The 109,648-nt window shown below is 65.1% G+C and carries 117 protein-coding genes, 2 pseudogenes and 1 riboswitch (2 of these 120 cut by a window edge); of the genes and pseudogenes, 67 read left to right on the top strand and 52 right to left on the bottom strand.

All coding sequences use genetic code 11. From position 1 onward, the window contains the following. The 3 genes from XH83_RS24260 to XH83_RS24250 all read left to right on the top strand — a co-directional run. On the top strand, positions 1 to 638 hold the 3' portion of the coding sequence (locus XH83_RS24260) for a FecR domain-containing protein (RefSeq protein ID WP_194403230.1). Its footprint begins 13 nt before the window's first position; 638 of the gene's 651 nt are visible here — the last part of the coding sequence; its start codon lies off the left edge, out of view; the stop codon is at positions 636 to 638. Positions 639 to 696: 58 nt separating this feature from the next. Then, positions 697 to 1,590 carry a tetratricopeptide repeat protein gene (locus XH83_RS24255; protein ID WP_246776313.1) on the top strand — a complete coding sequence of 298 codons (894 nt, stop codon included), beginning with the start codon at positions 697 to 699 and terminating at the stop codon, positions 1,588 to 1,590. 234 nt (positions 1,591 to 1,824) lie between these two features. Further along, entirely contained in the window at positions 1,825 to 5,553 is a 3,729-nt protein-coding gene (locus XH83_RS24250; RefSeq protein WP_194403229.1) for a tetratricopeptide repeat protein, read from the top strand. Between the two features lie 132 nt (positions 5,554 to 5,685). Here the strand turns inward: XH83_RS24250 and fliP are convergent, their stop codons facing one another. Together fliP and XH83_RS24240 are read right to left on the bottom strand one after the other, a co-directional pair. Continuing rightward, entirely contained in the window at positions 5,686 to 6,447 is a 762-nt protein-coding gene (fliP, locus tag XH83_RS24245; RefSeq protein WP_194403228.1) for a flagellar type III secretion system pore protein FliP, read from the bottom strand. Beyond that, positions 6,444 to 7,424: a flagellar biosynthetic protein FliO gene (locus XH83_RS24240; RefSeq protein WP_194403227.1), complete on the bottom strand. Its 981-nt coding sequence runs from the start codon at positions 7,422 to 7,424 to the stop codon at positions 6,444 to 6,446. The genes fliP and XH83_RS24240 overlap by 4 nt, the downstream gene beginning before the upstream one ends. Before the next feature lie 354 nt (positions 7,425 to 7,778). Here XH83_RS24240 and flgB point away from each other — a divergent pair, with 354 nt between their 5' ends. From flgB to XH83_RS24190, 10 genes are all read left to right on the top strand, one after another. Beyond that, on the top strand, positions 7,779 to 8,183 hold the full coding sequence (gene flgB / locus XH83_RS24235; protein ID WP_194403226.1) for a flagellar basal body rod protein FlgB: 405 nt from the start codon (positions 7,779 to 7,781) through the stop codon (positions 8,181 to 8,183). A 41-nt stretch (positions 8,184 to 8,224) separates the two neighbouring features. Next, the gene (gene flgC / locus XH83_RS24230) at positions 8,225 to 8,650 is read left to right on the top strand and encodes a flagellar basal body rod protein FlgC (RefSeq protein ID WP_194403225.1); all 426 of its coding nucleotides are present in this window, start codon (positions 8,225 to 8,227) and stop codon (positions 8,648 to 8,650) included. Between the two features lie 16 nt (positions 8,651 to 8,666). Continuing rightward, on the top strand, positions 8,667 to 8,987 hold the full coding sequence (fliE, locus tag XH83_RS24225) for a flagellar hook-basal body complex protein FliE (RefSeq protein ID WP_194403224.1): 321 nt from the start codon (positions 8,667 to 8,669) through the stop codon (positions 8,985 to 8,987). Between the two features lie 114 nt (positions 8,988 to 9,101). Beyond that, positions 9,102 to 9,365, top strand: coding sequence for a flagellar biosynthesis protein FliQ (gene fliQ, locus XH83_RS24220; protein WP_015684971.1), 264 nt, complete (start codon positions 9,102 to 9,104; stop codon positions 9,363 to 9,365). A 17-nt stretch (positions 9,366 to 9,382) separates the two neighbouring features. Further along, positions 9,383 to 10,153 (top strand): flagellar biosynthetic protein FliR, encoded by a 771-nt coding sequence (gene fliR / locus XH83_RS24215; protein WP_194403223.1) that lies wholly within the window; start codon positions 9,383 to 9,385, stop codon positions 10,151 to 10,153. A 10-nt stretch (positions 10,154 to 10,163) separates the two neighbouring features. After that, positions 10,164 to 11,243 (top strand): flagellar biosynthesis protein FlhB, encoded by a 1,080-nt coding sequence (flhB, locus tag XH83_RS24210; RefSeq protein WP_194403222.1) that lies wholly within the window; start codon positions 10,164 to 10,166, stop codon positions 11,241 to 11,243. Between the two features lie 154 nt (positions 11,244 to 11,397). Beyond that, complete coding sequence (gene cckA / locus XH83_RS24205; protein ID WP_194403221.1) at positions 11,398 to 13,974, top strand: cell cycle histidine kinase CckA; 2,577 nt, start codon at positions 11,398 to 11,400, stop codon at positions 13,972 to 13,974. Between the two features lie 211 nt (positions 13,975 to 14,185). Then, positions 14,186 to 15,208 carry a Tim44 domain-containing protein gene (locus XH83_RS24200; protein WP_194403220.1) on the top strand — a complete coding sequence of 341 codons (1,023 nt, stop codon included), beginning with the start codon at positions 14,186 to 14,188 and terminating at the stop codon, positions 15,206 to 15,208. A 145-nt stretch (positions 15,209 to 15,353) separates the two neighbouring features. Then, positions 15,354 to 16,034, top strand: a complete 681-nt coding sequence (locus tag XH83_RS24195) for a lectin (protein ID WP_194403219.1) — start codon at positions 15,354 to 15,356, stop codon at positions 16,032 to 16,034. Positions 16,035 to 16,260: 226 nt separating this feature from the next. Next, positions 16,261 to 16,968, top strand: a complete 708-nt coding sequence (locus XH83_RS24190) for a glutathione S-transferase (RefSeq protein ID WP_194403218.1) — start codon at positions 16,261 to 16,263, stop codon at positions 16,966 to 16,968. Between the two features lie 282 nt (positions 16,969 to 17,250). On the opposite strand, the gene XH83_RS24185 is transcribed toward XH83_RS24190, so the two are convergent. From XH83_RS24185 to XH83_RS24170, 4 genes are all read right to left on the bottom strand, one after another. Then, on the bottom strand, positions 17,251 to 17,925 hold the full coding sequence (locus tag XH83_RS24185; protein WP_194403217.1) for an isoprenylcysteine carboxylmethyltransferase family protein: 675 nt from the start codon (positions 17,923 to 17,925) through the stop codon (positions 17,251 to 17,253). Between the two features lie 19 nt (positions 17,926 to 17,944). Continuing rightward, a complete protein-coding gene (locus XH83_RS24180; protein WP_194403216.1) occupies positions 17,945 to 19,066 on the bottom strand; it encodes a helix-turn-helix transcriptional regulator in 1,122 nt (373 codons plus the stop codon). 391 nt (positions 19,067 to 19,457) lie between these two features. Continuing rightward, complete coding sequence (locus tag XH83_RS24175) at positions 19,458 to 19,631, bottom strand: hypothetical protein (protein ID WP_018321873.1); 174 nt, start codon at positions 19,629 to 19,631, stop codon at positions 19,458 to 19,460. 304 nt (positions 19,632 to 19,935) lie between these two features. Then, positions 19,936 to 20,409, bottom strand: a complete 474-nt coding sequence (locus XH83_RS24170) for a hypothetical protein (protein ID WP_194403215.1) — start codon at positions 20,407 to 20,409, stop codon at positions 19,936 to 19,938. 211 nt (positions 20,410 to 20,620) lie between these two features. Between XH83_RS24170 and XH83_RS24165 the strand changes: the two genes are divergently transcribed. Continuing rightward, positions 20,621 to 22,276, top strand: a complete 1,656-nt coding sequence (locus XH83_RS24165; protein WP_194403214.1) for a fumarate hydratase — start codon at positions 20,621 to 20,623, stop codon at positions 22,274 to 22,276. 131 nt (positions 22,277 to 22,407) lie between these two features. Here the strand turns inward: XH83_RS24165 and XH83_RS24160 are convergent. From XH83_RS24160 to XH83_RS24135, 6 genes and pseudogenes are all read right to left on the bottom strand, one after another. Next, positions 22,408 to 23,327, bottom strand: a pseudogene (locus tag XH83_RS24160) (SH3 domain-containing protein). 19 nt (positions 23,328 to 23,346) lie between these two features. Next, positions 23,347 to 23,643, bottom strand: a complete 297-nt coding sequence (locus XH83_RS24155) for a hypothetical protein (RefSeq protein WP_194403213.1) — start codon at positions 23,641 to 23,643, stop codon at positions 23,347 to 23,349. Positions 23,644 to 23,748: 105 nt separating this feature from the next. Next, positions 23,749 to 24,303 carry an inner membrane-spanning protein YciB gene (locus XH83_RS24150; protein ID WP_194403212.1) on the bottom strand — a complete coding sequence of 185 codons (555 nt, stop codon included), beginning with the start codon at positions 24,301 to 24,303 and terminating at the stop codon, positions 23,749 to 23,751. A gap of 12 nt (positions 24,304 to 24,315) precedes the next feature. Continuing rightward, positions 24,316 to 24,891, bottom strand: coding sequence for a hypothetical protein (locus tag XH83_RS24145; protein ID WP_194403211.1), 576 nt, complete (start codon positions 24,889 to 24,891; stop codon positions 24,316 to 24,318). A gap of 75 nt (positions 24,892 to 24,966) precedes the next feature. Beyond that, the gene (locus XH83_RS24140; protein WP_194403210.1) at positions 24,967 to 25,230 is read right to left on the bottom strand and encodes a hypothetical protein; all 264 of its coding nucleotides are present in this window, start codon (positions 25,228 to 25,230) and stop codon (positions 24,967 to 24,969) included. 71 nt (positions 25,231 to 25,301) lie between these two features. After that, complete coding sequence (locus tag XH83_RS24135) at positions 25,302 to 26,699, bottom strand: carotenoid oxygenase family protein (RefSeq protein ID WP_194403209.1); 1,398 nt, start codon at positions 26,697 to 26,699, stop codon at positions 25,302 to 25,304. Between the two features lie 105 nt (positions 26,700 to 26,804). On the opposite strand from XH83_RS24135, the gene XH83_RS24130 reads away from it, so the two are divergent. Both XH83_RS24130 and XH83_RS24125 read left to right on the top strand, forming a co-directional pair. Beyond that, complete coding sequence (locus XH83_RS24130) at positions 26,805 to 27,536, top strand: TetR/AcrR family transcriptional regulator (RefSeq protein ID WP_194403208.1); 732 nt, start codon at positions 26,805 to 26,807, stop codon at positions 27,534 to 27,536. A 48-nt stretch (positions 27,537 to 27,584) separates the two neighbouring features. Next, positions 27,585 to 28,220, top strand: a complete 636-nt coding sequence (locus XH83_RS24125; RefSeq protein WP_194403207.1) for a DUF6321 domain-containing protein — start codon at positions 27,585 to 27,587, stop codon at positions 28,218 to 28,220. On the opposite strand, the gene XH83_RS24120 is transcribed toward XH83_RS24125, so the two are convergent. Then, a complete protein-coding gene (locus tag XH83_RS24120) occupies positions 28,217 to 28,822 on the bottom strand; it encodes a hypothetical protein (RefSeq protein ID WP_194408385.1) in 606 nt (201 codons plus the stop codon). The genes XH83_RS24125 and XH83_RS24120 overlap by 4 nt on opposite strands. 164 nt (positions 28,823 to 28,986) lie before the next feature. Between XH83_RS24120 and XH83_RS24115 the strand changes: the two genes are divergently transcribed. Then, entirely contained in the window at positions 28,987 to 29,568 is a 582-nt protein-coding gene (locus tag XH83_RS24115; RefSeq protein WP_194403206.1) for an SET domain-containing protein, read from the top strand. 88 nt (positions 29,569 to 29,656) lie between these two features. Here the strand turns inward: XH83_RS24115 and XH83_RS24110 are convergent, their stop codons facing one another. The 5 genes from XH83_RS24110 to XH83_RS24090 all read right to left on the bottom strand — a co-directional run bounded on the left by XH83_RS24110 (position 29,657) and on the right by XH83_RS24090 (position 32,372). Then, positions 29,657 to 30,055 carry a hypothetical protein gene (locus XH83_RS24110; RefSeq protein ID WP_194403205.1) on the bottom strand — a complete coding sequence of 133 codons (399 nt, stop codon included), beginning with the start codon at positions 30,053 to 30,055 and terminating at the stop codon, positions 29,657 to 29,659. Positions 30,056 to 30,091: 36 nt separating this feature from the next. Then, positions 30,092 to 30,322 carry a hypothetical protein gene (locus XH83_RS24105; RefSeq protein WP_194403204.1) on the bottom strand — a complete coding sequence of 77 codons (231 nt, stop codon included), beginning with the start codon at positions 30,320 to 30,322 and terminating at the stop codon, positions 30,092 to 30,094. A gap of 139 nt (positions 30,323 to 30,461) precedes the next feature. Then, entirely contained in the window at positions 30,462 to 31,541 is a 1,080-nt protein-coding gene (locus tag XH83_RS24100; RefSeq protein ID WP_194403203.1) for a YeeE/YedE family protein, read from the bottom strand. 71 nt (positions 31,542 to 31,612) lie between these two features. Then, complete coding sequence (locus tag XH83_RS24095; RefSeq protein WP_028137430.1) at positions 31,613 to 31,963, bottom strand: metalloregulator ArsR/SmtB family transcription factor; 351 nt, start codon at positions 31,961 to 31,963, stop codon at positions 31,613 to 31,615. Positions 31,964 to 32,000: 37 nt separating this feature from the next. Then, a complete protein-coding gene (locus XH83_RS24090) occupies positions 32,001 to 32,372 on the bottom strand; it encodes a thioredoxin (RefSeq protein ID WP_194403202.1) in 372 nt (123 codons plus the stop codon). Positions 32,373 to 32,474: 102 nt separating this feature from the next. Here XH83_RS24090 and XH83_RS24085 point away from each other — a divergent pair, with 102 nt between their 5' ends. Beyond that, positions 32,475 to 33,206 (top strand): cytochrome c biogenesis CcdA family protein, encoded by a 732-nt coding sequence (locus tag XH83_RS24085; protein WP_194403201.1) that lies wholly within the window; start codon positions 32,475 to 32,477, stop codon positions 33,204 to 33,206. A gap of 2 nt (positions 33,207 to 33,208) precedes the next feature. Here XH83_RS24085 and XH83_RS24080 read toward each other — a convergent pair whose 3' ends face one another. Next, positions 33,209 to 33,907, bottom strand: a complete 699-nt coding sequence (locus tag XH83_RS24080) for a hypothetical protein (protein WP_246776311.1) — start codon at positions 33,905 to 33,907, stop codon at positions 33,209 to 33,211. Between the two features lie 56 nt (positions 33,908 to 33,963). Between XH83_RS24080 and XH83_RS24075 the strand changes: the two genes are divergently transcribed. From XH83_RS24075 to XH83_RS24010, 14 genes are all read left to right on the top strand, one after another. Then, positions 33,964 to 34,584, top strand: a complete 621-nt coding sequence (locus XH83_RS24075) for a thioredoxin family protein (RefSeq protein WP_194403199.1) — start codon at positions 33,964 to 33,966, stop codon at positions 34,582 to 34,584. Positions 34,585 to 34,714: 130 nt separating this feature from the next. Continuing rightward, positions 34,715 to 35,170, top strand: a complete 456-nt coding sequence (soxX, locus tag XH83_RS24070; RefSeq protein ID WP_194403198.1) for a sulfur oxidation c-type cytochrome SoxX — start codon at positions 34,715 to 34,717, stop codon at positions 35,168 to 35,170. An 18-nt stretch (positions 35,171 to 35,188) separates the two neighbouring features. Next, positions 35,189 to 35,641, top strand: a complete 453-nt coding sequence (gene soxY, locus XH83_RS24065) for a thiosulfate oxidation carrier protein SoxY (protein ID WP_194403197.1) — start codon at positions 35,189 to 35,191, stop codon at positions 35,639 to 35,641. A gap of 19 nt (positions 35,642 to 35,660) precedes the next feature. Continuing rightward, positions 35,661 to 35,987, top strand: a complete 327-nt coding sequence (soxZ, locus tag XH83_RS24060) for a thiosulfate oxidation carrier complex protein SoxZ (protein ID WP_194403196.1) — start codon at positions 35,661 to 35,663, stop codon at positions 35,985 to 35,987. Between the two features lie 28 nt (positions 35,988 to 36,015). After that, a complete protein-coding gene (soxA, locus tag XH83_RS24055) occupies positions 36,016 to 36,837 on the top strand; it encodes a sulfur oxidation c-type cytochrome SoxA (protein ID WP_194403195.1) in 822 nt (273 codons plus the stop codon). 27 nt (positions 36,838 to 36,864) lie between these two features. After that, positions 36,865 to 38,556: a thiosulfohydrolase SoxB gene (gene soxB / locus XH83_RS24050; RefSeq protein WP_194403194.1), complete on the top strand. Its 1,692-nt coding sequence runs from the start codon at positions 36,865 to 36,867 to the stop codon at positions 38,554 to 38,556. 6 nt (positions 38,557 to 38,562) lie between these two features. Continuing rightward, positions 38,563 to 39,834 carry a sulfite dehydrogenase gene (gene soxC, locus XH83_RS24045; protein ID WP_194403193.1) on the top strand — a complete coding sequence of 424 codons (1,272 nt, stop codon included), beginning with the start codon at positions 38,563 to 38,565 and terminating at the stop codon, positions 39,832 to 39,834. Next, positions 39,773 to 40,510, top strand: coding sequence for a cytochrome c (locus tag XH83_RS24040; protein WP_194403192.1), 738 nt, complete (start codon positions 39,773 to 39,775; stop codon positions 40,508 to 40,510). The genes soxC and XH83_RS24040 overlap by 62 nt, the downstream gene beginning before the upstream one ends. Before the next feature lie 26 nt (positions 40,511 to 40,536). Beyond that, positions 40,537 to 40,971, top strand: coding sequence for a hypothetical protein (locus XH83_RS24035; protein WP_194408384.1), 435 nt, complete (start codon positions 40,537 to 40,539; stop codon positions 40,969 to 40,971). A gap of 15 nt (positions 40,972 to 40,986) precedes the next feature. Then, complete coding sequence (locus tag XH83_RS24030; RefSeq protein ID WP_194403191.1) at positions 40,987 to 41,892, top strand: alpha/beta hydrolase; 906 nt, start codon at positions 40,987 to 40,989, stop codon at positions 41,890 to 41,892. 10 nt (positions 41,893 to 41,902) lie between these two features. After that, a complete protein-coding gene (locus XH83_RS24025; protein WP_194403190.1) occupies positions 41,903 to 42,346 on the top strand; it encodes a DsrE family protein in 444 nt (147 codons plus the stop codon). A gap of 96 nt (positions 42,347 to 42,442) precedes the next feature. Continuing rightward, on the top strand, positions 42,443 to 43,534 hold the full coding sequence (locus XH83_RS24020) for a YeeE/YedE family protein (RefSeq protein ID WP_194403189.1): 1,092 nt from the start codon (positions 42,443 to 42,445) through the stop codon (positions 43,532 to 43,534). A 48-nt stretch (positions 43,535 to 43,582) separates the two neighbouring features. Further along, positions 43,583 to 44,404, top strand: coding sequence for a helix-turn-helix domain-containing protein (locus XH83_RS24015; protein ID WP_194403188.1), 822 nt, complete (start codon positions 43,583 to 43,585; stop codon positions 44,402 to 44,404). A gap of 41 nt (positions 44,405 to 44,445) precedes the next feature. Continuing rightward, entirely contained in the window at positions 44,446 to 45,270 is an 825-nt protein-coding gene (locus tag XH83_RS24010) for a helix-turn-helix domain-containing protein (RefSeq protein WP_194403187.1), read from the top strand. Here XH83_RS24010 and XH83_RS24005 read toward each other — a convergent pair. After that, positions 45,258 to 46,058: a thioesterase family protein gene (locus XH83_RS24005; RefSeq protein WP_194403186.1), complete on the bottom strand. Its 801-nt coding sequence runs from the start codon at positions 46,056 to 46,058 to the stop codon at positions 45,258 to 45,260. The genes XH83_RS24010 and XH83_RS24005 overlap by 13 nt on opposite strands. A gap of 169 nt (positions 46,059 to 46,227) precedes the next feature. On the opposite strand from XH83_RS24005, the gene XH83_RS24000 reads away from it, so the two are divergent. After that, positions 46,228 to 46,893: a DsbA family oxidoreductase gene (locus XH83_RS24000; protein ID WP_194403185.1), complete on the top strand. Its 666-nt coding sequence runs from the start codon at positions 46,228 to 46,230 to the stop codon at positions 46,891 to 46,893. A gap of 8 nt (positions 46,894 to 46,901) precedes the next feature. On the opposite strand, the gene XH83_RS23995 is transcribed toward XH83_RS24000, so the two are convergent. The 5 genes from XH83_RS23995 to XH83_RS23975 form a co-directional block, all read right to left on the bottom strand. Beyond that, the gene (locus XH83_RS23995; RefSeq protein WP_194403184.1) at positions 46,902 to 48,065 is read right to left on the bottom strand and encodes a GNAT family N-acetyltransferase; all 1,164 of its coding nucleotides are present in this window, start codon (positions 48,063 to 48,065) and stop codon (positions 46,902 to 46,904) included. 150 nt (positions 48,066 to 48,215) lie between these two features. Further along, positions 48,216 to 49,655, bottom strand: a complete 1,440-nt coding sequence (ccoG, locus tag XH83_RS23990) for a cytochrome c oxidase accessory protein CcoG (protein WP_194403183.1) — start codon at positions 49,653 to 49,655, stop codon at positions 48,216 to 48,218. 37 nt (positions 49,656 to 49,692) lie between these two features. Next, a complete protein-coding gene (locus tag XH83_RS23985; RefSeq protein WP_194403182.1) occupies positions 49,693 to 49,896 on the bottom strand; it encodes a DUF2892 domain-containing protein in 204 nt (67 codons plus the stop codon). 13 nt (positions 49,897 to 49,909) lie between these two features. Next, positions 49,910 to 50,353 (bottom strand): thioredoxin TrxC, encoded by a 444-nt coding sequence (gene trxC, locus XH83_RS23980; protein ID WP_194403181.1) that lies wholly within the window; start codon positions 50,351 to 50,353, stop codon positions 49,910 to 49,912. After that, positions 50,350 to 51,636: an NAD(P)/FAD-dependent oxidoreductase gene (locus XH83_RS23975; protein WP_194403180.1), complete on the bottom strand. Its 1,287-nt coding sequence runs from the start codon at positions 51,634 to 51,636 to the stop codon at positions 50,350 to 50,352. Before XH83_RS23975 ends, trxC begins: the two co-directional genes overlap by 4 nt. 115 nt (positions 51,637 to 51,751) lie before the next feature. Between XH83_RS23975 and XH83_RS23970 the strand changes: the two genes are divergently transcribed. The 4 genes from XH83_RS23970 to XH83_RS23955 all read left to right on the top strand — a co-directional run bounded on the left by XH83_RS23970 (position 51,752) and on the right by XH83_RS23955 (position 56,763). Continuing rightward, complete coding sequence (locus XH83_RS23970; protein WP_025037340.1) at positions 51,752 to 52,051, top strand: helix-turn-helix transcriptional regulator; 300 nt, start codon at positions 51,752 to 51,754, stop codon at positions 52,049 to 52,051. Positions 52,052 to 52,164: 113 nt separating this feature from the next. Further along, positions 52,165 to 53,175 carry an efflux RND transporter periplasmic adaptor subunit gene (locus XH83_RS23965; RefSeq protein WP_194408383.1) on the top strand — a complete coding sequence of 337 codons (1,011 nt, stop codon included), beginning with the start codon at positions 52,165 to 52,167 and terminating at the stop codon, positions 53,173 to 53,175. Beyond that, positions 53,172 to 56,396, top strand: a complete 3,225-nt coding sequence (locus tag XH83_RS23960; protein WP_194403179.1) for an efflux RND transporter permease subunit — start codon at positions 53,172 to 53,174, stop codon at positions 56,394 to 56,396. The genes XH83_RS23965 and XH83_RS23960 overlap by 4 nt, the downstream gene beginning before the upstream one ends. Before the next feature lie 10 nt (positions 56,397 to 56,406). Beyond that, on the top strand, positions 56,407 to 56,763 hold the full coding sequence (locus XH83_RS23955) for a carboxymuconolactone decarboxylase family protein (protein ID WP_194403178.1): 357 nt from the start codon (positions 56,407 to 56,409) through the stop codon (positions 56,761 to 56,763). A gap of 76 nt (positions 56,764 to 56,839) precedes the next feature. On the opposite strand, the gene XH83_RS23950 is transcribed toward XH83_RS23955, so the two are convergent. After that, a complete protein-coding gene (locus tag XH83_RS23950) occupies positions 56,840 to 57,172 on the bottom strand; it encodes a hypothetical protein (protein WP_194403177.1) in 333 nt (110 codons plus the stop codon). Between the two features lie 100 nt (positions 57,173 to 57,272). Further along, positions 57,273 to 57,659, bottom strand: coding sequence for a hypothetical protein (locus XH83_RS23945; RefSeq protein ID WP_246776309.1), 387 nt, complete (start codon positions 57,657 to 57,659; stop codon positions 57,273 to 57,275). Positions 57,660 to 57,845: 186 nt separating this feature from the next. Between XH83_RS23945 and XH83_RS23940 the strand changes: the two genes are divergently transcribed. Beyond that, positions 57,846 to 58,076 (top strand): hypothetical protein, encoded by a 231-nt coding sequence (locus XH83_RS23940; RefSeq protein ID WP_194403176.1) that lies wholly within the window; start codon positions 57,846 to 57,848, stop codon positions 58,074 to 58,076. Positions 58,077 to 58,233: 157 nt separating this feature from the next. On the opposite strand, the gene XH83_RS23935 is transcribed toward XH83_RS23940, so the two are convergent. Then, positions 58,234 to 58,476 (bottom strand): PilZ domain-containing protein, encoded by a 243-nt coding sequence (locus XH83_RS23935; RefSeq protein WP_194403175.1) that lies wholly within the window; start codon positions 58,474 to 58,476, stop codon positions 58,234 to 58,236. A 182-nt stretch (positions 58,477 to 58,658) separates the two neighbouring features. On the opposite strand from XH83_RS23935, the pseudogene XH83_RS23930 reads away from it, so the two are divergent. After that, positions 58,659 to 58,951: pseudogene (locus XH83_RS23930) on the top strand (HdeA family protein). A gap of 95 nt (positions 58,952 to 59,046) precedes the next feature. Here the strand turns inward: XH83_RS23930 and XH83_RS23925 are convergent. Next, on the bottom strand, positions 59,047 to 59,511 hold the full coding sequence (locus tag XH83_RS23925) for a PaaI family thioesterase (protein WP_194403174.1): 465 nt from the start codon (positions 59,509 to 59,511) through the stop codon (positions 59,047 to 59,049). A gap of 363 nt (positions 59,512 to 59,874) precedes the next feature. On the opposite strand from XH83_RS23925, the gene XH83_RS23920 reads away from it, so the two are divergent. After that, complete coding sequence (locus XH83_RS23920) at positions 59,875 to 60,168, top strand: hypothetical protein (RefSeq protein WP_194403173.1); 294 nt, start codon at positions 59,875 to 59,877, stop codon at positions 60,166 to 60,168. Between the two features lie 107 nt (positions 60,169 to 60,275). Beyond that, complete coding sequence (locus XH83_RS23915) at positions 60,276 to 60,530, top strand: hypothetical protein (RefSeq protein ID WP_194403172.1); 255 nt, start codon at positions 60,276 to 60,278, stop codon at positions 60,528 to 60,530. A gap of 24 nt (positions 60,531 to 60,554) precedes the next feature. Here XH83_RS23915 and XH83_RS23910 read toward each other — a convergent pair whose 3' ends face one another. Both XH83_RS23910 and XH83_RS23905 read right to left on the bottom strand, forming a co-directional pair. Continuing rightward, a complete protein-coding gene (locus XH83_RS23910; protein ID WP_194403171.1) occupies positions 60,555 to 60,788 on the bottom strand; it encodes a hypothetical protein in 234 nt (77 codons plus the stop codon). Between the two features lie 167 nt (positions 60,789 to 60,955). Then, entirely contained in the window at positions 60,956 to 61,156 is a 201-nt protein-coding gene (locus XH83_RS23905) for a hypothetical protein (protein ID WP_194403170.1), read from the bottom strand. Positions 61,157 to 61,384: 228 nt separating this feature from the next. Between XH83_RS23905 and XH83_RS23900 the strand changes: the two genes are divergently transcribed. Beyond that, a complete protein-coding gene (locus tag XH83_RS23900) occupies positions 61,385 to 61,642 on the top strand; it encodes a DUF2798 domain-containing protein (protein WP_194408381.1) in 258 nt (85 codons plus the stop codon). A gap of 639 nt (positions 61,643 to 62,281) precedes the next feature. On the opposite strand, the gene XH83_RS23895 is transcribed toward XH83_RS23900, so the two are convergent. Together XH83_RS23895 and XH83_RS23890 are read right to left on the bottom strand one after the other, a co-directional pair. Then, complete coding sequence (locus XH83_RS23895; protein ID WP_194403169.1) at positions 62,282 to 62,449, bottom strand: hypothetical protein; 168 nt, start codon at positions 62,447 to 62,449, stop codon at positions 62,282 to 62,284. 153 nt (positions 62,450 to 62,602) lie between these two features. Then, on the bottom strand, positions 62,603 to 62,803 hold the full coding sequence (locus XH83_RS23890) for a hypothetical protein (RefSeq protein ID WP_194403168.1): 201 nt from the start codon (positions 62,801 to 62,803) through the stop codon (positions 62,603 to 62,605). 775 nt (positions 62,804 to 63,578) lie between these two features. Here XH83_RS23890 and recA point away from each other — a divergent pair. Continuing rightward, positions 63,579 to 64,667 (top strand): recombinase RecA, encoded by a 1,089-nt coding sequence (gene recA / locus XH83_RS23885; RefSeq protein WP_126260835.1) that lies wholly within the window; start codon positions 63,579 to 63,581, stop codon positions 64,665 to 64,667. A 316-nt stretch (positions 64,668 to 64,983) separates the two neighbouring features. Here recA and gcvP read toward each other — a convergent pair whose 3' ends face one another. From gcvP to gcvT, 3 genes are read right to left on the bottom strand one after another with little or no spacing between them, the layout of a single operon-like run. Then, complete coding sequence (gcvP, locus tag XH83_RS23880) at positions 64,984 to 67,851, bottom strand: aminomethyl-transferring glycine dehydrogenase (protein WP_194403167.1); 2,868 nt, start codon at positions 67,849 to 67,851, stop codon at positions 64,984 to 64,986. Positions 67,852 to 67,868: 17 nt separating this feature from the next. Then, positions 67,869 to 68,237: a glycine cleavage system protein GcvH gene (gene gcvH, locus XH83_RS23875; protein WP_194403166.1), complete on the bottom strand. Its 369-nt coding sequence runs from the start codon at positions 68,235 to 68,237 to the stop codon at positions 67,869 to 67,871. A gap of 9 nt (positions 68,238 to 68,246) precedes the next feature. After that, complete coding sequence (gene gcvT, locus XH83_RS23870; RefSeq protein WP_194403165.1) at positions 68,247 to 69,395, bottom strand: glycine cleavage system aminomethyltransferase GcvT; 1,149 nt, start codon at positions 69,393 to 69,395, stop codon at positions 68,247 to 68,249. Positions 69,396 to 69,558: 163 nt separating this feature from the next. Beyond that, positions 69,559 to 69,649, bottom strand: a riboswitch (glycine riboswitch). A 234-nt stretch (positions 69,650 to 69,883) separates the two neighbouring features. On the opposite strand from gcvT, the gene alaS reads away from it, so the two are divergent. Then, positions 69,884 to 72,562, top strand: coding sequence for an alanine--tRNA ligase (gene alaS / locus XH83_RS23865; RefSeq protein ID WP_194403164.1), 2,679 nt, complete (start codon positions 69,884 to 69,886; stop codon positions 72,560 to 72,562). 4 nt (positions 72,563 to 72,566) lie between these two features. Then, complete coding sequence (locus XH83_RS23860) at positions 72,567 to 73,793, top strand: cyclic nucleotide-gated ion channel (RefSeq protein ID WP_194403163.1); 1,227 nt, start codon at positions 72,567 to 72,569, stop codon at positions 73,791 to 73,793. 4 nt (positions 73,794 to 73,797) lie between these two features. Here the strand turns inward: XH83_RS23860 and XH83_RS23855 are convergent, their stop codons facing one another. Together XH83_RS23855 and XH83_RS23850 are read right to left on the bottom strand one after the other, a co-directional pair. Next, the gene (locus tag XH83_RS23855) at positions 73,798 to 74,292 is read right to left on the bottom strand and encodes a DUF3455 domain-containing protein (RefSeq protein ID WP_194403162.1); all 495 of its coding nucleotides are present in this window, start codon (positions 74,290 to 74,292) and stop codon (positions 73,798 to 73,800) included. A 97-nt stretch (positions 74,293 to 74,389) separates the two neighbouring features. Continuing rightward, positions 74,390 to 75,604 (bottom strand): NADP-dependent isocitrate dehydrogenase, encoded by a 1,215-nt coding sequence (locus XH83_RS23850; protein WP_194403161.1) that lies wholly within the window; start codon positions 75,602 to 75,604, stop codon positions 74,390 to 74,392. A 338-nt stretch (positions 75,605 to 75,942) separates the two neighbouring features. Between XH83_RS23850 and XH83_RS23845 the strand changes: the two genes are divergently transcribed. Beyond that, positions 75,943 to 77,142 (top strand): TrmJ/YjtD family RNA methyltransferase, encoded by a 1,200-nt coding sequence (locus tag XH83_RS23845; protein WP_194403160.1) that lies wholly within the window; start codon positions 75,943 to 75,945, stop codon positions 77,140 to 77,142. Between the two features lie 241 nt (positions 77,143 to 77,383). On the opposite strand, the gene XH83_RS23840 is transcribed toward XH83_RS23845, so the two are convergent. From XH83_RS23840 to mddA, 3 genes are read right to left on the bottom strand one after another with little or no spacing between them, the layout of a single operon-like run. Next, positions 77,384 to 78,133, bottom strand: a complete 750-nt coding sequence (locus tag XH83_RS23840; protein WP_194403159.1) for a hypothetical protein — start codon at positions 78,131 to 78,133, stop codon at positions 77,384 to 77,386. A gap of 34 nt (positions 78,134 to 78,167) precedes the next feature. After that, a complete protein-coding gene (locus XH83_RS23835) occupies positions 78,168 to 79,145 on the bottom strand; it encodes an NADPH:quinone oxidoreductase family protein (protein ID WP_194403158.1) in 978 nt (325 codons plus the stop codon). Then, positions 79,142 to 79,879, bottom strand: a complete 738-nt coding sequence (gene mddA / locus XH83_RS23830; protein WP_194403157.1) for a methanethiol S-methyltransferase — start codon at positions 79,877 to 79,879, stop codon at positions 79,142 to 79,144. The genes XH83_RS23835 and mddA overlap by 4 nt, the downstream gene beginning before the upstream one ends. Before the next feature lie 147 nt (positions 79,880 to 80,026). On the opposite strand from mddA, the gene XH83_RS23825 reads away from it, so the two are divergent. Next, a complete protein-coding gene (locus XH83_RS23825; RefSeq protein ID WP_194403156.1) occupies positions 80,027 to 81,580 on the top strand; it encodes an alpha/beta fold hydrolase in 1,554 nt (517 codons plus the stop codon). A 79-nt stretch (positions 81,581 to 81,659) separates the two neighbouring features. Here XH83_RS23825 and XH83_RS23820 read toward each other — a convergent pair whose 3' ends face one another. Beyond that, positions 81,660 to 82,307, bottom strand: a complete 648-nt coding sequence (locus tag XH83_RS23820) for a TetR/AcrR family transcriptional regulator (protein ID WP_194403155.1) — start codon at positions 82,305 to 82,307, stop codon at positions 81,660 to 81,662. Between the two features lie 246 nt (positions 82,308 to 82,553). Here XH83_RS23820 and XH83_RS23815 point away from each other — a divergent pair, with 246 nt between their 5' ends. From XH83_RS23815 to cynS, 7 genes are all read left to right on the top strand, one after another. After that, positions 82,554 to 83,096: an OsmC family protein gene (locus XH83_RS23815; RefSeq protein WP_194403154.1), complete on the top strand. Its 543-nt coding sequence runs from the start codon at positions 82,554 to 82,556 to the stop codon at positions 83,094 to 83,096. 36 nt (positions 83,097 to 83,132) lie between these two features. Beyond that, positions 83,133 to 84,245 (top strand): acyl-CoA dehydrogenase family protein, encoded by a 1,113-nt coding sequence (locus tag XH83_RS23810; protein WP_194403153.1) that lies wholly within the window; start codon positions 83,133 to 83,135, stop codon positions 84,243 to 84,245. 50 nt (positions 84,246 to 84,295) lie between these two features. After that, the gene (locus XH83_RS23805) at positions 84,296 to 85,174 is read left to right on the top strand and encodes a sulfurtransferase (protein WP_194403152.1); all 879 of its coding nucleotides are present in this window, start codon (positions 84,296 to 84,298) and stop codon (positions 85,172 to 85,174) included. A gap of 119 nt (positions 85,175 to 85,293) precedes the next feature. Continuing rightward, complete coding sequence (locus XH83_RS23800; RefSeq protein WP_194403151.1) at positions 85,294 to 86,673, top strand: CmpA/NrtA family ABC transporter substrate-binding protein; 1,380 nt, start codon at positions 85,294 to 85,296, stop codon at positions 86,671 to 86,673. A gap of 148 nt (positions 86,674 to 86,821) precedes the next feature. Next, positions 86,822 to 87,661 carry a nitrate ABC transporter permease gene (gene ntrB / locus XH83_RS23795; protein WP_194403150.1) on the top strand — a complete coding sequence of 280 codons (840 nt, stop codon included), beginning with the start codon at positions 86,822 to 86,824 and terminating at the stop codon, positions 87,659 to 87,661. A 2-nt stretch (positions 87,662 to 87,663) separates the two neighbouring features. Further along, positions 87,664 to 88,587: an ABC transporter ATP-binding protein gene (locus tag XH83_RS23790; protein WP_194403149.1), complete on the top strand. Its 924-nt coding sequence runs from the start codon at positions 87,664 to 87,666 to the stop codon at positions 88,585 to 88,587. Positions 88,588 to 88,601: 14 nt separating this feature from the next. Next, positions 88,602 to 89,084, top strand: coding sequence for a cyanase (gene cynS / locus XH83_RS23785; RefSeq protein WP_194403148.1), 483 nt, complete (start codon positions 88,602 to 88,604; stop codon positions 89,082 to 89,084). Here cynS and XH83_RS23780 read toward each other — a convergent pair. Beyond that, positions 89,071 to 89,898, bottom strand: coding sequence for an oxaloacetate decarboxylase (locus tag XH83_RS23780; protein ID WP_194403147.1), 828 nt, complete (start codon positions 89,896 to 89,898; stop codon positions 89,071 to 89,073). The genes cynS and XH83_RS23780 overlap by 14 nt on opposite strands. 104 nt (positions 89,899 to 90,002) lie before the next feature. Between XH83_RS23780 and XH83_RS23775 the strand changes: the two genes are divergently transcribed. After that, the gene (locus tag XH83_RS23775; protein WP_194403146.1) at positions 90,003 to 90,977 is read left to right on the top strand and encodes a LysR family transcriptional regulator; all 975 of its coding nucleotides are present in this window, start codon (positions 90,003 to 90,005) and stop codon (positions 90,975 to 90,977) included. A gap of 5 nt (positions 90,978 to 90,982) precedes the next feature. Here XH83_RS23775 and XH83_RS23770 read toward each other — a convergent pair whose 3' ends face one another. Beyond that, a complete protein-coding gene (locus XH83_RS23770) occupies positions 90,983 to 91,306 on the bottom strand; it encodes a DUF1476 domain-containing protein (RefSeq protein WP_194403145.1) in 324 nt (107 codons plus the stop codon). 321 nt (positions 91,307 to 91,627) lie between these two features. Between XH83_RS23770 and purC the strand changes: the two genes are divergently transcribed. Both purC and purS read left to right on the top strand, forming a co-directional pair. Beyond that, on the top strand, positions 91,628 to 92,395 hold the full coding sequence (gene purC / locus XH83_RS23765; RefSeq protein ID WP_173015815.1) for a phosphoribosylaminoimidazolesuccinocarboxamide synthase: 768 nt from the start codon (positions 91,628 to 91,630) through the stop codon (positions 92,393 to 92,395). Between the two features lie 13 nt (positions 92,396 to 92,408). After that, complete coding sequence (purS, locus tag XH83_RS23760; RefSeq protein ID WP_007602264.1) at positions 92,409 to 92,651, top strand: phosphoribosylformylglycinamidine synthase subunit PurS; 243 nt, start codon at positions 92,409 to 92,411, stop codon at positions 92,649 to 92,651. Positions 92,652 to 92,661: 10 nt separating this feature from the next. Here the strand turns inward: purS and XH83_RS23755 are convergent, their stop codons facing one another. Then, positions 92,662 to 93,678 carry a magnesium and cobalt transport protein CorA gene (locus XH83_RS23755; RefSeq protein ID WP_194403144.1) on the bottom strand — a complete coding sequence of 339 codons (1,017 nt, stop codon included), beginning with the start codon at positions 93,676 to 93,678 and terminating at the stop codon, positions 92,662 to 92,664. 167 nt (positions 93,679 to 93,845) lie between these two features. Between XH83_RS23755 and purQ the strand changes: the two genes are divergently transcribed. Beyond that, positions 93,846 to 94,547 carry a phosphoribosylformylglycinamidine synthase subunit PurQ gene (gene purQ / locus XH83_RS23750; protein ID WP_194403143.1) on the top strand — a complete coding sequence of 234 codons (702 nt, stop codon included), beginning with the start codon at positions 93,846 to 93,848 and terminating at the stop codon, positions 94,545 to 94,547. Continuing rightward, positions 94,544 to 95,515, top strand: a complete 972-nt coding sequence (locus XH83_RS23745; protein WP_194403142.1) for a tripartite tricarboxylate transporter substrate binding protein BugD — start codon at positions 94,544 to 94,546, stop codon at positions 95,513 to 95,515. The genes purQ and XH83_RS23745 overlap by 4 nt, the downstream gene beginning before the upstream one ends. 3 nt (positions 95,516 to 95,518) lie before the next feature. On the opposite strand, the gene XH83_RS23740 is transcribed toward XH83_RS23745, so the two are convergent. After that, on the bottom strand, positions 95,519 to 96,481 hold the full coding sequence (locus tag XH83_RS23740; RefSeq protein WP_194403141.1) for a DMT family transporter: 963 nt from the start codon (positions 96,479 to 96,481) through the stop codon (positions 95,519 to 95,521). Positions 96,482 to 96,557: 76 nt separating this feature from the next. Then, a complete protein-coding gene (locus tag XH83_RS23735) occupies positions 96,558 to 97,037 on the bottom strand; it encodes a PaaI family thioesterase (protein ID WP_194403140.1) in 480 nt (159 codons plus the stop codon). A 185-nt stretch (positions 97,038 to 97,222) separates the two neighbouring features. Here XH83_RS23735 and purL point away from each other — a divergent pair, with 185 nt between their 5' ends. Further along, positions 97,223 to 99,433, top strand: coding sequence for a phosphoribosylformylglycinamidine synthase subunit PurL (purL, locus tag XH83_RS23730; protein ID WP_194403139.1), 2,211 nt, complete (start codon positions 97,223 to 97,225; stop codon positions 99,431 to 99,433). 159 nt (positions 99,434 to 99,592) lie between these two features. Here purL and XH83_RS23725 read toward each other — a convergent pair whose 3' ends face one another. Beyond that, on the bottom strand, positions 99,593 to 100,771 hold the full coding sequence (locus XH83_RS23725) for an acyltransferase (RefSeq protein ID WP_194408380.1): 1,179 nt from the start codon (positions 100,769 to 100,771) through the stop codon (positions 99,593 to 99,595). A gap of 175 nt (positions 100,772 to 100,946) precedes the next feature. Here XH83_RS23725 and XH83_RS23720 point away from each other — a divergent pair, with 175 nt between their 5' ends. After that, on the top strand, positions 100,947 to 101,120 hold the full coding sequence (locus XH83_RS23720) for a DUF1328 domain-containing protein (RefSeq protein ID WP_027548646.1): 174 nt from the start codon (positions 100,947 to 100,949) through the stop codon (positions 101,118 to 101,120). Positions 101,121 to 101,250: 130 nt separating this feature from the next. Here the strand turns inward: XH83_RS23720 and XH83_RS23715 are convergent, their stop codons facing one another. Continuing rightward, positions 101,251 to 101,610: a DUF427 domain-containing protein gene (locus tag XH83_RS23715; protein WP_194403138.1), complete on the bottom strand. Its 360-nt coding sequence runs from the start codon at positions 101,608 to 101,610 to the stop codon at positions 101,251 to 101,253. 174 nt (positions 101,611 to 101,784) lie between these two features. Between XH83_RS23715 and XH83_RS23710 the strand changes: the two genes are divergently transcribed. Both XH83_RS23710 and XH83_RS23705 read left to right on the top strand, forming a co-directional pair. Beyond that, positions 101,785 to 102,021, top strand: a complete 237-nt coding sequence (locus tag XH83_RS23710) for a BolA family protein (RefSeq protein ID WP_018316584.1) — start codon at positions 101,785 to 101,787, stop codon at positions 102,019 to 102,021. A gap of 43 nt (positions 102,022 to 102,064) precedes the next feature. Next, positions 102,065 to 103,246: a low temperature requirement protein A gene (locus XH83_RS23705; protein ID WP_194403137.1), complete on the top strand. Its 1,182-nt coding sequence runs from the start codon at positions 102,065 to 102,067 to the stop codon at positions 103,244 to 103,246. An 11-nt stretch (positions 103,247 to 103,257) separates the two neighbouring features. Here the strand turns inward: XH83_RS23705 and egtD are convergent, their stop codons facing one another. Both egtD and egtB read right to left on the bottom strand, forming a co-directional pair. Beyond that, a complete protein-coding gene (egtD, locus tag XH83_RS23700; RefSeq protein ID WP_194403136.1) occupies positions 103,258 to 104,229 on the bottom strand; it encodes an L-histidine N(alpha)-methyltransferase in 972 nt (323 codons plus the stop codon). A 50-nt stretch (positions 104,230 to 104,279) separates the two neighbouring features. Beyond that, positions 104,280 to 105,575 carry an ergothioneine biosynthesis protein EgtB gene (gene egtB, locus XH83_RS23695; RefSeq protein ID WP_194403135.1) on the bottom strand — a complete coding sequence of 432 codons (1,296 nt, stop codon included), beginning with the start codon at positions 105,573 to 105,575 and terminating at the stop codon, positions 104,280 to 104,282. Between the two features lie 250 nt (positions 105,576 to 105,825). Here egtB and grxD point away from each other — a divergent pair, with 250 nt between their 5' ends. From grxD to XH83_RS23675, 4 genes are read left to right on the top strand one after another with little or no spacing between them, the layout of a single operon-like run. Continuing rightward, the gene (gene grxD, locus XH83_RS23690; protein ID WP_181769420.1) at positions 105,826 to 106,152 is read left to right on the top strand and encodes a Grx4 family monothiol glutaredoxin; all 327 of its coding nucleotides are present in this window, start codon (positions 105,826 to 105,828) and stop codon (positions 106,150 to 106,152) included. Between the two features lie 2 nt (positions 106,153 to 106,154). Then, positions 106,155 to 106,709: an O-acetyl-ADP-ribose deacetylase gene (locus tag XH83_RS23685; protein WP_194403134.1), complete on the top strand. Its 555-nt coding sequence runs from the start codon at positions 106,155 to 106,157 to the stop codon at positions 106,707 to 106,709. A gap of 43 nt (positions 106,710 to 106,752) precedes the next feature. After that, positions 106,753 to 108,039, top strand: coding sequence for a serine hydrolase (locus XH83_RS23680; RefSeq protein ID WP_194403133.1), 1,287 nt, complete (start codon positions 106,753 to 106,755; stop codon positions 108,037 to 108,039). A 1-nt stretch (position 108,040) separates the two neighbouring features. Beyond that, positions 108,041 to 109,303 carry a serine hydrolase gene (locus XH83_RS23675; RefSeq protein WP_194403132.1) on the top strand — a complete coding sequence of 421 codons (1,263 nt, stop codon included), beginning with the start codon at positions 108,041 to 108,043 and terminating at the stop codon, positions 109,301 to 109,303. A 107-nt stretch (positions 109,304 to 109,410) separates the two neighbouring features. On the opposite strand, the gene XH83_RS23670 is transcribed toward XH83_RS23675, so the two are convergent. Then, positions 109,411 to 109,648, bottom strand: partial view of a low specificity L-threonine aldolase gene (locus tag XH83_RS23670; protein WP_194403131.1) — the 3' end only. 830 nt of this gene lie beyond the right edge of the window; only the last 238 of its 1,068 coding nucleotides appear in the window; its start codon lies beyond the right edge, outside the window; it ends in the stop codon at positions 109,411 to 109,413.

The raw sequence follows: 109,648 nt of genomic DNA, 5'->3' as shown, positions 1-109,648 counted from the left end.
CGATAGCCGCTCTGGCGACCGTCCTCGTTGTGGCGCTTGCCTGCTTCTTACCGGGTGCGGCTCGAGCGCAAATCGATTCCGCCAAGCCCGCCGTCGCTACCTCGTCATCGAAACCGATTGGGAAGGTGGTGGTTGCCACCGGCTCGGTCACAATCGAACATGCGGGCGCAGTGATCGTTCAGGCGAATGTCTCGGGTGACCCCATCCGGGCCAATACGGGTGATCCCGTCTATCTTGGTGATGTGGTGCAGACGGGGGTCGATGGCCGGGTCGCCATCAACTTTACCGACGGCAGCTCGTTCAATCTATCGAGCAACGCCCGTATGGTATTGGATCATTATGTGTATGAGCCGGCCGGCAAGTCCAATGCGAGCCTATTCAATCTCGCCAAGGGAACGTTCACTTTTGTCGCAGGCAGCGTCGCAAAGACAGGCGACATGAAGGTCGATACCCCCGTCGCCACGCTCGGGATCCGGGGCACGACGCCGCACATCGAGATTTTGGATGATGGGTCGGTCAGATTCTCTACCTTGATCGAAGAGGGCAAGAGCAAGCTCCTGAAGAAGCCACCGACATCCGCGGCGCCGGAGCCCGATCGAAGCAGCAGTCGAAGGCTCAACATCTGTCGAGGCTGCTGAGAAACTCGCTTGGTCCGAAGCCGCCGAGCGCTGCAGCGCCGGCCGGGGAGAATGAGCAGTGGCGCTTCATTCACTGTCGGACTCGACACGTGGTGTGGAAATGACCGCAAGAGCCAGTTTCATCCAGGCCGTGATGCTCGCTCTTATGCTTGTCCTGTCCAGTTCGTCGGGCTGGGCGCAGAAGCAGAAGGGCAGCTCCCTCAAGACGGTTGAGCTGTGTAACGGCTCAGACCACGTCTCACCCGAAGCTCGGATCGATGGCTGCACGGCGTTCATCGAAGCGGGCGAGGGGGCGCTGAACGGCTTCGTTGTCGCCTACAACAACAGGGGGAATGCCTATAGCGCTAAAGCCGACTACGAACGCGCGATCAAGGATTTCCTCGAAGCGACCAGGCTTGATCCGAATTATGCGAAAGCCTTCAACAACCTCGGCGTGGCCTATCTGAGAACGGGCGCGCACGATCTCGCGATCAGCGCTTTTGAGGAGGCGCTCAAGCTCAACCCGAACTATGGCGCTGCCTATGCCAACCGCGCGGCGGCGTACCTGAAGGCGAACGCGTACGACCGTGCAGCGCGGGACTATGACGAGGCAATTCGCCTTGATCCGAAGCTGGAGGCGGCGCGGAGCGGCCGCTGTTGGACCCGAGCCGTCCTTGGCGCTTTGCAGGCTGCGCTGGAAGACTGCGATATTGTGCTTCGATCGGAAACGAACAACGCGGCAGCATACGACTCGCGAGCTCTTATAAACCTGAAAATGGGGCAATTCTCCGCGGCGATAGATGATTACAACTCAGCGCTGCGGTTCGCGCCCAAGCTTGCTAGCGCGCTGTACGGCCGAGGGCTTGCCCGCTTCAAGCTCGGCGACACAGATGGTGGCCAAAGCGATATGTCGGCGGCCAAGAAGATCGACGCTCGAATCGACGAAGCCTTTGTCCGCTATGGGATGCCGTGAGGGGCTGGCCAACCCCGGCAGGACCGTTATGCAGGTGTTAACAAATCCTTAACCATCGGCGTCTCAAATTCAAATACGGCGGATCCGTCGACGCTCGATTGCGGCACGGCGTGCTGCCTCCAGAGCAAATCAAGATATAGCATTAACAAGTCCTTAATTGGCGAGACCTACAGTCGACGGCAGGGGCCGGCATCAGTGCCGTGCTGGACCATCGAAACGGAAGACATGCCGCCAATGGGGCGAGAGGCTGCCGCTGGATTTGTGTCGCGCGCCCGCGCTTTCGCGCCGGGCCTGTCGCGTCATGTCCGAAGCGCGGCCATGCTGGCGGTCTGCCTGCTGATCGGCCTTGGTACCCCTGCCCGGGCGGCTGATCCGGTCAGGGGCGAGGCGAGTTTTTCGGCCGGCGGCGGCTTTGCCCGTCTCGTCATCAAGCTCGGCGAGGACGTTCCCTCCGAGGTGACGACCGCGGGTTCCATCCTCGTCATCCGGTTCGACCGGCCCGTCGACGTTCCCGTCGATCGCGTGCCGGCAGGCGCGCCTGACTACATCAATTCCGCGCGCCGCGATCCCGACGGCAGCGCCATCCGCCTGTCGCTGGCGCGGCGCGTCACCGTCAACACCATGAACGCCGGCGAGCGCACCTTCATCGACCTCTTGCCCGAGGGCTGGAAGGGACCGCCGCCGAGCCTGCCGATGGACGTCGTCAAGGAGCTTGCCGAGCGCGCACGCGTCGCCGAGCGCGCGCTGCGTGCCCAGCGCGCCGCGGCCGAGTCCAAGAAGCGTCCGCCGATCCGCGTGCGCGCCTCGGTGCAGCCGACCTTCGTGCGCTTCGTGTTCGAGATGCCCGACGGTGTCGGCGTGTCCTCCGTGCTCAACGAGCAGAAGCTCACGCTCGCTTTCAACGCCAACCTCAATTTCGACCTGGCGGACGCGGTCGTCGCGGCGCCGCCGAACGTCGCCTCGATCAAGCAGAAGGCCGACATCGACCAGACCAATGTCGAGATCGCGTTGATCGGCGATTCCGACGTGCATTCGTTCCGCGACGAGAAGAACTACGTCGTCGACGTGTCTTTCCAGCCCGACAAGGGCAAGATGGCTGCGACGCCCGAGGCGGCGATCGCGCAGATGAAGCCCGCCGGTCACGGACCTCAGCCGGCGCCCGAGAAGCCCGCGGCCGAGAAGCCGAAGGAGGCCCATCGCGAGATCGCGCCGCCGACCTCCGAGACGATCGCGCGCGAAGCCAGGATGGACGCCAAGCCCGACGTCAAGCCGGAGGCGCCCGCCGCGATGCCGGCCGCTGAAGCGCCGAAGCCGGCGCCCGCGGTTGAGGTGGCGCATGCTCCGGAAGCGCCCAAAGACGCTTTGAAGGAAGCCCCGAAGCCCGTAGCCCCCGTCGCTGAAGCTGCGGCCCCGCCGGCCAAGCCCGCGCCTGCCGAAGCGCCGAAAGAGGCCGCGAAGGAGCCGGTCAAGGAAGGTGCCAAGGAAACCGCAAAGGCTGCGCCGGCCGCGCCGCAGCCGAGCATCGCCAGCGTCGATGCGCGCCGCGACAGCGACGGCTTGCGCGTGACGTTCCCGATTCCCGTCGCAACGCCCGCGGCCGCGTTCCGCCGCGGCGACACGGTGTGGCTGGTGTTCGATACGCCGAAGCCGATCGATGTCGAGGCGATCCGCGCCAGGGGCGGCGCGATGATCGGGGAGGTCGGCCGCATCCCGCTCGACAAGGGGCAGGCGGTGCGCATCCGTCTCACCCGTCCGCTGGTCTATTCGCTGGCGAGCGAGGAGGTCGGCAAGGAGACCAACTGGCTTCTGACGCTCGCGGACAAGATCTCGGCGACGCCGCTGCCGCTGATGATGTCGCGCAACATCACTGACCCCGCGCTCGCCAACATCGCGATCCCCTTCGCGAATCCCGGCCAATTGCACAAGCTCACCGATCCCGACGCCGGCGACACGCTCTATGTCGTCACCGCGCAGCGGCCGGTGCGCGGCTTCATCAAGCGGCAGGACCTCGTCGATCTCTCGCTGCTGGAATCCGCGCATGGCATCGCGATCCGGCCGAACTCCGACGAGGTCGGCGTCGAGGTCGGCTCCGACAAGGTGATCCTCGGCAAGAAGGGCGGATTGACGCTGTCGCCGGTCGACATCTCGGCCGAGCGCGCGCCGACCGCGGTCCGCCCGGTCTTCAGTCCCGAAGGTTGGCGCAAGGGCCAGTCGGAAAACTTCATGGCACGCCAGAGCGAGCTGTTGACGGCGATCTCGGCCGTCGAGCCGGCGCTGCGCTCGCTGCCGCGGCTCGACCTCGCGCAGTTCTACATGTCGCGTGCGATGTATCACGAGGCCAAGGCCGTCACCGACGTCATGCTGACCGATCCCCTCAACAAGGAGGAGAGCGGCGCGCTGATCATGCATGCGATCGCCAACATCCTGATCGGCCGCCCGACGCAGGGCCTGAAGGACCTCGCCAATCCCGTGATCGGCAACAGCCACGATTCCCAGCTCTGGAAGGCGCTCGCCTTTGCGCGTCAGGGCAAATGGGCGGATGCGCGCGAGAAGTTCAAGAACGTCGAATTTGCCATCGCCTCGCTGCCGCTCGACATCCAGCGCATCGTGACGATGGATGCGATGCGCGCGTCGCTGGAGGTGAAGGATTATGCCGGCGCTTCCAAGCGCCGCAGCGAGCTCGAGGTGGTCGGCGTCTCGCCCGAGGCTGCGCCCGGCTTCGCCGTGCTGCGCGGCCGGCTCGCCGAGGCGCTCGGCCACGACAAGGACGCGCTCGACGATTACAAATTCGCTGCCGCCTCGGCGGACCGGCCGGCGGCCGCCGAGGCCAAGCAGCTCGAAGTCGCGCTGCGGCAGAAGCGCGACGAGATCGGCAAGGAAGACGCGCTGCGCGAGCTCGAGACCCTGTCCATGACCTGGCGCGGCGACACGATCGAGGTCAGGACGCTGCAGATGCTGTCGCGGATGTATGCCGACAGCGGTCGCTACCGCGACGCGCTCACCGCGGCGCGCACCGCGACGCGGCTGCAGCCGAACGCGGAAGCCTCCCGTCAGGCACAGGATCTCGCCTCCGAGCTGTTCACGCAGATTTTCCTGGGACCGAAGGGTGACGAGCTGCCGCCGGTCGAAGCGCTCGGGATGTTCTACGAGTTTCGCGAGCTGACGCCGATCGGCCGTCGCGGCGACGAACTGATCCGCCGGCTCGCCGACCGTCTCGCCTCGATCGATCTGCTCGATCAGGCTGCCGAGCTCCTGCAGTACCAGGTCGACCATCGCCTCGAAGGCGCCGCGCGTGCCCAGGTCGCCGCACGCCTTTCCATGATCTATCTCGCCAACCGCAAGCCCGACATGGCGATCACCGCGCTGCGCGCCAGCCGCATCAGCGATCTCTCCGGCGAGCTCAGGCAGCAGCGCCTGCTGCTGGAGGCGCGCGCGCAGAGCGACGTCGGCCGTCACGATCTCGCGCTCGACATCGTCTCCAACGTCTCCGGGCGCGAGGTGCTCCGCCTGCGCTCCGACATCTTCTGGGCGGCACGGCGCTGGCGCGAGTCCGCCGAGCAGATCGAGCTCTATTACGGCGAGCGCTTCCGTGACTTCAAGCCGCTCAACGCGGTGGAGAAGAGCGACATCATCCGCGCCGCCGTCGGCTATGCGCTCGCCGACGACTCGATCGGCCTGTCGCGCTTCCGCGAGAAATACGCGCCGCTGATGAGCGAGAGCGCCGACCGTCTCGCCTTCGACATCGCCAGCAAGCCGGCCGCGGCCTCCAGCGCCGAATTCGCCGAGATCGCCAAGCTCGCTGCCAGCGTCGACACGCTCGACGGCTTCCTGCGCGAGATGAAGCAGCGCTTCCCTGACGCCACCGCCCGCGCACCGGCCGCCCCCCACGCCAAGGACGAAGCGGAGCACACCGGCTCGCTGCCCACGATCCCGGTGGTGCGGCAGATCAAGATGACGCGGTAACACCGACGGCTTCAGGTTGAAACCAATCACTGCTGGCTGGGGGCACCTCTCCCGCAAGCGGGAGAGGGAGTGCAACTCCGTTGTTGATGCGGGACAAGGCCGGCTTTCCTTGTGGAAGGGGCGATGTTCCCCTCACCCGCCGTAACTCTGCACCAGGCTCCCCGCCACCAGCGACCAGCCGTCGACCAACACGAAGAAGATCAGCTTGAACGGCAGCGAGATCGTCGCAGGCGGCAGCATCATCATGCCCATCGACATCAGCACGGAAGCGACGACGAGGTCGATGATCAGGAAGGGCAGGAACAACAGGAAGCCGATCTCGAAGGCGCGCTTCAACTCGGAGATCATGAAGGCCGGGACGAGGATGCGAAGGGCGAGGTCGTCGGGGGTGGCCGGTGCCGCTTCGCCCGAGAGATCCAGAAACAGCTTGAGGTCCTTCTCGCGCACGTTCTTCTGCATGAAGCCGCGCAGGGGGACGGAGGCGCGCTGCAGCGCGTCCTCGACGCCGATCTGGTTGGCGACCAGCGGCCGGATGCCGTCGTCGTAGGATTTCTGCAGCACCGGGCCCATCACGAAGAAGGTGAGGAACATCGCGAGCGCGATGATCACCGAGTTCGGTGGTGCGGTCGCCGTGCCCATCGCGGTGCGCAGTAGCGACAGCACGACCACGATGCGCGTGAACGACGTCATCATGATCAGGATCGACGGAGCGATCGACAGCACGGTGAGCAGCGCGATGAGCTGGATCGCGCGCTCGGTGACGCCGCCACCGCCAGCACCGCCGCCGCCGAGATTGATGCTGATGTCCTGCGCATGCGCAGGGCCCGCGAGCGAAGCCGCGGCGATCAGGACAGAAAGGAAAACAACTCTACGCGGGAGGGACAGCAGCCTCACGAAGACGGCTTCGGACGGCCGAGCAGCGAGGCCATCTCGTCTTCGAGGTTTTCAAAGCTGGTCTTTTCCGCGGCCGGCTTCGGCGGCGGAGCCGGTGGCGCCGCCGGCTCGCTGCGTGCCGCCCGCGGGGGCGGCGCGGCAGGGGGCTCCGGCGCGACGGGAGGGGCGACCGTTTCGCCGGCGGGGCGGCGTAGCGCAGCCTCTAACCGCTGCGCCATTTCGGCGAGGTTCTGCTCGGCGCTCGAAGGGCTCGCGGGAGCGGGCGCCGGCGGCGGAACGGGCGGCGCCTGCGGCACGGGCGGAGGAGGCGGCGGTGTGGCGGCGCGCTCGGCGCGCGGTGGCGGCATCTTGGCCGGCTCGCTCTGACGCGGCGGACGCGGCATCAGCGGCGGCTCGCTGCGCGGGACGCGCGGCGGCAGCGGCTCGGGGCGCGGTTCGCGCTCGGGACGCGGCGCGATCGGTTCGGGCGGAAAGCCGCCCATCGGTGGTTCGCTGCGGCGTTCGGCCAGCGCGGGAGCGGGCCGGCGCAGTTCGTCGGCGAAGGACGGGCGTGCGGGCCGCGGCGGCGGCTCCGGCATTTGCGGCTCGGGATGATCGAGCAGCTCGGGCCGCGGCGCTTCGTCGGCCCAGCCGCCGGCATCGGGCATCGGGGCGAGGCGCGGCGGCTCGGCGGCGTTGGGACGCTGCGGCAGCTGATCGCGGCCATGCGCGGCGCGAACGATGTTGGGCTCGACGACGATGTCGGTGGGGCCGCCGATCATCAGGAGGTGCTCGACATTGTCACGCCGGACCAGCACCAGGCGGCGCCTTCCGTCGACCGCGGCGGCATCGATCACGGCAAGGCGGGGCATCCTGCCGCGCTGGGTGTTGGCGCCGAGCCGGCTGGTGGCGAATCGGCGAACCAGCCAAGCAGCGACGCCGATCAACGCCAGGACGACGATGAACGCGACGATGAAGGTGATAGGGCTGCCTTGCATACTTGTCCCCGACAAATGGCGCTTCTGTCGTGCCCATGGTCGGATGCGCCAACCACCGGCCTACGATGCCCCAAACTGCGATTTCTTAACGTCCCACGGCAAGTTTTGCCGTCCCCAACTCTTAATAACCCATGAATCGCTCGATCCAAAACGACTTCTTGGCCCGTGCCGGCGCCGCCAAACGGTTGGGTTAATGCCACTTTTGGAGACGTAGAAACACGGGGGGCGTAGTTGACTGTCCCGCACGGGGACATGTGTCGGGGATCCTCTTAACCAGCTGTTAACCATACACACGGCAAATTCTGCCTAGCTGCGGACCTCAGGGGTCCGTGAGAGGCGGAAGGAGCCGCGACGATGTCCATCAACGACCTCCCGGTACTGTCGGCGCTTCGCACCAAGATGCAGTGGCACCAGGAACGCCAGCGCGTCCTGTCCGAGAACGTCTCCAATTCCGATACGCCCAAATTCCGGCCGCGCGACCTGGTCGAGCCGAAACTCGACAAGTCCGGGGCCGTCACCGGCTCGATGGGACCCTTGGCGATGATGCGCACCAGCGGCTCTCACATGACCCCGTCGGGCGCGGCGTCCGGATTCGACCAGAACAAGAACGCGGGCTTCGAAACCCGCCCCGCGGGCAACGCCGTCAATCTCGAAGAGGAGATGATGAAGGCCGCCAGCAACCAGATGGACTACGCGGCAGCGACCTCGCTCTATTCGAAGAGCCTGCATCTGCTCAAGACCGCGATTGGCAAGGGCTAGCCGCATGATCGACGGAACAGAACGGCTAGAGGAGGCGCATCATGGCCAATGACAGCAGCGACTTTGCCCGCTCCATGGCGATCGCGACCTCCGGTCTGCGGGCGCAAGCCGGCCGCATGCGGGTGATCTCGGAAAACATCGCGAACGCGGATTCGACCGCGCAGACGTCAGGCGGCGATCCCTACCGGCGCAAGGTTCCGACCTTCTCCTCCGCGCTCGACCGCTCGCTCGACGCGCAGGTCGTCACCCTCGGCAAGATCAAGCCCGACCAGTCGAACTTCCGCGTCAAATACGAGCCGAACAATCCGGTCGCGGACGCCAGCGGCAACGTCAAATATCCCAACGTGAACTCGGTGGTCGAGATGACCGACATGCGCGATGCGCAGCGGTCCTACGAGGCCAACCTCAACATCATCAGTGCGACGCGCCGGATGATCCAGCGCACGCTCGACATCCTCAAGAGCTGAACAGGACAATTGAGCCATGGCATCACCGTCAGTCGCCGCCAATGCATATGCCAACCTCGCCCGCGTGCTGGACAACACCGGCGCCGGTGCCGGTGCCGGTAAGGGCACCGAGGCCGGCGGGCAGTCCTTTGCCTCGCTGCTGAAGGACGCCGTCGGCAGCGTCATGGAGTCCGGCCGCAAGTCCGATGCGCAGACGGTCGCGATGGCCTCCGGCAAGGCCAATGTGATGGACGTGGTGACCGCGGTCGCCGACACCGACGTCGCGGTGTCCACCCTGGTCTCGGTCCGCGACCGCATGATCGCGGCCTATGAAGACATCATGAAGATGCCGATCTGATTTGCACCGGTCATTCCGGGGCGGTGCGAAGCACCGAGCCCGGAACCTTAAGATTCCAGGCTCTCGCTTCGCGAACCCCGGAATGACGGAAATACTTACAGTGAGAATTCCCAAATGACCGGACCCGAGACCCTCGACGTTGCGCGCGATGCGATCTGGACGATCGTGATCGTGTCCTCACCCCTGATGGTGGTGGGCCTCGTGGTCGGCGTCATCGTGTCGCTGTTCCAGGCGCTGACGCAGATCCAGGAACAGACGCTGATCTACGTGCCGAAGATCCTCGCCATCTTTGCCACGATGCTGCTGGCGCTGCCGTTCATGGCCGACGCGCTGCATTCCCACATGCTGCGGATCTCGTCGCGAATCATCGGCGGCTGAGGCAAGATGCGGCAATTATGCGCATCGACGTCTCGCTGCTGCCGGCGCTCGCCGCTTCCTTCATGCTCGTCTTCGCCCGGGTCGGCGCGATGGTGATGCTGTTGCCGGGGCTCGGCGAGACCAACATTCCGACCCGGATCAAGCTCTCGATCGCGCTGCTGCTGACGATGATCATCCTGCCGCTGCACCGCAACGCCTACCAGGTCGACATGGGCTCGCTGGCGCCGCTGCTGGTCCTGATGCTGCATGAGATCGCGATCGGCATCGTGCTGGGCGCGACCGCGCGCGTGACGCTGTCGGCGCTGCAGGTCGCGGGATCCGTGATCGCGCAGCAGATGGGGCTCGGCTTCGTCACCTCGGTCGATCCGACGCAGGGACAGCAGGGCGTGCTGGTCGGCAACTTCCTGACCATGCTGGGCGTGACGCTGCTGTTCGCCACCGACAGCCATCATCTGGTGATCGCGGCGCTGAACGACAGCTATACGATCTTCTCGCCGGGCGAGACCGTGTCGAGCGGCGACGTCGCCGCGCTCGCAACCCGCGCCTTCGCCGCCGCGTTTCGCTTAGGGCTGCAGCTTTCGGGGCCGTTCCTGGTGTTCGGCCTCGTCTTCAACATCGGCTTAGGGGTGCTGGCGCGGCTGATGCCGCAGATGCAGGTCTATTTCGTCGGTGTGCCGCTCTCCATCTTCGCAGGCTTCCTGGTGCTCGCCGTCGTGCTCACGGCGATGATGGGCACCTATCTGGATTACTTCATCGGTGTCATGCACCAGTTGATGCCGCTCAGGTAACGAGGGATCGATGGCGGAAGACAACGATCCAGAGAGTCAAACAGAAGACCCGACACAAAAGCGTCTGGACGATGCGCTCGAGCGCGGCGACGTTGCCAAGAGCCAGGAGATCAACACCTGGTTCATGATGGCGGGCGGCACGCTCGTGGTCTCGACCTTCTCGGGTTCGGTGGGCAGCGGGCTGCTGGCTCCGATGCGCAATCTGCTCGCCAATTCCTGGATGATCAAGACCGACGGCAAGGCGCTGCTGGCGCTGATGCAGCACGTCGAATTCGCCATTCTCGCGGCGATCGGCGTGCCGCTGCTGATGCTGATGCTGGCGGCGGTCGCCGGCAACATGCTGCAGCACCGGCTGGTGTGGTCGACCGAATCCCTGACACCGAAGTTCAGCAAGATCTCGCCCGGCGCCGGCTTCGAGCGCATCTTCGGCAAGCAGGCGGCGGCCAATTTTCTCAAGGGCATCGGCAAGCTGGTGCTGCTCGGCGTGGTCATGACCATGATCCTGTGGCCGGAGCGGCATCGCATGGAAGCGATGGTCAGGCTCGATCCTGCCGCCATGCTCGGCGCCAGCACCAGCATGACCATTCATCTGCTCGGCGCTGTGGTCGCGGCGCTCGCGGTCGTCGCCATCGCCGATTATTTCTTCCAGTATCGCAGCTGGTTCCAGCGGCAGAAGATGTCGCTCCAGGAGATCAAGGAAGAGTTCAAGCAGTCCGAAGGCGATCCGCACATCAAGGGCAAGCTCAGGCAGTTGCGGCAGCAGCGCTCCAAGAAGCGCATGATGGCGGCGGTTCCCAAGGCCTCGGTGATCATCACCAACCCGACCCACTATTCGATCGCGCTGTCCTACGAGCGCGGCATGTCGGCGCCGATCTGCGTCGCCAAGGGCGTCGACAACCTCGCCTTCAAGATCCGGGAGATCGCGCGCGCGCACGACATCCCGATCGTGGAGAACGTGCCGCTGGCCCGCGCGCTCTACGCTACCGTCGAGATCGACCAGGAAATCCCGACCGAGCACTATCACGCGGTCGCCGAGGTGATCGGTTACGTCATGCGGCTGAAGCAGGGATTCCGTGCCGGACGCGGCTAAAACACCCGAAAAGGTCCGGAAATGGCTGTAATCTGGGAATCAGCTTACCTTTCGCTCCCGCTGCCCTTGCACCTCGGGGTCCGATTCAGGCAGGGAGGACCCCATGCGCCCCGTGGCGCGTTGATTCTCTGCCGACAGGCCGCGCCAGCTTGAGATGACCGCCGAGACCGACCACGACCTCACACGCGAGCCCGTTGCGGCGCACGAGCCGTCGCAGCGCTCGGGCAGCATTGCGCTGGTGCTGCTGGTGGCCGCCGGCCTCGTCGCCGTCGCCGTCGGGCTGATGACGCTCGGCCGCGCGCAGGCGCAGCCCTATATCCTCGGCATCCTCGCCGTGCTGGCGATGGTCGGCCTGTTCAACCTGTTCGCCTTCGCCGCCGGCATCATCCGCTTCGCCGACCGCAATCTCGATGATCCCGTGGTGGGGCGGATCGCGGATCATGGATTCGACGGGTTGGCGGTCACCGATGCCCGCGGCCACGTGGTCTATTCCAATGCAGCCTATCTGACGCTGACCGGCGCCGCCGGCCCGCAGGACGTGCGCCCGGTGGAACGCGTCTTCATCGGCAATCCCGACGTTTCCGAAGCCGTATTCCGTTTGCTGAAAGCGGCCCGCGAAGGCAAGCGCCAGCAGGAGGAGGTGCGCATCTCCGGCCAGGACGGCAGCCAGGGCCGCTGGCTGCGCATGCGGGTGCGCCCGCTTGGCACCGGCAAGCGTGAGTCCAAATACGCGGTATGGTCGATCGCCGACATCACCCGCGACCGCGAGCGCCAGGAAGATGTGTTCCAGGAGCTGCAACACGCCATCGAATATCTCGATCATGCCCCGTGCGGCTTCTTCTCGGTCAATCCGGCCGGGGAGCTTGCTTATGTAAACGCGACGCTGGCGAACTGGCTCGACTACGACCTCGCCGAGATCGGCTCGGGCGGCCTGAAGCTGACCGACATCGTCTCCGGCGACGGCGCATCGCTGCTGACCTCGATCGTGGCCGTGCCGGGCGAGGTGAAGACGGAGGTCTTCGACATCGACCTGCGCATGCGCACCGGCAAGACCATGCCGGTGCGGCTCTATCACAAGCTCGCCTTCGGCGCCGACGGTGCGCCGGGCCCCTCGCGCACGCTGGTCATCAGCCGCGCCCGCGACGAGCGCAGCGACCCCGATCGCGCCGCAGAAGTGCGCTTCATGCGCTTCTTCGACCACACGCCGATGGCGATCGCGACCGTCGACCGCGGCGGCAACGTCGTGCGCGCCAATGCGCGCTACGCCAAGCTCGGCCAGGCGCTGGGGCTCGACAGCGCCTCCAAGTCGATCTTCCGCGCGGTCAATTCGCGCGACCGGCATCTCCTGATCGCGGCCATCAACCAGGCCGCCGAAGGCCAGGCCGACATCGCGCCGGTCGAGGTGGCGCTGGAAGGGACCAAGGAGCGCTGGGGCCAGTTCTTCGTCACGCCGGTCGATTCCGCCGAGAACGAGACGGAAGCCGCCATCGTGCACATGCTCGAGACCACCGAGCGGCGCGCGCTGGAGAACCAGATCAACCAGTCGCAGAAGATGGAGACGGTCGGCCAGCTTGCCGGCGGCATCGCCCACGACTTCAACAACGTGCTGTCCGCCATCATGATGGCGAACGACTTCCTGCTGAACGCGCACAAGCCGACCGACCCGTCGTTCCAGGACATCATGCAGATCAAGCAGAACGCGACGCGCGCCGCGACGCTGGTGCGGCAGTTGCTTGCGTTCTCGCGGCGGCAGACGCTGCGGCCGCAGGTGCTCGATCTCGGCGATGCGCTCTCCGATCTCACCATGCTGCTGCGCCGGCTGATCGGCGAGAAGGTCAAGCTCGACCTCGTTCACGGCCGCGATCTCTGGCCGGTGAAGGTCGACGTCTCCCAGTTCGAGCAGGTGATCGTCAATCTCGCGGTGAACGCGCGCGACGCCATGCCCGACGGCGGCAAGCTGATCATCCGCACCGCCAACGTCACCACCGAGGACGCGGGCAAGCTCGCCTACAAGGGCATGCCGGCCGCGGATTATGTGCGGATCGAGGTCGCCGACACCGGCACCGGCATTCCCGCCGATATCCGCGACAAGATCTTCGAGCCGTTCTTCTCGACCAAGGAAGTGGGCAAAGGCACCGGCCTTGGCCTCTCGACGGTCTACGGCATCGTCAAGCAGACCGGCGGTTTCATCTACGTGGATTCCGAGCCGGGGCAGGGCACCTCGTTCCACATCTTCCTGCCGCGCCATCACGCCGAGCCGGAGGTGCAGGTCGAGCAGCCGGCCGTTGCCACCGCGACGAATGGCGCCGCGAAGGAAGCTGTGGCCGTCGAGGCCAAGCCGCGCACCGATCTCACGGGGCAGGGCACCATCCTGCTGGTCGAGGACGAAGAGGGCCTACGCGCGCTGAACGCACGTGGCCTGCGCTCGCGCGGCTATACCGTGGTCGAGGCCGAGAACGGCGTCGAAGCCATGGAGATGCTGGAGGAGCAGAGCGGCGGGATCGATCTTGTCGTCTCCGACGTCGTCATGCCCGAGATGGACGGCCCGACGCTCCTGAAGGCGATGCGGGAAAAGAACCCCGACATCAAGTTCATCTTCGTCTCCGGCTATGCGGAGGACGCCTTCGAGAAGAGCCTGCCAGAGGGCCAGCAGTTCGACTTCCTGCCGAAACCGTTCACGCTCAGCCAGCTCGTGGCGGCGGTGAAGGAGACGATGACGAAGCAGGGGTGAGGTTTCGCGAGAAGCTCGCAATGAGGGGGGAAAGGGTGGAAATCTTCCCCCGAAACCGCCGGTAGCCGGTGACCACGGTTCCCTCGCCACCCGGCCAAGCCCCCGCCAAATATGGGCTTTTGCCACATCCCCGCGACTGAGGGCCGCAGCCGCAAGTTCCCAAACACACTTCACTTTTTGGGAAGTCTGCCCATCTTAGGGGCACGTCCCCATGCCGGGGATTTGGGAAACGCACATGAATTTCTCGCTACGCTCCCGCAACCTCTTCAAGACGCTCGCCGTCATGCTGGCGCTTGCGCTGCCGACAGCGCTCGTCATTTCGTCCGCCGACGCGCGCGTCGGCGGCGGCGGCTCGTCGGGCTCACGCGGCTCGCGCACCTTTTCGGCACCGCCCTCGACCTCCACGGCGCCGGGCTCGGCCTCGCAATTCAACCGCACCTACACCCAGCCGGGTGCAGGCATGAACTCGGCTGCGTCCGCGCCCGCGCGTGGCGGCCTGTTCGGCGGCCGCGCCGGCGGCTTCATGGGCGGCCTTGCGGCCGGCTTCCTCGGCGCCGGCTTGCTCGGCATGCTGTTCGGCGGCGGCCTGTTCGGCGGCCTCGGCGGCCTGTCCTCGATCCTCGGCCTGATCATCCAGATCGTGCTGGTGGTGCTGGTGGTGCGGCTGGCGATGTCTTGGTGGCAGCGCCGTCACACGCCGCAGGCGGCTTATGCCAATGCCGACGCAGGCGCAGCTTCGGGACCGCAGCCGAACCAGCGCAGCGGTCTCGGTGGCGGCCTTGGTGGTGGTCTCGGCGGCTTCGGCTTCGGCGCCAATGCCAATAACGCGCCGCTCGAGATCAAGCCGGACGACTATGAAGCGTTCGAGCGCCTGCTCGGCGAGATCCAGACCGCCTGGTCGAACGAGGACGTGGCCAAGCTGCACACGCTCGCGACGCCGGAGATGGTCTCCTATTTCGAGCAGGACCTCGCCCAGAACCGCGCGCGCAACGTCGTCAACAAGGTGACCAACGTCAAGCTGCTGCAGGGCGACCTTGCCGAGGCCTGGCGCGAAGGCGAGACCGATTACGCTACGGTGGCGCTGCGCTTCGCGCTCACCGACAAGACGCTGGACCGCAACAGCGGCACGGTGGTCGCCGGCAGCGAACAGCCGGGCGAAGTCACCGAGGTCTGGACCTTCGCCCGCCGGCCCGGCAGCGGCTGGGAATTGTCGGCGATCCAGCAGACCAACTGATCGCAACGCGATCGAGACGAGAAGGGCGTCGTGCTTGCCGCACGGCGCCCTTTTTCTTTGGGCGCCTCACGCGGCATTGGAATAAGCGGATGCGCCTTGGGTTGAAATTCTGGCGGCCAACGACAAACACGATTGGGGGGACAAGATGATCCGTATCGAGAGATCCGTGACGATTTCAGGGCTCGCGCTGGCACTGGCCTTGGCGGCGGCGCCATCCGCGCAGGCGCAATCGGCCGACATGACGTTCTTCGTGACCTCGAGCGGCCCGGGCAAGGGCGCCGATCTCGGCGGCCTGGAGGGCGCCGATGCGCACTGCGCGAGGCTGGCGCAGGCCGCCGGCGCAGCAGCCAAAACCTGGCGCGCTTATCTCTCGGCGCAGGCTGCCGACGGCAAGCCGGCCGTCAATGCCAAGGACCGCATCGGCAAGGGACCGTGGCAGAACGCGAAGGGCGCGGTGATCGCCAAGGACGTGGCTGACCTGCACGGCCCCGCCAACAACCTCACCAAGCAGACCGCCCTCAGCGAGAAGGGCGAGGTCACCAACGGCCGCGGCGACACGCCGAACCGGCATGACATCCTGACGGGAACGCAGCCCGACGGCACCGCATTCGCCGCCGGCGACGACAAGACCTGCAAGAACTGGACATCGAGCACGCAAGGTGTGGCGATCGTTGGCCACGCCGATCGTCTAGGCTTGCGCGATGACGAACCGTCAAAATCCTGGAACAGCTCGCACCCCTCGCGCGGCCCCGACGGCGGCTGCTCGCAGGCCGATCTGAAGAGCACCGGCGGCGACGGGCTGCTGTATTGTTTCGCTGCGAATTGAGGGCTGAGCTCTCTCCACGCGTCATTGCGAGGAGCGAAGAGACGAAGCAATCCAGAATCTTGCCGCAGAGACACTCTGGATTGCTTCCGCCTTCGCCAAGGCTTTGGCGGACAAGTCGCTGCGCTCGCAATGACGCGTGTTGAGAGAGGGTTCCGTATCACCCTGACGGAACCCGAGGCCGCATGTTACATTGGTCCGCTAGCATCCACGCTCACGGACCCCTCCCATGAAATACGAGCTCTATTACTGGCCCGAGATCCAGGGCCGCGGCGAATATGTGCGGCTGGCGCTGGAGGAGGCGGGCGCGGCTTACGTCGATGTCGCGCGGGGAGCGCGCGGCACGGCTGCGATGATGAAGATGATGGACGCGCAGAAGGGCACGCCGCCCTTTGCGCCGCCATTCCTGAAAGCGGGCAAGCTCGTCATCGGCCAGACCGCCAATATCCTGCTCTATCTCGGTAGCCGACACGGACTCGCACCGAAGACGGAGGCAGCAAAGCTCTGGGTGCATCAGCTCCAGCTCACCATCACCGACCTCGTGGTCGAGATTCACGACACCCATCATCCGCTCGGACCCTCGCTCTATTACGAGGACCAGAAGCCGCCGGCGAAGAAGCGCACGGCCGATTTCTGGGACGAGCGCGTGCCGAAATATCTCGGCTATTTCGAGCAGCTTCTCGCGGCCAATGGCGGCGCCTATGTCACCGGCCGGAGGCTGACCTATGTCGACCTCTCGCTGTTCCAGGTCGTCGCGGGGCTGCGCTATGCCTTTCCCAAGCGCATGAAGGCGTTCGAGACAGACGTTCCGGGCCTCCTCGGCCTGCACGATCGGATCGCCGCGCGGCCGAACATCAAGGCCTATCTCGCAAGCCCGCGCCGCATTCCCTTCAACGAGCAGGGCATCTTCCGCCGGTATCGCGAGCTGGATAATTAGCCGGTCCGGACGAAGACTGGCGGCAGCCTCCGTTCCGGACCGGCCGCTTCGGGCGCGATCAGTCGCCCGAACGCGTCGTGGCCGGGGAACGTCCGTGAACGCTCCGGTATCGCTCGTCCGAATCATCGGGGACGGGAGAGAGGTCGTGCTCGTCGGGGCAGGGGGGCTTGCAGAACATCGTCGCGTCTCCGTCGCAAAGGTGCGGGTTCCCTTAGCGGGGCTCGCTGGCCGCGACGTCAGTCGATCGGAGGAGGGGGCACGATTTTCTGTGCAGTGGCGCCTTCACCAGACGCCCGGCACCAGGCGATAGCGCACCCGGGCCGCGTAGTCGGCATAGCCCGGCAGGCCGTCGCGCAGGATGCGTTCCTCGATGCCGATACGGATCGCGAACAAGGCGATGAAGACCGGGACCATCGCGAGTCCCCACCACGAGCCCAGCAGCAGCGGCAACCCGGTGAAGAACAGCACCATGCCGCTATACATGGGATGACGCACATGGGCGTAGGGCCCGGTCGAGATCACGCGTTGCGCGCGCTCGGCTTGCAGCTTCACCACGGGGGCGGCGAACGAGTTCTCGCGAAAGACCCACAGCGTGAACAGCGTCGACAGCAGGAACAGTGCGACGCCGGCTACCTGCAACGCGACCGGCATGTCGGACCCTTCAACGCGCCGGTCGATGCCGATCAGCACCAGCCAGGCCAGCATCGCAACGATGAGGGCGCCCATGAACACCTTGTCGGCGGCGGGCTGATCCTTTTGCAGAAGTGGTCGCAGACGCTCGGCGAGCAGCGCCGGATCGATCCGGTACAGCCACCAGCCGCAGAGCGGGCCGAGCAGGATGCATGCCGCGAGGAACGCCCAGGCTGCGGGCCAGCGCAAGGTCCCTGCGGATGCGAACAGCAGCGCGCCCATCGCGACGGTGGTGATCGTGTTCTGCAGCAGCAGTCTGGCGATCATGGTCGATCTCGTCCGGGTGTCAGACCTTGATCGGCGGTGTAAAGGCCGCGATGAGCCGAACCAGATCCGCCTGCCGTTTGGTTCCGGTCTTGACGAAGATCCGTGCAAGATGGGTCTTGATGGTCGTTTCGGCGATGCCCATGCTCCTGGCCACGTCCGGCACCCCGCCGATCTCGACGATGGACAGGAAGACCCGCAGTTCGGTCGGCGTCAGCTTGAACAGCTTGCGGATGAGGTCGGGCGCGACGATCGTATCGAGTGCTGCCTTGCTGACGAACAGCACGGCGCAGGCGTCGTAGCTGGCGCCGAATCTTTGCCGGCGGCCGGCGGTCAGCGGCAGGAGATGTCCGACATAATGCGAGCCGTCGCGGGCGGTCATATGCAGCGAGATGCTCGCGCTCGCTATCGCCCGGTCTCCGACCACCGTGCCCGCCAGCGCCTGCCGCAGCACGCGATCGGCATTCAGGTCGTTCGTCACCAGCCGGCCACGAACCGACCGAAGGATTTCGCCCTCGCCCAGGAAGTCGCGCGCGCTCGCATTGGCGTGGGTGATATGACCCTCGGCATCGAGCAGCAGCACGGCGGTTCGCAGGGCGTCGAGGGTGCTGACCGAATTCGTCTCCAGCTCGTTCTGCTGCTGCAGCTTCTGCCTGACCAGCATGGCCCGTTGCACGTGCGGCGTGAGGTGGGAGATTACCTGGTACATCCTGCGGTCGACAGGACCGCCGGCCTTCATGATCGAGAGGCGGGATATTCCCTCGGCTGATTTGTCGAGCAGGATATTGGCGGCGTCTTCGAGGCCCTGCGGCCGCGTCCATTCGTTGTAGAACATGGTGGTCCGGAATTCGTCGACGTCGATCCAGTCCCTGATGGTCTGGATCTGGCCGACCGGTGCGTGAAGCACGCCACGCGACGGATCGAATGGCTCGTAGGTCTCGATGTAGGACTGAATATAGGCAGGATCGACGCTGACGGCATGCGAGATCACCGCCTCGCCGGCAGCTCCGATCCGGACCAGCCCGCCGCTCTGGCCGCCCGCCAGGTCGACAATACCTGAAAGTGTCGTGGACCATCGCGAATCGTCAAGCGCTGCATCGTAGATGTCCGCCACCAGCGACAGCAGCCTTTCATTCAGTTCCATTGGCGTGTCCCACAGACGCTTGCCCGCCAGACGTTCGGATGGGCTCGTTCGGCCTCGCAGATGAGCACGCCGAATGCGGAAACTTGATGAGCCGGATCACACTTGAAGGCGTGCGCCGATTCGAAAGGCGGCGGTTTGCGAGCCCATCGTGCGCCAAGGGGACAATGCCGCGGCGGGGAGTATCCAGGGCCAGTGCAACTTTCGCGCGAACGCAAGCAGCCGCGCCGCCCCGGCGGCGAAGACCGTGTTCGGGCAGTTGCAGTGTTGCGATCATGCGCAGGTCCCGGGCTGGCCGCGCACGATATTGATCCCGCTATCCGGCAAAGATGCGGCTGGATGCGAAACAGGTCTGATCGATCGCACCGGGCGAATCCGCCCGCGGGGGGATCGATCAGGCGAGCTGATCGATCCGCGTGCCCTGACCCGGCGGCAGCGGCGCGGGCGGCTGCGGCTTGTAGGTCGGGTCGGCGTCCTTGGTCTTGGTCTGGTCGTCCTGCTGCTTGGTCGTGTCGTAGCTCGGAACCACGATCGCGATCGGCGGCGGTGCTACGGTAGAAACCTTCATCCGCAAATCCTCACACATGGAAACAATTGAGCCTGCGCCGTGAGGAGCGAAAATTCCTTCAAGCCAATCGTTAAAATGCGAGGCAATTGGTGCAGGGAGGGCCGTGTTTGCGTCGCATCCGCGCGGTGCCAAGGCACACGAGGCGCCTCTCCCCATCATTGCGAGGAGCTCTTGCGACGAAGCAATCCAGTGTCCCTCGGTGGAGAGATTTCTGGATTGCTTCGCAACGCTCGCAATGACGGAGTGTATGGCGAGCGGCGTCGCGATGCGTGTGCCGCCAGCATGCGGAACGAGGGGCCGTCTTCTATTCGTCCTTGCCGCGCGTGATCGCGATCGACGCGTCCGTCTTGGTGCGCGTGCATTCCATGTTGAGGCGCCGGTAGCGCATGGTGACCTTGTCGCCGCGGAGCAGGCCCATCCGCTTCAGGCAGCGTGTCGCGCCTGTCGTGGTGTCGTCCTTGGTCACGGTGAAGACGATCGCGGCCATCGAACCCACCAGCGCATAGAACTCCGGCTTCGGCTTGCGATCACCCTTGGCGTAGAGCTCGATCGAATATTTGTCGCCGCGGCAGCCGACCGAGAGCTCCTTGGCAGCGGGATGCGTGAGGTAGACGACGTTGGCGGCCCGGAAATTCACCTTCAGGCGGTCGACCTGGTTCGCCAGCTCCTTGGCGCTGTCGTCGCAGCGATCGGCGCGCGCGGGCGAGGTGAGGGTCACAAGGCCGGTGATGGCGGCGGCGAGGAGGATCGCGCCGCGGACGTTCAAGTTCAATGTCATGATGAAAAGCCCCTTAGGGCGCGCATTCAAGCGTCGGCGGCCGCGAAGCGCAAGAGTGGGATCTGGGCTTTCCACGTGCTGCGCCAATGCTTTCCCGAGCCCTGGCGGCCCTGTCTCATGCACACCAGTCCCTTCCTTTTCCGTCCAAAATGGGCTTAGAACGCTTCTACGCGAGGGCCTGCGCGTGGCCCCAAACCCCCTGGATTCGCCCATGAACGCTCCCACCGCCTTCCCCGACCAGTCCAAGCCCGTCCCGCCCTACAAGCACACCCCGCTGTTTCCGCTGGGCAAGGACGAGACGCCCTACAAGAAGATCACGGCCGAGGGCGTCCGGGTCGAGAAGGTCCTGGGCAAGGACATGCTGGTGGTATCGCGCGAGGCGCTGCGGGCGCTGTCGGAGGCGGCCTTCGGCGACATCAACCATTACCTGCGGCCGGGCCATCTGAAGCAGCTCCGCGCCATCCTGGAGGACGGCGAGGCGAGCCCCAACGACAAGTTCGTCGCGCTGGACTTTTTGAAGAACGCCAATATCGCGGCCGGCGGCGTGCTGCCGATGTGCCAGGACACCGGCACCGCGATCATCATGGGCAAGAAGGGCTGCAACGTCATCACCGACGGTGACGACGAGGCGGCGCTGTCGGAAGGCGCGCGCGATGCGTACCTCCGCCGCAATCTGCGCTACTCACAGGTCGCGCCGCTCTCGATGTATGAGGAGAAGAACACCGCCAACAACATGCCGGCGCAGTGCGAGATCTACGCCGAGGGCGATGATGCCTACAAGTTCATGTTCATGGCGAAGGGCGGCGGCTCCGCCAACAAGAGCTTCCTGTTCCAGGCCACGCCCTCGGTGCTGACCAAGGATCGGCTGCTCGCGTTCCTGAAAGAGAAGATCCTGACGCTGGGCACCGCGGCGTGCCCGCCCTATCACCTCGCGATCGTGATCGGCGGCACCTCGGCCGAGCTCTGCATGAAGACGGTGAAGCTCGCTTCTGCTCGCTATCTCGATGCGCTCCCGACCCACGGCTCGCCCGACGGCAACGCCTTCCGCGACGTCGAGATGGAGCAGGAGATCCACAAGATGACGCAGTCGCTCGGCGTCGGTGCGCAGTTCGGCGGCAAGTATTTCTGCCACGACGTGCGCGTGATCCGCATGCCGCGCCATGGCGCATCGCTTCCCATCGGGCTTGGCGTGTCCTGCTCGGCCGACCGCCAGGTGCTCGGCAAGATCACCAGGGACGGCGTCTATCTCGAAGAGCTCGAGCATAATCCGGCGCAATATCTGCCTGAGGTCGAGCAGTCGCTCGGCGGCGAGGTCGTCAAGATCGACCTCAACCAGCCGATGAAGGACATCCTGGCGACGTTCTCGAAGCACCCGATCAAGACGCGCGTCTCGATGACCGGCACCATGATCGTCGCGCGCGATAGCGCGCACGCCAAGCTGCGCGAGCGGCTGGAGAAGGGCGAGCCGCTGCCGGATTACTTCAAGAACCATCCGGTCTACTACGCCGGCCCCGCCAAGACGCCCGAGGGCTACGCCTCCGGCGCGTTCGGTCCGACCACCGCGGGCCGCATGGATTCCTTCGTCGACCAGTTCCAGGCCGCGGGCGGCTCGATGGTGATGGTGGCCAAGGGCAACCGCGCGCCCGCCGTGCGCGAGGCCTGCAAGAAATATGGCGGCTTCTATCTCGGCTCGATCGGCGGCGCCGCGGCGAACCTCGCCGAGCACTGCATCAAGAAGGTCGAGGTGCTCGAATATCCCGAGCTCGGCATGGAAGCGATCTGGCGCATCGAGGTCGTCGACTTCCCGGCGTTCATCATCATCGACGACAAGGGCAACGACTTCTTCAAGGAGTTGAATCTGGGTTGAGGTGACGTTCCCCGGACGCTGCGCAGCATGGAATGATGCGCTGCTGATCCGGGGTCCACATGGCGGCATGGGTCGGCTCTGCGACGCACCGCTTCGCGCTGCATCGCGTCCGGGACACGAGATTTACCCGCTCAGCTGCAAGTCGTGACCTGGTTGGAGCACAGCGCGCGCCACCAGCCGCGCACGCCGTCATAGCTCTCGACCAGGCCCCAGAAGCCGCTGCAAGCGAGCAGGCGCTTCGGCCCGCCGTCACCGTCGATCGGGCCGCCGAGCTCGCGCTGGGCCGGCATCCATTTGGCGTCGACGAAGGGCGCCTGAAACAGGCCGCCGGCGCGCGTGCCGCCATTGGCGTAGTTCGCGCCGACCTTGTTGGACGCGACCCAGCCGCGACCGGCATAGGGCTCGGTGCGCTGCGCGGATATCGCTTCTCGTCCTCGTAGTCCTTGCCCGGAGGCTTGGCACCTTCGATCAGGAACCAGCCGCTCTTGAAACCGATGATGCGGAATTCGGTGAGCCAGCCGCCATCGGGCGTGTTCTCGGCGCCACCGAGCTTCAGCATATAAGGCGGCGGCAACGTGCCGAGCACGCGCGCTTGCACCGATGGCTCGGCACGCACGTTGAGGCCGCTCGCATCCTTGTCGATGGACCAGGCGCCGAGACTGCAGGGCTCGGTGCCCTCGGGCAGTGTTGAGCGCTTTGCGGCGAGATCGGCATGCAGCTTGGCGAAATCGGTCTCGTCGTCGTCAGGGGCCGGCTCGGCGCGCGGCTTCAATTCGGCCGAGACCGCGCGCGTCGCATCTGGGGTCAGCGTGACGACGAGGGCCAGACGCGCGGCGAACACGCTGGCCGGTGTCTTCGGATCGTTCGATGTCGCGGGATAGACGGCGAGGTAACCGGTCGCACCTTCAGTACGATAGGCGTGGCCTGCGACGTAGCCCGCCGGCACCAGAGCGAGCGCGCTTGCGCGCCACGCCGGTTCGGTGTCGTCCGCACGCGCAGCTTGCGTCACGACGCACAGGATCGTTGCCGCGACGAAACGGAGCGCACGCATGGTCATTCAACGTGAGGCGTTAGGCGCGGGCGCCCGTGAACGGGAAGCTGCCCATCGGGCCGATCCCCATCTCGCCGTTGATGCTGTCGCCGGAGACGGTGCCGGTGAATTCGAGCGTGAGCGGCATGGGCTTGTCGATCGAGACCTTCCAGGAGACGTTGTCGCCAGAGACGGTGCCGTCGAAAATCTCGGTGGTATTACCTTCCGCACCCTGCGTGCCCGTGAGCGTGCCGCCCGCCGCCTTCAGGCTCAGCGTCGCCTGGCGCTCGCCCATCGGCGTCGTCATCGTCAGATTCCAGTTGCCGTCTACGGCCATTCCCGTCTCCCGAACAAATCCCGGCGGACCGCGACGATCCGCGGCCAGTCCCAAGCGAGCCTATAGCCCAACTCGCAGTTCCTGCCTAACCCTGGAATAGGGCATTTAGGCGCGGGCGGCAGCCCGCCGGCGGCTGGTGACGATGAGCCGGAGGACGACATATTGCACGGCAAAGGCGAGGATCTTGGCGCCGCCCGCGACCACCGTGAGGTAGAATGCCCACAGTTTCAGATCGCCGGTGGAGGCGACCACGATCATGCCGGCGCCGATCACGAACATCAGCACCGCCCAGGCATAGCCCGCAGCCGTCACATATTCCGGAACGGTTTCGACGACGAGCGGCGGCATGTAGCGCAGCATCCAGCCGCGCTTGAGCATGATCGCGCCGATCGCGAAATGCGCGATCGAGGGCTTTGCCATCATGAAGCGAGGATCGTTGGTCAGCAGCGTGATCGTGCCGAGGCCAACGACGAGCGCGAGGCTCGCATAGGTCATGTAATTGAGTTGTTGCCCCTTGATGCGGGCGTAGATCACCTGCGCGACCGCGCCGGCGACCGCCACCGAGGTTGCCAGGATGACGTTGTCGGTGACGAGATAGATGACCAGGAAGAGGATGGCGGAGAAGAGATCGGAGGCGAGGCGGGCGAATACGTCCTTCATCGTCAATCCTGTTCAGCGGGCGTTGGGCAATGCGCGGGCGGGCGTACCGTACTTGATCTGGCGATACTCGGGATACCACTTTGTGAAGTAGATCGCGCTGTTGCGGGCGGCGAAGGCGACGGCAAGGCTTGACCAGAGCGGCAGGCCAGGGACGTAGAGCAGCACCAGATTGGCGGCCGCCATCAACAGCGCGGCCGCCGTCCAGGCGCCGGTGATGACGTAATTGGCATAGAGAAAGCCGGGCATCGCCGCGGTCTCGGCCGGCACCGCTTCCAGCGCATATTGCAGCGTGAAGGGGCGGCGCATCAGCATCGAGCCGAGCGAGATGATGAAGATGCCGATATCAACCGACAGCTTGACGCCGAGCGTGCCGAGCTGCGGATCGAGCAGCGCGAGATAGAGCCCGATGGCGGCGAATACGACCGCCGACCCTGCGGCCAGGGTCTTCACCGAGCGGCCGCGTGCCACATCGATCGCGACGGTGGTGAGGCAGATCGCGGAGGCCGCGAACACGCTCACCGTGGCCGAGGTCACCAGCATCAGGAACGTGTAGGCGCCGTAGGGCGCGAGAATCAGGAAAATCGCCATGGCCACCTCGGTAAGGCCGATCTTTACGATGTAAAGATAAATAATTCAGGCGTGGAGCGGGGTCAAGCAAAATCTTTACAGTGTCAAAATGACGTAGGCGATGTGCAAAAGCTGAAGCGTTGCAATGGCTTGGTCGAATGCCTCGTCAGCCAATTCCGCCCAGGGCAGCCCCGACAAGAGAGGCAGCGCGCAGATGATCGCGAGGCCGAGGGCGAGCAGGATGCCGCCATTGAAAATGACCTGGCCGCTCCGCCGCAGATGGGCCACCTCGAGTGCGAGCGCGGCGCAGATCAGGGCGAGGACGGCGAGGAAGTCTGCGGTGATTGAGGGCATCTGCATACGACCTCTTCGTAACACGACTGTGCTGTGGCTCCGGGCGCGCCAAATGGCGCGCCGCGGCATGACGGGCGTTACTGCGCGCCCACCCAATTGCCGTGAAACCCGTCGGGCACGCGATGGCCGAGCTGCACCAGCGCGACGGGGCCCGCTTCGACATCGGTGGCGTTGAACACCGCGAGGTCGCTGCGGTTCTCGCGCGCGCGCCAGACCACCGCGAGCAGCCAGCCATCGCCCTCGCTCGCATCCTTCGAGCGCTCGACGAACACAGGCTCGGAGATGGTGTCGCCGGCGGGCAGCAGATAATGGCCGAGCCGCCTGCCGTTGTCGTCGACATGGACGACGCCGGCGAGGGCGCCGAACATCGGCAGTTTCGGATTGGCGCAGGCGTACCAGCCGTGACGATTCTTCAGCCCGGCGCGGCGGTCGTCGATGCGCGGGAATTCGCCGGTGAGATCGTCGAGATAGGTCTGCTGGAAGCGATCGGTATTGCCCGAGAGGTCGAAGGTCCAGCGGCAGTGTCGGGCGCGCGACTTCTCCGGATCGGTCGGCCGTCCGTCGGGATGCGGAAACAGCGGCGCTTCCTCGAACTGCATGACGTCGGCGACAATGCGGTTGTCGTCCTCCCACGCATTCATGACGTGGAAGACGTAGCAGGCTTCACCGCGGAACCAGACGATGTCCTTGGCCGTGCCGTTCCGCTTCATCACCCCGACATAGGCGCCCTTGTCCGGCTCCCAGGCGTAGGGCGGCCGTCCGCTCATGGCGCGCTCCATGCTGCCGGTGATCGGCAGGATCGGAAACAGCACATGGTTCGCGGTGACGATGAAGTCGTGCACCATGCTGGCATAGGGCGCCTCGAACCGTTCGAAGCGCGTCGCCTTGCCGGAGGCATCGATCGAGCCGTAGGAGAGGGCGGGCGTCAACGGACCCGCGGCGTTGTAGCCGAAGAACACGAGCTCGCCGGTGACGGGGTCGATCTTCGGATGCGCGGTGAAGCTGCCGGCGACACGGCCCTGATAATTGTGATAGCCGCGCGTCGCCAGCGTGCCCGGCTCGATCTCGGTCGGCAGATGCGCCTCTTCCAGCGCCAGCAGCTTGCCGGCATGGAAGACGATGTTGGTGTTGGCGACGCCGCCGTCGGTGAGATCCGCCGGGGCATCGGGCAGCTTGCGGCCGAAGCCGCCGAACAAAGCGCGGCCGGCATCGTGCTCGGCAAGCCATTTCGGCGTGCGGACCCAGCGGTTGCGGTAGCTGGCGCGGCCGTTCTCGAGGTGGAAGGCGTGCAGCATCCCGTCGCCGACGAACCAATGCGCGCCCGGCGAAGAGAACTGCGGATTGGGACCGTTGCGATAGAGCACCCCGTTCAGATCGCGCGGCAATTCGCCGATGACCGGCAAGAATGGTGCGTCCGCTTCGAACGGGATCGGCGCGATATTGTTGCGGCGCTCGGCGATGGCGTCGTGCTGCACGGCATATCCTCCCTATCTTTACAGCGTAAAGATCAGATAGCGCCACTTGCCATTCCGGTCAAGTGAAATCTTTACACTGTCAATATTGCGTCATATAGCTTGTAAATGACGAAGACCGACACCAAGAGCGAAACCGCGCGAAGCTCGCGCGCCCCCAAAAGAACGACGTCGACCGCGGCATCGCGCACCTCGCGCCGCACGGCGAGCGCGAAGGCCGAGACGCCGTATCATCACGGCGCCCTACGCGATGCGCTGCTCCAGGCCGCCGAACGGGTGTTGGAACGCGACGGGCTCGCGGGCCTCACATTGCGTGCGGTGGCACGCGAGGCGGGCGTTTCGCACGCCGCGCCCACCCATCATTTCGGCGATCTCACTGGCCTGCTCAGCGAACTCGCGGCCGTCGGTTTCCGTCAGTTCAATGCCGCGATGGCCTCGTCCTCTGACGCTGCCAGCACGCCGCTCGAACGCGCCCTGGCGCGGCCGAAAGCCTATGTCGCCTATGCGCAGGCTCATCCCGGCATGTACGGCATCATGTTTCGCACCGAGCGGCTGGATTATTCCAGACCCTCGCTGCACGAGGCGGCTGAAGCCTCGTTTGCCGGCCTGGCGAATGCCATCGGCGCGATGCGGCAGGAGCAGATCAGCGAGGATGCGCTGACGCTGAACCAGGGCGCCGCGATCGCGCGCGCCTGGTCGATGGTGCACGGCTTCACCACGCTGCTGCTCGATGGGCGCCTCAAGGATATCCTGGAGCGGCTGCCCGAGGGAACGACGGCCGAACGCCTGCTCGAGGCGATGCTGACCGCGCCGATCGCCGTGAAGCCGCTCGGCTCCTGATCATCAAGAGCGAGCGCAACTCTTGCGGTGGTCGCGCGTTGACGCCGCATGGCAAAATCAACGCGCGCTCCCTGGGAACGCTCAAATCCCCGCAAGCGGGCCGGCAAGTCCTCCAAGCATCTCAGTCCCGCGCAGAAATCAGCGGCGAAAGCGCGCGCCCACCGCGCCGGCCGCCGCTATCCCAACCTCGTGGACAACATGCGCATGGCAGCAAAGAAGAAGTCCTCCAAGAAGAAGAGCTCGAAGAAAACTTCAAAGTCGAAGGCGTCAAAGGCAAAGTCGACGACATCCGCGAAGAAGACCCGCAAGCGCAACGCGAAGAAGGCCAAGTCCCGGAAGCACCGCGCATCCGCGCGCGAAAAGGATCCGCGCGGCGGTCTGACCGCGGCGGGCCGCAAGGCGTTCGCCCGCAAGCAGGGCGCTCATTTGCGGCCGGGCGTCACCAAGCCAGAATCAGAGATGACGCCGCAGGAGATGCGACGCAAAGGCAGCTGGGCCGTTCGCTTCTATGGCCGCGCGAAACTGCCGCCGTTGGTCGATGGGAAGGGGCAGCCGACCCGGCACGCGCTGTCGGCCCATGCCTGGGGCGAGCCGGTTCCGAAGACGGTGGCGGCGGCACGGCGCATTGCCGCGAAGGGCGAGCGGCTGCTGGCGCGCTATCGGCGCGCCAAGGTGAGAGCCTAGCGCATCGTCGCAAGCTCGACCGCGCGGCCGCGCGTGCCGATGATCTTCACCTCGTCCTTGCCGCAAGTGAAGCTGCGGGCGAAATCGTCCGCGGCCTTGCGCGCCAGCTCGTTGGCGGTGGGGTTGGCGATCGCATCGACATAGGCGACGTGGCAGACCGGGCCCGGCGGCAGCCGGGTCACGACCAGCATGGCCTTGGTGTTGGGCCGCCCCTGCTTGTCGGGATCCGTGTTGTCGGCGATGTGCCAGCGCTGGATGATCGCAAACGGCTTTGCGCCCATTGCGCGCCACTCGATCGTGGTCTCCGACGAATTGAACGGGGCGAACCAGACCTTGGCGGCAGGTTCCTCGGCCGCTTGCTTGCGATTGCGGCCGACCGAGACGATTTCGCGGAGATCGTCCTCGGCAATCAGCACCAGGAAGCCGTTCTTGCCCGGACAGAGGCGCGTCGTGCTGCCGTCGAGCTCGCTGGGCTTGCCGATGGAGCGGCAGTTCTTTGGCGCTGTCGAGGTGTAGGTGCTGCCCACGGATTGGGCGTCTGCACTGTTCAAGCCGATGCAACTGATCAGGGCGGCGAGGCCAATGCGGGTGATAAGGTTCATCATGAGGGCTTTGACGCTGCGGGAACTCCGTACCATCAGACGTCTTCATTGTGGGCAAGGTTCAAACAGGGATGGGATAGGCCTGACAGCGGCGCGGAATCGTTCTAGAAGAGCGGCTTCGCCTGAGGCATCGTGCCTCGTTCGCGTCCTCATTTCTCTTGATCATGCCAGCCATCGCTTCCAGCAAATCCTATCGCGTCGGCCGTTCCAAAACCGGGCTCGGCCTCTTCGCCACCAAGCCAATCAAGAAGGGTACCCGGATCATCCGCTATTTCGGACCGATCCTGGATTCGCGGATTCCCGAGCAGGACGACATCGAGAACAAATACCTGTTCGAGCTCAACGGCCGCTGGACCATCGACGGCTCGGTGCGCAAGAATCTCGCCCGCTACATCAATCATTCCTGCCGGCCCAATGCGGAATCCGATGTCCGCCCGCGCGAGCGCAAGGTGTTCATCCGCGCCATCAGGAACATCGAGCCCGGCGATGAGATCAACTACGATTACGGCACCGACTATTTCAAAGCCTATCTGAAGCCGATCGGCTGCAAATGCGAGTCCTGCGAGAAGAAGCGCAAGAAGCTGCGCGCCGAGGCACGGGCGGAAGCCGCCAAGGTGAAGGCGCGCAAGGCGAAGAAAGTGGTGGCGAAGAACCTGCTCGCGAAGGCTTCGAAGAGCAAGGCCGCCAAAAAGAAGAAGCTCAACGGTCATGCCGTGGTCAAGGCGAACGGTCGCGTGCGGGCGTAGCCTCTGCTCTCGTGCCCCGGACGCAGCGCCCCTTGGCGACGCGCCGCAACGCCGAAAGCCTTGCAGCGCGTCCGGGACACGAAAGGCCTCACGCCGCCGCTGCGCGCTCGCTCCTGCGCAATCCCACATATTGCAGCTCTGCGAACACGCCGGTCGCGATCGCCTGCGCGACGACCATGAGTTCGCCGGTGAGATTCGGCGACACCGCGCCTGAGAGCAGTAGCGCAATGCTGCCGACGGTCCAGGCCGCATTGCCGACCACGACCAGCAGCACGAGCGCCTTCGCCACCGAGGCGCGCGAGGCCAGCCAGCCGACCAGCGCGGCGTAGGCAATCAGGAACAGGCCGGTCTCGCGCAGCAGCGCTTCCGGCAGGTTGAATAGAGTTGCGAACGCGCTCGCGCCGAAGCTGAAGCCGAGCGCGGCGACGCCGCTGAAGATGCTATCTGCGAGCAGGGCGCGGCGCAGGAAGGTGGAAGCGTCGATCATCGTAGGTCTCCTTGCTTGGGGGGCTCGGGGTGAAACTCAGCGCCATCCGCGCCAGCGGGCGCGGAGCAGGCGGGCGAGGCGAAACGGACAGAGGCTCTTGCCGACGCCGTGCTCGAAGGCGATGACCTGTGCGACCACATAATCGCCGGTCGAATGCACCAGCGGCTCGGGCATGTTGAGGCTGCGCGCCAGCATGCGGGTCGCGAACGTCACGGCCCAGGGAACAAGGTGGTCTGCGACGGTCCGGTAGAGCAGCAGCGCGATCATGGTCATCTCCTGTTGCAACAGAAGATGCGCCGGCCCAGGGGCCAATTCGATTACCTCAGGGGTAAGGCAGATCGCTATTCAGGACAGTTTTGGGATTTTCAACGCGGTTTGCGATTCGCGAGGATCGCGGGCGTTTTGGCTACGTCGAGGCGCCGAACAGCCTGCGCAGCGCCGGCCACCACTCGCCGGTCATCGTGAACTCGAGCCCGAGCCGGGCTCCGCAGGCAATCGCCAGCAGGGTGATCGGTGCCGAGACGGCGAGCGTCGAGAACGCCGTCAATCCCTGGCCGATCGTGCACCCCATCGACATGACGCCCCCGATGCCCATCAGCAGCGCTCCGGTCATGTGACGCTTCAGTTCGCGCGCGTCGTCGCAGGCCTCCCAACGGAAGCCGCGCGCGAGCATCGCTGCGGCGAACGAGCCGGCCACGACGCCGGCGACGGAGCCGATGCCAAAATTCAGCCGCGCCCCGGAGAAGGTCGCGATGTAGAGGATGCTGTCGCCGAGCGGTGCGACGAAACTGAGCGACGAGACGCGGGCGGGATCGAATTCGTCATCGGCGAGCCATCCGGTCGCGAACCAGCCGAATGCGACCGCGCCGCCGACGGCAAGGCCGGAGGCCAGCAGCCTGGGCGATCGGACCAGCCTGCCGTCCGCGAGCGCCCAGACGGCAAGCGCCGCGGCGATCGACACGACGAGGAGCGCGCGCAACCCACCTCCCGCACCCAGCAGCGAGGTCAGCGTCTGGTTATTGCCCTCGGAGAGCCGCAGCGACAACGGTTCGATCAGCGTCACGCGTAGCATGCCCGTGATCCCGCGCATGGTCGCGAGCGCCGAGAGGCCGAGCACGAGAAAGACCACGATGGCCCTGAGGTCTCCGCCGCCGACACGGACCAACGTGCCGAAGCCGCAGGTGCCGACCAGCGCCATGCCGATGCCGAACGTCAGCCCGCCCAGAATCGCACCGCCAAGTCCGATCGACGGCGTCAGGTAGATCGACCGCGACAGATCGACGATGCCGAACTCGGCGAGCGCCTGGGTCGCAAGCAGCGCCACGGCCGCAGCCAGCGCAAAGGATTTCAGCCGGCGCAGATCCGCTCCGAAGAACGCATCCTCGAGCATCGCCAGTGTGCAAAATCGTCCCGCGCGACCCGCGACACCGAGCATGGCGCCGGCCGCAAGCCCGCATGCGAACGCTATGGTCGAGGGGTTCAGCATTCCTCCCGGGGATGTTCATTCTTCCTTCCGGCAGTTTGTGCCGGAGGGTTGTGGAAATCCAGAGCGGACAATTACCTGCGCCGCCGGCGCACCGGCTCGCAGAATACGTCGTAGACGGCGGTCAGGATCTTGCGGACGTCCTCGCTGGCGAGGCTGTAGTAGATGGTCTTGCCGTCGCGGCGCGTGGTGACCAGACGGTCGAGCCTCAGCCGCGCGAGCTGCTGGGATACCGTCGATTGCCGCTCGCCGAGGAATTGCTCGAGCTCGGTCACGGACTTCTCGCCCTCGGCGAGGATGCAAAGCAGCAGCAAGCGGGATTCATGCGACAGCGCCTTGAGCATGTCGCTGGCCTCGCGCGCCTTCTCGATCATCTGCTCGAGTTCGGCGGAGCCTTCAATCTCCTTCAGCTTCGGCAACGGCATCGCGTCAAGTTCCTCTCACCAAAATCCGCAAGACCAATCACGACCTCTCGGGTTCCGAACCCGCATTTGACAGGATTCGGTCCAAGAGGCCGAAGAAGAAGGCATCCCCCGGATAGCCGCGAATGCGTCCGATCTCGCGGCCCTCTTGTACCACGACGAAAGTCGGCGTGAAGGCACCCGGATCGATTCCGGCGAGATCGGCGGGAACGGGGCCGTTCAGGTTGACCCGGCGCAGCGGTGCGGTCCTGCCTTCCCAGGTCTTGCCGTAGATCGGCGCGATCTCGGCGTTGAAGCGCGCGCACCAGGCGCAACCGGCCCGTTCGAACATGACGAGCTCGGCGGCGCGCGAGGCGGTCGCCGGCAGCGCCAGTCCGAAGGCGAGGGCGAGCAAAACGATGATTCTTGTCATGCTGCGTGACCGGTCTTCTGGATTGCCTGACGGGCTTGCATTGCAAACGTGCCTGGCGCTTTATATCATTAAATTCGTATATGTGCTAGGGATGGGGCGGAAATGACCTTGGACGTCACGCTGGGTGCGGCCTTCGTCGCGGGCCTGTTGTCGTTTCTGTCGCCCTGCATCCTGCCGCTGGTCCCGCCCTTCCTGTGCTACATGGCCGGCGTCTCCGTCACGAATCTGTCCGGCGACAGGCCGGATCTGCGGCCCCGTATCCTGGTCTCCGCGCTGTCCTTCGTTGCAGGTTTCTCGCTGGTCTTCGTCGCGCTCGGCTCGACCGCCTCGATCGCGGGGCGCTTCGTCTCCGCGCATCTGTCGACGCTCGGCATCGTCGCGGGCGGGCTGATCATCGTCATGGGCCTGCATTTTCTCGGGCTGCTCAGGATTCCGCTGCTCTATCGCAGCGCGACCGTTCAGGTCGACAACCGTCCGGCCGGCGTAGCGGGGGCCTTCGTCATGGGCCTGGCATTTGCGTTCGGCTGGACGCCCTGCGCGGGCCCTATCCTCGCCGCGGTGCTGCTGATGGCGGGCTCGGAGGACACGACCGGGCGAGGGGCGCTGCTGCTGCTCGCTTATTCGGTCGGGACCGGCATTCCCTTCCTGATCGCAGCGGCCTTCACCGGCCGCTTCATCTCAGCGCTGGGCCGTATGCGCCGGCATCTCGGCTTGATCGAGAAGACGATGGGCGTCTTCTTGGTCGCGACCGGCTTGATGTTCCTGACCGGGTTGATGCCTGCGGTCTCGGAATGGCTGCTCGAGCATTTCCCTGCTTTGACCAGCATCGGCTGAGGCTAGCCGTAGCGGAAGTCGAGCAACTGGGCGAAGGACTGCAACTCGATGAGGTAGCGATGCACAAGGGGGCCGTCGCCGGCCTTCGCGGCCTGGGCGATCTCGCCGCTGCTGGCGATGGCGCCATCGATCAGGCGGCGGAATTCGCCCTGAGCGGCGATCTCGCCATTTGCCTGTTCGTTGCAGCTTTGAAGCCGATCGCGGAACGCGCTTGCGGCCGCGACCGTCTCCTCGGCGTTCGCTGGCGCCGGCTGCTCGCCGAATCTGACGGCTGCGACCCGCAACCTCTCCATGGCGGGCGCGATCTCGAAGATGCAATCGCCGAGATCGTAGAGGCCAGCATCTTGCCTCAGCGCGTGAAGAGCCTGTCGAAGCCCCAGCAGCTCGCGGCCGGCGGCGACATTGTCGCCGCGGTCCAGCGCCCCCGTGATCGCCGTGAGTCGGTCGCGCCCCCGCGCGAGAAATCCCGCCAATTCGGCTGGCACGTCGGCGGGCAGGGAGCTGTCTTGCACGAACCGCCGCCACCGGGTGACTGCCTCGTCCGTCTCGATCTGCGCCAGCGCGACGTTGCCGGTGCGCGCATAGCTCGCGGCCGTGCGAAGATTGGCCATAACCGGCGCCATCGCCGATGCAAATTCGGCACGTCTGTCGGTCTCCGCGCCGAGCGCGAGCGTATTCGAGGCCAGCCACGCCAGCAGCACGATGGTGCAACGCAAGATCGGAACTCCTTGTCACATTCGTGTATTCGAATATCATAATGAAAATGAGCATTGCGCAAGATCTTCCGACGCACCAAGCCCCGCTATCGCTTCTGCCGACGCGGCGCGGCCTCCTTGCACTCGCTGTGGGCGCGGCCCTCGCCGGGCGCCGCGCTGCGGCCGCAGAGCCCACGGTCGGAGAAGACGGGCTCTATCACGAGCCCTGGTTCTTGCAGAGCTTCCTCGATCTGCGCGAGGACCTGGAGAGCGCGGCGGCGGGCGGCAAGCGCCTCGCCATCATGTGGGAGCTGCGCGGCTGCCCCTATTGCCGCGAGACGCATCTGGTGAACTTCGCCGATGCCGGCATCGCGAGCTATATCCGTGACAATTTCGAGGTGTTGCAGCTCAATTTGATCGGCTCGCGCAAGGTGACCGATTTCGACCGCGAGGAATTGGCCGAAAAGGATCTCGCCCGCAAATACGGCATCAGGTTCACGCCGACCTTTCAGTTCTTTCCGCCATCCGCCGACGGCCTCGACGTGAAGGACGCGATGGTGCGCGAGATGGCGCGGGCCCCCGGTTATCTCAAGCCGCCGCACTTCCTGGCGATGTTCCGCTTCGTGCGAGAGCGTGCTTATGAGCGCGGCTCCTTCCGGGATTTCCTGGCCGCGAACGGCTGAGCGCAGACGTCTGTCGAATTTCGCTTGACGCCGCGCCGATCACATGAACATATCATAATAACTGAATTTGATGGACCGTGAGTCCGTCGTGATCGAAGGCGGGCGTCACCCCGCGATAAGGGTAGGAAACATGCGGCGCTCGCTTGCGGCTGCGTTTGCACTTTGTCTGTCCGCCGGAGGTGGTCTCGCGCAAGAGGCTGTCAAAGAGCCGATCAAGCTCGATATCGTCGACGACTCCCTGCCGAAATCCCTGACCGGTGCGCCCGGCGATGCCGCCGCCGGCAAGAAGGTGTTTCTGACGCGCACGCTCGGCAATTGCCTGGCCTGCCACCAGGTCACCAGCCTGAAGTCCGAGGAATTCCACGGCGAGTTCGGTCCGTCGCTCGACGGTGTCGCCGGCCGCTACAGCGAGGCGCAATTGCGCCTCATCGTCGCCGATCCCAAGCGCATCTTCACCAACACGGTCATGCCGGCGTTCTTCAGGAACGAAGGCCTCAGCCGGGTGCGACCGGAATTTGTCGGCAAATCCATTTTGACGGCCGCGCAGGTCGAGGACGTCATCGCTTTTCTCAAGACGCTGAACTGACGGCGAGGAGGATCAGGAATGAAGGCCATCAATCGACGGCAGGCATTTGCGCTCGGGGGCGGCTTCGTCATGCTGACGCTGATGCCGATGGCGGCCGATGCCGAAGTGACGAACGATGCGGCGAAGTGGATCGAGAAGTTCACCGGCGGCAAGCAGCCGGCGAAGGGCAAGATCTCGCTCGACCTGCCGGAGATCGCGGAGAACGGCAACACCGTTCCGCTGTCGATCAACATCGAGAGCCCTATGACCGCGGAGGCCTACGTCAAGGACGTCATGATCATCGCGGACGGCAACCCGAATGCGGGCGTGGCGACGCTCTCGTTCACCCCCTTGTCTGGCAAGGCGGAAGCCTCGATCCGGATCCGGCTCGCGTCCACGCAGAACGTGGTTGCGATCGCGAAGATGAGCGACGGCTCGCTGTTCACCGAGCAGAAGACCGTCAAGGTCACCATCGGCGGCTGCGGCGGCTAAGGGCGTCAGGAGAAAACAGATGGCAGACAAACCGCGCATCAAGCTTCCCAAGGAAGCCGCTAAGGGCGAGGTCATCCAGATCAAGACCCTGGTCTCGCATGTCATGGAATCGGGCCAGCGCAAGGATGCGCAGGGCAAGACCATTCCGCGCAAGATCATCAACAAGTTCGCGTGCGAGTTCAACGGCAAGCCGGTGTTCTCTTGCGCGCTGGAGCCGGCGATCTCGGCCAATCCCTACGTCCAGTTCGACGCCAGGATCGACGAGGCCGGCACGTTCAAGTTCTCCTGGACGGACGACGACGGCACGGTGATCACGGCCGAAGAGAAGATCGCGCTCAGGGCATGATGCGCATCGCGCATTGAGGGAGACTCGAATGGCGCCACGATATCTTGCTTTGGCCGCTGCGATCGTGGCCGCCGCATCGGTTGCGACGCTCGCCTGCGCAGAGGAAACCGAGCGCAAGGGCATCGCGGCGCCGCCCGGCCACGTCTTCAAGACCATCATCTCCGGCTACGAGTTCCGCAGCAAGGAGACCCGCGCGCTGCAGGACGACGATCTCGAAAACCCGGGCTTTCTCGCCGTGGAACGCGCGGCGGATGCCTGGAAAAAGGTCGAGGGCAGCGAGGGTAAGTCCTGCATGAGCTGCCACGGCGAAGCCGAGACCAGCATGAAGGGCGTCGGCGCCGCCATGCCGAAATGGGACGACAAGTTGAAGAAGCCGGTCAATCTCGAGCAGCGCATCAACATCTGCCGGAGCGAGCAGATGAAGGCCGAGCCCTGGAAGTTCAAGTCCCGCGAGCTGACCGACATGACGACGTTCGTGCGCTATCAGTCGCACGGCATGAAGGTCTCGGTGAAGACCGACGGGCCGATGTCGCCCTGGTTCGAGCGCGGCAAGCAGATCTATTACACGCGCTACGGCCAGCTCGATCTCGCCTGCGAATCCTGCCACGAGCGCAACAACGGCAAGTTCATGCGCGCCGATTTCCTGAGCCAGGGCCAGACCAACGGCTTTCCGACCTACCGGCTGCGCGACCAGCGCCTGGTGCCGCTGCATGAGCGTTTCGAAGGCTGCATGTTCGACGTGCGCGCCGAGCCGTTCAAGCCGCTCTCGGACGAGTTTCTCGCGCTCGAACTCTATGTCGCCTGGCGCGGCATCGGTCTGCCGGTCGAGACGCCGTCGGTGCGCAACTGAAACGATGAGCTTGCAGGAGCACTGCGCATGATCTCTCGCCGCGAGTTCATTCAGGTTGCCGCGGCAACGGCGGCGCTGTCGAGCGGCGTCGGCTCCGGCCTGACGCGTGCGGTCGCCCAGCAGCGCCTCACCGAAAAGGAATTGCTGGCCTTCGAGCCGCTCGGCAACGTCACGCTGGTGCATGTGACCGATATCCACGGTCAGCTGATGCCGCTGTATTTCCGCGAGCCCTCGACCAATCTCGGGGTGGGCGAGGCCAAGGGCCTTCCGCCGCACGTCACCGGCAAGGAGTTCTTGACGCGGTTCGGCATCGCGCCGGGCTCGTCGGCGGCCTACGCGCTGACCTCGGAGGATTTCGAGTCGCTCGCCAAGAGCTATGGCCGGATCGGCGGCCTCGATCGCGCCGCCACCGTGATCAAGGCAATCCGCGCCGAGCGCGGCGACAAGGTCGCGCTGCTCGACGGTGGCGACACCTGGCAGGGCTCGTGGTCGTCGCTGAAGACGCGCGGCCAGGACATGATCGACTGCATGGCGCTGCTGAAGCCCGACGCCATGACCGGACATTGGGAATTCACCTACGGCACCGAGCGGGTCAAGCAGGCGATCGAAGGCCTCGGCTTTCCGTTCCTCGGCCTCAACATCCGCGACACGGAGTGGAACGAGGCCGCGTTCGACGCCTCGACCATGATCGAGCGCGGCGGCGTCAAGATCGCGGTGCTCGGTCAGGCCTTCCCCTATACGCCGGTCGCCAATCCGCGCTGGATGATTCCGACCTGGTCGTTCGGCGTGCGTGAGGAGGACGTGCAGGCGCAGGTCGACAAGGCGCGCAAGGGCGGCGCGCAACTGGTCGTGCTGCTCTCCCACAACGGCTTCGACGTCGATCGCAAGCTCGCAAGCCGCGTCAAAGGCCTCGACGTCATCCTGACCGGACACACCCACGACGCATTGCCCGAAGCCGTCAAGGTCGGCAAGACGCTGCTGATCGCTTCGGGCTCGTCCGGCAAGTTCGTCTCGCGGCTCGATCTCGACGTCCGCGACGGCGAGATCAAGGCTTACAGGTACAAGCTCATTCCGCTGTTCTCCGACGTGATCGGCGCGGACGCCGAGATGGCCGCGAAGATCGCCGAGGTACGCAAGCCTTTCGCGTCCGATCTCGCCAAGGTGCTCGGCAAGACGGACTCGCTGCTGTACCGGCGCGGCAATTTCAACGGCACGTTCGACGATTTGATCTGTCAGGCACTGCTGCAGGAGCGCGACGCCGAGATCGCGCTCTCGCCCGGTTTCCGCTGGGGCACCAGCGTGCTGCCGGGGCAGGACATCACCTTCGAGGACGTCACCAACGCCACCGCGATCACCTATCCCGCCGTCTACCGCATGGGCATGACGGGCGCGCGACTGAAAGAGATCATCGAGGACGTCGCCGACAATCTCTTCAACGTCGATCCCTACTACCAGCAGGGCGGCGACATGGTGCGCATCGGGGGGCTCGCTTACGCGATCGACGTCGCCAAGCCGCAGGGGCAGCGCATCTCGGACATGCAGATGGTCAAGACCGGCGCGCCGATCGATCCCGCCAGGGAATATCAGGTCGCGGGCTGGGCCAGCGTCAACGAAGGCACCGAAGGACCGCCGATCTGGGATGTCGTCGCGAACTATCTGGCGCGACAGAAAACCGTTCGGCTCGAACCCAACCGGGCCGTCAAAGTTACCGGAGCGTAAGAAGCGATGTCGAAGATGGACAGTTCCCGGCAATCCCGACGTAGTTTCCTGGCCGCTGGCGCCGGCGTTGCGGCGTCCGTGCTCGCGAAGCCCGCCGCGGCGGGAGCCGGCAATCCCGCCAACCAGCCACCCAACGTTCCCGAATGGACGAAATCGCTGGGCGAGGGCGTCGCTGTGCGCCCGTACGGAAAGCCGTCGAAATTCGAGAAGGACGTCGTGCGGCGCGACGTTGAATGGCTGACCGCCTCGCGCGAATCCTCGGTGAGCTTCACGCCGCTGCACGAGCTCGAAGGCATCATCACGCCGAACGGTCTCTGCTTCGAGCGGCATCACGGCGGCATTGCCGAGGTCGATCCGGCCGATCATCGCCTGATGATCCATGGCCTCGTCGAGCGTCCGCTCATCCTCACGCTGGAGGAGCTGAAGCGCTATCCGCGCGTCAACCGCATCCACTTCATGGAATGCGCGGCGAATTCAGGCATGGAATGGCGTGGCGCGCAGCTCAATGGCTGCCAGTTCACCCACGGCATGATCCACTGCGTGCAATATACCGGCGTCTCGCTGCGCACCCTCTTGGAGGAGGCCGGCGTCAAGACCAACGGCAAGTGGCTCTTGGTCGAGGGCGCCGATGCGGCCGCGATGGACCGCAGCCTGCCGATCGAGAAGGCGCTCGACGATTGCATCATCGCCTACAAGATGAACGGCGAGGCGCTCTATCCCGAGCAGGGCTATCCGATGCGGCTCGTGGTGCCGGGCTGGCAGGGCAATCTCTGGGTCAAGTGGCTGCGCCGCATCAAGGTCGGCGACCAGCCCTGGCACACCCGCGAGGAAACGTCGAAATACACGGACCTCATGCCGAACGGCAAGGCACGCCGTTTCACCTGGTCGATGGACGCGAAATCCGTGATCACGAGCCCGAGCCCGCAGGCGCCGATCAGGCACGGCAAGGGCTTTACCGTCGTCTCGGGGCTCGCCTGGAGCGGCAACGGCAAGGTCAAGCGCGTGGACGTCTCGCTCGACGGCGGCCGCAATTGGTGGCCGGCGCGCCTCGACGGTCCCGTTCTCGACAAGGCGCTGACGCGTTTCTACTACGAGTTCGACTGGAACGGCGAGCCACTGCTGCTGCAATCGCGCGTGCAGGATGAGACCGGCTACGTGCAGCCGAGCAAGGCCGAGCTGCGCAAGATCCGCGGCGTCAACTCCATCTATCACAACAATGGCATCCAGACCTGGCATGTGCAGGCCAATGGTGAGGTCGAGAATGTCGAAGTCGCTTAAGCTCATTGCAGCCGCGCTGCTCGCCTCCACGCTGAGCGCGCCGGCGCTCGCGCAGCAGAAGGCGGATGCCAAGAGCGGTCCGCGCTACCACATCGGCCGCGCGCCGACCGCGGACGAGATCCGCGGCTGGGATATCGACGTGCGGCCGGACGGCCAGGGCCTGCCGGAAGGCAAGGGCACCGCCATGCAGGGCGAGAAGCTGTTCATGGACAATTGCGCGAGCTGCCACGGCGAATTCGGCGAGGGCAACGGCCGCTGGCCGGTGCTGGCCGGCGGCAAGGGCTCTCTGACATCGGACAATCCGGTCAAGACCGTGGGCTCCTACTGGCCCTACGCCTCCACCGTGTTCGACTATGTCCGTCATGCCATGCCGTACGGCAACACGGGCTCCCTGTCCGTCGATGAATATTATGCGCTGGTCGCCTACGTCCTGTATCTGAACGACGTCGTCACCGATCAGAACTTCGAGGTGAACAGGAAGACCCTCGCCACGATCAAGATGCCGAACGAGCAGGGCTTCGTGATGGACGACCGCGCCACCAGCGAGAAGTCGTTCTGGCAGAAGGATCCCTGCATGAAGGATTGCATCGCCCCGGTGAAGATCACCGGACGCGCTGCCGCCATCGACGTCACGCCCGAGGACGGCAAGGAGAAGAAGTCCCGAGGCGTGGAGTGAGACACGGCCGGGCGAGCCGCCGCACGCTGCTGCATGCGGTTCTCGCGGCCGGCCTGCTCGTCACGATCCATCCGGCCGTGGTCCAGGCGGCGGAGCCTCACAGGCTCGCGCTGCAGATCAGCGACGACGATCCGGTCAAGATGCGCGCCGTGCTCGATGTTGCCGCCAACGTCTCGCGGCATTATTCCGGGCAGGGCGAGGACGTCGAGATCGTGGTCATCGCCTTCAACGGCGGCCTCGACATGCTGCTCGACGACCGCTCGCCGGTGAGGGAGCGCCTGGTGAATTTCCTGAAATCGATGCCCAATGTGAGTTTCATTGCCTGCGGCAATACGCTGGAGACGCTGGCGGTGAAGGAGGGCAGGCGGCCCGCGCTGCTCGAAGGCATCGGCGTCACGCAGGTCGGGGTTGCCGCGCTGATAGATCTCGCCGAAAAGAACTGGACGATTGTCCGGCCGTAGGGGAGATAGCCGACGATGCGATGGTTGATGGGACTTGCTTTCGTGCTCGTGTTCGCTTGGCCCGCTTGTGCCGCCGAGCAGGAGCTCGAACTGTCGGTCGAGGGCCGCACGACGCTCGCAACACTGCGGACACCGGCGGCGATGACACCAGACACGCCGCTCGTCGTGATGACCCACGGCACGCTCGCGCACAAGGACATGGAGGTCATCCAGGGCGTTGCGAAGGCACTGGAGCAGCGCGGCATCGCCTCGCTCGCCCATACGCTGTCGCTGGGGCTCGATCGCCGCAAGGGCATGTACGATTGCGCCGTGCGGCATGATTATGTCGTTGAGGATGCGGTCGCCGAGATCGGCGCCTGGGTCTCGCGGGCGAGGGGCATGTCCCGGCTCGTCTTGGCGCTCGGTCATTCGCGCGGCGGCAACCAAGTCGCGCGGTATCTCGCAGCAAGCGAAACCCCGCCGGTGACGGGTGCGGTGCTGCTGGCGCCGGTGACCGCAAAAGCCGAGGCCGATGTGCGGGTTTCCTACGCCACGACCTATGGCAAGCCGCTCGAGCCGATTCTGGAGCTGGCAACGAAGGCGATTGCAGCCGGCCGCGGCGGGGAGTGGATGGACGTGCCCGGCTTCATCCATTGTCGCAATGCCGTGGTGACGGCACGGGCCTTTGCGTCATTTTACGCTGCCGATGCCGGCCAGGATACCGCCGCGCTCGTGGCGCGCACGAAGCCGCCGGTGCTGGTGCTTGCCGCGACCAAGGATAGCGTCGTGCCCGACGTCGCAGCCGCCTTCGGCTCGCTTGCTGGGTCGAGCGGCGGCAGGGTCCAGCTCGACACGATCGAAGATGCCGATCATTTCTTCCGCGACCTGTTCGCGGAAGACGTCGCCGACCGCATCGCCGAGTTCATCAAGCAGACACGATAGGAGGGGGACCATGCAGCGTCGATCCATGCTTCGCGCGAGCCTTGCCGGACTATTTAGTGCTTTCGCAGTGCGCCAGGCGTCCGCGGCGACGGAAACGCCCGCGCGGCAGCGCGTCGCCTATCATCTGGCCGATGCCGACCGTGTCGTCTTCGTCCTGGGCAATCTGCAGAACCATGTCGACGGTGTCGGCGGACCCGGCAAGGCCGACATCAGGCTGGTCGTGCACGGGCCGGCGCTGCGCGCCTTCCATGCGCTTGCGGCCCAGGACCACACTGTTGCGATGATGACGAAGCTCATCGATGCCGGCGTCGGCTTCGATGCCTGCGCCAACACGATGAAGGCCCAGGGCGTCAAGCTGGACGACCTCACGCCCGGCTTCGTCGTCGCGGAGAAGGGCGGCGTGGTGCGGCTCGCAGAGCTGCAACAGCAGGGATTTGCGTATTTGCGTCCCTGAACAGGCATGGGCTTGTGCGCCGGGGCTTGATCTCGCTCATATGGCGCGACCGCGCCGCGCGATAGATTGGCAAGTCCAGGGCATATTGAGGCGGCCGTGCTGACGACACTCATCGATTTCATGGGGGAAGACCGGCTGTCATGGCTGGGCGGCCTCCTGGTCGGCGGCCTCTTTGGATTCTTCGCCCAGCGCAGCCGCTTTTGCCTGCGCGCTGCCGCCGTCGAGTTCTCCCGCGGCGCGGGCGGGCCGCGCCTTGCGGTGTGGCTGTTGACCTTCGCTGCCGCGCTGGTGGGCACGCAAGGCCTGGTCGCGCTCGGCTGGCTCGACGTCTCCGAGGCGCGGCAGCTCGCGCAGCAGGGAAGTATCTCCGGTGCGCTGGCCGGTGGGGTGATGTTCGGCTGCGGCATGATCCTCGCTCGCGGCTGCGCCAGCCGGCTGCTCGTGCTCTCGGCCAACGGCAATCTCAGGGCGCTGCTGTCGGGCCTGGTGTTTGCTGTCACCGCTCAGGCCTCCTATCGCGGCTTGCTGTCGCCCGCGCGCGAGTGGTTCACCAATCTGTGGCTGGTCGACGGTGGGCCGTCGCGTGACATCATGGCGGTGTTCGGAGGCGGCACACAGGAGAAGCTCGCTTTTGGCGCATCGTGGCTGATCGCAGGGTTCGCCTTTGCCTTTCGCAGCCATTTGCCGCGTCGGCTGCTTCTCGCCGCGCTCGCTGCGGGGGCCGCCGTTGTTGCCGGCTGGTTCTTCACCTACCAGCTGTCGCAGGCCTCCTTCGCGCCGGTGACGCTGAAGAGCCTGACCTTCAGCGGACCGTCGGCCGAATTGCTGATGCTGGTCCTGAACAGCTCCCAGCTCCGGCTCGGCTTCGACCTCGGCATTATCCCGGGCGTGTTCCTCGGCTCGTTCGCCGCGGCGGCGCAGGCGGGTGAGCTGAAGCTGGAAGGATTTTCGGACGGGCTCGGCATGCGCCGTTACTTGCTCGGCGCGGTGCTGATGGGGTTCGGCGCGATGCTCGCCGGGGGCTGCGCGGTCGGTGCCGGCGTGACCGGCGCCTCGGTCTTCGCGCTCACCGCCTGGCTCGTGCTCGGCGGCATGTGGCTGGGAGCGGGCCTCACGGATTTGATCGTCGACCGCGGCGGCATGCCGCAAGCGCGACCGGCGACGGGCTGGGCAACGCGGAAACCATGACCTCTGAGGTAATGGAAGGGCCGAAACCTGCGTGATAGGTTTCCGGTCATGAATGCACATGCAGCCACGGCACGTCCTGATCGAAGCCAACCGGTCCATATCGGTGACCATTTGCGCGAATGGCGGCAGCGCCGCCGCATGAGCCAGCTTGATCTTGCGGGCGAAGCCGAAATCTCGGCGCGTCACCTGAGCTTCGTCGAGACCGGCCGCGCCGCGCCCTCGCGGGACATGGTGCTGAGGCTCGCCGAACGTCTCGACGTGCCCTTGCGCGACCGCAACGTGCTGCTGGTCGCGGCCGGCTACGCGCCGGCCTTCCAGCAGCGCCCGCTGGAGGATCCCGCCTTGAAATCAGCCCGCCAGGCGATCGATCTCGTGCTCAAAGCCCATGAGCCCAATCCCGCGCTCGCGGTGGACCGGCACTGGAACCTGGTGTCGGCTAATCGCATGGTGGCGCCGCTGCTGGACGGCATTCCGCAGCATCTGCTCGGCCAGCCCTTCAACGTGCTGCGGCTCGCCTTCCATCCCGAGGCGTTGGCGCCGCGCACGGTCAACCTCGCGGAATGGTGCGGACATCTCTTGGAGCGGCTGCATCGGCAATGCGAGGCGACGGCCGATCCTGAATTGATCAAGCTCTATGACGACCTCAAGAGCTACCCGATTCCCGCGCGCGCAGGGCCGCTGTCGAGCGACAATGTCGCGATTCCCTTCAAGCTGCGCCATGGCGGGGAGATACTGAGTTTCTTCTCCACCACCATGGTGTTCGGCACGCCCGTCGACATCACCCTGTCGGAACTGGCGCTGGAGACGTTCTTCCCGGCGGACGAGCGCACCGCCGAACGGTTGAAGCAGATGGCGGCCGGGCTGTCATAGCGGCGTTTACAGACAGCGGCGGCCCCCGCATAATCCTCGGGATGGATACACGCGCGTTCCGGCGAATGCGGCCGGCCAACCCCGTCGGCGATCTCCTGCGCGGCTGGCGCACGCGACGCAGCTTGAGCCAGGCGGAATTGGCGTTCGAGGCCGGCATCTCGATCAAGCATCTGAGCTATGTCGAGACCGGCAAGGCGGCAGCAAGCCGGGACATTCTGCTGCAGCTTGCATCCGCGCTCGATCTGTCGCTGCGCGACCGCAACGCGCTGCTCGAGGCCGGTGGCTTTGCCCGGCAATATGGCGAACGCGATCTTGCCGCGCCGGAGCTCGCCGACGCGCGGCGTGCCATCGATCTTCTGCTCCGGCGGCACGAGCCGTTTCCCGCAATCGTCACCGATCGGCGCTGGAACGTGAAGCAGGCCAATCGCGCTGCCTCACGCCTGGTGACCATGTTGCTCGGCGCGGAGCGCATGCAGCGGCCGCTCAACCATATGCGCATGTTCCTCGCGCCGAACGAGCTCAAGCCGTTCGTCGAGAACTGGCCCGCAGTGGCCGCCGCGCTGCTGTCGCGTGCGCGCCACGAGGCGATGGCAGCGCCACTCGACGAAGCCCTGCAATCGACCTGGCGTGAATTGATGCGGCTGCCGGAGCTTCCCGCATGTGGGGTCGAGGATCACGCCGTGCCGGGGCCGCTCTGCGAGGTGCGCCTGCGCAAGGGCGATGTCGGCATCGGTCTGATCGGTGCGGTGCTGACGCTCGGCACGCCGCAGGATGTGACGCTGCAGGAGCTTCGCGTCGAGATGTTCATGCCGGCCGATGCCGCATCCGAAGCCGCCCTGGTCGCGCTTGCGGCTCAGGACGCCTGAGCTTGCGCGGCCTCGCGCCGCTCGAAGCTCATGGCCTGCATCACCTCCGCGAATGGACCCTTGCGGTCGCTCAATGTCGCCGTGGTGAGGCCCGCGCCGTTGGCGCCGACGCGCGTGGCCGCGCGGATCAGGATCCATTCGTCCTCCGGCGGACGGAAGAAGTAGAGGCTGATCTCGGGGTTGATGAAGGTCCAGTCGCGCATGTCGACGATCTGCGCAACGCCGCTGGAAAAGTCCGCGGCCTGCACCGCCTGCAGCAACGGCGTGTTCGGCTCGCCCTCGACCAGCGGCGCATCGAGCCGCATCCAGGCCGCCGCCGGGCCCGGCTGCTCCAGTGCGCCCTCGATCAGCCGCACCGAGACGTTCTGGAAATAGCGGCTCCATTTCTGCGCGAAGGCCGGCGGCGGGCTGCCTGCTTCGGGTGCCTCGTCGACGGCTACGGGCCTTGCGAAGGGATCGACGGGCGATTCTCCGCTCGGTGCCGTCAGCAGCGCCGTGCAACGGCCGATCTCGGTCTCGCCGTCCATCAGCCGCACCTGCAAGGTCTTGGCCTTGGGGCCGTCGCGCAGCAATTCGGCAATGGTGCCGAAGGCACGCAGGCCCGCCGGCCGCCACAGATCGAAAGTCAGGCGCCGCACCGCAAAGCCGGAGGCGGCGGCGAGGCGCTCGACCTCGCGAGCCATCAGCGCGGTGGTGGCGCTACCCTGCAACATGTCCGGCGACCATGGCCCGCCGGCATGCTCGGTGGCCCGGAATTGCCGGCCTTCCGGCTTGAAAATGGCATTCATCGCGGTCTCCTTCGGGCTTGATCCCGGCCGCGAGTATCCCGGCGGGCCGGAGCCGTCACAATAACCGCAGAGGTGCAGTCGTGAGCCATGCAGGACGGGTGCCTTGCGCCGTCCCCGGTTCGGCTTATCTTCCGGCGAACCCGGTATCCGCCCGAAGGAGGCGCCTGACATGAGCACGCTGAAACCGCTCCAGATCGACGTCGTCTCCGACGTGGTGTGCCCCTGGTGCTATATCGGCAAGCACCGGATCGAGAGCGCGCTGGCGCTCGTTCCTGACGTCCCGGTCAAGCTCAATTTCCGCCCCTTCTTTCTCAATCCCTGGGTGCCGCGCGAGGGCATCAGCCGCGAGGCCTACCTCACCCAGAAGTTCGGTTCGGTCGAGGCCTATAAGGGCATTGCGGGGCGCGTCGTTGCGGCTGCAAGCGAGGAGGGCCTCGTCTACAAGCCCGAGCTGGTCGCGCGCCAGCCCAACACCACCGACTGCCATCGCCTGATCCTGTGGGCGGAAGCGATCGGCAAGGCGCCCGAGATGAAGCAGCGCCTGATGGAGCTGTATTTCCGCGACGGCGGCGATCTCACCGACGTCAACGTGCTGGTGCAGGCGGCCGCAGATATCGGCCTCGATGCCGAGGACGTGCGCAAGCGCCTTGCCACCGACGAGGACGTCGCACGCGTCTCGGCGGACGCGCAGGAGGCCGCCGAGAAGGGCATCTCCGGCGTGCCCACCTATGTCTTCGCGCAGAAATACGCCGTCTCCGGCGCGCAGGATCCGAACCTGCTCGCTCGCGCCATCCGTCAGGTCTCTGAGGAGATCAACACCGAGGCGGCGGAGTAGCGTTCGCTTTATTTCCGGAGGCTGCGAACCAAGCGTCGCGCGGTCTCGTGCGCGGCGTTGAGCCCGACCAACGCGCCGTGAATGAGCGCGACGACCGGATCGTGCCGCCGCAGCGGGATCAGTACGTCACCGATCGCGAAACGTCCCCGCCAGATCGGGTTGATCATGGGGTGGTCGGCGCTGGCGGTGGAATCCGCGCTGGCGATGGCGGGATCGGCGCAGAGGTGCCGCGTGAGCTCGAGCGTGAGCTGCACGCCCGGCGAATATTTTGCAAAGCGCTCGTCGATGCCGAGCTTGAAGAAGAAGGCGCGATCCTGATGGCGCAGCACGATGCCGGCGGCCACCGGTGTCGTCCCGGCGCGAAGCGTGACGATCTCGCACTGCGCGGTCTCCGCCAGGGCCGGTACGGTGCGGCGGATGAAGGTCGCATCGCCGGCATGCTGAACCAGCGCGGTGCCGCGCTTGCCTTTCCAGCCGCTGGCTTCGAGCTGCAGGAAGGTCTCGAGCGCGGGCCCGATCTCGTCCGGCCGGCGCGCAACGTCGAACGTAACGGGGCCGTGCTCGTCGAGTCGATGGCGCAGGCGACGCAGCTCCTTGAGCTTCTTTGCGCCGAGGGCCTCGCGCAATAGCGTTTCGTCATCCTGCGTCGCATCGAGGCTGGCGCGGAGATAGGAGGACAGGACGCGCGGCTTCAGGCCGTCGTGGTTCAAGACCTGCCTGAGCGCATTCATCGCGGCACCGTCGATCGCGACATCGTTCAGCACCAGCGCGTGTGCGCCGGACTCGCGGGCCTGCTGCAACAGCCGCGTGGCCGCCTCGATCGGGGCGTCGCGGTCGATCAGCGGACTGCACAGCGTGCCGTAGGGATGCGCGCTCACCAGCGCGGGCAGGGGAATCTTCAAGGCTTGCCACAGCGAGATCACGGGCATCAGCCCGATCAGCCGCGTCGAAGCGCCGTCGAACGCGGGCAACGCCGAGGCCGAGGTGCGGCCGCGCGCAGATGCACTGACGGCGAGCTCCCAGGCGGGCAGGTAATATCCGTTCGGCTCGATCGCCCGCTGCGCGAGAGCGCGCCATTGTCCGGGGTCGATCGCATGGAGCGGGACGCGCGCGGCCATGGCATCCTTTGCGGATGCCGAATGGATCGCTGCCTGCTGCGCGATGTCGACCACGTCCCCTCGTCCCGTTCGCGCGGGCAAATGCCGCGTCACGGGGCCATGATTAGCGCAAAGATTGGAAAATACCGTTGGCGCGCCGTTTCAATTCGAACGGTAATGTTAACGTCTCATTGAGCATCCGGTGCCGGATGCTCGATTTGAACCTCACTTGTCGCCGGGCAGGAAGTGATCACGGGCGCTCGCTTGTCCACCGCTGGCCGTATCGGTGATCGTGACCTCGAGATCGCGCGAACTCTTCGGCAGATCGGCCGGCCCGACCTGCACCGACAGTCTGACCTCGCGGGTCTGGTCCTGCCCGACCTCGACGATCGGCTCGCCATCGGGAGCGGCTTCGATGCCGGCGACCCGAATGGTTGCACCGGGCAGTCCCGAAACGTCCAGCGTGAACGATCGCTGTGCGCCCTTGTTGAGAATACGCACGGTGTAGTCGTTGCGCACGCCGCCGTCCGACAGTTGCACGAACAGCGGGTTGCGCTCGTGCAGCACGTTGACGTCCATGGTCGCGCGCGTGGCGAGGGTGTAGATCATGATCGTGCCGACGATGGCAATGGCGGCCGTATAGATCAGCGTGCGCGGGCGGATGATGCGATAGATCGGCGGCTTGCCCTCGCGCCGGCGCTGCATGTTGATGTCGGTGTCGTAGCCGATCAGGCCCTTGGGCCGTCCGATCTCCTGCATGACGTTGTCGCAGGCGTCGATGCAGAGGCCGCACTGGATGCAGCCGAGCTGGATGCCGTGGCGGATGTCGACGCCGGTCGGGCAGACATTGATGCACTGGTGACAGTCGACGCAATCGCCGGCGAGGTCGCCCTGGGAGCGGGCGGCTTCCGCCTTCTTCACGGACATGCGAGGCTCGCCGCGGTCGCGGCGATAGGTGACGTTGAGTGCCCATTCGTCGGTCAGGGCCGCCTGGATGCGCGGCCACGGGCACATATAGATGCACATCTGCTCGCGGGCGTGGCCGGCAAAGACATAGGTCGTTGCAGTCAGGATGCCGATCCAGAGATAGGCAATGAACGGAGCCTGGAAGGTCGCGAGCTCCTTCACCAGCGTCGGCGCATCGTCGAAATAGAGCACCCAGGCGCCGCCGGTCCACCAGGCGATCATGATCCAGAGAAAATGCTTCAGCGCGACCTTCCGGATGTGGTCGAACGTCCAGTAGCGCTTGTCGCCCTGCATGCGCTCGCGGCGGTCGCCCTCGACCCAGCGCTCCACGGCGTAGAACAGGTCGGTCCACACCGTCTGCGGGCACAGATAGCCGCACCACAGCCGTCCCGCGACCGCGTTCATCAGAAACAGTGCCATCGCCGCGAGGATGAGCAGGCCGGTGAAATAATAGACCTCTTGCGGCCACAGCTCGATGAAGAAGAAGTAGAAGCGGCGATGCGGCAAGTCGATCAGCACGGCCTGGTCGGGCAGGCCGGGTCCGCGATTCCAGCGCACGAACGGCAGGAGATAGTAGATCCCGAGCGTGACGCAGAGGATCGCCCATTTGATGCGGCGGAACGGCCCATGGACCGACTGCGGATAGACCTTCCTGCGCTTTTCGTAGAGAGGCCCTTCAATGAAGGTGTCGTCGGTCATGGCAAATTCCCCCGCATCAATGGCTGGATTCGCGCGTTCAGGAGAACGCGCAGCCGCTGCTCAGGCCCAGCTTCCTGAATACGATCGCTGCCGGGCAGAAGCCGGTGATCGAGGCCTGCAACATGTTCAGCCCGGCGAAGGCCGTCAGCAGGTACCAATACGCGTTCACATAGGTGCCCAGTGCGAGACCGAGCAGGACAACGAACCCCGCAAAGGCGAGGACGGCTTTATCGACGTTCATGGCAGGTTCCTTCTTAGTTTCGGGTCAGGTTGGCTTCGGTCCAGGTGACGATGCTGCGCGTATCCATCGCGCCGGATTGGCGGGCGATCTCGCGGCCGCCGCGCATCAAGAGCAGCGTCGGAATGCCGCTGATGTTGAGCCGCGACGACAAGGCGGGCGCGTCGTCCGAATTCAGCTTCAACAGCCGCACGCCGGGCTCGAGCTGTTGCGCCGCACGCTCGAACATCGGGGCCATGGCGCGGCAGGGTCCGCACCACGGCGCCCAGACGTCGATCAGCACGGGAATGTCGCTGCTGGCGACATGGCGGTCGAAGGCTTTCTCGTCCACCTCGATCGGATGGCCGGTGAACATCGGCTGATGACAGGCGCCGCAGCGCGCACCTTCCGGTGCGCGCTCGGCGGGCAGGCGGTTGATGCGCCCGCAATGTCCGCAGACGATCTGGCGTGTCGTGCTCATGTGCCGGTTCGGACCTCCTTGATCTTGGCGATGTTCAGCCTGTCGAGCAGGAAGCGCTCGTAGAACGGCTCACTCTCGCCGCGCCGCATCTTGCGCAGGAAGTATTTCTCGAAGGCGACCTTGGCGAAGTGTATCCATTCGCCTTTTGAGGACCAATTGACGTTGCGCGGCGGGATCTGCGGCTGCGCCAGGAAGGCGACGCCGGAATCGCCGAAATCGGCGAGGCAAATCGCGTTCCAGGTTGGCTGCGCCGTGGGCGCCTTGCCGCGGAGCAGGGCGCCGATGTTGATCGCGGTCGCCGTCACCATGGATTCGATCATGAAGCCGGTCTTGGGCACGCCCACCGGCACCGGCGTCGCGCCGACCGGCGCGATCGCCACGCAGACGCCGACTGCAAAGATATTGGGGAAGGTCGGGTTCTGCTGATGCTTGTCGACGATGACGAAGCCGCGCGGGTTGGTCAGCTTCTCGATGCCGCGAACCGCTTCGACGCCGCGAAAGGCGGGCAACATCATCGAATAGGCGAATGGCAGCTCATGGGCCTTGCGAGAGGTGCCGTTGTCGGACAACTCCTCGACCGTCATGAGGCCAGCGTCGATCTTGTCGACGCGGGCGTTGGTGATCCATTTGATGTGCTTCTCCCGCATCTCGCTTTCAAGCAGACCCTTGGTATCTCCGACGCCGTCGAGACCGAGATGGCCGATATAGGGCTCCGAGGTGACGAAGGTCATCGGCACCCGGTCGCGCAGCTTCTGCCGGCGCAGCTCCGTTTCCAGGATGAAAAGGAATTCGTAGGCCGGCCCGAAGCAGGAGGCGCCCTGAACGGCACCGATCACGACCGGACCGGGATTGGCCGCGAGCTTCTCGAAAGCTTCACGGGCGTGCGCGGCGTGATCGACATGACAGATCGATTGCGTATGACCCTGCGGCCCAAGACCGGGGATTTCGTCGAAGGCAAGTTCAGGACCGGTCGCGACGACCAGATAATCATAGTCGATCGACGTGCCGTCGCCGAGCTCGACACGGTTCTCCTCGGGGTGGACGCGCTTTGCCCCCTGCGTCAGCAGCCGCACGCCCTTGCGTTTCATGATGTCGGCGAGATCGATCTCGATCTCCTCGCGCTTGCGCCAGCCGACGGCTACCCACGGATTCGAGGGCACGAAATGATAGACCGCGCCTTGCGAGACGACGCTGAGGCGGTCGTCCTTTCGCAACTGGGGCAGCAATTCATAGGCCATCAGCGTTCCGCTCAGACCGGCTCCGACTACGACAACTTCCGCCATGGGTACCTCCGTTGGATCAGGCCGCATCACCGGTTCTGTGCCGGCTGTCGTGCAGCGCTTGACTATATATTCGTAATTACGTATATACGCAAGTATGAAAATAGATAGCGAAATCATGGAGCGGGCGGCGGATCAGGCGAGCGAGTTGCTCAAGGCACTCTCGAACCGCCACCGTCTTCTCATCATCTGCCAGTTGATCGACGGCGAGCGGTCGGTCGGCGAGCTGGCTGAGTTCCTCAGCCTGCGGGACTCTACGGTCTCTCAGCATCTTGCGCTCCTTCGCAAGGACGGCCTCGTTGCCGCCAGGCGTGATGCGCAGACGATCTTCTATTCGATCGCCAGCGAGCCGGCGCGCGAGATCCTGAAGACGCTTTATCAGGTGTTTTGCGCGCCGAAGTCCGCAAGGACAAAGTGAAGCCTAGGCAATGGCGGGCGGGTGCGCCTTGCGCGAGATCAACGCGCCTCCGCCCGATGTCGATGAAATGAGAGGACACCGCGGCGCGGTGCGATGAACCAATGAGGACACGGATGCGTCCCTTGCAATATCTGGCGCGCCTGGGGCTGTTGGCCGCGTGGGCGGCGATCGGGGTACCGCCGGCATCCCTTGCCGCCGCGGAGACGTTTGGCGTTGCGCAGCAGAAGGTCGCCGACGAGAAGGCGGTCTTCGCGACCGTCGAGAGCATCAGCGTGGTCCCGGCGCGTAGCCGCATCGGCGGCACCGTCGTTCAGCTCAAGGTGCGGGAAGGGGATCGCGTCGCCGCGGGTCAAATCATCGCAGCGATCGGGGACGAGAAGCTCGTCCTCCAGATGACATCGCTCGATGCGCAGATCGAGGCGCTGCAGGCCCAGGCCAAGCAGGCGCAGCTCGACTTCACCCGGACTGAAGGGCTGGTCGAGCGCGGCATCCTGCCGCGCGTCAAGCTCGACGAGCAGCGCACGGCGCTCAACGTCGCCGACAACGGCCTGCGCGCCAGGACCGCGGAGCGCGCCGTCATCAACGAGCAGCTCAACCAGGGACAAGTGCTGGCGCCGGCGGACGGACGCGTGTTGAAGCGACTGATCACCATGGGATCCGTCGTGCTTGCGGGCGATCCGATCGTCACGGTCGCCGAGCAGAACTTCAAGCTGCGGCTGCGCGTGCCGGAGCGCCACGCGCGCTTCCTCAAAGCCGGCGATAAGGTCCGCGTCGATGGTGCAGAGCTGGCAGGCGAAGCCTCTAAATGGGGTGTGGTCGACCTCGTCTATCCTCAGATCGAGGAGGGGCGGGTCATCGCGGACGCGACGGTCGAGGGGCTCGGCGAGTATTTCGTCGGCGATCGCTTGCGGGTCTGGATCGCCGGCGGCGTGCGGTCGGCCTTCGTCATTCCTTCCAGCTATGTGACGACCCGGTTCGGCGTCGACTACGTCCAGCTTCGGAAAGCGGATGGGACGATTGACGTGCCGGTGCAGCGCGGCCGCGAGATGCCGACCCCTTCGCTTCCTGACGGGCTCGAGATCCTGTCGGGCATCCGGGCCGGCGACGAATTGGTGCGGCCATGAATCTCGGTCTGTCAGGACGGTTGACCCGGTCGACCATCGCATCGCCGCTGACGCCGCTGTTCCTGCTCGGCGGGCTCGTCGTGGGGCTGATCGCCGTCGTCGTGATCCCGCGCGAGGAGGAGCCGCAGATCAGCGTTCCCATGGTGGACATCCGCGTCAATGCCGACGGCCTGCGCGCGCCCGACGCCGTGGAACTGGTGAGCAAGCCGCTGGAATCGATCGTCAAGGGTATCGACGGCGTCGAGCACGTCTACAGCCAGACCGAAGACGACCGCGTGATGGTCACCGCGCGCTTCCTGGTGGGCACCAAGTTCGAGGATGCTATCCTGCGGGTGCACGAGAAAATCCGCGCCAATCTCGACCGCGTTCCCGTCGGCATCCCCGAGCCGCTGATCGTGGGACGGGGCATCAATGACGTCGCGGTGTCGGTGTTGACGCTGTCGCCGAAGCCGGAGGCGGCCAGCCGCTGGACCGACAAGGACCTCTATGAGCTCGCCGACAAGCTGCGCGCGGAGCTGATGAAGGTCGACGACATCGGTCTCACCTACATTTCCGGCGGCGCGGCGCAACAGATTCGGGTCGAGCCCGATCTGGAGAAGCTGTCGTTGTTCGGCGTCACGCTGCAGCAGCTCGTGGCCAAGGTGAAGGACGCCAACCGCTCGTTCCTGGCCGGGCAGGTCCGCGATGCCGGCATCGTCCGAGGCGTTGCAGCGGGGCAGACGCTGTCAGGCGTTCCCGACATCGGATTGTTGCTGATCACGAGCCGCGACGGCCGGCCGGTCTATGTCAAGGACGTCGCCTCCGTCGTCGTCGGTCCGAGCACCATCGAGCATCGGGTCTGGACGGATTCGCGCGGGCCCGCCGGGCAGTGGACGCGCACGCCCGCCGTCAGCCTGGCGCTGGCGAAGCGGGCCGGCGCCAATGCTGTCGTCGTGTCCGAGAACATCGCCAAGCGCCTCGACGGATTGAAGTCGCGCCTGATCCCGGATGATATCCAGGTGACGGTGACGCGCGACTATGGTGAGACGGCCAACGAGAAGGCCAACGAGCTCTTGTTCCACCTCGGCCTCGCGACGGTCTCGATCGTCGTCCTGATCGCGGTCGCGATCGGTTGGCGCGAGGCGCTGGTGACCTTCGTCGTGATCCCCACGACGATTCTCCTCACGATGTTCGCGGCCAATTTGATGGGCTACACCATCAACCGCGTCAGCCTGTTCGCGCTGATCTTCTCCATCGGCATTCTGGTCGACGACGCCATCGTCGTGGTCGAGAACATCGCGCGGCACTGGGGCATGCGCGACGGCCGGCCGCGGCTGCAGGCGACCATCGAGGCGGTTGCGGAGGTCGGCAATCCCACCATCGTCGCAACGCTGACCGTGGTCGCCGCGCTGTTGCCGATGTTGTTCGTGTCGGGCCTGATGGGTCCCTATATGGCGCCGATCCCGGCCAATGCGTCGGCGGCGATGCTGTTCTCGTTCTTCGTCGCGATGGTGGTGGCGCCCTGGCTGATGCTGAAGCTCGCACCGAAGGGCGAGACGGCCTCCGCGCATGCGGAGCACGACGAAGGTCGGCTCGGCCGGCTTTACCGTCGCTTCGCCACGCCGATCGTGCGGAGCAAGCGGTCGGCCTGGATCTTCCTGCTCGGCGTCGGCATCGCGACCCTGCTGTCGATGACGCTGTTCGCGACCAAGTCGGTGACGGTCAAACTGCTGCCGTTCGACAACAAGTCCGAAATCGCCGTGGTCGTCGACCTGCCGGAAGGCGCGAGCCTGGAGGCGACCGAGCGCACGCTGTTCGGCGCGACCGAGATCGCGCGGCAACTGCCCGAGGTCACCTCGCTGCAATCCTATGCCGGCACGCCGGCTCCCTTCAATTTCAACGGCCTGGTACGTCACTATTATCTGCGGGAGAGGCCCGAACTCGGCGAAGTGCAGGTCAATCTGGCCGCGCGCGGCGAGCGCAAGCGCGCGAGCCACGAGATCGCGCTCGAGCTGCGCGAGAAGCTGAAGGCGCTTGATACGCCCGCGGGCACCAGCCTCAAGGTGGTCGAGGTGCCGCCGGGGCCGCCCGTGCTGTCGACGCTGCTCGCCGAGGTCTACGGTCCCGATGCGGCCACGCGCCGTGCGGTCACGGCCGAGCTCAAGAAGGTGTTCGCGGACGTGCCGTTCATCGTCGACATCGACGATTCCATCGGCGAGAAGCGGCCGCGGCTTCGGCTCTCGATCGACCAGGACCGGCTCGAATTCTTCGGCGTCGAGCAGCGCGACGTCTACGACACCATCCAGGCGCTGTTCGGCGGCATCTCGATCGGCTATTCGCATCGCGGCGAGGACCGCAATCCGATAGAGATCGCGGTGCATCTCGGAAAGCGCGATCTGGTCTGGGACGAGGCGCTGGCCTCGACACCGGTGCCGGCCAACACGTTGCCCGGCAGCAAGACGGTGGTCGAGCTTGGCCAGGTCGTGAAGGCGACTATGGAGGAGGGCTCGCCGACGATCTTCCGCCGCGACGGCCGCTTCGCCGACATGGTGATGGCCGAACTCGCCGGGCGCTTCGAGGCGCCGCTTTACGGCATGCTCGCGGTTGCCGATCGCGTCGAGACTCATGACTGGGGCCGGCTGCCGAAGCCCGCGATCAGCCTGCACGGCCAGCCCTCGGACGAGTCGCGGCCGACGCTGCTATGGGACGGCGAATGGGAGATCACCTGGGTGACCTTCCGCGACATGGGCGCCGCCTTCGGGGCAGCCATCCTCGGCATCTACGTGCTGGTCGTCGCCCAGTTCCGGAGCTTCCGTCTGCCACTCGTCATCCTGACGCCAATTCCGCTGACGTTGATCGGCATCCTGATCGGGCACTGGCTGCTGGGTGCGCCGTTCACCGCGACCTCGATGATTGGCTTCATCGCGCTTGCCGGCATCATCGTGCGCAACTCGATCCTGCTGGTCGACTTCATCCGGCACAGCAACGCAGACGGCAAGTCGCTGCGCGATGTGGTGCTGCAGGCGGGCGCTGTGCGTTTCAAGCCAATCCTGCTCACCGCGCTCGCCGCCATGATCGGGGCCGCAACCATCCTGCTCGATCCGATCTTTCAGGGGCTGGCGATCTCGCTCCTATTCGGGCTCGCCTCGTCGACGCTGCTCACCGTGCTGGTGATCCCCGCGATCTATATCGCCCTGCGCGCACCGCGCGAGGCGGCTCCGAGCGCATCCAAATCCAACTAACGAGGGTCCGATGGACAAGAACTACGTCGACATCACCAGGAACATCTCGGCCAATCTGAAGAAGCTTCGTAGCGACATTCCCGACACCATGAAGGGATTTTCCGCGCTCGCCCAGGCCGCCACGCGTGACGGCGCGCTGGACAAGAAGACCAAGGAGCTGATGGCGCTGGCGCTCGGCGTCGCCGCGCATTGCGACGGCTGCATCGGCTTCCACGCCGAGGCGCTCGTCAAGCTCGGCGCAACCCGCGAGGAGATCGAGGAGACGCTTGGCATGGCCGTCTACATGGGCGGCGGGCCGTCGCTGATGTACGCGGCCGATGCGATCGCGGCCTACGAGCAGTTTCAGCAGCAATCGTCCGCCGGCTGATCTTCGTCACCCGATGGCATGCGAACGGGACCGGGCGAGCTGTCTCGTCCGGTCCCGACTGTCATGCCGTCATCAATTACCAGCGGTCGCCGACACCGACGCCGACGCTGACGCCAGGCGCGCGGATGCCGACGCCGGCGCGCGGACCGTCATCCCAATCGCGATGATAGGTTCGGCGCTCGTAATAGCGTTCGCGCGGCATGTAGTTGTAGGAATCGCGCACGATCACGCGCGCGCCGCCACGCGTGCGATAGCAGCGGCCGGCGTCGTCGCAGACGAGCCGCACTTGCTGAACCAGATCCGGATTGGTGTACTCGCTGGTCGTGTAGATATCGGAAGCCTTCGCGCCCGAGGCGGCCGCCAGGGCACCCACGCCCGCCAGCAGCGCAATCGCAAATGTCTTCATCATGTCCTCCTCGAAACTGCCCTCGGCGGTAACAAGAAGGGGAGGCGGCTATCGTTCCCGGCCAAAATGCTGGTTTTTCCCGGAACTTTCTCTTTCAGCGCTCCTAGATCGGCTCGTAAGTCTCGGTCCCGCAGATGTCGTCGGCTTCGGCGCGCCGGCGGTCGACGACCTTTCCGCCATTGATCGTCACGATGTAGGTCTGGGCGCCAAGCGACGTGCCGGTCGCGGAGGTGAGCTGGGCGCGGACGCAGGCGGTCCAGCCCGGTCCTCGCACCTCGCGATGGGGCGGGGCGACGTGCACCTCGCGCGGATAGGAGGTGGTGAGGAAGACAACGTCGATCTGTTCGCGCACCACACGCTTGACGTCGGGGGGCGCTTCGGGCGCCGGTTGCTCGGTCTCCTTCATGCGCATGAACTCAGGCACCGGCGCGCGGCTGTCGGCAAAGCCGCAGGCGCCGAGCGCGAGCGCGCCGCGCCGCTTGAGCAACAATCCGTAACATCCGTGAAAGTCCCCTGCGGGCCAACAGATAGGCACGAATGCGGTCCGGCGAAGTCCTCGCCGATCAAGATTTGCTGAAGCCTCCACTAAGCCTTGAGATCAATCCTTGGAGCCCGCGGTATTTGCTATTCCGCGATTGCAGGCTAGCGTGCACCCCAGACGAAGGGGATTGCAGCAATGAGGACTTTGGTCATCGCGGCCGCCGCGCTGGCGCTGGCGCTGACGGCTGCCCCGGCGCAGGCACAGGGCCGGCGGCCGCCCCAGGACTCGGCCAAGCCCGGGGACAACAAGCCCAAGGTCGACGAGAAGGTCTACAAGGCTGCGCTCGAGCGCATTCCCGAGCCCAAGGACAAGTACGACCCATGGGGCGGCGCCCGCCCGAGCGAACCGGCCAAGAAGCCGAAATAGAGTAGCGGGTCTGATTCGGGCTTTTCGAATCATGTTCCGGCGGGATCGACGACGAGTACCCACAATCGCCTGCTTCGCGAGGCAGCGCTCTCGTCGTGTCGCGCAATCATCATCGTATTGTGGATGTGATGCGAACACTCCGTTCACATCGCGCGCGCTATTGCACGAAGGCGAGGCCGACGCGCTTGTTACTGCGCCAAACTGTGCGACAATTCCGTACGAAGTCGTCGCGAGCGATCGAGAGCGTGAACGATTGCGGCAACGTGACGGGAGCGTCGAGGTCGATCGCCGCGCCGCCCGCCGACATGTTTCGCACCGTGCAAGCGATGCCGTTGTTTTCGAAGGTGATCGTTCCACCCTTGAAAACACGGTGACGCTGCGCTGTACGCCTCTCGATCATCCGAGTCGATCCATCATGATGATCAAGGAGTAGTGCATAGAAATTGCGTTGAACTAAATTCAATACTGGCGCTACTTACCTGGCGTTTCAGACTTCGTTTACGACGTTCGAGCGGAGAGGCTCTCCGCCGACTTTCCCGACAAGCCTTTCTTTTATGGCGTTACGCGCCGATGGAGATTCCGATGAAGACCACGCTTTCGCTTCTGTTCGCTGCAGCGTTCTCGCTGTCGTCGATGCCCGCCCACGCCGTCAAGTGGGACCTCTCGACCATGAGCTGCAAGCAGTTCCTCGAGAGCGGCGAAGACAACATCCAGGTGGTGCTGACCTGGATGGATGGCTGGTACAAGGGCGACGAGGACAACGCGATCATCGACACCGACGTGTTCATCGAGAACGCCAAGAAATTCGGTGCCATTGCGGAAAGAACCCGACGGCCAGCATCGTCACCGCGGCCGACGAAGTGCTCGGCAAGTGATGTGACGCACGCGGGCCGAAGCGCGACTGCTTCGATGCGATCGTGATGGAGAGCCGCGGGTGCGCTTTGCGCTCACGCGGCTCTCGTTTTTTGGATCAGCCCGGCAACATCGCGAAGGCGCTGGACACCATCGCGACCGGCTTGTTGTCGGTCGCCGAGAGCAGCGTGACGCGGCCAAAGCTCATGGTGCGCCCGAGCCGCACCACGCGTGCGTCCGCCAGCACGTCCGAGGAGGACACCGCGCGCATGAAATGCGTGGTCTGGTCGACCGTGGTCATGGGGCGGTAGCCGCGATTGGCCGCGAGGTTCGCGATCACCATTGCGGTGTCGGCGAGCGCCATCAGGGCCTGGCCGCAGACCACGCCGCCGTTCCGGCACAACCGTTCCGAAAACGGCATGCGCAGGAGCGCGCCCGGTTGCCAGTCCGGGACATCCGCCGGCTGCGCGTGCTCGAGGCGCTCGATCGCGAGGTTGAGATCCTGGACCCAGGGCGCGAAAACCTCGCCGAGGATGCGTCTGGCGTCGGGGAGGCCGAATTCGGCGTCTGGCTGCCTTTGCATTGCTGTCGCACACTCCTGTATTGCCGGATGTTTCGCTCCCATTGTGCGCGCATCGGCGCGGCAAAGTCACCCGGTCGCGGCGGTCCCGCCGGCTTGAAAATGCCTGACTTGGCCCGGTATGATGCCTCGCTTGGGGTACGGGTGGATGATGTTGCGTCGGGGTGTCCTGGTTTTTTGTATGGTCGCGCTCGGCCTCGCGCTGAGTGGGTGCACCAGATGCGGCCCGATCTGGGACGATTGGCTGCATGGGCCCAAATCGTGCCGGTCGGATCGGCTCTAGCGGGGCTCCGAACGCGCCCGGGGGCGACACGGATGGCACGGCGCGGGCGATCCGTGCGTCATGGATTGATCAAGGAGTGGATGATGAAGCTTTTCCGTTTGGCCGCGGTGCTGGCCGTGCTGGCCGGCCCGGCCTACGCGCAAATGCCCCAGCTCAATTTGCTGCAGGACGCCCCGAGCAAGACCCCCGAAGAGAAGGCCGCGGAAGCCGAGCGCGACAAGGCCTATAAGGAAACGCTGAAGAAGATTCCGGACAACAAGGCGTCCAACGATCCCTGGGGCGGCATGCGCTCCGATCCGCCGAAACAGCCGGCGCCGAAGGCATCGGCTGCAACCAGCGCGCCGAAGAAGTCCAAGAGCGGCACGGCCGCCAACTGATTTTGGCCGCGTCGGGGACGGTCCGACGCCTTGCGAACGGGACTCCTCTTCAGCCGGCCCGCGCCCTACATTTGCCTCTGAGCGTAGCGCGTAGAGGAGGGCAGGATATGGCCGATCGTCCGCGGGATCTCGCCGAGCGGATGGCGCGCCGGCGCAAGGTGGCCGGCAAGCCCGGCCGAACAAGCGGCGACGGTTATCTGCGCGAGACCTTCACGCTGCCGCGCACCGCGGCGCGGGAACGGGCGCAGGCCTTCTTCGCCCGCTACCCCAAGGCCGGCTATATGAGCGCGGTCGAGACCTGGCGCGAACTGCCCGGCGGCGAGATCGAATTCACCATGCGGCGGCTGCCCAGCGCGGACTAGGCGGGCCTGCTCCGAGGGCTCATGCTATTCGAGGGTTTCGGCGACGATGCGGATCCGGAACACGGGCTCCTTGGCCTCGTCTAGGAGCTCCATGTGCCATTCGGAATTTTCCTGGAGCTTGCGGGCGATGCCGGCGGTCATGTCCGCGCAGACGCTGGTCATCTCTTTCCAGGCCGAATCGCGATCGGCGAATTCCGTCGCCTGGTCGGCGCAGCCGGAATAACGGCCATTCCGGATTCGAAAGAAATAGAGCGGCATGGGCAGCACCGGTCGCACGACGTGATGGCCTCGTCCCCACGGCCATGGGCGCGCGCAGTCCAATCCCAAACCGGCGTCAGATCAATTCCGGGCGGCTACGGATGATGCTGCAGCAGCGGGCCTGCCAGCCGTGGCGGGGCGCAAGGCGCCTCGCGATTGCCGACAATTCATCCGGCCGGTTCAGGCCGTTGTCCGGCCGATCGCTTCAGCTCCCGATCGATCCGCAACTGCACGCGGCGGATCGCGAGCAGATCAATTTTCGTCTCGGTCTTGCCGGTCTTGATCTGCTCGCCGATGCGGAACTGCCATTGCCAGATTCCGGGAATCGCCGTCTTGGCGACGGTGAACTCGATGCCCCTGTGATTCATGGCGACCTCCCACGATTCACCCTCATGACTGTTAACATGGTGGTCGTCATAATATTCCGGGCACAAGCAAAATCTGCAGATTGCCGGGCGAAGCCCGTGGTTCTCCGACCATGAACAGAGTTCCTGAACCGCAGGCTTAAGGTGTTCGCGCTGCAGTGGATTCCGGTTCCCTGCCAGCGGCGGCATGTGCTTTGCTTGCTTGATGAGAGCAAGCATCATGGGCTCGACATGCTCGGCATTCCCCGGCGGTACAGTCATTTCGTCTTTGGAATCATCCAGTCCGGATTGACCTCGCTGATTGCAGCGTGGGTCGCCAGCTTTCCTGCCGGCGATGGCATGATCTTCTTTGAACATTGGATGGTGTCGTGGCTCATCGCCTGGGCCACCATGGTGCCGATCGTGCTGTTGGCTGCGCCCGCGATCCGCGCCTTCTCGCTGCGCCTGACGCGAGAGGAACGTGAGTCGGCGGCCGGCCGTCAGGCATGAAAAAGCCCCGCCTGGGGAGAGCCAAGCGGGGCAGAGAGTTGTTGGAGGCTGAGGTGCTGGGCTGCAACACCATAGCCGCATCATCCTAGCCGGCTCCGCTTACGGCAGCCTGACAGGCGGCAGCTTTCCGAGCCTGGCACAGGCCGCAGACTGGCCCCGCACCGGTCCCAATTTCGACATCCGTTCGCACAACTGCCGACACACAGGTCGGCAAGATTTCACACCGTTCGGCGCAGCCATGGGGGAAACGTGGCACGCCGGCAACGGGGTGGCATCATGGATAACGTAGAGCGGTCATTTGCCGCCGCGACCGCGGCTGGCTTCGTGGTGCTGGTGATCGGCCTCGTGCTGCTGGCGCTGCTGTAGGGGATCGTGCAGGCAGCGGCCGTACCCTGCGATGATCGCGGGCAACGGGCATGCCGCCAATCTCAAAACTGGAAAACAACCCCATGCACAGTAGGCCTCATGGGAAATTTGTTGTTCTTTCAATGGCTTATAGGTAGTGTTTAGATACCGTCATTGTGCGCGGCAGGCTGTATGAACTCGGCGCGTCATCCCGCCATGCGCACCCATGCCCGGCGGCTGAAGCTCCTCTGACAGCGCGTCGTCGTCGATTCCGAAGGCGAGTCTCGACAGGCTTCAGTGGACCTTGATTTCGTTCAGGGGAAGACGGAGCTCGCTGGCGCGCTCGTTGCGGTCCTTCTTGCGGAACTCGTTCTCCTTGCGCTCGAACTTCGTCATCTCCTCCTGCGCCGCCTGCAGCAGGGGTTTGCGCCTGGACGTTTCGCGGTGCTCGTTGTCCGTCATGACTGAGATCCCCAATAGTTGCGGTCTTGTCTTGGACAAGGCTGAGACCGCGAAAAGGTTCGGTGCCGCAGGATTGCGGAATTATGACGACGACAGGTCATAGGCCTTCGACGCACGTCAGCTTCGGTCGGGAGGAATGTCGTGGCCGCGCTGTTATTTCGGCGGTTGCAGCCCGGGGGATTTGACCCAGTCCTGCAGATGATTTGCCAACTCGGCCTGGCGCGCCTTCTTGAGCAGGGCATCCCGCTCTGGGCCGGGAGGCAGCCTGGCAGCGTCCTCCTTGACCTGCTTCACCCATGCGGAGAGCCGGTCTTGAAGGGTCAGTTGTTGCTTGAACCGTCGCCGCTTGAGCATGACCCGCCATTGTCCGTGCGAGGAAGGCGGGGAGCGCAATCGGCGTTCGCATCACCGTTAGCTGCCGCGGTCCCTCGCGGATGATGATGGATTAGGATCCAGAAACGGAACGGCGTCTGTTCAATTGTGCGCACAACGCGCAGGGGCGAGCCGGGATTGAAGCTCGAACTGTCGCCGCCGGGGCGCTTGGCGGGGGGTTAAATACGGACAGCACCCAAATCCGGTACTGGCCGAAATAGGCCACTCGCAAAATCAAATCAGGCCAGTGAAATTAATTCAGCCAACCGGTCCGGGGTTTGGCACGCCGTCATCGCTAAGCTGAGCCTGAACGTCTGGCCGCATAGTGGCGCGAAGAGCATCCCGATCTCGCGCTTGAAGATCGGCAGTTTCCATATGGTCGAGGGGAAGCGCTTGCAGGTGAATTCGTCCGCCGAACGTTACCAGCGGGAACTGGCATATCTGCTCACTATCCTTTGAATGAAAGAGGCCGCCCACTGAGGCGGCCTTACTTCTACGTGTTCCGCTTATAAATACACGCCAGCAGAACAAATTCGGACCTATTTATTTCGCGTCCGTTCTCGCCCGGAGAACTACGGATTTAGGACACGCCTAAAGTCAACTTAGGACACCCGGGGTCAAATACGGACAGTACCCCCAAATCCGCAAAGAACATATTGCGAACCTAGAACAAATGGGGTACGTTGCTTTTATCGCCGAGCCGCCCTCGCAACCGTTTGTCCCTCACGCGAATCCTCGCCATAAGGAGCACGACCCAATGTCCGCAACTGCCCTGCGTATCGTCGAAGGATCCTCCATGGACAAGAGTAAAGCTCTGGCCGCCGCGCTCTCTCAGATCGAGCGCCAGTTCGGTAAGGGCTCGGTGATGAAGCTGGGCAAGAACGATCGCTCCATGGACATCGAGGCGGTGTCTTCGGGGTCGCTCGGGCTGGACATCGCGCTGGGCATTGGCGGCCTGCCCAAGGGCCGCATCGTCGAGATCTACGGGCCGGAATCCTCAGGTAAAACCACCTTGGCGCTGCATACGGTGGCGGAAGCGCAGAAGAAGGGCGGCATCTGCGCCTTCATCGACGCCGAGCACGCGCTCGATCCGGTCTATGCCCGCAAGCTTGGCGTCAACATCGACGAGCTCTTGATCTCGCAGCCGGACACCGGCGAGCAGGCGCTGGAAATCTGCGACACGCTGGTGCGCTCCGGCGCGGTCGACGTGCTGGTGATCGATTCGGTCGCGGCGCTGGTGCCGAAGGCCGAGCTCGAGGGCGAGATGGGCGATGCGCTGCCGGGTCTGCAGGCGCGGCTGATGAGCCAGGCGCTGCGCAAGCTGACGGCCTCGATCAACAAGTCCAACACCATGGTGATCTTCATCAACCAGATCCGCATGAAGATCGGTGTGATGTACGGCTCGCCCGAAACCACCACCGGCGGCAATGCCCTGAAATTCTACGCCTCCGTCCGCCTCGACATTCGCCGCATCGGTGCGATCAAGGAGCGCGACGAGGTGGTCGGCAACACCACGCGCGTCAAAGTGGTCAAGAACAAGCTGGCACCGCCGTTCAAGCAGGTCGAGTTCGACATCATGTACGGCGAGGGCGTGTCCAAGATGGGCGAGATCCTCGATCTCGGCGTCAAGGCCGGCATCGTCGAAAAGTCCGGCGCCTGGTTCTCCTATGACAGCCAGCGCCTCGGCCAAGGCCGCGAGAATTCGAAAGCGTTCTTGAAGGCCAACCCCGACATCACCGCCAAGATCGAGACCGCGATCCGCCAGAACTCCGGCCTGATCGCCGAGCAGATCCTGGCCGGCACGCCCGAGCGCGATGCCGACGGCGAGGAGCCGACGGACGAGTAGTTTTCGAGTACAGAGTTATCGCGAGGAGCGGGCATTGAGGACGTTGAGTTGCCGACGTCTTCGGTGCCCGTTTCGTTATGATCAGCACAACTTTCTGGAGTTGCTGGAACGGCAAGCCGCAGCAATGAATGAACCAGATGACGAGAAAGAAGCCGGGCCGTCAGAGGACGAGCTCGGCGCAGAATGATGCTCAGAAACCGCCGTAGGGTTAGTCAAAGACGTAACCCACAACGTCCGTCTCCGCAGAAGTGAAGTGGTGGGCTACGCCGGCGGACAGCGCTTCGCGCCGCCGCCCGCTAACCCACCCTAAGAAGCCTCACTCCGCCGCTTGCGCGTAATCGCTCACCGGCGGGCAGGAGCACACGAGGTTGCGGTCGCCGTAGACGTTGTCGACGCGCCCCACCGGGCTCCAATATTTGTCGGTGCGCGAGGTGCCCGCGGGGAAGCAGCCTTCGGCGCGGGTATAGGCGCGCTTCCAGTCGTCATCCGCGATATCGTGCACGGTGTGCGGGGCGTTGCGCAGCGGCGAGGCCTCGATCTTGAAGCGGCCGGCCTCGACCTCGGCGATCTCCTTGCGGATCGCGATCATGGCGTCGCAGAAGCGATCCAGCTCGGCCTTGGATTCCGACTCGGTCGGCTCGATCATCAGCGTGCCCGGCACCGGGAAGCTCATGGTCGGGGCGTGGAAGCCGTAGTCGATCAGGCGCTTGGCGATGTCGTCTACGGTGACGCCGGACGTAACCTTCAGCGGACGGGGATCGACGATGCACTCATGGGCGACGCGGCCCTTCTCGTTCTTGTAGAGCACCGGGAAGTGCGGATCGAGGCGCGCGGCGATGTAGTTGGCGTTGAGGATTGCGATCTCGGTGGCGCGCTTCAGGCCGTCGCCGCCCATCATCAGGATGTAGATGTAGGAGATGGTCAGGATCGACGCCGAGCCGAACGGCGCGGCCGAGACCGGACCGACCGGTGCATCGCCGTTCGTCGTGGGATGACCCGGCAGGAACGGCGCGAGATGCGCCTTCACACCGATCGGGCCCATGCCGGGACCGCCGCCGCCATGCGGGATGCAGAAGGTCTTGTGCAAATTGAGGTGGCTGACGTCAGCGCCGTAATCGCCGGGCCTGGAGAGGCCGACCTGCGCATTGAGGTTGGCACCGTCGAGATAGACCTGGCCGCCATGGCCGTGCACGATGTCGCAGATCTCGCGGATGTGCTCCTCGAACACGCCGTGGGTGGAGGGATAGGTGATCATGACCGCGGCGAGGTCGTTCGAATGCTTCTCGGCCTTGGCGCGGAGATCGTTGACGTCGACGTCGCCGTTCTTCTCGCAGGACACCACCACCACGTCCATGCCGACCATCGCGGCCGAAGCCGGATTGGTGCCGTGGGCGGAGGAGGGGATCAGGCAGATCTTGCGGTGGCTCTCGCCGCGCGCGGCATGGTAGCCGCGGATCGCGAGCAGCCCGGCATATTCGCCTTGCGCGCCGGAATTCGGCTGCAGCGAGATCGCGTCATAGCCGGTGATGTCGCACAGCCACTTTTCCAGCCGTGCGAACAGCGCGTGATAGCCGGCCGCCTGCTCGCGCGGGACGAACGGGTGCAGCGTCGCGAATTCCGGCCAGGTCAGGGGCATCATCTCGGTGGTTGCGTTCAGCTTCATCGTGCAGGATCCCAGCGGGATCATCGCACGGTCGAGCGCGAGGTCGCGATCTGAGAGCTTGCGCATGTAGCGCAGCATCTCGGTCTCCGAGCGATGCGCGTGGAACACCGGGTGGGTGAGGAAAGCCGTGGTGCGCTTCAGCGCCTCCGGCAGCGCCTCGCGCGTGGTCGCGTCGATCTCGGCGTAGGACAGCGTGCCGCCGAACGCGCGCCAGACCGCTTCGACGGTCGCGGGCGTCGTGGTCTCGTCGAGCGCAATGCGCAGGGCGGTGTCACCGACGCCGAGATTGAGCTTCTCAGCAGCCGCGCGCGCGACGATCTCGGCGCGCCTGGCGCCGGCATCGACGCTCAGCGTGTCGAAGAAGGCCTCCGACTGCGGCGCAAAGCCGAGCTTGCGCAGGCCGGCCGCGAGCACCGCGGCGCGGCGATGCAAATTGCGCGCGATCTGCGAGAGGCCCTCGGGGCCATGATAGACCGCATACATCGAGGCGATCACGGCGAGCAGCACCTGGGCGGTGCAGATGTTGGAGGTCGCCTTCTCGCGGCGGATGTGCTGCTCGCGGGTCTGCAGCGCGAGCCGATAGGCGGGTGCGCCGCGCGAATCCACGGAGAGGCCGACGATGCGGCCGGGCAGCGAGCGCTTGAGCGCATCGCGCACCGCCATATAGGCGGCGTGCGGTCCGCCATAGCCCATCGGCACGCCGAAACGCTGAGCGGAGCCGATCGCGATGTCGGCACCGAGCTCGCCCGGGGAGGCGAGCAGCGTCAGCGCGAGGAGATCGGCGGCGAGAATCGCGAGCGCGCCCTTGGCTTTCAACGCTGCTATCGCGGGCCTGAGGTCGCGCACGGCGCCGGAACAGCCCGGGTATTGCAGCAGCGCGCCGAGCACGTCGGCCTTGTCGAGATCGGTGAGGGGATCGCCGACGATCAGCTTCCAGCCGAGCGGCTCGGCGCGGGTGCGCATCACCGCCAGCGTCTGCGGATGCACGTCCTTGTCGACGAAGAAGGCTTGCGCCTTGACCTGCGAATGCCGCTCGGCGAGCGCCATGGCTTCGGCCGCCGCGGTGGCTTCATCGAGCAGCGAGGCGTTGGCGACGTCGAGCCCGGTGAGGTCGCAGATCATGGTCTGGAAGTTGAGCAGCGCTTCCAGCCGGCCCTGGCTGATCTCGGGCTGATAGGGCGTGTAGGCCGTGTACCAGGCCGGGTTCTCCAAAATGTTGCGCTGGATCACCGCGGGCAGGATCGTGCCGGAATAGCCTTGGCCGATCAGCGAGGTGAAGACCTGGTTCTGTCGCGCCAGCTCGGCCATGTGCGCGATCGCCTCGGTCTCGCTCAGCGGCTTGCCGAGATCGAGCGGCGCGGCCTGCCGGATCGAGGCCGGCAGCGTCTCCGCCATCAAGGCATCGACGCTCTTTGCGCTGACGGCCTCCAGCATGGCGGCCACATCGCGCGCCGAAGGGCCGATATGGCGGCGAACGAAACTGGCGGCGGTGTCGCCGTTGGTCTTGCGGTGCGCGGTCATCGCTTGCTCCATCGTCCCTAAGCCGTATGTGCCTTGTACGCAGCTTCATCCATGAGGCCGCCGAGCTCGTTCTTGTCGGCGATCTTGATCTTGAAGAACCAGGCCTTGCCTTGCGCATCCGAGTTCACCAGCGCCGGCTCGGCCGCGAGCTCGGCATTGGTCTCGAGCACCTCGCCGGTGACAGGCGCGTAGACGTCGGAGGCGGCCTTGACCGATTCCACCACGGCGGCGGCTTCCGCCTTCTTCAGCGTGCGGCCGACCTTGGGCAGCTCCACGAATACGACATCGCCGAGCTGCTGCTGGGCATAATCGGTGATGCCGACGGTCGCGACATCGCCGTCGATCGCCAGCCATTCGTGGTCGGAGGTGTACAGCGTCGTGGTCATTTCAAGTCCTCAGCGTTTGTAGGTGTTTTTCACGAAGGGCATGGCGGCGACGGTGAGCGGCAGCCGCTGGCCGCGCACCTCGGCAAAGAGTTTCGTATCGAGCGCGCTCATGGCCGTGGGCACGTAGCCCATCGCGACCGGCGCGTTCAGGGTCGGCCCAAAACCGCCCGAGGTGACCTTTCCGATCGGCTCGCCGGAGGCGGCGTCCGCAAACAGCAGCGCGCCTTCGCGCACCGGCGCGCGGCCCTCGGCACGCAGACCGACGCGGCGGCGGGATGCGCCGTTGTCGAAATGGGCGAGGATCTTCTCAGTGCCGGGAAAGCCACCGGCGCGCGCGCCGCCATTGCGGCGGCTCTTCTGCACCGACCATTCCAGCGCGGCCTCGACCGGCGTGGTCGCGGTGTCGATGTCGTGGCCGTAGAGGCAGAGGCCTGCTTCCAGCCGCAGGCTGTCGCGGGCGCCAAGGCCGATCGGCATCACGTCGGGGTTTTCCAGCAGCGTCTTCGCGAGCCGCTCGGCATCGGCGGCCGGGACGGAAATCTCAAAGCCGTCCTCGCCGGTGTAGCCGGAGCGCGAGACGAAACACTTGATGCCGGCGACCTCGTGCGGGCCGGCATCCATGAATGTCATGGCGGGCGCCTCTGCACAGAATTTCGCCAGCGCCGCTTCCGCCTTCGGGCCCTGCAGCGCGATCAGGGCGCGGTCCTGGAGCGAATCGATGATGCAATCGTCCGAGAGATTCGCGCGCAGATGCGCCTCGTCCTCCGCCTTGCAGGCGGCGTTGACGACCAGGAACAGGTGGTCGCCGAAATTGGCGACCATGAGATCGTCGAGAATGCCGCCGTCCGGATTGGTGAATTGGGCGTAGCGCTGCCGGCCGGGCGCGATCGCCAGAATGTCCTGCGGCACCAGCCGCTCCAGCGCACGGGCAGCGTCCTCCACCTTGCCGGATTTCGGCCGGAGCGCGAGCTGGCCCATATGGGAGACGTCGAACAGGCCGGCGGAGCTGCGGGTCTGGAGGTGCTCCTTGAGGACGCCCGCGGGGTATTGCACGGGCATCTCATAGGCCGCGAACGGCACCATCTTGCCGCCGAGCGACACATGCAGATCGTAGAGGGGGGTACGTTTCAGGGAGTCTTTGTCGTCACGCGCCAGCATCACAGGGGCCCTCGGCGGTTCCCCGGGGACGATTCCCCGAGACAAACCAGTCGAAGCCCCATCTGTCGCTGTGCCTGAGAGTATTATCCCGTCGGCGGACGCTATCCGGGCCAACCTTCCTTAGAAGGTATTTGCCCGCCGGCGCCTCTTTCCAGATGTCGTCAAAGCCACGCGGTCCTTTTGCCTGAGAGTTTCCGGGGCGGTTGCTCCTTCGGCGCCGGCTGCCTAAAGCCGGTCTCTCCCGACGTGGCCGTACGATACAAGTGGGTAAAGACCACAGGCTGGCCAAGCCTGTCAACGCGGCATCCGTGCCTTTCAACGGGATTGCAAGGGGGACTGAGCGCCTGCGGCAACCCTCTGATCTCTCTGCACAGTTTCTGGACAGCGAAGCTGGCCTTGTCTAAAAGCGCTTTGGCCCGCAGATATCAGCCCAAACGCGCGGTTTGGATGGCTGGGAAGCGGGTCCAAGCATACCCGATTGGATGAACATGAGCGGCGTCAACGAGATCAGGTCGACCTTTCTGAACTTCTTTGCCGAGAACGGCCACGAGATCGTGTCGTCCTCGCCCCTCGTGCCGCGCAACGATCCGACGTTGATGTTCACCAATGCCGGCATGGTGCAGTTCAAGAACGTCTTCACCGGCGTCGAGAAGCGGCCCTATCAGCGCGCCACCACGTCGCAGAAATGCGTGCGCGCCGGCGGCAAGCACAACGACCTCGACAATGTCGGCTACACCGCGCGCCATCTCACCTTCTTCGAGATGCTCGGCAACTTCTCGTTCGGCGACTATTTCAAGGAGCGCGCGATCGAGCTGGCCTGGAAGCTGATCACCAAGGATTTCGGGCTCAACAAGGACAAGCTGCTCGTCACCGTCTACCACACCGACGACGAGGCGCACGGGCTCTGGAAGAAGATCGCCGGCTTTTCCGACGATCGCATCATCCGCATTCCGACCTCGGACAATTTCTGGGCGATGGGCGACACCGGCCCGTGCGGCCCGTGCTCGGAGATCTTCATCGACCGCGGCGATCACATCTGGGGCGGGCCTCCCGGCTCGCCGGAAGAGGACGGCGACCGCTTCCTCGAATTCTGGAATCTCGTGTTCATGCAATACGAGCAGGTGACGAAGGAGGAGCGCGTCGACCTGCCGCGTCCCTCGATCGACACAGGCATGGGCCTCGAGCGCATGGCCTGCATCATGCAGGGCGTCGACAGCGTGTTCGAGACCGACCTGTTCCGTCATCTGATCGACGCGACCTCGTCCGCGCTCGGCAGCGGGCCGAACGAGCAGAACGTCGCCTCGTTCCGCGTCATCGCCGACCACTTGCGCTCCTCGGCCTTCCTGGTCGCGGACGGCGTGCTGCCCTCGAACGAGGGCCGCGGCTACGTGCTGCGCCGGATCATGCGCCGCGCGATGCGCCATGCGCAACTGCTCGGCGCCAAGGAACCGTTGATGCATCGCCTCGTCTGGGCGCTGGTGCGCGAGATGGGCCAGGCCTATCCGGATTTGATGCGCGCCGAAAATCTTATCGAGGAAACGCTGCGGCTGGAAGAGACCCGCTTCCGGAAGACGCTGGTCCGCGGCCTTGCCATCCTCGACGAGAAGAGCGCGTCGCTGAAGAAGGGCGACATGTTCGACGGCGACGTCGCCTTCACGCTGTACGACACCTATGGCTTCCCGCTGGATCTGACGCAGGACGCGCTGAAATCGCGCGGCATCGGCGTGGACCAGGCCGCGTTCACCGACGCGATGGAGCGGCAGAAGGCCAAGGCGCGCGAATCCTGGAAGGGCTCTGGCGAAGCTGCGTCCGAAGCGATCTGGTTCCCGCTGCGCGAGAAGCTGGGTGCGACCGAATTCCTGGGCTACGAGACCGAGAGCGCCGAGGGCGTGGTGTCCGCGCTGGTGAAAGATGGTGCGGAGGTCGCAAGCCTCAAGGCCGGCGAGACGGGCGCGATCGTGCTGAACCAGACGCCGTTCTATGCGGAATCCGGCGGCCAGGTCGGCGACACCGGCGTGCTCTCGGGCGAGGGCGGCATCAAGTTCCGCGTCACCGACACCCAGAAGAAGCTCGGCGATTTTTTCGTGCATGTCGGCACCGTCGAGAGCGGCGAGCTGAAAATCGGCACGGCGCTGCAGCTCGAAGTGGATCATTCGCGGCGCTCCTCGATCCGCGCGCATCACTCGGCGACGCATCTCATCCACGAGGCGCTGCGCCAGGTGCTCGGCGATCACATCGCCCAGCGCGGCTCGATGGTGGCGCCGGATCGCCTGCGCTTCGACTTCGTGCATCCGAAGCCGATCACGGCGGAGGAGCTCGCGCGCGTCGAGGACATCGCCAACGACGTGGTGCTGGAGAACGACGAGGTCACCACGCGCGTGATGGGCGTCGATGAAGCCCGCGAAGCCGGTGCCCGCGCCCTGTTCGGTGAGAAATACGGCGACGAGGTCCGCGTCGTCTCGATGGGCCGCACCGCGCGCGAGCGCGGCACCAACGCGCTCGGCTGGTCGGTCGAGCTCTGCGGCGGAACCCATGTCAAGCGCACCGGCGACATCGGCCTGATCACGCTGACGAGCGAGAGCGCGGTCGCCTCCGGCGTGCGCCGCATCGAGGCGCTGACCGGCAACTATGCGCGCCGGCACGCCAACGACACCATGGCGCTGGCGAAGACCGCGGCGAGCGAGCTGCGTACCTCGATCGACGATGTCCCGGCGCGCATCACCGCGCTGATGGAAGAGCGCAAGAAGCTCGAGCGCGAGCTCTCCGACGCCCGCAAGAAGCTGGCGATGGGCGGCGGCGCGTCGAGCGGCGATGGCGCCGCGGCCAGCGTGCGCGACGCCGGCGGCGTCAAGCTGATGGCGCGCGCGGTCGAGGGCATCGAGATGAAGGATCTCAAGAGCCTCGCCGACGAGGCGAAGAAGCAGATTGGCTCCGGCGTCGTCGCCATCGTCGGCGTCACCGAGGACGGCAAGGCCGGCGTCGTGGTCGGCGTCACCGCGGACCTGACCGCGCGCTTCAACGCCGTGAACCTGGTGCGCGTGGCCTCCGAGGCGCTCGGCGGCAAGGGCGGCGGCGGCCGGCCCGACATGGCGCAGGCCGGCGGCCCCGATGGAGCCAATGCGACCGACGCACTGGCGGCGATCGAAAAAGCGATGGGGGCTGCGTGAAGCCATGCGCCCCGGTCCGCGAGGGCGTGGGCTTCGCGATCCCGATGTGAGGGATCGCCTCTACGAATTGCTGGAGCACGACCCGCTGGCCTATTCGGCCGGGTCGCGCTTCATCCAGATCATCATCGGCGTCATCGTGCTCAACGTGGTCGCGATGATCCTCGCTTCGGTGCCGGAGCTGGACGCGCAGTTCGGCGCGCTGTTCGAAGCCATCACCATCATGTCCGTGATCGTGTTCGCGCTGGAATATCTGGCGCGGCTGTGGACCGTGGCGGGCCACACTCCCCGCAAGGCGTCCGCGCTGTCCGACCGGCTCGGCTATGCCCTGTCGGCGCTCGGCATCATCGACCTCATGGCATTCCTGCCTGCGGCCATCGTGCTCGCCACCGGCCGGCACGCGACGCTGGCAGCGCTCGGCGTGCTGCCGTTCTTCAAGCTGATACGGTACTCGCCGGCGATGCGCTCGCTGCTCGCCGCCGTGCATGCCGAACGGCGGGCGCTGATCGGCTGCATCGTCATCTTGATCGGCGCGGTCCTGACCTTCGCCTCGCTGCTCTACGCCATCGAGCGCGACGTGCAGCCGGACAAGCTCGGCACCATCCCGCAGGCGATGTGGTGGGCGATCGTGACGCTCGGCACCGTCGGCTATGGCGATGTGGTGCCGGTGACGCCGCTCGGCAAGCTCGTCTCCACCTTCGCCATCATCTCGGGCTTTGCGATGATCGCGCTGCCGGTCGCGATCATCTCGACCGCCTTTGCCGAGGAGGTGAAGCGGCGCGACTTCGTCGTCACCTGGGGCATGCTGGCGCGGGTGCCGCTGTTCTCGCATCTGTCGGCCGCCGAGATTGCCGACATCATGCGGCTGCTGCGCGCGCGCACGATCGAGCAGGGCGAGATCCTGGTGCGGCGGGGCGATGCAGCGTCCTCGATGTATTTCATCACGGCGGGCGAGGTCGAGATCGCGCTGCCGAGCCAGCATGTGCGGCTTGCCGACGGCACCTTCTTCGGTGAGATCGCGTTGCTGCACAAGACAAAACGCAGCGGCACGGTGACGGCGACGCGCAAGACGCGCCTGCTCGTGCTCGACGCCCAGGATTTTCACGCCTTGATCGCGCGCATGCCGACGCTCGCCGACCACGTCCACGAAACCGCCAAGGCGAGGCTCGCCGACACCGGCGACCTCGCGCTGGCGGAGCTGGCGCAGGCGGAGAAGGACGATACCGACCGCTGAGCGGTCAGCCCTTCTTCAGGAAAACATACTCGGCCGAGTAGGGCGCGCTTCTGAACTCGCCGGCCTTGTCGCAGACGCCGTCGAGCTTGCCGCCGTGCGTGTTGATGCGCTGGACCGTCGTGACCGGCGTCAGGGTGCCGCTGCCGCGGCGGGCGGTGACCTCCAGCTTCAGCCAGGGGATGTCGGCCGCCGTCGCGCCCGGCGCGTTGCCGGCGGCCTTGCCGACCACCGCACTGCCATCGGTGAGCTCCCAGTTCGGGCCGGCATAGTGTCGTCCGACCGTCTTGCCCTCGGACAGCAGCGTCGCGATCGGCTCGCGGAACGCCCAGCCGAGCTTGCCGTCGGCGCCAGCCTTGCACTCATAGACCTGCGCGCCCTCGGCGTGGACGCTGAGCACCATGCTCTCGCCCGGCGCGGCGATGGCGTCGGGAAGGGATTCTGCGGCCGTAGCAGATCCAGCGAGCAGCAACAGGCAGGGGACGGCAAGCTTGATCGACATGGTCGCATCTCCGCGCGGGGCCTCAAAAGAAACGGGCCGCGCTTGAAGGCGCGGCCCGCGATGATGTCTGGCCCAGTCGGGCGAAATTGCGGTCGGCTTACGCCGCCAGCTCCTTGGTGAGGTTCTCGGCGACCTTGTCGAGGAAGCCGGTGGTCGAGAGCCAGCGCTGGTCGGCGCCGACCAGCAGCGCGAGGTCCTTGGTCATGTAGCCGGCCTCGACGGTGTCGACGCAGACCTTCTCCAGCGTGTTGGCGAACTTGGCGAGCTCGGCATTGTTGTCGAGCTTGGCGCGGTGGGCGAGGCCTCTCGTCCAGGCGAAGATCGACGCGATCGAGTTGGTCGAGGTCTCCTTGCCCTTCTGGTGCTCGCGGTAGTGGCGGGTCACCGTGCCGTGGGCGGCTTCCGCCTCGACGGTCTTGCCGTCGGGGGTGAGCAGCACCGAGGTCATCAGGCCGAGCGAACCGTAGCCCTGCGCAACCGTATCGGACTGCACGTCGCCGTCGTAGTTCTTGCAGGCCCAGACATAGCCGCCGGACCATTTCAGCGCCGAGGCCACCATGTCGTCGATCAGGCGGTGCTCGTAGGTCAGACCCTTGGCGTCGAATTCCTTCTTGAACTCGCGGTCGAAGATGTCCTGGAAGATGTCCTTGAAGCGGCCGTCATAGACCTTCAGAATCGTGTTCTTGGTCGAGAGATAGACGGGGTAGTTGCGCAGCAGGCCGTAGTTGAAGGAGGCGCGGGCGAAGTCGATGATGGAGTCGTCGAGATTGTACATCTCCATGGCGACGCCGGCGCCGGGGGCCTTGAACACTTCCTTCTCGATCACGGTGCCGTCCTCGCCGACGAACTTCATCGAGAGGGTGCCCTTGCCCGGGAACTTGATGTCGGTGGCGCGGTACTGATCGCCATAGGCGTGGCGGCCGATGATGATCGGCTTGCTCCAGCCGGGAACCAGGCGCGGCACGTTCTTGCAGATGATCGGCTCGCGGAAGATGCAGCCGCCGAGGATGTTGCGGATGGTGCCGTTCGGCGACTTCCACATCTGCTTGAGGTTGAACTCCCTCACCCGCGCTTCATCGGGGGTGATGGTGGCGCACTTGACGCCGACGCCGACCTTCTTGATGGCCTCGGCCGCGTCGATCGTGACCTGATCGTTGGTGTGGTCGCGGTATTCCATGCCCAGGTCGAAATAGAGCAGCTCGACATCCAGGAACGGGTTGATCAGCTTGTCCTTGATGTACTGCCAGATGATCCGGGTCATCTCGTCGCCATCAAGTTCGACGACGGGATTGGATACCTTGATTTTTGCCATGATCGGGGAAGCCTCTTGGAACGGCGCTTTTGACGCGCCACGGGAATATCCGCCGCCTCTTAGCACCCAGACGCGGCGGGCGAAAGCCAAGGGATTATGCACTTTTAGCTCATCCAGCTTCCCCAGACGGGGGGCGGGGAGCCGCCCTGCCGCAGGGCCGAATCCGGGGGATCCCGCATCGATTCAAAAGTCGAATCCAACCCGTTATTTCCCTTGAGAATTTCGTCAGGACAGGCAAACGACAGACCGCGAGGGCAGGCCCCGATCCTGGGGCCGCCCTGAATCAATTCCTCAGGCGGCCTTGCCAAGGCCTTGAGACGAAGTGAAAGCGAAGCGAGATGTCGGGGACTGACAAGAGCAAAGCGGGCCTGTCCCTCGGCGGTCCCATCGTGATCCTGGTCGAGCCGCAGCTCGGTGAAAACATCGGCATGGCCGCACGGGCCATGGGCAATTTTGCGCTGTCCGCCCTTCGCATCGTCAACCCCCGGGACGGCTGGCCCAACATCGCTGCCCAGCGCGCCGCCGCCGGCGCCGACCACATTCTGGAAAAGGTCGAATTGTTTGGCACGGTGGAAGAGGCGGTCGCCGACCTCGACCTCCTGTTCGCCACCACCGCGCGCCCTCACGACCAGGCCAAGCCGGTGGTCGGGCCGGAGGCTGCGGCCAGCGAGATCGCCGGGCACGTCGCCGCAGGAGGCAAGGCCGGTATCCTGTTCGGCAGGGAGCGCTGGGGGCTGACCAATGAGGAGGTCGGGCTCTCCAACCGCATCATCACCTTCCCGGTCAATCCGGGCTTTGCCTCGCTCAACCTCGCCCAGGCCGTGCTGCTGGTCGGCTATGAATGGTTCAAGCGCGCGACCTCCGGCGAGCTGCCGCATACCATGCCGGAGCGCTCCGAGCGCGCCTCGCAGCACCAGATGCAGGCCTTCTTCGACAACCTCGTGCGCGAGCTCGACAAGGTGGAATTTTTGCGGCCGGCCGAGAAGCGCGACACCATGCTGGTGAACCTGCGCAACATCTTCACGCGGATGGAGCCGACCAAGCAGGACATGCACACCCTCCACGGCGTGGTGATGGCGATTGCCGAGGGGCGCAAGGGACCGGCCAAGGGCGGCGTGCTCGACGGCGAGCAGGCGACGCGCCTGCGCGCCCTTCTGGCCGAACACGGGCAGGGCGGCGGCGTCTCAGACAGTGGCTCGACCGTGCGCGGCCTCGCCCGTCTGCTCCGGCGCAACCCGACCGACGCCGAGCGGCTGCTCTGGCAGGCGCTGACCCGCGACCGCCGCTTCGCCGGGCAGTTCAAGCGACAGACCCCGGTGGGGCGGCACATCCCGGACTTCGTCTCCTTCCCGCACCGGATCGCGATCGAGCTGGTCAACCCGGGCGAAGGCGAGGCGATCGCGGCCGACCGGGCGGGGCGGCGGAGCTGGCTGGAAGCGCGCGACTATCGGGTGCTGGACATTCGCGCCGCGGATGTGGAGCGGGATCTGGAGGCGGAGTTGGTGCGGCTTGCTGGGATGATGGAGCAGGCAACGTAGGTGCCGTCGCGGAAGGTCTCGCAGGGTCGGCAAAGCGACTTGTCCGCCGTAGCTCGAAGAGCGAAAGCGAAAATGTACCCATCCTCTCGATCAAGGGAGCTGAAACAGAAGTCGTGGGCACACCCCCGGGACCGCGCTTGTGGTTCGCAGGGCAGGTTGGCGTAGCGTAACCCGCCTCTTTGCGATCCGAACGGAAAGAGCCGTGCTGGATTATGCCTTCGGCTACACTACCCTCACGCATCTATCGCCCGAGCAGCACGTCGCGCTCCACTGCGATCCATGTTGTCCGCGCTACCGCCAGCAACCTGCCACCTTCATCATGCAGCGCCGCGTCCGCGGTCCGCTTGCGGCCGTCGCGGCCGGTGGGCCAGGCCGTGATGACGCAGGGTTCGCCGGGTCGCGGGCTGGCCTCGATCCGGGCCGCCATCCGTCCCAGGAGCAGCGGTGTCTTGTCGTAGGTGCCGCTCTGCGGGTTGCAATTGCTGGCGAAGCCGGTGGGGCAATCGAGCGCCGACCAGAGGAATTCCGGCGCGACCAGGCCATCCTCCTCGGCGAGGTTCGGATCCGGTGTCCACGTCGCCGCAAGAACGGCGTTCTCTGCACGACGGCGGAGCGGCCCGGCGAAGACGCGCAGCCCATCGCCTTGCGACCGCGCGGGACCGCAGACGAAACAGTTCGGTAGCGGATGCTCGTGCGGCTCGAACAGCGCCAGCAATCCGGCGGCGCGTGCTTCCTGCAAGCTGGCCGTTTCGAGCTGCGCGAGCTCGACATTCGCCGCTCGCCCCGTTGCAACGACCTTGTCGCCGTCACGAAGCTCCCACGTGCCATCGGCGGCCGCGGCCGCATCGAGCGGCGTGTCCAGCGGAGGCGGCGCGCGAAGCATCACCTCGGCGCTGCCGGGAATGTGCCGGGCCAGCCGACCGCAGACATAGCCGCCGTTGCCGGAGTTCGGAGGACCGCAAAAGCGCTTGGCGATGATGATTTCTGTCAATTCCGCTGTCCTCGTTTGCCTTCCCGGGTCCAGTCTATCTGATCTTCAGGACAATTCTGCCCTGAACCGTGCGGCCCGCGACGGCACGCATGGCGTTGCCGGCCTCCTCCAAAGGGAGGACGCGATCGATGTGCGGGCGGATTTTTCCGTCGGCCAGCCATTGCACCAGCGTGTGATTCATCCGCGCGGCTTCGTCTGGATATTTCTCCGCCCAGGCGCCGGCGAAGACGCCGATGATGGAATAGTTCTTCAACAGTGGCAGGTTCATCGGGATTGACGGAATCTCGCCGCAGGTAAAGCCGATCGGCATTAGCCGTCCGCCCCATGCCATCAGTCGGGCCATCTGCTCGAAGATCGCGCCGCCGACATTGTCGAAGCCAATGTCGATGCCTTCTCCCGATGTGATCGCCTTGATCCGCCCGCGCAGATCCTCGCTGCGATAGTTGATGACCTCGCTGGCACCGTAACCGCGGACCAGGGCCGCTTTGTCGTCGGCGCCGACGCCGGCGACGACGCGCAGGCCGAGATGCCGGCCGAGATCGATGGCGGCAAGGCCAACCCCGCCGGCCGCGCCGGTGATGAGCACGGTCTCGCCGGCTTGCGCCCGTGCCCGCTCGGCCAGCGCGTAACAGGCCGTGCCGTAATTGTGCAGGATCGTTGCCGCGGTCTCGAACGCAACGCCATCGGGCAGGCGCACGCTCTTCGATTCCTTCGCGATCATCCGTTCGGCGTAGCCGCCGGTCCAACTGCTGCACGCCACGCGATCGCCGGGCGCGAACGCCGTGACCCGCTCGCCGACCGCGACCACGACACCGGCTGCTTCCGTGCCAGGCACGAAGGGCGTCGGCGGCCGCATCTGGTAGAGGCCCGAGACCATCAACTGGTCCATGAAGCTGACCGAGGCCGCATGAACGTCGATCAGGATCTCGTCTGCGGCGGGCTTCGGCTCGTCGATCTCGTCGATTCGCAGATCTTGCGGTCCGGTGAACGAACGGCACACCACGGCTTTCATCGGGGCGCTCCGAACAGGCGCGGCAGCAGCATGGGAACGCGCCGGCGATAGTCCTGATACGTCGCCCCGAACACGGCGATCAGATCCCGCTCCTCGAACTGCAATGCGACCAGGATGTAGGCCGTGTTGGCGAGCGCGAACAGCAGATGGCCTGATGTCATCACGGGCGTGGCCCAGAACGCGAGCAGAAAGCCGAGCATGATCGGATGCCGCACGATCTTGTAGAGCAGCGGCGTCCGGAACGACTGGTTCGGCATCTCGGCCCCGCGCAGCGCGAAAAGAGCCTGGCGCAGGCCGAACAGATCGAAATGATCGATCATGTGGGTCGAGGCGAACGCGATCAGCCAGCCGAGCCAATGCACGGAGGTCAGCACCCCCGCCGCAATACCGCTCGCCTGCCAGACCGGTGCAGGGATCGGCCGCCATTGCCAGAACAGCAAGAGGAGGATCAGGCTCGAGAGCAACACATAGGTGCTGCGCTGGCAGGCCTCGGGAATGAATCCGGCCAGCCATCGCTTGAAGGCCGGACGCGCCATGACGCTGTGCTGGATGGCGAACAGGCTCATCAGTAGGAGGTCGACGACGACGGCCTCGCTTACATTCGAAGCGGGCCCGACATCGATGGACTTCGGCACGACATAATTGCCGACGAAACCGAGCGCGTAGAGAAATGAAACCGTGAAGACGGCATAGCTCACGAGGGCGTAGAGCAGGATTGCGAGGCGTGCGAACATGGGTTTTCCTATTGTGCCGATGGCGACGGTGCCGCATGCAGAGCCTGGGCGCTCGCCGGCGAGCAGGCTCGATCTGGCCCGACCGTATCCGCCGGACCGTCCCCTGCGCGTCCCCCGGAGAACGCAAGCCGGAAGAAGAGGATTTCCATGACGGCTTTTTCGCTGGAGACGTTCGGGTTCCCCGAGCTCTACGCCGACGGCCGCCCGATCAAGCTGGCCTTGCGCAAGGGGCTTGCGCTGCTGGTCTATCTCGGGGAGGCCAAGGGCGCCGTCGCGCGCGAAATCATGGCCACGCTGCTGTGGCCGGAGACGCCCCGGGAGACCGGCCTTGCGCGCTTGCGGCGGCTGCTTCACCGCGTCGAGCTCACGCTGGGCCAAGCGGTGTTCGAGACCGACCGCACCAGTCTGAGATGGTCGCCGGACCTCGAGCTGAAGCTCGACTCACGTCTGTTCGAGGATTCCTGCGATCGCGGCGCGTTCGAACAAGCGTGCCTGATCTACCGGGGCGACTTCCTGGCGGGCTTCGCGCCGGGAGACTGCCCCGAGTTCGACGACTGGGCGTTCTTCCGCCGCGAGGCGCTGCGGGGACGGCTGGTGCATGCGCTGGAGCGTCTCGTGCAGGACAAGAACGCGGCCGGAGATCATTTTGCCGCGACGGCACATGCGCAGCGCCTGGTCGAGCTCGATCCGCTCAGCGAAGTCTATGGCCGGCACTTGATCCGCAGCCTGCTGCTATCAGGCGACCGAAGCGCGGCAGAACGTTATCACGCGGCACTCACGCAGCGGCTGCGGGATGAGCTCGGGGTCGCACCGGAGGCCGAGACCGAGGCGCTCATGAGTCCGGCCGCAGCACCGCACGCCGCTCCGACGACGCGCTACGTGAAGGGCGTCGGCGTGCATCTGGCCTATCAGACCTATGGCAGCGGCCCGCTCGATATTCTGGTGATGCCGGGCTTCGTGTCGCATGTGGAGCGTGCCTGGGAGAGCCCTGCGAGCCGGACGTTCCTGGCGTCATTGATGAAGCTCGGGCGCCTCATCGTGTTCGATCGTCGTGGGATCGGGCTGTCCGACCGGGTCGGATCGGCGCCTGGTATCGACGTCACCGCGGAGGATATCGGCACCGTGCTGCGCGCGGTGGATTCCCGCCGCGTCGTACTGTTCGGCGCGTCCGAATGCGGGCCGGCTTGCGTCAAATTTGCGGTCGATCAGCCGCGCGTCGTGGCCGGGCTCATCCTGTTCGGCGCCTTGGCCAAGGGATGCTGGTCGGAGGATTACCCGCATGCCTTGCGCGCCAGTCAGTATGACGCCTGGAGCAGGCATCTGGTCGCGCAATGGGGCGGGCCGGTCGGGATCGAGACCTTCGCGCCGAGCCTTGCGGGCGATCCGAAGGCGCGCGCCTGGTGGGCCGGATTGCTGCGCGCGGCGTCCAGTCCCGGCGGCATCTCGGCCGTGCTCGAAGCCTTTCGCGACGCCGACGTGCGGCACCTTCTGCCTGAGATCAACGTGCCGACGCTGGTGCTGCACCGGCGCGGCGACCGGGCCGTGCGGATCGCCGCCGGGCGCGATATCGCGAGCCGGATCAAGGGTGCGCAGTTCGTCGAGCTCGATGGCGAGGATCACTGGTTCTTCGCAGGCGATCAGCAGCCGGTGCTGGCGGCGATCGGGCAGTTTGTGGAGACGTTGAATCGTCCTCCGCCGTAGCCCGGATGGAGCGGAGCGCAATCCGGGAGGGTGTTCCCGCATTCCGCTCCGCTCCATGCGGGCTACAAAGTGAGAGCGATCACACCGCCTCCAAATGCTCCGCCCCGCGCCTCTTCTTCGTCTTTGCCTGACCGAGCAGGGGGCCCGCAGCGAGCGCGGCCGTATCGGCGACGCCGGGATCGCGCGACACCATCGCGGCGACGATCGCGCCATCGATGAGGAGGCCGAGTTGATGCGCGAGCACGACCGGCTCGTTTGATCCGAGCTCGCCGGCGAGCTTCTCGATGTGGCCGAGCACGATCTTCTTGTGCTTCAGCGCGATGTTCCGGAACTGCTTGGCGTCCTTGTCGTGCTCGCCGACGGCGTTGATGAAGGGGCAGCCGTAGAAGCGCTCTTCGCCAAACCAGCTCTTCAGCGCCGGGAAGATGCGCGCCAGCTTGGCCTGCGCGTCGCCGCCGCCTTCCTCCATGGCGGCGATGAACCATTCGCGCCACTGCTTGCCTTCGCTCTCCAGCACTGCGTTGACGAGGTTGGTCTTGGAGCCGAACAGCTTGTAGAGCGTGGTCTTCGCGGTGCCGGCCTCCTCGATGATCGCATCGATACCGGTGGCATTGATTCCGTTCTTGCAGAACAGATGCGATGCGGCGCTGAGCAGGCGCCCGCGCGCGGATTCGTCGTCGCCGATGGCGGCGTGGGGCGAGGTCTTCTTCGATGACGTCTTGGCCATGGCGACGAACTTACCCGCAGCCGCGCGGTATCATCAAGCCGCATCTGTTTCGCGCCGAAAAGATTCGCATCGGCGCGCGCATCTGCATCGCCTTTGAGCAGAGCGCGGCTGATCAATCCGCGGGCAGCGACGCTTAAGCGGCTCCATCGCCTCGCATTTCGTTTTCCGCCCGCTTTGGCACGCCCTATGCAAGGAAACAGACCGTTCGGTATCCTGCCGTTTTTCACGGCTGCCAGGGAGAAAAAGATGACTGCCGTCGTTCAAAAGACAGTGCTGACGGGGTGCCTTGCGCCCATCGACAAGAATGGCCTCGAGCAACTGATCGCGAGCGGCAAGGCTAATCCGAAGGTCGTCAAGACCTTGAAGTGCAAGACGGTCGCGGAAGGCAAGTTCCGCCACGCCAACTATATCCGCAATCTGCCGCCCTACATCGTCGATGAGCCGCCGGGGCTCCTGGGCGACGACACCGCCCCCAATCCGTCGGAAGCCTCGCTCGCCGCGCTCGGCTCGTGCCTTGCAGTTGGCCTGCACGCCAATGCGGTGCACCGCGGCTGGATCGTCAACAAGCTCGAGCTCGAGCTCGAAGGCGACCTCAACATCACCGCGGTGTGGGGCACCGGCGACACCTCCGACAAGCCCGTCGGCTTCACCGACGTCCGCGTCAAGGTCGACATGGAATGCGAGGGCATCGCGCAGGACGAGATCGACGCGCTGGTCGCCCATGTCAAGAAATGGTCGCCGGTCGCCAACACCTTCACCCGTCCGGTCAATCTCGAGGTCGGCATCTAGCTGAATAGCAACCAGGACAAGGTGCGGGAGACGATCATGGGTTCACTGGCTTTATCGCGGGTCGAAGTTCTGGATCAGCCCGCACCTTCCATTGCAGGAGAAGTGGCGCGGATCGCACGGGAGCAACTCGCGCCGCTCGCGGCCGGCATCGACGACGGTTCGGTCTATCCAGCCGACGTGCTGCGCAAATTCGGCGAGGTCGGCGCCTGGGGAAGTCACGTCCCGCAAGAGGGTCCCGCCGACCTGCGCTGCGCGATCCAGGCCATTGAGGCGATCGGAGAGGTCTGCGGAGCCACGGCCTTCATGGCCTGGTGCCAGAACACCCTGGTCTGGTACGCCGCCAACTCGACTAACCTGAAGCTCGCCAAGCGCTTCGGCGATGCCTTCTCGACCGGCCGGGTGCTCGGCGGCACCGGGCTCTCCAATCCGATGAAGAGCTTCTTCGGCATCGAGAAGCTGAAATTGAAGGGGCGCAGGGTCGAGGGTGGCTATGTCGTGCGGGGGGCGCTGCCCTGGGTCTCCAACCTCGGTCCCGATCATTACTTCGGCACGATTTTCGAGCGCGAGGACGCGGAGGAAACGGTGATGTTCCTCGCCGATTGCGCCGATCCCGCGATCACGCTGACGCCGTGCAAGCCGTTCATGGCGATGGACGGCACCGGCACCTATGGCGTGCAGTTCCGCGACGTCTTCGTGCCGGACGAATTGATCCTCGCCGATCCCGCCGGCCCCTTCGTCAAGAAGATCCGCGCCGGCTTCATCCTGCTGCAGGCCGGCATGGCGCTCGGCCTCATCAAGGACTGCATCAACATCATGGATGAGGTGGACAATCCCCTCGGCCATATCAACCGCTATCTGCCGCAGCAGCCGGTGCATTTCCGCGATCTCGCCGCCGAGCTCGAGGCCGAGACCATGGCGCTGGCGCGCGATCCCTACAACGAGGAGGAAACCTACTGGCGCAAGGTGATCGCGCTCAGGCTTCGCGCCGGCGAGGCCAGCGTCGCGGCGGCGCATGCGGCGATGCTGCATTGTGGCGCGCGCGGCTACCTCAAGAGCCACCGCGCACAGCGGCGCCTGCGCGAGGCCTATTTCATTGCGATCGTCACGCCGGCTACCAAGCAGCTGCGCAAGATGCTCGCCGATTGCTGAGCTTCACGAGTCCACCCAGAAGACCCCCAACCTCAACGGAGAGGCCGCCAATGACGGACGTTCTGATTTCTGCCAGCGAACTTGCCGATCTCTTGAAGCTTGAACCCTGTGTCGTGATCGACACCCGCAATCCCGACGCTTATGCTGCCGGGCACCTGCCCAATGCCGTGAACGTGCACGAGATCTTCACGTTCCTTGCAACCTCGACGCCGGAGGGCATCAGCGAGCTGAAGACCAAATTCGCCGATGCTTTCGGCGCGGCCGGCCTCTCCGGCAAGGAAACGGCCGTGATCTACGAGCAGTCGATGAATTCCGGCTTCGGCCAGTCCTGCCGCGGCTACTACCTCCTCACCATGCTTGGCTATCCCAAGGTCAAGGTGTTGCATGGCGGCTTCGACGCGTGGGCAGCGGCGGGCTTCCCGGTGACGAAGGATGTCCCGGCGCCGGCGAAAGCCTCGTTCGCGATCGTACCCGAGGCCGGCGAGATCCTGATCGACGCCAAGACCATGCTCGCCGCGGTCGGCAAGCCCGGCATTGCCATTCTAGACGTGCGCGACGTCGACGAGTGGATTGGCGACAGCTCCTCGCCCTACGGCAAGGATTTCTGCCCGCGCAAGGGCCGTATCCCCGGCGCAGTGTGGCTGGAATGGTACCGCATGATGAAGCCGACCGCGGAAGGCCCGCGCTTCAAGTCCAAGGACGAGATTTTGGCGGAATGTGCCACCGTCGGCATCTCGCCGACCACACCTGTCTATCTCTACTGCTTCAAGGGAGCGCGGGCCTCGAACACGTTCCTGGCGCTGAAGAACGCCGGCGTGAAGGACGTGCGGATGTATTTCGGCTCCTGGAACGAATGGTCGCGCGATCCGTCGCTGCCGATTGAGCAGGGGCTGCCGGTGGCTGCCCAGGTAACAGGCAAGGCGGCATAGAACCTGCATGTTTCCCGTGGCCCGGCTGCGCAAGGGGGCAGCCGGGCCACGAAGGAATTTTGAGCCGACGCGGCGGACAACGGCGTCCGCCGCACGGTGTGACAAAGGGGCGCAGAAACATGTCCACGTTTAACGATCCGTTCGATGCCGACCGCAATCTTCAGTCCGGATGTGTGTGCGGCCAGCACGCTTCGGCGGGAGAGCACGAGGCCGCGTTGACCCTGCGATGCGAGCCCGTTGAGAGCGAGGAGAAGCGCTACGAGGGCGTGGTTGCGTCTGCCGTGATGCGCGCCATGTTTCCGCAGGATGGGGCGCGGCGCGCATTCCTGAAATCGGTCGGGGCCTCCACTGCGCTCGCCGCGCTGTCGCAGTTCTTCCCGCTCAAGACCGCGACCGAGGCGTTTGCGCAAGCCGGCGCGCCGGAGAAAAAGGACCTCAAGGTCGGCTTCATCCCGATCACCTGCGCCACGCCCATCATCATGGCGGCCCCGATGGGATTCTATTCCAAGCACGGTCTGAACGTCGAGGTGGTCAAGACCGCCGGCTGGGCCGTGGTTCGCGACAAGACCATCAACAAGGAATACGACGCCGCGCACATGCTGGCGCCGATGCCGATTGCGATCTCGCTCGGCCTGGGTGCCAACCCGGTTCCATTTGCCGTCCCTGCGATCGAGAACATCAACGGGCAGGGCATCACGCTTGCCATGAAGCACAAGGACAAGCGCGATCCGAAGGACTGGAAGGGGATGAAGTTCGCAATTCCCTTCGACTATTCGATGCACAATTATCTCTTGCGGTATTATCTCGCCGAGCACGGTCTCGACCCCGACACCGACGTGCAGCTGCGCTCGGTGCCGCCGCCGGAAATGGTCGCGAATCTGCGCGCCGACAACATCGACGGCTTCCTCGCTCCCGACAACATCTGCCAGCGCGCGATCTATGACGGCGTCGGCTTCATGCACATCCTGTCGAAGGAGATCTGGGACGGCCATCCCTGCTGCAGCTTCGCCGCCAGTCGCGAGTTCATCACGACGGCACCGAACAGCTTTGCAGCGCTGACGCGCGCCATCGTCGATGCCACCGCCTTTGCATCGAAAGCGGAGAACCGCAAGCAGATCGCAGAAGCGATTGCGCCGGCCAACTATATCAACGCGCCGGTGACGGTGCTCGAGCAGGTGCTGACCGGCACCTATGCCGACGGGCTCGGCGGAGTGAAGACCGACGCCAAGCGCGTCGATTTCGATCCGTTCCCCTGGCAGTCCTTCGCGGTGTGGATGCTGACGCAGATGAAGCGCTGGGGCCAGATCAAGGGCGACGTCGATTACAAGGCCGTCGCCGAGCAGGTGTATCTCGCCACCGACACCAAGAAGCTGATGACCGAAATGGGCCTGTCGCCGCCGGCGAGCGCCTACAAGTCTTTCGCGGTGATGGGCAAGACGTTCGATCCGGCCAAGCCGGAGGATTATGTGGCGAGCTTCAAGATCAGGAAGGCGTCGTGATGGGCTGGGCTCTCGTGTCCCGGGCACGGCGCAGCGCAAAGCGGTGCGACGCAGAACCGGGACCCAGCCGGCCCGGCTGGGCCCCGGCTCTGCGAAGCAGCATTGCGTGCTGCATCGCGTCCGGGACACATGGGGTGAGGTCGGCGCGATGAATTCCTCCCTCCGCCTCCGTGCGGGCCTCGTCTCCATCGTGCTGCTCGCTGCGTTTCTCGGCATCTGGCACCTGGCCACGCGCTCGACCGGTGCAACCACGACGATGAGCCCGGAATACGCCAAGCTGATGGGCCTCACCGCGACGCAGGGCAAATCAACGATGCCGGGACCGCTCGATGTCGGCGCCAAGCTGTTGGAGCATTTGAAACGGCCATTCTACGATAACGGCCCGAACGACAAGGGCCTCGGCATCCAGCTCGCTTATTCGATCGCACGCGTCGGCACCGGCTATCTGCTTGCGGTGCTGGTCGCGATCCCGCTCGGCTTCCTGATCGGCATGTCGCCGCTGCTCAGCAAGGCGCTCGATCCCTTCATTCAGGTGCTCAAGCCGATCTCGCCGCTGGCCTGGATGCCGCTCGCGCTCTACACCATCAAGGATTCCTCGGTCTCGGCGATCTTCGTCATCTTCATCTGCTCGATCTGGCCGATGCTGCTCAACACCGTGTTCGGTGTTGCCAGCGTGCGCAAGGAATGGATCAACGTGGCGCGCACGCTCGAAGTCGGCACCGTCAGGCGCGCCTTCACCGTGATCCTCCCCGCCGCGGCGCCGACGATCCTGACCGGAATGCGCATCTCGGTCGGCATCGCATGGCTCGTCATCGTCGCCGCCGAGATGCTCGTCGGCGGCACCGGCATCGGATATTACGTCTGGAACGAGTGGAATAATCTGTCGATCACCAACGTCATCATCGCAATCCTGCTGATCGGAGTCATCGGCATGCTGCTCGACCAGATTCTGGCGCGCTTCACGCGCATGGTCACGTTTCCGGAGTAGACATGACCGATAAATTCATCTCCATCGAGGGCATCGCCAAGCGCTATCCCGGCGCGGGTGGCGCTACGACCACCATCTTCGAGAATCTCTGGCTGTCGATGGCGCGCGGCGAGTTTGCCTGCGTGATCGGCCATTCCGGCTGCGGCAAGACCACGGTGCTCAACATCCTCGCCGGCCTCGACGCGCCGAGCGAGGGCGCGGTCATCGTCGACGGACAGGCGATCTCCGGTACCAGCCTCGATCGTGCCGTGATCTTCCAGAGCCATGCGCTGTTGCCCTGGCGCACCGTGCTCGGCAACGTCAGCTACGCCGTGAGCTCGAAATGGCGAAGCTGGGACCGCGCCAAGGTGAGGGCGCACGCGCAGAACTTCATTGATCTCGTCGGCCTCGCCGGCTCCGAACACAAGCGGCCATCGGAACTATCGGGCGGCATGAAGCAGCGCGTCGGTATCGCGCGTGCCTTGTCGATCACGCCGAAGATGATGCTGATGGACGAGCCCTTCTCGGCGCTGGACGCGCTGACGCGGGGCACGCTGCAGGACGAGGTCCGGCGTATCTGCCTCGAGACCGGGCAGACCGCATTCATGATCACCCACGACGTCGACGAGGCGATGTATCTCGCCGACAAGATCTTCCTGATGACCAACGGGCCGGGTGCGGTGCTGGCCGAGGTCGTCGAAAATCCGCTGCCGCGGGATCGCGGCCGCATCGATCTTCACCGCCATCCGCTCTATTATGCGCTGCGCAACCACATCATCGATTTCCTGGTGACGCGCAGCAAGACCTTTGCCGCCGAAACGCTGGGCCACGATCCACGCAACGTGCCGACGGTACATATCGGCAAGCCCGGGCTGACGATCGCCTCGAACGTCGAGGAGCAAAGACAGACCTGGATACCCGGGCCCAGTCCCGGACTCACCGCCTGAGAGGAGACCCTGACATGAAACGCGAAGACCTCACCGAAAAGCTGCTCGACATCAAGCGCGAGAAGGGCTGGAGCTGGAAGCACATCTGCGACAAGATCGGCGGCTATTCCGAGGTGCTGATCACGGGCGCCATCCTCGGCCAGATGAAGCTGACGAAGCCGCAGGCGGCCAATGCAGGCGAGCTGTTCGGCCTGTCGAAGGCTGAAGTCGCCATGCTGAACGAGACGCCAATGCGCGGCATGCCGATGCCCCCGACCGATCCCCTGATCTATCGCTTCTACGAACTCGTGATGGTGAACGGGCCGGCCTGGAAGGCCTTGATCGAGGAGGAGTACGGCGACGGCATCATGTCGGCGATCGATTTCGACATGGTGATGGAACGACAGCCCAACCCGAAGGGCGACCGCGTCAAGATCACCATGAGCGGCAAATTCCTGCCGTACAAATATTACGGCGCCAGCGGCAACGTGCCGGAATACGGCTTCAAGGAGGAGTGACCGCGGCGAAGGCGGCGCGCAACGCGCCGACCTCTGCCATCTCGCGAATATAGGTGAAGGATCCCTTGTCCTTCATCTCGCGCGCGCAGGTCAGGAACGCGGCAAGCGCGTAGCGCGACAACGCCCCGCCGACGCTGATGCGCTTGACGCCGGCGTCCGACAATTGCTCGGCCGTCAGCGTCGGGTCGGCAAAGCCCATGACGTGGTTGAACGGCTTACCGAGCGAGGAGACGACGGTCCGGATCGTGCCGAGGTCGTACAGGCCGGGCGCATAGAGGACATCGGCGCCCGCGGCCTCGAAGGCCTGCAGGCGGCGAACCGTGTCGTCGATGTCCTTGCGGCCGTGCAGGAAGTTCTCGGCCCGCGCGGTCAGCGTGAACGGAAACGGCAGCGCACGCGCCGTTTCGACGGCGGCCTGGACGCGCTCGACCGCGTGGGAAAAGTCGTAAATGGGGCGATCGCGGTCGCCGCTGAAATCCTCGATCGATCCGCCGACGGCGCCGGCCTCGGCGGCGCGCTGTATCGCCTGGGCGGCACGCTTCGGCTCGTCCGCACCGCAATTCTCGAGGTCGACACTGACGGGCAGGTCGGTCGCCTCGACGATCGCGCGCGCGTTGGCGAGGATGACATCGAGGCTGACGCCGCTCCTGCCAAGCATGTTGGCGACCCCGAGGCTCGTCGTCGCCAGGGCCTCGAAGCCCATCGCCGCGAGCAACTTGGCGGTGCCGGCGTCCCATGGATTGGGAATGATGAAGGCGCCTCGGCGCGCGTGCAGGGCGCGGAACGCTGTCGCCTTGTCCAGCTGGCTCATCATGGCTCGTCTCCGTGTTGTCGGTCGAGGCAGGCTTAGGAGCATTTTCGCCATCCGACAAATTTGTTATTCTTACGGAAGACATCAGTTTTTTGCATGAGGTCGTAATGGACAGTGACGCCCTCAACACCTTCCTGACCGTTCATCGCAAGGGAGGGATTTCGAATGCCGCGAAATTCCTGCACCGCTCGCAGCCGGCGATCTCGCGCCGCATCGCGCTGCTGGAGCATGAGCTCGGCGTGCCCCTGTTCGAACGAGTGGCAGGCCGCACCCGGCTCAGCGATGCCGGACGCGTGCTGATTCCCTATGCCGAGCGCGCGGTTGCCGCGGCAGAGGACGCCGAACAGGCGATCCGCGCATTGACCAAGCAGAATGCAGGGCCGGTGTCGCTCGCGGTGACCGGAACGCTGGCCGATAGTCGCCTGTCGACCATCATGAAGCGGTTCGCAAAGGAGAATCCGGCCGTCACGCTGGCCTTGCAGACCGCGACCAGCGCGGAGGTCAGCGATCTCGTCCGGCGCGGCGAGGCGACGATCGGCCTGCGTTACAACACCGACCGCTCCGGCGACCTCACCTGCGAGCTGGTGCTGAGCGAGGCGTTGCAGGTGGTCTGTGCGCCCGACCATCCTCTGGCTGGAAAGCGCGTGAAGCGCCTCGCGGAGCTCAGCGGCGAGCGCTGGATCGCATTCCCGGCGACGCGCGGGCGCCGCGAGATCGCCGCGGCTCACGTGTTTGCGCTGTTTCTCACGCAAGGGCTCGGCGAAGTGGAGTGGACGGCCGTGGATAGCCTCACCGCCCAGAAGCGGCTCGTCGAGGCGGGCTTCGGTGTTGCGCTGCTGGCACGGAGCCACATGGCGGAGGAACTGCGTGCGGCCTCGCTCGCGACGATCGTGGTGGACGATCTTGCGGCGGATCAGGACATCGTTCTCGTCACGCGCCGCGGTGGTTTTCTGAGCGCTGCGGCCGAGCGCCTGCTCGAGACCATCCGGCGCAACTATGCCGGGCGGGACGTCCCGACCACGCGGGACACCGGAAAGCGATCGCCGGCGCGCAAGGGTATTGCGCGCCGGCGCCTTGCTTAACTCAATTATTTCCCGGCTTTGACCTCGGCGGCTGCGACCGCGAGCAGCTCGCTCATCTTGGCGCGAATCGCCTGCTCGGTGACGGCGACGTTCTTGGCGGCGAAATCAGCCGTCAGCTTGCGCACGACGTCGGCATCGCCGGCCTCCTCGAAGTCGGCCGCAACCACTTCCTTGGCATAGGCGGTGGCGGCATCGCCGGAGATGCCGAGCTTTTCGGCGGCCCAAAGCCCGAGCAGCCGGTTGCGGCGGGCCTCCGCCTTGAATTTCTGCTCCTCGTCGAGGGCGTATTTCTTCTCGAAACCTTCCTGGCGCTTGTCGAACTCGCTCATGCCTTGTTCCAAATCCCTCTGATGGCGCGGGGGGCCTTCCGTTGCGACCGCCCGGCTGCGTGCCTACATAGATAGCACATATCGGCAAAACAACGGGCCGTTAAGCCGCAGGCAAGACGGTATAAGTTGGCGCCGGACGGCCGGATCGATTGTGCTCGGACAGCCAATCGGATAGGTTGCCTAAAGGCTTGGTTCCCGTTCTGTTTCCAAGGGTTTATAGATGGGTTCCGGGCTGTTCACGGCAGCTCCGCTGTGGGTCGTAAATCCTAGTAACCGGAGCACACCAAATACATGGATTTCAACAAAACACGGTACATCCCCATGAGCCGTCGGCGTCGTATTTATGAAGGCAAGGCAAAGGTTCTGTATGAAGGCCCGGAGCCCGGTACCCTGATCCAGCACTTCAAGGACGACGCCACCGCGTTCAATGCGAAAAAGCATCAGGTGATCGAGGGCAAGGGTGTCCTCAACAACCGGATCTCGGAGTACCTGTTTCAGCACCTCAACGACATCGGGGTGCCGACCCATTTCATCCGCCGCCTCAACATGCGCGAGCAGTTGATTCGCGAGGTCGAGATCGTGCCGCTCGAGGTGGTGGTGCGGAACGTCGCCGCCGGCTCGCTGTCGCAGCGCCTCGGCATCGAGGAGGGCACCCAGCTGCCCCGTTCGATCATCGAATTCTACTACAAGAACGACCAGCTCAACGATCCCATGGTGTCGGAAGAGCACATCACGGCCTTCGGCTGGGCGACGCCCCAGGAGATCGACGACATCATGGCGCTCGCCATCCGTGTCAACGACTTCCTCACCGGCCTCTTCCTCGGCATCGGCATCCGCCTCGTCGACTTCAAGATGGAGTGCGGGCGCCTGTTCGAGAACGAGATGATGCGCATCATCGTCGCCGACGAGATCTCGCCGGACAGCTGCCGTCTCTGGGACATCAAGTCGAACGAGAAGCTCGACAAGGATCGTTTCCGCAGGGATCTCGGCGGTCTGCTCGAGGCCTATACGGAAGTTGCAAAGCGTCTCGGCATCCTGATGGAGAACGAGCGTCCGCAGGGCTCCGGCCCGGTGCTGGTGAAGAGCTGAAGAGGATTTTGACGTGAAGGCACGTGTCACCGTTACCCTGAAGACGGGCATCCTCGATCCGCAAGGCAAGGCCATCGAAGGCGCGCTGAAGTCGCTCGGCGTCGACGGCGTCGCCAGCGTCCGCCAGGGCAAGGTGTTCGACATCGAGCTCGCCGGCGCCGACAAGGCCAAGGCGGAAGCCGCGCTGAAGGACGCCGCAGACAAGCTGCTCGCGAACACCGTGATCGAGAATTATCGGGTCGAGCTGATCGGGTGAGCAGGACGGCTCACAGCCATCCCGCGCGGCGAAACCGCCAGTACAGCGCGCCGCAGGCGGTCAGCATCACGCCGAGCAGCATGAAGTAGCCGTACTCCCATTCCAGCTCCGGCATGTGCTTGAAGTTCATGCCGTAGATGCCGGCGAGCGCGGTCGGGATCGCGATGATCGCAAGCCAGGAGGCGAGCTTCTTCGATACCGCCGTCTCCTGCGCCTGACCGACCAGAAGACTTGCCTCGAAGGCGAAGGCCAGCACCTCGCGCATGGAATCGATGCGCTCCTGGATGTTGCGGACGTGGTCGGTGACGTCGCGGAATAGCGGCTGCATGGCCTGCCGCACCATCGCCAGCTCGTCATGCTCCAGCCGGCGGCAGACCTCCACCAGCGGCCCGATCGCGTTGCGCAGCCGCAAGAGGTCGCGGCGCAGCATGTAGAGCCGCTCGATCTGCGCCTTGCTGATCGGCTTCGACAGCACGTCATCCTCGATGCCTTCGACCTCGTCGTGAATGCTCTCGAGCACGGGCGAGTAATTGTCGACGATGAAATCGAGGATGGCGTAGAGGATGTAATCCTCGCCGCGAGCCAGCGCTCGCGGGCAGCTCTCGCAACGCTCGCGCACCGGCTTGTAGGAGGTCGAAGCGCCGTGGCGCACCGAGACCAGATAGCCTTCGCCGACGAAGATGTGGGTCTCGCCGAAGGCGATGCGGCCCTCGATCAGTTGCGCGGTGCGCGCCACGATGAACAGGGCCTCGCCATATTGCTCGATCTTGGGACGCTGATGGGCGTGGTTGGCGTCCTCGATCGCGAGCTCGTGCAGGTCGAACTGCTTCTGCACCGCGCTGAGCAGCGCCATGTCGGGCTCATGCAAGCCGATCCAGACCACGTGGCCGGGCTTGGCGCGCCAGCTCGAGGCCTCGCTGATCGCGATATTGGCAACGCGCCGGCCGTCGACATAGGCACCGGCCGCGACGACGCCCTCGGCGGATACCGGCTCGGCGAGGGAGGTGGGCAGCGACGGGACGTTCATGGCTGCAATCCCGGGCAAGATCGTTGGGCAAAACTGCCGTGGCTATGGCCTGTGTACAAGGCCGCCCGGCGAGGCTAGCACTGGTAAAATCCCCGTCAAATGGCTATGTCTCCCAGCGAATTGGCCCCTTCGGCCAGCCCGATTCCCGTCACCGTCGGAACCCGAACATGAAAGCCGCCATCCTCGTCTTTCCCGGAATCAACCGCGAGCGCGACATGGCGCGTGCGCTGAGGCTGATCTCGGGCCACGAGCCGGCGATGGTCTGGCACGCCGAGACCTCGCTGCCTCCGGGGACCGACCTCGTGGTGGTGCCGGGCGGTTTCTCCTATGGCGATTATTTGCGCTGTGGCGCCATCGCGGCACGTGCGCCGGTGATGGACGCGGTGCGCGACTACGCGGCCAAGGGCGGCCTCGTGCTCGGCGTCTGCAACGGGTTTCAGATCCTCTGCGAGTCCGGCCTGCTGCCCGGCGTGCTGATGCGCAACGCGCGGCTGAAGTTCATCTGCCACGACGTGCATCTGCGCGTCGAGCGTTCCGACACGCCGTTCACCCGCGGCTACAATGCCGGGCAGGTGATCCGTGTGCCGGTCGCCCATGGCGAAGGCAATTACGAGGCGGACGAAGAAACCATCAAGCGGCTCGAAGGCGAGGGGCGGGTGCTCTATCGCTATTGCTCGGCCGAGGGTGTGGTGGACGATAACAGCAACATCAACGGCGCTGCGCACTCCATCGCCGGCATCGTCAACGACAAGGGCAACGTGCTCGGCATGATGCCGCATCCGGAAAACCACGTCGAAGACATCATGGGCTGCACGGACGGCCGCGGCCTGTTCGCCGGCCTCGCTCAGCATCTGGAAAAAGCCGCGTGATTTCGTTCGTGCTGAAGCGGCTGTCGATCGCGGTCGCCGCAATTGCTTTCGCGACGGCCGCGTTTGGCCAAGACTATCCCAAGCGTCCGATCACCATGATCGTGCCGTTCGCGGCCGGCGGCACCTCGGACGTGATCGCGCGTACGGTCGCCGAGCAGATGGGCATCGCGCTCGGCCAGACCATCGTGATCGAGAACGTTGCCGGTGCCGGCGGCTCGACCGCGCTGGCGCGCGCCTCCCGCGCCGAGCCCGACGGCTACACCATCGCGATCGGCAATGCCGGCACGAATGCGGCGACCTACACGATCTATCCGAAACTGCCGTTCACGCCTGAGTCCTTCGTGCCGATCGCCATGGTGGCGAAGACATTCGGCATCATCGCGCTGCGCAAGGACTTTCCGGCCAAGGACCTGAAAGAGTTCATCGCCTACGCCAAGGCCAATCCGGGCAAGATCAATCTCGGCCATGCCGGCGTCGGCTCGTCGAACTATCTGATCTGCAAGAGCTTCGTCACCGCTGCCGGCATCGACGCGACGCTGGTCGGCTACCGTGGTGCTGCGCCTGCGCTGACCGATGCGGTCGGCAGCCAGATCGACGGCGTCTGCGATGCGGCGGCCTCGGTCTCGCAGTCGATCAACGAGAAGCTGGTAAAGGGTCTCGTGGTCGGCTCGACCGTGCGGCTCGCCACGCTGCCGGACCTGCCGACCTCGGCTGAAGCGGGTTTGCCCGAATTCGAGGCGCAGGGCTGGAACGGCCTGTTCGCGCCCAAGGGCACGCCGCCGGCCGTGATCGCCAAGCTGAACGCCGCTGCGCGCACTGCGGTCGAGACCGATGCCGTGAAGAAGCGTTTTGCCGATCTTTCCACTGTCGCCCCTGATGCGGACGAGCACGCGCCCGAAGTGCTGCAGAAGCTCGTGACGCGCGACGTCGAAAAGTACCGGAAGATGCTGGCGGACGACGCCAAGTAGTCGTTAGCGTCGCTTCAGTCGCTCCGCCGGCACCGTCATCGCGGCGACGCCGGCCATTACCAGCAACAGCCCGAGCGCCAGGTTCGACGGCACGCTCTCGCCGAGCAGAGCCACGGACAGGCCGACGCCGATCGGGATGCGCAAATATCCTTGTGCGTTGGTGGTCAGCGTGCCGAGGCGGCCGAGGCAGACGTAGAACAGCATCAGCCCGAGCGCGCTCGAGACGATGCCCATGACGATGGTGGCAATGATCGCCGTCGGCGTCGGCTGCAGCGTCCAGGGCTGGTCGATGATCAGCGAGGGCGGCAGCAGGATGAGGCCGCCGAACAAGAGCGAGCCGGCAGCCACCACCATCGGATCGTAGTCGGACAGGCGCAGACCGAAGATCGTCGCGCAGGCAAAGGAGATGGTGGCAAGCAGGATCGCGATCTCGGCCACGATCTCGTTGCCGAAGCCGTGCAGCGCATCGAGGCCGACGATGAGAATCGTGCCCGCGAGGCCGAGCACCGCGCCCGCGAGCTTGAGCAGCGTCGCCGGCTCGTGACGCGTGATCAGCGAGGTGATCAGGAAGGCGAAAATCGGCGTCGTCGAGGCCAGCACCACCGTGCTCGATGCCGGCACGTATTGCTGCGACCAGGTGATGATCAGGAAGGGGAAGGTCGAGTTGATCAGCTGCTGGGTCGCGAACAGCTTCCAGGCCTTTGCGTCCGTCGGCACCTTGATGTCGCGCATCCACAGGATCGCGAACAGGAAGGCGGCCGCGACCAGCGAGCGTGCGGAGATGAAGGTGATGGGCGGGATGGTGGGAAGCGCCAGCTTGGCCAGCGGATAGGTCGAGCTCCAGCAGCAGGCGAGCGCGAGCAGCAGCGCATAGTCGCGCCAGTTGCGGGCGCCGGTGGCGATGGACGGCAACGGCGTTGATGCGGCCGCCGTCGCGCGACCCGCCTCCGATGTGCTCTGCGGCACCTTGTTCTTGCTCCCCGGCGCGACAGCGCTTGCCGGGAAGTCTGGGCGAGGGCGAGCGAAAAGGGAAGGCGCCGAGCTATGCGTTTGGCTGAGGGAGCGCCTTCCGCTTCATCCGCTTGATCGTGCCGGAAAAGGTCAGCAGAACCCGGTCGGCAGACATCATCTTGCCGCGCAGGAAGATCAGCGAGCCGCCGGCGCGGGTGACCTCGCCGGTGCACTCGATCAGCTCGCCCTCGCGTGCCGCGTCGAGGAATTCGCAGGCGAAGTTGGTCGTCACCGCCCGGCTGTCCAGGACATGGGTGGCGATCGCGAACAGGGAGTAGTCGGCGAAGGCCATGTAGCAGCCGCCATGGACGTTCCCGGAGCCGTTGAGGTGCTTTTTCTCGACCCGGAAGGCGCTGCGGACGCTGCCGTCCGCCTCGATCCGGTGCCAGAAGGGGCCGACATGGGCCTCGAAACTGTCGCGAATCCAGGTCCGCCAGCCCACAAATTCGCCCTCGGTGGCGACGTGGAGGTCGGGGCGGCGGGGTGGGGGCGCTTTGGTCAATTCGTGCAAGGAAATAGGCCTTCAATTGCGGGTCTCGAGCCCTTAAATCCGATCCGTCGGCGCCGTGCAATTCCTGTTCCCGCCGTCCCTGCCTGCAAAACGTGGGACAGCGGGAAAATGCGCCATAAAGGGCTTTTCGCGAGCCCCGGATGTTCCTAAGAACGGCCAAACCGCCGCCGAAAGCCCCTGAAGCCATGAAGAATGAACCCAAGATCACCCCCGAACTGGTTGCCGCCCATGGGCTTAAGCCCGACGAATATGAGCGCATCCTGAAGCTGATCGGGCGGGAGCCGACCTTCACCGAGCTCGGCATCTTCTCGGCGATGTGGAACGAGCACTGCTCGTACAAATCCTCCCGCATCCATCTGAAGGGCCTGCCGACCAAGGCGCCCTGGGTGATCCAGGGCCCGGGCGAGAACGCCGGCGTGATCGACATCGGCGACGGCCAGGCCGTGGTCTTCAAGATGGAGAGCCACAACCACCCGAGCTACATCGAGCCCTACCAGGGCGCGACCACCGGCGTCGGCGGCATCTTGCGCGACGTCTTCACCATGGGTGCGCGCCCGATCGCGTGTCTCAATGCGCTGAGCTTCGGCGCGCCCGAGCACGCCAAGACCCGGCACCTCGTCTCCGGCGTCGTTGCCGGCGTCGGCGGCTACGGCAATTCCTTCGGCGTGCCGACTGTCGGCGGCCAGGTGCGCTTCCACACCCGCTATGACGGCAACATCCTGGTCAACGCGATGGCGGTCGGCCTCGCCGATGCCGACAAGATCTTCTATGCGGCGGCCTCCGGCGTGAACATGCCGATCGTCTATTTGGGTTCCAAGACCGGCCGCGACGGCATCCACGGCGCCTCGATGGCCTCGGCCGAGTTCGACGACAAGTCCGAAGAGAAGCGCCCCACGGTGCAGGTCGGCGATCCCTTCGCCGAAAAGCTGCTGCTGGAGGCCTGCCTCGAGATCATGGAGAAGGGCTGCGTCATCGCGATCCAGGACATGGGCGCGGCGGGGCTGACCTGCTCGGCCGTCGAGATGGGCGCCAAGGGTGATCTCGGCGTCGACCTCGATCTCGACGCGGTGCCGACGCGCGAGACCGGCATGAGCGCCTACGAGATGATGCTCTCGGAAAGCCAGGAGCGCATGCTCATGGTGCTCAAGCCCGAGAAGGAAAAAGAAGCCGAGGCGATCTTCAAAAAGTGGGGCCTCGATTTCGCCGTCGTCGGCTACACCACGCCGAGCAAGCGCTTCGTGGTCAAGCATGGCGGCGACGTCATGGCCGACCTGCCGATCAAGGAGCTCGGCGACGAGGCACCGCTCTATGACCGCCCGCATGTCCCGTCCGTCGCGCTGCCGGTCGTGCATGCGCGCGAAGTGCCGGCGCCGATGGGTTTAGGCAGCGCGCTGGAGAAGCTGATCGGCACGCCCGACATGTGCTCTAAGCGCTGGGTCTGGGAGCAGTACGACCACGTCATCCTCGGCAACACCATGCAGCGTCCCGGCGGCGATGCCGCAGTGGTGCGCGTGCAGGACGGGCCGAAGGGCCTCGCGCTGACCGTCGACGTGACGCCGCGGTATTGCGAAGCCGATCCGTTCGAAGGCGGCAAGCAGGCCGTCGCCGAAGCCTGGCGCAACATCACCGCGGTCGGCGGCAAGCCGCTCGCGATCACCGACAACCTCAATTTCGGCAACCCTGAGCGGCCCGAGATCATGGGCCAGTTCGTCGGCTGCCTGAAGGGCATTTCGGAAGCCTGCCGCACGCTGGATTTCCCGGTCGTCTCCGGCAACGTCTCGCTCTACAACGAGACCAATGGCCGCGCGATCCTGCCGACGCCCTCGATCGGCGGCGTCGGCCTGCTCGACGATTTCACCAAGTCCGCCTCGCTTGCCTTCAAGGCCGAGGGCGAAGCGATCCTCCTGGTCGGTGAGACCCATGGCTGGCTCGGCCAGTCGGTGTATCTGCGCGACATCTGCGGCCGCGAGGAGGGCGCGCCACCGCCGGTCGATCTCGCCGCCGAGAAGCGCAATGGCGATTGCGTGCGCGGCATGATCCACGCGGGCACCGCCACAGCCGTGCACGACCTCTCCGACGGCGGCCTGCTGATCGCGCTCGCCGAGATGGCGATGGCGGGCGGCATCGGCGCCAGGCTGCTGGCGGCGCCGACCTCGCTGGTGTCGCAGGCCTATTGGTTCGGCGAGGACCAGGCGCGCTATCTCGTCACCGTGCCGGAAACGGAAGCCGGCCGCGTGCTCGCCAAGATGCGCGGCTGCGAGGTGCCCTGCGTCCGTATCGGTACCACCGGCGGCGACGCGATCGCCATTGCCGGCGAAGCGCCTGTCACGATCGACAGCTTGCGGATCTCGCACGAGCGCTGGCTGCCGGAATATATGGGCGGCAAGGCGGCGTAAGGCGCTTCCACAAACTCAGAGCCGTAGCCCGGATGGAGCGAAAGCGTAATCCGGGACCGCTATCGCGTGTGGCAACACTCCCGGATTGCGCTGCGCTCCATCCGGGCTACGATCCCGTCGTCGCAAGGGCTCCTTGACGAGCCGAGAGACCGCGCGCTCTCACAACACCGACGACGCCCCCGGTATCTTGCGCAAAGCCGCCGTCAGGCCCCAGCTCAGGATCACCGTGAGCACGAAGCCGATCGCGGCCTTCACGATCGCAGGCAGCTCGTAATCGAACAGCGCATACTGGATCCACAGTGCGATCGGGTAGTGCACCAGGAAGATGCCGTAGGCGTCGGCCTGCATGCGGTCGAGCAGGGTTGGCCCCGGCGCTTTCGAATGCAGGAAGAAGGCGAGGATCGTGAGCAGGATCGACGCCGAGAACAGCACCAGGAACGTGCCGTAGAACGCGTGGTACCAGTGCGGCAGCGGATCGGGATTGCCGAGGATTTCGCGCTTGATGTAGATCATGCCCCACATCAGGCAGTACGGCACCAGCGTGATGAACACCCACCGCCAGCGGTCGTTCGGCAGCTGACCGTCCGAGCTGAGGATGCCGCGATCGAAGTTCGCCGAGCCGACGCTGGCGCCGATGAAGAAGTAGCTGAAGTAGAGCAGGATGCGGCTCGCCTGCACCGAGAACGGTCCGAACTCGAACCATTTGTTGGCGCCGAAATAGACCAGCGCCGGCACGTAGACGAGGATGCTGATCGCGGCGAGCACCAGCCAGAACGCGGCCGGCTGGTCGAATCCGCGCAACGAGACGCGGTTGATCGGGTCGACCAGATGCGCCGAGACCCGGTAGAGCAGGCTCGCGGTGAGATCGAAGGCGAGCAGCACCCACACGAACCAGATCGGGCCGCTCGGCCACGGCCCCGCCGTCACCGTCTTCCACCAGAATGCAGCGAAGGTCAACTCGGGCTCGGCCCGCAGCGCGATGGCGTAGTAGGCGAGCGGGATGACGGTGAGGGCCGCGATCGCGAACGGCAGCCCGAGCCGCAACAGGCGGTCGCGCAAAAAGACCGACGGTGCCTTGCGCGCGATGCCGGGCCAGGTGAACAGGCCCGACAGGAAGAAGAACATCGCCATGAAGAAGCTGTCGGTGGCGAGCACAATCATGTCGAAGCCGGCGAAGGAGGCCGGATCGGTGTGACCGAAATGCGTGTAGGGAATCACCGCGTGATGCAGCAGCACCACCAGCGTCAGGAAGGTACGGGCACGATCGAGCGAGAGATTGCGCGCCTTGCTCTTCGGCGCAGCCTGCGCCTCCGCGCCCATCGTCGCTGAATGTGACATCGTCATTATGGTCGCCCCGCGTCCCGTCCCGCCGGGACTGTGCCGCCGGGAACCGGATTCAGCAAGTGTCGTTTCGGCAGCGGCAACCGGAGGAACCAGTTCCGCGTAGCAAAGTTAGCATTCGCGAAAGGGCGTAGAGAGCCGCGGCAAGCGGCAACCGATTGCGGAGCTGGCGATGACGATCCTGAAATGGGCGCTGATCTTCCTGCTGATCTCGATTGTGGCCGGCGTGCTCGGCTTCACCGGAATCTCGGCTGCCTCCGCCGATATCGCCCGCTTCCTGTTCTACGTGTTTGTCGTGATCTTCCTGGTGCTGCTGATACTGGGGCTGACGATTTTCAGGGCATAGCCCGACCGGTAGCAGCACTCATCGTCATGCCCGGGCTCGTCCCGGGCATCCACGTGTTTCGGTATCTGCGATTATCCAAGAACGTGGATGGCCGGGATAACCCGGCCATGACGTGGCGCTACAGCAGGGCCTACCCCACTTCCTCGATCTTCACCTTGTCCGGATAGAAGGCGAGATGGCCGGAAATCTCCGTCATCGCGGGGAAGGGCGTCTCGTAAGTCCAGATCGCATTGTCGAGCGTCTTGCCGTCGGCCTTGACGCTGAAATAGTTGGCGTCACCCTTGTAGGGGCAATGGGTGGTGCGCTCGGTGCGCTCCAGCAGGGCCATATTGGTGTCCTCCCGCGGCACATATTGCACCGCCGGGTATTTCGCCTCTTTCAGGGTCAGTGCCTTGCTGGTCTCGGCAATCACGATGTCGCCCGCGGTGACCCGGACGCGCCGGGGATTTTGGGTGATGGTGATGGGGTGGTCGGGCCCTGGAAGCTTCATGATGTCACGCCTTTTCGATCGATCTGCCTTGCGCGGCACTTTGTCGTGCCTTTATCCCGATGGGATCAGGGATATAGTGCCGGAATGCGTGACGAAGAAGGCTGTTCACGCTAAGTTTGACCCAGCCGGCGAGGGGACCCCGGCGCGATTCGACGAGACAGGAGCACGACCCGAATGCCCATGGACGCCCACGATATCGAGGCGATGATCAAGGCGGCGATCCCCGATGCCGAGGTGACCATCCGTGACCTCGCCGGGGACGGCGATCACTATGCCGCGACCGTGATCTCGGAATCCTTCCGCGGCAAGTCCCGCGTCCAGCAGCACCAGATCGTCTATCAGTCCCTGCGCGGCCAGATGGGCGGCGTGCTGCACGCGCTGGCGCTGCAAACCGGCGTACCGGGCGCTTGATCTGACCGGCTGCCTGATCTGATCGCGCGACGGGGGAAGGATGATGGCTGCGGACAATCCTCGCGGCGCGATGTTTCGCGTCATCGTGCCGAACCAGCACAGCCGCGTCACCAATGTCGAGCTGTTCTTCGACCTCGTTTTCGTCTTCGCGGTCACGCAGGTCTCGCACACGCTGCTGCACCATTTCACGCCGCTCGGCGCGGTGCATGTCACGGTGTTGTTTCTCGCGGTGTGGTGGGTCTGGGTCTACACCGCCTGGGTCACCAATTGGCTCAATCCCGAGCTGACCCCTGTCCGCGTCATGCTCTTCCTCATGATGTTGGGCGGCCTCGTGCTGTCGACGACGATCCCGACCGCATTCGAGGGGCGGGGCCTGTGGTTTGCGATCGCCTACGCGACCATGCAGCTCGGACGCACCGCCTTTTGGCTGTTCGCAACGCCGCGGCATCGGACTGCGGTGCGCCACAACGCGATCCGCATCCTGACCTGGCTCTCGATCTCCGCGGTGTTGTGGATCGCAGGCGGCCTATACGAGGGCGAGACGCGGCTATGGCTGTGGATTGCGGCCGTCACCTGGGAGTACGTCTCGCCGGCGGCGCGGTTCTGGGTGCCGAAGCTGGGCTTCTCGTCGGTTGAAGCCTGGGCTGTCGAAGGCGGCCACATGGCCGAGCGCTGCTCCCTCTTCGTGATCATCGCGCTGGGCGAGGCCGTCGTCGTCAACGGCGCGACCTTTGCCGAGCTGGAATGGACCGCAGCCAACATCCTTGCCTTCGTTTCCGCGCTGGTCGGCGCCATCGCCATGTGGTGGATCTATTTCCACAAGGGAGCGGAAGCCGGCGCCGAGCGGATCTCGAAGTCCGCCGAATCCGGCCGGCTGGCGCGGCTCGCCTATACCTATCTGCACATGCCGATCATCGCCGGCATCATTCTGACTGCGGTGTCGGATGAGCTGGTGCTGAAGCATCCGACCGGCCATTCCGACTTCAGGACCATCGTGAGCACGATCGGCGGTCCCTTGGTATTCCTGGTCGGCACCATCCTGTTCAAGCACGCGATCCGCGGCTTCCTCCAGCTCTCGCACGGCATCGGCATCATCCTGCTGCTGGTGCTATGGTGGTTCGCCGCCGATCTCTCGCCACTCTGGCTCTCGGTCGCCAGCAGCGCGATCATGATAGTCGTCGCGGTGTGGGAGTCGGTGTCGCTGGGGCCGGCAACCGAGGAGTAGGCGCGGGAAGCCTACTCCGCGACCTCCAGCGCGTGCACCGAGAACATCTTCGCCGCATCCGTCCAGCTTTCGCGCACTCGCCAGCCGGCGCCTTGCGCCAGCGCGGAAAAGCGCTCGAGGCTGTATTTGTAGCTGTTCTCGGTGTGGATGCTCTCGCCCGGGCGGAACGAGAAACTGGTGCCGAGCAGGCGGACGGTCTGGCTCTTTTTGCTGATCAGATGCATCTCGATGCGGTACCGCTCGCGGTTGTAGATCGCGCGATGAGTGAAGGCGGACAGGTCGAAATTACCGCCGAGCTCGCGGTTGATGCGGACCAAGACATTGAGGTTGAAGCGCGCGGTGACGCCGGCAGCATCGTTGTAGGCGTCATGGAGCACGCGCTCGTCCTTCTCGAGGTCGGCGCCGATGATCATCTGCGCGCCGCGGCCGAGGATCTTGCGTGCGCTCTTCAGGAAGGCCTGCGCCTCCTGCGGCTCGAAATTGCCGATGGTCGAGCCGGGGAAGAAGCCGACCTTGGGCATGGACGCGACCGCCTTCGGCAGCTCGAACGGCGTGGTGAAATCGGCCGCGACCGGATAGATGCCGAGCGCAGGGAAATCCCGCTTCAGGCCATTCGCCTGCGCTTTCAGGAAGTCGCCGGAGATGTCGACGGGGACATAGGCCGCGAATTTGCAATGATCCAGAAGCAGGCGAACCTTGGTGGTCGCGCCGGCGCCGAACTCGACCAGCGCTGCGTGCTCCGGAATGATCTTCGCGATCTCGCGGCCGCGCTCGGTCAGGATCGCAAGCTCGGTGCGTGTCGGATAATACTCCGGCAGCTTCGTGATCGCCTCGAACAGCTCCGATCCTGTCGCGTCATAAAAGTATTTCGGCGACAGCTTTTTCGGCTGCTGCGAGAGGTCCTCGAACGCCTCGCGGGCGAAGGCGGTCGTCTGCTCGTCGGGAAGATGGGCTTCGGCCAAAGCGCTGGCGTGCACATTCATGATACTCTCCTGAACGCGCTGTCCGGCGCGCATTTGTCGTGGGATAGTTTCTACTCGTAGTCGGCGAGCCGCAGCCCGGTGAACTGCCAGCGGTGGTGCGGATAGAAGAAGTTCCGATAAGTGATACGACTATGGCCCTCCGGAGTTGCAAGCGAGGAGCCGCGCAGCACCAATTGGTTGACCATGAATTTGCCGTTGTACTCGCCGAGCGCCCCTTCGACGGCGCGATAGCCCGGGTAGGGCGAATAGGAGCTGCGCGTCCATTGCCAGACGATGCCGAAGGCGTCGTTGAGCTGGCCCGCGCGGGCCGCGACCTCCCATTCCATCTCGGTCGGCAGATGCTTGCCGGCCCAGCGGGCATAGGCGTCGGCCTCGTAATAGCTGACATGGCAGACCGGTGCGTCGGGATCGACCGGCCTGAGGCCGGCGAGCGTCATCATCTGCCACCCGCCGTCGGCTTCACGCCAATGGCCGGGCGCCTGCCAGTCGTCCTTGCTGGCCGCGGCAAAGCCGTCCATCAGCCACAACGTCGCGGTCCGATAGCCGCCGTCGCGCATGAAGGCGAGCCACTCACCATTGGTGACGAGGTTGCGCGCGACCTTGACCGGCCCGACGAGAGCGCGATGGGCCGGCTTCTCGTTGTCGAAATGAAAGCTGTCCTCGACATGGCCGACGGTGTGGATGCCCTCGTTGAGGTGCAGCCAGTCATCACCGGTGCGGGTCGCGGCGGGAAAGCGCCAGTCCGGGTCGTAGGCCGGATAGACCGGGTTCTGCGCAAAAGCGTGCAGGATGTCGGTGAACATCAATTCCTGATGCTGCTGCTCGTGGTTCAGCCCGACCTCGACCAGCGGCGCGATCTCGCGAAGCTTGTCCGCGCCGGTCTCGCGGAAGAATTTGACGACGGCCGCATCGACATGTCTGCGATAGGCACCGACTTCGTCGGCGCTGGGACGGGTGATGTCGCCGCGATGATTGCGCGCATGACGCGGGCCGGCGCTGACGTAATAGGAATTGAACAGGAACGCGAAATCGGGGTGGAAGGGCCGATAGCCCGCGGCGTGCTCGCCGAGCAGGAATTGCTCCCAGAACCAGGTGGTATGCGCCCGATGCCATTTCGTCGGGCTGGCATCCGGCATGGACTGGATCTGCTGGTCCTCAGGCGAAAGCGGCGCGGCCCGACGTTCGGTCTCATTGCGGACGGCAAGATATGCGTCCTGAAGCCTCTGGGCGAGGCCGCCCTGACCGGACAATGACGAAAGCGGGGCAGTGGCCGTAGCGGAGGCTTGTTTCGTCACGTTTTTCTCCAGACAGGACAAGAGAACGTTGTTGGCGTTGCCCGGTTCCAAAACCAGGGTTCGTCCTAGATAGGGGCTCCGTTACGGTATGAAAGTCCTCTAGGGCGATGATATTGATGTCATCAGCCTATGGACAGGCTTGGGGCCCGCTGGGGTCAAGCCGGCCACCGTGGAGCTTGTCGCCGCCATTTTACTTTGGATGCACAACGGTTTGGGCTACATATATAGGCAGGTATCGGGTTAGATCGGCAGAGCCAGCCCGAAGCGATCGGTGAGGGCTTCGCCCCAAAAGGACACGGATATGAGCATCGAGGAATTCATCGCAAACGAAGTGAAGTCGAACGACGTGGTTCTGTTCATGAAGGGCACGCCGCAATTTCCGCAGTGCGGTTTCTCCGGCCAGGTCGTCCAGATCCTCGACCATATCGGCGTCGGCTATAAGGGCCTCAACGTTCTCGAATCCGCAGAACTGCGTAACGGCATCAAGACCTTCTCCAATTGGCCGACCATCCCGCAGCTCTATGTGAAGGGCGAGTTCGTAGGCGGCTGCGACATCGTCCGCGAGATGTTCCAGGCTGGCGAACTGCAGCAGCTGTTCTCGGAGAAGGGCGTCGTCGTCGCTGCCTGATCGTGACCGTGCCGACGCGCCGGATTGGCGGCGCGGTGCTCGAGGTCATTGTTGCCGACATCACCACACTGAGCGTTGACGCCATCGTCAACGCCGCCAATACGTCGCTCCTTGGCGGGGGCGGCGTGGATGGCGCGATCCATCGGGCAGCCGGCCCCGATCTGGTTGCCGAATGCCGCACGCTCCACGGCTGCAAGACCGGCGATGCCAAGATCACCGGGGGCTACCGGCTCAAGGCTTCCCATGTGATCCACACCGTCGGGCCGGTCTGGAACGGCGGCACGATCGGCGAGGATGGCCTGCTCGCCTCCTACTATCGCCGTTCGTTGGAGCTGTGCGGGACGCACAGGCTGACCTCGGTGGCATTCCCCGCAATTTCGACCGGCGTTTTCCGTTTTCCAGCCGACCGGGCTGCCGACATCGCCGTGCGCACGACGATCGAGGGCCTGACGGCTGCGCCGTCCGTAACCCGGGTCGTGTTCTGCTGCTTCGCGGAGCCAGGCGCCAAACTCCATGCCGAGGCGCTTGCTCGCCACGCCGGCCCTTGTGCCGACTGAAGCGGTCGGTACACTCCGCCGGACCATGTTCCGGGGAGGGGATATGATTTCAAAGTCTGGACTGCGTGTGCTGGTTTGTGGCGCGCTGGTGTCGCTTGGCGCGATGTCGCTGGCGCGGGCGGAGGGCACTTACGAGATTCCGGCGGGGGCGCATTTCAACCAGGACAAGCTCGGCAGGATCAGCGAGTTCTTCAAGAACGAGGTCGCGACCGGCAAGATCGCCGGCGCAACTGTCCTGATCCGGCAGCACGGCAAGCCGGTCTATCACGAAGCCTTCGGCGTGCAGGATGTGGTCAGCAAGGCGCCGATCACCGACAAGACCATCTTCCGCCTGTTCTCGATGTCCAAGGCGATCACCTCCGTCGTCGCGATGCAATTGGTCGAAGATGGCAAGATCAAGCTCGATGATCCCGTCTCGAAATACATTCCGTCCTTCGCCAATGTGAAGGTCGGCGTCGAGAAGAAGGCCGAGGACGGCACCAAGTCGCTCGAGCTGGTGCCGCCCAACCGGCCGATGACGGTGCACGATCTGATGACGCACACCTCGGGCATCACCTATGGCTTCTATGGCGACAGCCTGGTCCGCAAGGCGTATCGCGACGCTAACATTTATGCCGGCGATTTCGATCTTGCCGAGTTCGCCGAGCGCATCGCGAAACTGCCGTTGCACAACCAGCCGGGCGCGCTCTGGCAATATGGCCATTCCACCGACGTCCTGGCCCGCGTGATGGAGATTGCGGCCGGCAAGCCGCTGATCGACATCATGCGGGAGAAGCTGCTCGATCCGCTCGGCATGGTCGACACCGGCTTCTTCGTCACCGCCCCCGAGAAGCAGAAGCTGATGGCGCAGCCGGTGCCGAACGATGCCGATTTCCGGGTCGGCCGGATCAACGATCCGACCGTCGTCAAGAAGATCCAGTTCGCCAGTGGCGGCATGGTCACGACCATGGCCGACTATGAGCGCTTCGCGCAGATGCTGCTCAATGGCGGCAGCCTCGACGGCAAGACCATCCTCAAGCCCGCGACGTTCAAGCTGATGACCACCGACCAGATCGGCCCGGGCTCCGGCGTCGATCGCGATTATTTCTACTTCCCCGGCGACGGTTTCGGCTTCGGCCTCGGGCTCGCGGTCCGCACCGATCCCGGCAACGCCAAGCCGCCGCCGCCCGGCGACCTCGGTGAATTGAAGTGGGACGGCGCGTCCGGCTGCTATTTCGTGATCGATCCCAAGCAGGACATGTTCTTCGTGCTGCTGGAGCAGACCCCGACCGAGCGCCAGCGCGTGCAGCGGACCTTGAAGCAGCTGGTCTACGAAGCCATGGAGAAGTGACATGAGCAGGCGCCGCGCCTTTCTCGCGGCGCTCGTTCTTCTGGTCGGGGTGGCCGGTGCGAAGGCCGGCTCCGAGACGCGTGCTGCCCGCACGCTCTCGGCCGAAGGGCTGGCGACGGTCTCCACCTACATCAGGAACGAGGTCGCGACCGGGAAGATCCCCGGCGCCATCCTGCTGCTGCAGCAGCACGGCAAGTCGGTCTATTGCGAGAATTTCGGCGTCCGCGACGTCGCCACCGCCATCCCGATGAGCGCGGATACGATCTTCCGCCTCTATTCGATGTCGAAGCCGATCACGTCGGTGATGACGATGATGCTGGTCGAAGAGGGCAGGCTCGCGCTCGAGGATCCCGTCGCAAAGTACATTCCGGCTTTTGCCGAGATGAAGGTCGGCGTCGAGAGGAGGGGCACGGCGGACAAGGTTGCGCTCACGCTGGAGCCGCAACAGCGTCCCGTCACGATCAAGGATCTGCTGCGTCATACAGCGGGCCTGCCCTACGGAGCCACGGGCGGCAGTAGGGTGCGCGAGCTCTATGCTGTGGCCGATCTCTTCAATAGCGATCTGTCCAACGCCGATTTCGTCGCGAAGCTTGCGACGCTGCCGCTCGCCGAGCAGCCGGGCACGGTGTGGGACTACGGCTTTGCCACCGACGTGCTCGGCCGCGTTGTCGAAATCATCTCGGGCAAGACGCTGTTCCAGTTCGAGAAGGAAAGGCTGCTCGATCCGCTCGGCATGAGCGAAACCGCGTTTCACGTCGCCGATGCCGCCAAGTTTCCGCGTATCGCCGAGCCGATGCCGGAGGACCGCAACATCAGTCCGACGACGCAGATGCGCGACGTCAGGCGGCCCGTGACCTGGGAATCGGGCGGCGCCGGCCTGGTCGGCACGGTCGGCGACTATGCGCGGTTCGCGCAGATGCTGCTGAATGGCGGCACGTATGAAGGCCGGCGCTATCTCAAGCCCGAGACCATTGCGCTGATGGCGTCGGATCACGTCGGCCCCGAAACCAACATCGGGCGCGACCAGAACTATTATCCGGGCGGCAGTTCCGGCTTCGGCCTCGGCTTCGCCGTGCGCACCTCGGTGCCGCCGGGGACGTCATGGCCACTGGGCGAATATCGCTGGGACGGCGTCGGCGGCACCTTCTTCTTCATCGATCCCGAAGACGATCTGTTCGGGATCTTCATGGTGCAGACGCCCTCGCAGCGCGGCCGGATTCAATTGGCGCTGAAGACGCTGATCTATCAGGCGATGGGGCGGTGAGCGCGGATGGCTTCGTAGCCCGGATGGAGCGCGACGCAATCCGGGAGTCTGCCGCCGAAAGATGACCCGGATTATGCTTGCGCTCGATCCGGGCTACGGCAGCTCAATTACGCTCCGCGCACGATCTCGCGCACGTAGCCGATCGTCTCCTCGATCTGGCCCGCGTCGACGTCGAGATGGGTGCAGGCGCGGATGCGTCCGTCCATCATCGCGAGCGTGACGCCGCGCTGGCGCAGCGCCGCGACCATCTTGTCGCCGGCAATGCCGGCGCCGTCGGGCTTGAAGAACACGAGGTTGGTCTCGGGCTCCTGCACCTCGATCCCTGCGATCTGCGACAGCCCGCGG

Origin of the sequence: Bradyrhizobium sp. CCBAU 53351, assembly GCF_015291745.1 — a bacterium.
Taxonomy (GTDB): domain Bacteria; phylum Pseudomonadota; class Alphaproteobacteria; order Rhizobiales; family Xanthobacteraceae; genus Bradyrhizobium.
This window is presented reverse-complemented; position numbering and strand designations above follow the sequence as displayed.

Coding starts and splice junctions, on each gene's coding strand:
- gcvP (WP_194403167.1), bottom strand. CDS start 67,851: ATGACCGCGCACCGCAAGACCAACGGCGACACCGCCGCCAGTTTCGTT.
- flgB (WP_194403226.1), top strand. CDS start 7,779: ATGTCCATCAACGACCTCCCGGTACTGTCGGCGCTTCGCACCAAGATG.
- XH83_RS23715 (WP_194403138.1), bottom strand. CDS start 101,610: ATGAAGCTTCCAGGGCCCGACCACCCCATCACCATCACCCAAAATCCC.
- XH83_RS24190 (WP_194403218.1), top strand. CDS start 16,261: ATGAAATACGAGCTCTATTACTGGCCCGAGATCCAGGGCCGCGGCGAA.
- XH83_RS24140 (WP_194403210.1), bottom strand. CDS start 25,230: ATGCAGATGCCCTCAATCACCGCAGACTTCCTCGCCGTCCTCGCCCTG.
- XH83_RS23825 (WP_194403156.1), top strand. CDS start 80,027: ATGACGGCTTTTTCGCTGGAGACGTTCGGGTTCCCCGAGCTCTACGCC.
- soxA (WP_194403195.1), top strand. CDS start 36,016: ATGGCGCCACGATATCTTGCTTTGGCCGCTGCGATCGTGGCCGCCGCA.
- XH83_RS24150 (WP_194403212.1), bottom strand. CDS start 24,303: ATGAAGGACGTATTCGCCCGCCTCGCCTCCGATCTCTTCTCCGCCATC.
- XH83_RS23935 (WP_194403175.1), bottom strand. CDS start 58,476: ATGATCGAGAGGCGTACAGCGCAGCGTCACCGTGTTTTCAAGGGTGGA.
- XH83_RS24030 (WP_194403191.1), top strand. CDS start 40,987: ATGCGATGGTTGATGGGACTTGCTTTCGTGCTCGTGTTCGCTTGGCCC.
- XH83_RS23815 (WP_194403154.1), top strand. CDS start 82,554: ATGACTGCCGTCGTTCAAAAGACAGTGCTGACGGGGTGCCTTGCGCCC.
- XH83_RS23965 (WP_194408383.1), top strand. CDS start 52,165: ATGCGTCCCTTGCAATATCTGGCGCGCCTGGGGCTGTTGGCCGCGTGG.
- XH83_RS24145 (WP_194403211.1), bottom strand. CDS start 24,891: ATGGCGATTTTCCTGATTCTCGCGCCCTACGGCGCCTACACGTTCCTG.
- XH83_RS24155 (WP_194403213.1), bottom strand. CDS start 23,643: ATGGCCGTAGACGGCAACTGGAATCTGACGATGACGACGCCGATGGGC.
- egtD (WP_194403136.1), bottom strand. CDS start 104,229: ATGAATGTGCACGCCAGCGCTTTGGCCGAAGCCCATCTTCCCGACGAG.
- XH83_RS23705 (WP_194403137.1), top strand. CDS start 102,065: ATGGCTGCGGACAATCCTCGCGGCGCGATGTTTCGCGTCATCGTGCCG.
- alaS (WP_194403164.1), top strand. CDS start 69,884: ATGAGCGGCGTCAACGAGATCAGGTCGACCTTTCTGAACTTCTTTGCC.
- XH83_RS23950 (WP_194403177.1), bottom strand. CDS start 57,172: ATGATGAAGACATTTGCGATTGCGCTGCTGGCGGGCGTGGGTGCCCTG.
- XH83_RS23710 (WP_018316584.1), top strand. CDS start 101,785: ATGCCCATGGACGCCCACGATATCGAGGCGATGATCAAGGCGGCGATC.
- soxB (WP_194403194.1), top strand. CDS start 36,865: ATGATCTCTCGCCGCGAGTTCATTCAGGTTGCCGCGGCAACGGCGGCG.
- XH83_RS23970 (WP_025037340.1), top strand. CDS start 51,752: ATGGAGCGGGCGGCGGATCAGGCGAGCGAGTTGCTCAAGGCACTCTCG.
- XH83_RS24085 (WP_194403201.1), top strand. CDS start 32,475: ATGACCTTGGACGTCACGCTGGGTGCGGCCTTCGTCGCGGGCCTGTTG.
- XH83_RS24000 (WP_194403185.1), top strand. CDS start 46,228: ATGAGCACGCTGAAACCGCTCCAGATCGACGTCGTCTCCGACGTGGTG.
- XH83_RS23820 (WP_194403155.1), bottom strand. CDS start 82,307: ATGGCCAAGACGTCATCGAAGAAGACCTCGCCCCACGCCGCCATCGGC.
- XH83_RS23850 (WP_194403161.1), bottom strand. CDS start 75,604: ATGGCAAAAATCAAGGTATCCAATCCCGTCGTCGAACTTGATGGCGAC.
- XH83_RS23800 (WP_194403151.1), top strand. CDS start 85,294: ATGTCCACGTTTAACGATCCGTTCGATGCCGACCGCAATCTTCAGTCC.
- purC (WP_173015815.1), top strand. CDS start 91,628: ATGAGCCGTCGGCGTCGTATTTATGAAGGCAAGGCAAAGGTTCTGTAT.
- XH83_RS24100 (WP_194403203.1), bottom strand. CDS start 31,541: ATGCTGAACCCCTCGACCATAGCGTTCGCATGCGGGCTTGCGGCCGGC.
- XH83_RS23910 (WP_194403171.1), bottom strand. CDS start 60,788: ATGCCGCTCTATTTCTTTCGAATCCGGAATGGCCGTTATTCCGGCTGC.
- XH83_RS24095 (WP_028137430.1), bottom strand. CDS start 31,963: ATGCCGTTGCCGAAGCTGAAGGAGATTGAAGGCTCCGCCGAACTCGAG.
- XH83_RS24090 (WP_194403202.1), bottom strand. CDS start 32,372: ATGACAAGAATCATCGTTTTGCTCGCCCTCGCCTTCGGACTGGCGCTG.
- trxC (WP_194403181.1), bottom strand. CDS start 50,353: ATGAGCACGACACGCCAGATCGTCTGCGGACATTGCGGGCGCATCAAC.
- XH83_RS24125 (WP_194403207.1), top strand. CDS start 27,585: ATGGCAAAATCAACGCGCGCTCCCTGGGAACGCTCAAATCCCCGCAAG.
- cckA (WP_194403221.1), top strand. CDS start 11,398: ATGACCGCCGAGACCGACCACGACCTCACACGCGAGCCCGTTGCGGCG.
- XH83_RS24115 (WP_194403206.1), top strand. CDS start 28,987: ATGCCAGCCATCGCTTCCAGCAAATCCTATCGCGTCGGCCGTTCCAAA.
- soxZ (WP_194403196.1), top strand. CDS start 35,661: ATGGCAGACAAACCGCGCATCAAGCTTCCCAAGGAAGCCGCTAAGGGC.
- XH83_RS24025 (WP_194403190.1), top strand. CDS start 41,903: ATGCAGCGTCGATCCATGCTTCGCGCGAGCCTTGCCGGACTATTTAGT.
- XH83_RS23860 (WP_194403163.1), top strand. CDS start 72,567: ATGCGCCCCGGTCCGCGAGGGCGTGGGCTTCGCGATCCCGATGTGAGG.
- XH83_RS23805 (WP_194403152.1), top strand. CDS start 84,296: ATGACGGACGTTCTGATTTCTGCCAGCGAACTTGCCGATCTCTTGAAG.
- XH83_RS24240 (WP_194403227.1), bottom strand. CDS start 7,424: ATGCAAGGCAGCCCTATCACCTTCATCGTCGCGTTCATCGTCGTCCTG.
- XH83_RS23905 (WP_194403170.1), bottom strand. CDS start 61,156: ATGAATCACAGGGGCATCGAGTTCACCGTCGCCAAGACGGCGATTCCC.
- XH83_RS24040 (WP_194403192.1), top strand. CDS start 39,773: ATGGCATCCAGACCTGGCATGTGCAGGCCAATGGTGAGGTCGAGAATG.
- XH83_RS24120 (WP_194408385.1), bottom strand. CDS start 28,822: ATGAACCTTATCACCCGCATTGGCCTCGCCGCCCTGATCAGTTGCATC.
- XH83_RS23720 (WP_027548646.1), top strand. CDS start 100,947: ATGACGATCCTGAAATGGGCGCTGATCTTCCTGCTGATCTCGATTGTG.
- XH83_RS23955 (WP_194403178.1), top strand. CDS start 56,407: ATGGACAAGAACTACGTCGACATCACCAGGAACATCTCGGCCAATCTG.
- gcvT (WP_194403165.1), bottom strand. CDS start 69,395: ATGCTGGCGCGTGACGACAAAGACTCCCTGAAACGTACCCCCCTCTAC.
- XH83_RS24195 (WP_194403219.1), top strand. CDS start 15,354: ATGATCCGTATCGAGAGATCCGTGACGATTTCAGGGCTCGCGCTGGCA.
- XH83_RS24165 (WP_194403214.1), top strand. CDS start 20,621: ATGAACGCTCCCACCGCCTTCCCCGACCAGTCCAAGCCCGTCCCGCCC.
- XH83_RS24200 (WP_194403220.1), top strand. CDS start 14,186: ATGCCGGGGATTTGGGAAACGCACATGAATTTCTCGCTACGCTCCCGC.
- XH83_RS23770 (WP_194403145.1), bottom strand. CDS start 91,306: ATGAGCGAGTTCGACAAGCGCCAGGAAGGTTTCGAGAAGAAATACGCC.
- ntrB (WP_194403150.1), top strand. CDS start 86,822: ATGAATTCCTCCCTCCGCCTCCGTGCGGGCCTCGTCTCCATCGTGCTG.
- XH83_RS23845 (WP_194403160.1), top strand. CDS start 75,943: ATGTCGGGGACTGACAAGAGCAAAGCGGGCCTGTCCCTCGGCGGTCCC.
- XH83_RS23675 (WP_194403132.1), top strand. CDS start 108,041: ATGAGCAGGCGCCGCGCCTTTCTCGCGGCGCTCGTTCTTCTGGTCGGG.
- XH83_RS24130 (WP_194403208.1), top strand. CDS start 26,805: ATGACGAAGACCGACACCAAGAGCGAAACCGCGCGAAGCTCGCGCGCC.
- soxX (WP_194403198.1), top strand. CDS start 34,715: ATGCGGCGCTCGCTTGCGGCTGCGTTTGCACTTTGTCTGTCCGCCGGA.
- XH83_RS24170 (WP_194403215.1), bottom strand. CDS start 20,409: ATGACATTGAACTTGAACGTCCGCGGCGCGATCCTCCTCGCCGCCGCC.
- XH83_RS23755 (WP_194403144.1), bottom strand. CDS start 93,678: ATGAACGTCCCGTCGCTGCCCACCTCCCTCGCCGAGCCGGTATCCGCC.
- XH83_RS23890 (WP_194403168.1), bottom strand. CDS start 62,803: ATGCTCAAGCGGCGACGGTTCAAGCAACAACTGACCCTTCAAGACCGG.
- XH83_RS23915 (WP_194403172.1), top strand. CDS start 60,276: ATGGCCGATCGTCCGCGGGATCTCGCCGAGCGGATGGCGCGCCGGCGC.
- XH83_RS24075 (WP_194403199.1), top strand. CDS start 33,964: ATGAAAATGAGCATTGCGCAAGATCTTCCGACGCACCAAGCCCCGCTA.
- XH83_RS24180 (WP_194403216.1), bottom strand. CDS start 19,066: ATGGAACTGAATGAAAGGCTGCTGTCGCTGGTGGCGGACATCTACGAT.
- XH83_RS23810 (WP_194403153.1), top strand. CDS start 83,133: ATGGGTTCACTGGCTTTATCGCGGGTCGAAGTTCTGGATCAGCCCGCA.
- XH83_RS23895 (WP_194403169.1), bottom strand. CDS start 62,449: ATGACGGACAACGAGCACCGCGAAACGTCCAGGCGCAAACCCCTGCTG.
- XH83_RS23920 (WP_194403173.1), top strand. CDS start 59,875: ATGAAGCTTTTCCGTTTGGCCGCGGTGCTGGCCGTGCTGGCCGGCCCG.
- XH83_RS24185 (WP_194403217.1), bottom strand. CDS start 17,925: ATGATCGCCAGACTGCTGCTGCAGAACACGATCACCACCGTCGCGATG.
- cynS (WP_194403148.1), top strand. CDS start 88,602: ATGAAACGCGAAGACCTCACCGAAAAGCTGCTCGACATCAAGCGCGAG.
- purL (WP_194403139.1), top strand. CDS start 97,223: ATGAAGAATGAACCCAAGATCACCCCCGAACTGGTTGCCGCCCATGGG.
- soxC (WP_194403193.1), top strand. CDS start 38,563: ATGTCGAAGATGGACAGTTCCCGGCAATCCCGACGTAGTTTCCTGGCC.
- gcvH (WP_194403166.1), bottom strand. CDS start 68,237: ATGACCACGACGCTGTACACCTCCGACCACGAATGGCTGGCGATCGAC.
- XH83_RS24010 (WP_194403187.1), top strand. CDS start 44,446: ATGGATACACGCGCGTTCCGGCGAATGCGGCCGGCCAACCCCGTCGGC.
- XH83_RS23940 (WP_194403176.1), top strand. CDS start 57,846: ATGAGGACTTTGGTCATCGCGGCCGCCGCGCTGGCGCTGGCGCTGACG.
- XH83_RS24110 (WP_194403205.1), bottom strand. CDS start 30,055: ATGATCGACGCTTCCACCTTCCTGCGCCGCGCCCTGCTCGCAGATAGC.
- recA (WP_126260835.1), top strand. CDS start 63,579: ATGTCCGCAACTGCCCTGCGTATCGTCGAAGGATCCTCCATGGACAAG.
- XH83_RS23835 (WP_194403158.1), bottom strand. CDS start 79,145: ATGAAAGCCGTGGTGTGCCGTTCGTTCACCGGACCGCAAGATCTGCGA.
- XH83_RS23985 (WP_194403182.1), bottom strand. CDS start 49,896: ATGAACGTCGATAAAGCCGTCCTCGCCTTTGCGGGGTTCGTTGTCCTG.
- XH83_RS24015 (WP_194403188.1), top strand. CDS start 43,583: ATGAATGCACATGCAGCCACGGCACGTCCTGATCGAAGCCAACCGGTC.
- purQ (WP_194403143.1), top strand. CDS start 93,846: ATGAAAGCCGCCATCCTCGTCTTTCCCGGAATCAACCGCGAGCGCGAC.
- XH83_RS24105 (WP_194403204.1), bottom strand. CDS start 30,322: ATGATCGCGCTGCTGCTCTACCGGACCGTCGCAGACCACCTTGTTCCC.
- XH83_RS24175 (WP_018321873.1), bottom strand. CDS start 19,631: ATGAAGGTTTCTACCGTAGCACCGCCGCCGATCGCGATCGTGGTTCCG.
- XH83_RS23960 (WP_194403179.1), top strand. CDS start 53,172: ATGAATCTCGGTCTGTCAGGACGGTTGACCCGGTCGACCATCGCATCG.
- XH83_RS23680 (WP_194403133.1), top strand. CDS start 106,753: ATGATTTCAAAGTCTGGACTGCGTGTGCTGGTTTGTGGCGCGCTGGTG.
- grxD (WP_181769420.1), top strand. CDS start 105,826: ATGAGCATCGAGGAATTCATCGCAAACGAAGTGAAGTCGAACGACGTG.
- fliE (WP_194403224.1), top strand. CDS start 8,667: ATGGCATCACCGTCAGTCGCCGCCAATGCATATGCCAACCTCGCCCGC.
- soxY (WP_194403197.1), top strand. CDS start 35,189: ATGAAGGCCATCAATCGACGGCAGGCATTTGCGCTCGGGGGCGGCTTC.
- XH83_RS23780 (WP_194403147.1), bottom strand. CDS start 89,898: ATGATGAGCCAGCTGGACAAGGCGACAGCGTTCCGCGCCCTGCACGCG.
- flgC (WP_194403225.1), top strand. CDS start 8,225: ATGGCCAATGACAGCAGCGACTTTGCCCGCTCCATGGCGATCGCGACC.
- XH83_RS23925 (WP_194403174.1), bottom strand. CDS start 59,511: ATGCAAAGGCAGCCAGACGCCGAATTCGGCCTCCCCGACGCCAGACGC.
- ccoG (WP_194403183.1), bottom strand. CDS start 49,655: ATGACCGACGACACCTTCATTGAAGGGCCTCTCTACGAAAAGCGCAGG.
- fliR (WP_194403223.1), top strand. CDS start 9,383: ATGCGCATCGACGTCTCGCTGCTGCCGGCGCTCGCCGCTTCCTTCATG.
- XH83_RS23775 (WP_194403146.1), top strand. CDS start 90,003: ATGGACAGTGACGCCCTCAACACCTTCCTGACCGTTCATCGCAAGGGA.
- XH83_RS23975 (WP_194403180.1), bottom strand. CDS start 51,636: ATGGCGGAAGTTGTCGTAGTCGGAGCCGGTCTGAGCGGAACGCTGATG.
- fliQ (WP_015684971.1), top strand. CDS start 9,102: ATGACCGGACCCGAGACCCTCGACGTTGCGCGCGATGCGATCTGGACG.
- XH83_RS23855 (WP_194403162.1), bottom strand. CDS start 74,292: ATGTCGATCAAGCTTGCCGTCCCCTGCCTGTTGCTGCTCGCTGGATCT.
- flhB (WP_194403222.1), top strand. CDS start 10,164: ATGGCGGAAGACAACGATCCAGAGAGTCAAACAGAAGACCCGACACAA.
- XH83_RS23790 (WP_194403149.1), top strand. CDS start 87,664: ATGACCGATAAATTCATCTCCATCGAGGGCATCGCCAAGCGCTATCCC.
- XH83_RS23725 (WP_194408380.1), bottom strand. CDS start 100,771: ATGTCACATTCAGCGACGATGGGCGCGGAGGCGCAGGCTGCGCCGAAG.
- XH83_RS23900 (WP_194408381.1), top strand. CDS start 61,385: ATGCTCGGCATTCCCCGGCGGTACAGTCATTTCGTCTTTGGAATCATC.
- mddA (WP_194403157.1), bottom strand. CDS start 79,879: ATGTTCGCACGCCTCGCAATCCTGCTCTACGCCCTCGTGAGCTATGCC.
- XH83_RS24250 (WP_194403229.1), top strand. CDS start 1,825: ATGGGGCGAGAGGCTGCCGCTGGATTTGTGTCGCGCGCCCGCGCTTTC.
- XH83_RS24005 (WP_194403186.1), bottom strand. CDS start 46,058: ATGAATGCCATTTTCAAGCCGGAAGGCCGGCAATTCCGGGCCACCGAG.